Consider the following 112,096-nt stretch of genomic DNA (forward strand, 5'->3'; position numbering starts at 1 on the left):
CTGGCGTTGATTTTTGGCACGCTGTTGAGTTCTCAAGGAACGGACGCTTCCTTCGTACTCACCCTTCCGGGCTTTCCTCCGGGCGCTTCCCTTCGGTCTTGCGTTTCCGACTCTATCAGATCCTTTTCCGATCCGATTTCCTCGGTGCTTTCCAGGTTCCCGCTTTTGTTTCGCGGTTTCCTTTCCGGCGGTTCCGACTCTATCAGATCCTTTCGGGCCTGATTCCCTGTCGGCGGGGCCTTTCGACATTCACTACGTTAGCCGATTCCCCGGAGAGCTCATAATCGAGTTCCGCGAGTTCGAATTCAGACATGCGGACATGACGAATTCGACCCCGCTGAGGGGTGATCGTAGGTAGTGGTTTGGCCGCTTCCGGCTGCTGGCGGATCGCCGTACCCGGTTCAAGCGGCTCGGGCTACATTACGCACCTTCCGGGGCAGCGTCAACTTCGGCGGCGCCTCGGCGTATGAGCTCGATAAGGGCTCACCGTCGGGTCGTTGGCAACCCAGTAGCGCCAGGGGTGGACGCCTCCTTCGCCGGCCACTCCGGTGCGGGGACCGCTGAGTACCTGGTCGGAGGCGATCGGGGTGCCCGTGAGCATGCGCAAGGGGGTGTCGCCGGCGGCGCACGCGTCCGTACCGTCGAGGCTTCGGTCCACCCCCAGGGCCGTGGCCAGGCGGGCCGGGCCTTTGGCCAGTTCCTTGTCGTTGCGGGCCGAGAGTCGACGTTTGCGTGCGAGTTCGGCGCCCTCGATCACCTCGCCGGCGCGGAGCAGGACCGCGCTCGCCCGGCCCTCGGGGCCGCAGACGAGGTTCATGCAGAACCACATGCCGTAGGTGAAGTAGACGTACACATGACCGGGGGGACCGAACATCACGTCATTGCGGGGCGTGCGGCCGCGATAGGCGTGGGAGCCGGGGTCGTTCGGGCCGTCGTACGCCTCCACCTCCGTGAGGCGCAGGGCTATCGGACCGTCGGGTGTGGTGCGCACGAGGATGCGGCCGAGGAGGTCGGGGGCGACGTCCAGGACGGGGCGGTCGAAGAACTCCCTGGGGAGTGGCGTACGGTCCGGGGGCGCGATCATGGCGTCCGAGCGTAGTCCAGGCGGCCGGATGCCAAGGGGTGGTCAAGGTTTCCCCTTCTTGCCAGGGTGTGGGGCGGAACCGGTCGTGGCCGGATCGCGTTTACAGGGATCAAGGGTCCGGACGTACGGCACGTACACGCAGAGGGAGAGACATGGCGTTCAAGAAGCTGCTCGCGAGTCTGGGGGCCGGCGGGGCTTCGGTGGAGACGGTGCTGACCGAGGTCAACGTCGTTCCCGGTGGCGTGGTCCAGGGGGAGGTGCGGATCCAGGGCGGGTCCGTGAACCAGGACATCGAGGGGCTGTCCGTCGGACTGCAGGCCAAGGTCGAGGTGGAGAGCGGCGACGAGGAGTACAAGCAGAACATCGAGTTCACCAAGGTGCGGCTCGGTGGGGCCTTCGAGCTGCAGGCCGGGGCCGTGCACGCGGTGCCGTTCGGGCTGGAGATCCCGTGGGAGACGCCGATCACGATGATCGACGGGCAGTCGCTGCGCGGGATGCACATCGGGGTGACGACGGAGCTGGCGATCGCGCGTGCGATCGACTCCGGTGACCTGGACCCGATCAACGTGCACCCGCTGCCGGCACAGAAGGCGATCCTGGACGCCTTCATCCAGCTGGGCTTCCGCTTCAAGAACGCGGACATGGAGCGCGGTCACATCCGGGGAACCCGGCAGCGGCTGCCGTTCTACCAGGAGATCGAGTTCCACCCGCCGTCCCAGTACCGCGGACTGAACCAGGTCGAGTTGAGCTTCGTGGCCGACGAGCACGCGATGGACGTCGTGCTGGAGATGGACAAGAAGCCGGGGCTGTTCAGCGAGGGCAGCGACACCTACCGGTCCTTCCAGGTGGGTCTGCACGACTTCCACGGGACCGACTGGGCGGCTTATCTCAACCAGTGGCTGTCCGAGGTCGGCAGCAAGCGCAACTGGTTCTAGGCTCGGAACCGCTGATTCACGTCATTCGATCAGGAGGTACCGAGGTGACCGAGCTCAAGCGGCGGCCGCTCCCCCACGACTTCCACCCGCCCGTGCCGTCGTTCACGGTGACGAGTGAGGACGTCCAGGAGGGCGCCACGCTCAAGGATGCTCAGGTCTACGCGGCCGGCAACACCTCGCCGCAGCTGCGGTGGGAGGGCTTCCCCGCCGAGACCAAGAGCTTCGCCGTGACCTGCTACGACCCGGACGCCCCGACGGGCAGCGGGTTCTGGCACTGGGTCGTGTTCGACATCCCGGCCTCGGTGACGGAGCTGCCGGCGGGTGCGGGCAGCGGCAAGTTCGAGGGACTGCCCGAGGGCGCGATCCAGGTTCGCAACGACTATGGGTCCAAGGACTTCGGGGGCGCGGCTCCGCCCGCCGGTGACGGGCCGCACCGGTACGTGTTCACGGTGTACGCGGTGGACCAGGAGAAGCTCGGACCGGACGCGGATGTCACGCCGGCGGTCGTCGGCTTCAATCTGCGGTTCCACGCCATCGCGCGTGCCCAGCTGATCGGTGAGTACGAGGTGCCCGCCGAAGACTGACGTTCATGGAACGTTTGCCCGCCCCTGGTCTTGGAATTGATCAGGGGCGGGCAGTTTTTATTGCGTTGTCCATCTCGGCGTGCCCGGCCAGAGTTGATCCAGCCCGCCAGGGGGTGGGCCGGTGCACAGAGGAGGTGGGCTGGATGCGGGACACGCTGGTCTTGAACGCGAGCTTCGAGCCGCTGTCGACGGTGACGCTGAACCGAGCCGTTGTCCTGGTGCTGCAGGACAAGGCCGTCGTCGAGCAGGCCCACCCCGAACTGCGCATGCGGGGCGCCGATGTGGACATACCCGTGCCCCGGGTGATCAGACTCTGCAGGTACGTACGGGTGCCGTTCCGAAGACAAGCTCCGTGGTCCAGGCGGGGTGTGCTGGTCAGGGACCGGCACAGGTGCGCGTACTGCGGTCGCCGGGCCACGACCGTGGACCATGTGGTGCCGCGGGCGCAGGGTGGTGCGGACTCCTGGCTGAACACGGTGGCCTCGTGCGCGGAGGACAACCACCGCAAGGCGGACCGGACTCCGGAGCAGGCGGGGATGCCGCTGCTCAGGCAGCCGTTCGAGCCCACGCCGCGTGACGCGATGCTGCTGGCTCTTGGCGCCGAGGAGTTCGAGGCGCTGCCTGATTGGTTGGCCATGGACGCCGCGTAGCGGAGCGACTGCCGGGTTGCGGTAGTTCTGCGGCTGCCGGCTGTGTGTGGCTTGGCGTGCCGTTCCCCGCGCCCCTGAGGGGGTGCGGGGAACGTTGGTTTGTACGGGCCCTCAGTCTATGGAGGGGTTCTCGCGGCGTTCCGTGGCCTTCTCTGAGCCGCCGCCGTTCGAGCCGCCGCCCACGCCGAAGTTGCCCATCGCGCCGGACAGGCCCTTGAGGGCGTCGCCGATCTCGCTGGGGACGATCCAGAGCTTGTTGGCGTCGCCTTCGGCGATCTTGGGCAGCATCTGCAGGTACTGGTAGCTGAGGAGCTTCTGGTCGGGGTCGCCGGCGTGGATGGCCTCGAAGACCGTGCGGACGGCCTGGGCCTCGCCCTCGGCACGCAGGGCGGCGGCCTTGGCCTCACCCTCGGCACGCAGGATCTGGGACTGCTTCTCGCCCTCCGCGGTGAGGATGGCGGCCTGGCGCGTACCTTCGGCGGTGAGGATCGCTGCGCGCTTGTCACGGTCGGCGCGCATCTGCTTCTCCATCGAGTCCTGGATGGAGGTCGGCGGCTCGATCGCCTTCAGTTCGACGCGGTTGACGCGGATGCCCCACTTGCCGGTGGCCTCGTCGAGGACGCCGCGCAGGGCCGCGTTGATCTCCTCGCGGGAGGTCAGGGTCCGCTCCAGGTCCATGCCACCGATGATGTTGCGGAGGGTGGTGACCGTGAGCTGCTCGATGGCCTGGATGTAGCTGGCGACTTCGTAGGTGGCCGCGCGGGCGTCCGTCACCTGGTAGTAGATGACCGTGTCGATGTTGACGACCAGGTTGTCCTGGGTGATCACCGGCTGCGGCGGGAACGGTACGACCTGTTCGCGCAAGTCGATGCGGTTGCGGATGGTGTCGATGAACGGGACGACGATGTTGAGGCCGGCGTTCAGCGTCCGCGTGTAGCGGCCGAAGCGCTCCACGATGGCGGCGCTGGCCTGTGGGATGACTTGGATGGTCCTGATCAGGGCGATGAAGACCAACACCACCAGAATGATCAGGACGATGATGACCGGTTCCATCGTCGTTCCCCGTACCCTTCTCCGCCTCGGCGCTCTCGGAAGATCTTATGCTTGTTGAAGATCTTGCTGGTCGAGTCTGACAGACCGTCGTGCAACTCGGGTACCGTTCGGTTCAGTTGAGTCGTACGAGGTCAGATGACGATCGCGGTCGCCCCCTCGATCTCCACAACGTCCACTTCCTGGCCTACGTCGTAGGCGCGTTCGGTGTCGAGGGAGCGGGCCGACCAGACTTCGCCAGCGAGCTTGATCCGGCCACCTGAGCCGTCGACCCGTTCGAGGACGACGGCTTGTTTGCCCTTCAACGCGTCGACGCCTGTGGCGAGTTGGGGACGCTGTCTGCTGTGCCGGACGGCGATGGGCCGGACGACGGCGATCAGAGCGACCGAGACGACGACGAAGGTGAGCACCTGGGCCACGGCGCCGAAGCCGAGTCCGGCGAAGACTGCGGCGGCGACGGCTCCCACCGCGAGCATGCCGAACTCCGGCATTGCCGTTACCACGAGCGGGATTCCGAGCGCGGCCGCGCCGACCAGCCACCAGACCCAGGCGTCGATGTCGTTCACATGGTCATGGTAGGACCGGCGGTCCGTTCCCGGACAGGGCGCAAAAGTCCGTAACCCCCCGGTTGTTGCCGAGGAGTCAGGACAGCGGGAGGCCGCGAGCCGTCCAGCGGTCGCCGACCTGTTCCACGACGAGCGGGAGGCCGAAGCAGAGGGAGAGGTTGCGGGAGGTGAGTTCGAGCTCCAGGGGGCCGGCGGTGAGGACCTTGCCCTGGCGGATCATCAGGACGTGGGTGAAGCCGGGGGCGATCTCCTCCACGTGGTGGGTGACCATCAGCATCGAGGGGGCGATCGGGTCGCGGGCGAGACGGCCGAGACGGCGTACGAGGTCCTCGCGGCCGCCGAGGTCGAGGCCGGCGGCGGGCTCGTCGAGCAGGAGCAGCTCGGGGTCGGTCATGAGGGCGCGCGCGATGAGGGTGCGCTTGCGCTCGCCCTCGGAGAGGGTGCCGAACTTCCGGTCGAGGTAGTCGCTCATGCCGAGGCGGTCGAGGAAGGCGCGGGCGCGCTGCTCGTCGACGTCCTCGTACTCCTCCTGCCAGCCGGCGGTCATGCCGTAGGCGGCGGTCAGGACGGTCTGCAGGACGGTCTGGCGCTTGGGGAGCTTGTCGGCCAGGGCGATGCCGGCGACGCCGATGCGGGGGCGCAGTTCGAAGACGTCGGTGCCGGGCCTGCCGAGGGTCTCGCCGAGGATGGTGGCGGTGCCCTTGCTGGGGTAGAGGTAGCTGGAGGCGACGTTCAGGAGGGTGGTCTTGCCGGCGCCGTTGGGGCCGAGGATGACCCAGCGCTCGCCCTCCTTGACCGACCAGGAGACCTCCTCCACCAGAGCCCGGCCCTCGCGGACCACGGATACGTCCTCCAGCTCCAGAACATCGCTCATGAGCGCGTTGTCTCCCCTTGCAGTGTGACCGGTCTCGGCGTCTCGGCGGTCGCAGGCGCCTGTGGGCGCCGCCCTCGAAGAAATCTACGCCACCGGTCGGCCGGTCCATTCCATCGGTCCGGTCCTTAGGGTGGACGCATGCTCTCGGAACCACGTTCAGGACGCCTTGCGGCTTGGGGAAACGCCCTTTTGGCCGGACTTGTCTCGCCGGACGACGCGGTGCTCGCGATCGTCGGGGAGGACGCCGTGCACCGGATGGAGGGGCTGCCCGGCGAGTCGGGGCCGGTCGGGCTCACGCTCGGGCTGGGCCGGCTGCGGGCGCTCGGGGTGACCGGTCTCAGGGTGGCGCTGCCCGCGCCGGGGCATCCGCTGGGGCTGAGCGGTCCGCCGGAGTTCAACGCGCGGGCCATCGAGGCCGAGGAGGCGGTGGTCTGCCACGGCGGTGCGCTGGGTCTGGTGCCGGAGGTGTACGAGGCCGGCCCCGAGGGTGATGTGCATGTCGAGGTGGTCTGGCACTGTCTGCCGGTGCGGGAGGCCCCGCCCGCGGACGTGCCCTCGCTCGGCGAGGCGGAGCGGGAGCTGGCGGAGGCGCTGCGCGAGGCGACGGAGGTGTTGTCGCGGCTGGACGTGGCCGGGTCGGGGCCGGCTGCGGAGGCGGCGATCGACGCCTACCGGGCGCGGGCCGAGCGGGGCCGGGAGGTGCTGGCGCCGGGGTATCCGCCGCGGGCGGTGCGGGTGCTGGAGCTGGCGCAGCGGGTGGGTCTGCTGGTGTCCCTCGCCCGGGAGAACGGGCACGGGGGCGCGGTGAGTTCGGCGGAGATGGGGGCTCGGGCCGAGGCGCTGCGGCCTGTTGAGCGGACGGCTCGGCGGGCGCAGGTCGCGGCCTACAACGCGTATGTGGAGGAGCGGGAGCGCGGGATGCGGTGAGCGTCCCCGGCCGGTGCGCACAAGGGCCCCTCGAGTCGCCGTGGACTCGAGGGGCCCTTCGTCGGGCGGTCCGGCGTCAGCTGTTCGCGGCCTTGTTGCCGAACGCCGGGTTGAGCAGGCCGATGGCGTTCACGCTGTTGCCGACCACGTTGACGGGGACGTGGACGGGGACCTGGACGAGGTTGCCCGAGCCGACGCCCGGGGACTTCACGGCCGCGCCGTCGGCGTCCGAGCTGGCGACCGCGGCACCGGCGGAGGCGCCGGCGGCGATACCGGCGACGGTGAGGGCCACGGCGGCCTTCTTGGCGATGTTCATGGGAAGTGTTCCTCCTGCGAGTGCGTGACGACCCGGCCGGGGGTCGTGCGCTGATCAACGAGGGTGGGAACGGGGGCGGTACGGGCGGTGGACGCCGACTGCCCGTTCGGATCAGTCGGAGGAAAAGCTGACCGGCCTCCCGGGAGCACCCGGGAGGCCGGAGATCACCGACCGCTGTCGGCGGAGGTCAGCGGTTGAGGCCGAGGTTGCCGAAGGCGGGGTTCAGCGCGCCGATGACGTTCACGCTGTTGCCCACCGCGTTCACGGGGATGTGCACCGGGGCCTGGACGAGGTTGCCCGAGACGACGCCCGGGGAGCCCACGGCCTGGCCGTCGGCGTGCGCGTCGGTGGCGGAGGCCATCCCGGCACCGGCGGCGATCAGACCGCCGGCCACCATCGTCACGGCCGCTGCCTTCTTCAGGTTCTTCACTTCTGAGCCCTCCTAGCGATCGCCGCGGCAGTCGCCGCAGCACGCACTGGAGGAACGGCGGAGATCACCGGAGGTTGCGCCATCCGGGGGACATTCCCACGACGGTATGAATCTCAGTCCGGAGCGGAACTCTCCGTATTGCCGTCCGTGAGGCCCTGCGCAGGGGGTTTCAGCCCGCCACGCCGTGGCGTACGGCCCACAGGGCGGCCTGGGTGCGGTCCGCGAGGTCGAGCTTCATCAGGATGTTCGAGACATGGGTCTTGACCGTCTTCTCGGACAGGACGAGGGCGCGGGCGATCTCCCGGTTGGAGCGGCCGTCCGCTATCAGGCCGAGCACCTCCCGCTCCCGCTCGGTGAGCGAACCCGCCCTGCCTTGGCCGGAGTTGGCCTCCTCCTGGGACAGCAGGGCGCCCGCGACCTCGGGTTGGAGCAGGATGTGCCCGGCGTGCACGGAGCGGATGGCGCCGGCGAGCGCGTCGGGGTCCACGTCCTTGTAGACGTACCCGGCGGCTCCGGCGCGCAGGGCGGGGACCACCGTGCGCTGTTCGGTGAAGCTGGTGACGATCAGCACGCGCGCGGGGTTGTCCAGTTCGCGCAGTCTGCGCAGCGCGTCCACGCCGTCCATGCCCGGCATCTTGACGTCCATGAGGACGACGTCGGGCCTCAACTCCTCGGCGCGGGCGACCCCCTCGGCGCCGTCGGCGGCCTCGCCCACGACCTCGATGTCGTCCTGCACCTCCAGGAACGTGCGCAGGCCGCGCCGGACCACCTGGTGGTCGTCGACGAGCAGCACCCTGATTGCGTCAGCCACCGAGGACCTCCATCTCGATCGTGGTGCCCTTGCCGGGCGCCGATTCCACGGTCAGCGTGCCGCCGACCCCGCTCGCGCGGTCGCGCATGGACACCAGACCGAGGTGGCGTCCGGCCCGGCGGACGGCCTTGGGGTCGAAGCCGCTGCCGTCGTCGGTGACCCGCAGCAGCGTCCCGGTGCCGTGGCGGGCCAGCGTCACGCGTACTTCCTGTGCGGCGGAGTGTCTGAGGGCGTTGTGCAGGGCCTCCTGGGCGACGCGCAGGACGGCCTCCTCCTGGGCGGAGGGCAGCGCGCGCACACCGTGGCTGTCGAAGGTGACGCGTGCGGTGTGGGCGCGGTCGAGGACCTGAACGTGGGTGCGCAGGGTGGCGACGAGGCCGTCCTCGTCGAGGCCGGCGGGGCGCAACTCGACGACGGCCGCACGCAGTTCGTCGGCGGCCTCGGCGGCGAGCGCGGCCACCTGCTGCAGTTCGCCCTTGGCGCGGGCGGGGTCGCGGTCGACCAGGGCGGCGGCGGCCTGAGCGGTCAGGCGCAGGGAGAACAGCTTCTGGCTGACGGCGTCGTGCAGTTCGTGCGCGAGGCGGGAGCGTTCCTCGGCGATGGTCAGTTCGCGGCTGCGCTCGTACAGGCGGGCGTTGGTGAGGGCGATCGCGGCGTGCTGGGCGAGGATGGCCAGCAGGTCCTCGTCCTGCTCGGTGAAGCCGCAACCGCCCTCCGGCTTGGGGCAGTTCTGCTTGTTGGCGAGGAAGAGGGCGCCGATGACCTCGTCGCCATCGCGGATGGGCAGGCCCAGGAAGTCGGACATGTCGGGGTGGGCGGACGGCCAGCCCTCGAAGCGGGGATCCTTGCGCACGTCGGCGAGGCGCTCCGGCCTGGCCTCGCGCAGCATCGCGGCGAGGATGCCGTGCTGGCGCGGAAGCGGGCCGATGGCCTTCCACTGGTCGTCGCTGACCCCGTCGACGACGAACTGGGCGAAGCCGCCGTGGTCGTCGGGGACGCCGAGCGCGGCGTACTGCGCGCCGAGCAGCTCACGGGCCGAGGCGACGATCGTCTTGAGGACGTCGCGCACCTCGAGATGCCTGCTCATGGCCAGCAGCGCGTCGCTGACGGCGGCGAGACCGGTCCGGGGGCCTTGACTCATGACCTCACGGTACCGGCGGGGTGTGACAGCGCGGATCGGACCTGTGGTGCCTGGTCCGGGCCGCTGGGCCTAGGACGGTCGGCCTAGGTCCGAGGCCCCGGACCTGCGACGTAGGGCGAAGGGCCGCGCCGCTTTGGTGCCCGCGTCCGAGGCCGGCGGGCGGGTCCCGTTCCTACGTTGAGGGCATGGCCGTCGGACGGCGGCGACGACGAGGGGACGTGGAGTCATGCCGGTAGCGATCATCACGGGGGCCTCCAAGGGGCTGGGGCGGGCGCTCGCCGAGGCCCTGGCCGCGCGGGGCTGGGATCTGGTGCTCGACGCCAGGACGGCCGAGGTGCTCCGGGAGACGGCGGCAGGGTTGGAGGCGACGCACGGCACGCGCGTGCGGGCGCTGCCCGGGGACGTCACGGACGCCGGGCACCGGGCCGAGCTGGTGGCGGCGGCGTGGAAGCTGGGCGGCGTCGATCTGCTGGTGAACAACGCGAGCGCGCTGGGCGCCGAGCCGCTGCTGCGGCTGGAGGGGCTGCCCCTGGAGGGGCTGCGGCGGGCGCTGGAGGTGAACGTGGTGGCCGCGCTGGGCCTGGTCCAGGAGGCGCTGCCGCTGCTGCGGGCCGCGGAGGCCGGCGCGGTGATCGCGGTCAGCTCGGACGCGGCCGCGGAGGCGTATGAGACCTGGGGCGGGTACGGGGCGTCCAAGGCGGCGCTGGACCAGCTGGCGGCGGTGCTCGGCGAGGAGGAGCCGGGGTTGCGGGTGTGGGCGGTGGACCCCGGGGACATGGCGACGGATCTGTACGCGGCGGCCGTACCGGACGACGACGATCCGCGGCCCGCGCCGGCCGGTGTGGTGCCGGCGTTCCTGCGGTTGCTGGACGAGCGGCCGCCGAGCGGGCGGTACGCGGCTCCGTCGCTGCTGGTGGAGGGACGATGACGCTGGCGGTGCACGTGCCCGAGGAACTGTCGGCGCGTGTCCCGGTCGAGCAGCGTGGGCCCGGGCTCGACCGGGACGCCGTGCGGCTGCTCGTGTCGCGGGGGATGCAGGTGTCGCATCACGCGTTCCGGGAGCTGCCCCGGCTGCTGCGGGCCGGGGATCTGCTCATCGTGAACACGTCGACCACGCTGGCCGCCGCCGTGGACGGGCGGGTGGGGCACGCGCGCGTGGTGGTGCACTTCTCCACGCGCGGGGACGACGGGCGGTGGGCGGTCGAGCTGCGCGATCCCGACGGGAGGGGAACCACGCGCGTGCGTGCGGGCGGGCCCGCGGGGACGGAGGTGCGGCTGCCGGGGGGTGTGCGGCTGGTCCTGGAGGAGCCGCTGAGCGCGAGCGGCGACCGTCTGTGGTGGGGACGGGCCTCGGGAGTGGAGGTGCTCGCGATGCTGCGGGTGCACGGGCGGCCCATCCGGTACTCCTACACCGAGCGGGACCAGCCGCTGTCCGTCTACCAGACGGTGTTCGCGCTGCCGTCCGACGACGGGACGGGCAGCGCGGAGATGCCGAGTGCGGCGCGGCCCTTCACGGCGCGGCTGGTGGCGGAGCTGGTGAGCCGGGGCGTGCAGTTCGCGCCGATCACGCTGCACACCGGGGTGGCCTCGGCGGAGGCGCACGAGCCGCCGTATCCGGAGCGGTTCTCGGTGCCGGAGGCCTCTGCACGGCTGATCAACGCCGTGAAGGCCGGTCGGGGGCGGGTCGTCGCCGTGGGGACGACCGCCGTGCGGGCCGTGGAGTCGGCCGCGGGGCCGGACGGTGTCGTACGCGCGCGTGAGGGGTGGACCCATCTGGTGGTGACCCCGGAGCGCGGGGTGCGGGTGGTGGACGGGCTGCTGACCGGGCTGCACGAGCCGGAGGCCTCGCATCTGCTGATGCTGGAGGCGATCGCGGGGCGGGTGGCGCTCGACCGCGGGTACGAGGAGGCGCTGCGCGGACGCTATTTGTGGCACGAGTTCGGCGACGTCCATCTCATCCTGCCGGAGGAACATCCTCACACAGAGCATTGCTCCAGCAACTGCTGGTGAGACGGGCGGGGGCACGGTGTGAGCCCGCGCATAGGGCGCAGGTCACGTACGAAGGTCGGTAGGAGATACAGACTCACCTCATGAGCGGCAAAGACGGTCCAGTCTGTCCTGTTTTGCCCATCTGCGATCCACTACCCGGGATCGTACGTCACACCTTTGCCTCCGCATTTTGCGGCCGCTAAGAATGGCTGCCGTCGCTCAGCGCCGCGGGTTCCAGCCCGCGGCGTTCGTGCGGGAAGGACCCCTGTCCCCCGCCGGACGAAGAGCGACCTCCGCGCTATTCGAAGAGGTCCGTCTGCCATGCCCAAGAACATCAACATTCGCCGTCACAGTCGTGCGCTGACCCGCCATCACAAGATCGCCGTCAGTGGTGTCGCCGCCCTCGGTGCCGCCGCCATCGCCTTCACCGCGGTGCCCAGCAATGCCGAGACGACCACGAGCGAGGCCACCGCCTCCCGCGTCGCCTACAGCAATGAGCCGATCAAGGACGTCAAGGCGAGCGTCACCGACCGGCTCGCCGCCGACAGCATCAAGTCCCAGGCCGCCAAGGCACAGGCCGAGGCCCACGCCAAGGCCGTCGCCGCCGCCGCCGCGAAGAAGCGGGCCGCCGCCGCGGCCGCCGCCAAGAAGAAGGCCGAGGCCCGGAAGAAGGCCGCCGCCGAGCGCAGGGCCAAGGAGGCCGCGAGCCGCTCCGCCAAGCGCGCCGCCCTCAAGAAGGCCACCGTCCGGTCCTACGGCAACAACCTCGACGGCTGGATCAAGCACTCCCTGGACATCATGAAGTCCAAGGGCATCCCGGGCTCCTACAACGGGCTGTACCGCAACATCATGCGGGAGTCCTCGGGCAACCCGAACGCCATCAACGACTGGGACATCAACGCGATCAACGGCATCCCGTCCAAGGGCCTGCTGCAGGTCATCCCGCCGACCTTCACCGCGTACCACGTCGCCGGCACCTCCTGGAACATCTACGACCCGGTCGCCAACATCACCGCCGCCGCCAACTACGCGGCCCACCGGTACGGCTCGATCGACAACGTCAACAGCGCGTACTGAGGTCAGCGCGGACCTCTGCCACGTGAACGCCGAAGGGCGGCACCCCCTGACGGGTGCCGCCCTTCGCGTCGTACGGATACTTCCTACTTGCGCATGACCTCCGGCTCGTGGCGGCGCAGGAAGCGGGCCACGAAGAAGGCGCAGATCACGCCCAGGACGAGCAGCGCGATCATGTCCATGCTCCACGCGGCGACGGTGTGCTCCCACAGCGGGTCGTTGCTCTTGCCCTTGCCGGGCGGGCTGATCTTGTTGAAGTCCAGCGTGGCACCCGCCGCGCCGACCGCCCACCGGGACGGCATCAGGTACGAGACCTGGTTGGCGCCGATCGAGCCGTTCAGGGCGAACAGACAGCCCGTGAAGACGACCTGGATGATCGCGAACATGACCAGCAGCGGCATGGTCTTCTCGGAGGTCTTCACCAGCGACGAGATGATCAGGCCGAACATCATCGAGGTGAAGCCCAGCGCCATGATCGGCAGGCAGAGCTCCAGGAGCGTGGCGTTGCCGAAGACCAGGCCCTGCTTCGGGATGTCCCGGCCGGCGAAGCCGATGACGCCGACCATCAGGCCCTGCAGCACGGTGACCACGCCGAGCACGAACACCTTGGACATCAGGTAGGCGGAGCGGGACAGGCCGGTGGCGCGCTCGCGCTCGTAGATGACCCGTTCCTTGATCAGTTCACGGACGGAGTTCGCCGCGCCGGCGAAGCAGGCGCCGACCGCGAGGATCAGCAGGACCGTGGTGGCCGTGCCGTTCGGGACGGGCTGGCCGGTGGCCCGGTTGATCATCGGGTTGGGCAGCAGGCCCTTGCCGGAGTCGATGAGCAGGCTCACCGCGCCGAGGACCAGCGGAAGGATCACCGTCAGGGCCAGGAAGCCCCGGTCCGAGGCGATGACCGACACATAGCGGCGCACCAGCGTGCCGAACTGGCTCATCCAGCCCTGCGGCTTCGGCGGCTTCATCGCCTGCATCGGCGGCATCTGTACGGACTGTGGTGCGACCGCGTCGATGTCCGCGGCGTACATCTGGTAGTGCTGCGAGCCCTTCCAGCGTCCGGCCCAGTCGTAGTCGCGGTAGTTCTCGAAGGCGGAGAAGACGTCGGCCCAGGTGTCGTAGCCGAAGAAGTTCAGCGCCTCCTCGGGCGGGCCGAAGTAGGCGACCGCGCCGCCCGGCGCCATCACGAGCAGCTTGTCGCACAGCGCCAGCTCGGCGACGGAGTGGGTGACGACGAGGACCGTGCGGCCGTCGTCGGCGAGGCCGCGCAGCAGCTGCATGACGTCGCGGTCCATGCCCGGGTCGAGGCCCGAGGTCGGCTCGTCCAGGAAGATCAGCGACGGCTTGGTGAGCAGCTCCAGGGCCACCGAGACGCGCTTGCGCTGACCGCCGGAGAGGGAGGTGACCTTCTTCTCCTTGTGGATGTCGAGCTTCAGCTCGCGCAGCACCTCGTCTATGCGGGCCTCGCGCTCGGCGCCGGTGGTGTCGGCCGGGAAGCGGAGCTTGGCCGCGTACTTGAGGGCCTTCTTGACGGTCAGTTCCTTGTGCAGGATGTCGTCCTGCGGGACCAGACCGATGCGCTGGCGCAGTTCGGCGAACTGCTTGTACAGGTTGCGGTTGTCGTACAGGACGTCGCCCTGGTTGGCGGGCCGGTAGCCGGTGAGCGCCTTCAGGAGCGTCGACTTGCCGGAGCCCGACGGGCCGATGACCGCGATCAGCGACTTCTCCGGGACGCCGAAGGAGACGTCCTTCAGGATCTGCTTGCCGCCGTCGACCGTGACGGTCAGATGGCGGGCCGAGAAGGACACCTCACCGGTGTCGACGAACTCCTCGAGATGGTCGCCGACGATCCGGAAGGTGGAGTGGCCGACGCCGACGATGTCGGCCGGGCCGAGGAGTTGGGAGCCGCCCTTGGGGATCGGCTGGCCGTTGACGTAGGTGCCGTTGTGCGAGCCGAGGTCGCGGATCTCCATGCGGCCGTCGGGCATCGAGTGGAACTCGGCGTGGTGCCGGGAGACCTGCAGGTCGGAGACGACCAGCTCGTTCTCCAGGGCACGGCCGATGCGCATCACGCGGCCGATGGAGAACTGGTGGAACGTGGTCGGGCTGCGGTCGCCGTAGACCGGCGGCGCCCCCGCGCCACCGCCGGGGCCCTGCTGCTGCGGGACGTGCGCGGCGGCCTGCTGCGGCTGTCCCCACGCGGGCTGCGGCGCCTGCTGCTGCGGTGCCTGCTGCGCCCAGCCCGGGGTCGCGCCCTGCGCGGCGAACGGCTGTTGCTGCGGCTGGGCCTGCGGTGTGGCGACGGCCGCCGCCGCGCCGGAGAGGTTCAGCCGCGGACCGTCGGTCGCGTTGCCGAGGTGGACCGCCGAGCCGGGCCCGATCTCCATCTGGTGGATGCGCTGGCCCTGCACGAACGTGCCGTTGGTGGAGCCGTGGTCCTCGATGACCCAACTCCGGCCCCCCCAGCTGATCGTGGCGTGGCGCCAGGACACCCTGGCGTCCTCCAGCACGATGTCGCCCTGCGGATCGCGTCCGAGGGTGTAGGTCCTGGACGGCTCGAGCGTCCAGGTACGTCCATTTGATTCCAGTACGAGTTCCGGCACTCCAAGCCCCACTGAGTAGTCCCCCGAGTTACCCCCATCACAGGGAGTCTAGGGATGTCGAACATCGTCGGGAACTATTTCAGGCCCGCCCCTCTGACCGAAAGTCGGACCTTGTGAACACCACGCTCATACGCATCCGCCGGTTCCGTTGACGGGGTTGAAACCGACCCGGAGAGTGGTAAATCACGCGAGGGGGCACGCGCGGCCACTCGGTCGCGCCGCGGATCGGGGGGTCTGCCATGAGCGCGTCGTCGAGTGTCGAGTCCGTCCGCAGCGGCACAAGGGTGCCGTGGGGCGACGTCCTGCTGTCCGCGATCGCCTCCGTGAGCTGGGCGTTGATCGGGATGGCGGGCACGGCGGCCCTCGGCCTGCATCTTCTGGGGGCGGACTCGACGGGTTCGCTGGGCCCGATGACCGCTGCCGTGGTGGCCCTTGGGGCGGGTGGTTCGATATCGCCGTCCGGCGACGTGTCCGCGTTCGGTCTAAGGGGCGCGGAAGCCCATACGGCCGTCACGATCACGCCACTGGGCGTCAGCCTGGTGGGGGCGCTGCTGCTGTCCTGGGTCTTCCTACGGTCCCTGCGCTCCGCGGGAGTTGTGATCGCGCCGGCCGAACTCCTCGCACGCGCGGGCGCGGTGGTGGTGCTGTTCGTCGCGACACTGGGCGGGCTGGTGTGGGCGGGGCACGACGTCATCACCATCGACGGCGGCTCGCTCGGGCTGGACAAGCTGCCGGGCACCGGTGGCGGGGGCGGCGGTGTGAACATCCCGGGCCTCGGGGACGTCGGGAACATCGGCGGGCTGCTGCCCGACAACATCGGCAACCTCATCCACGCCAAGGCGGCGGTCGGCTTCTCGGTCGACACGGCGCCCACCGTGCTGGGCGGGCTCGGCTGGTCGGCGGGCATCCTGCTGATCGCCCTGCTGGCCTCGCGCCGCACTCCCCTGCCGCCCGGCTGGGAGGCCGTGCACCGGGTGGTCCGGCCGGCCGCTTCCGCGCTCGTCACGGTGCTGCTGCTGGCCGTGGCGGCGGGGTGCGCGGCGGCGGTGTACGCGGCGATCGGCGACGCCCATCCCAAGCGGATCTTCGGAGCGGCGCTGCTGGGCGCGCCCAACGGCACCTGGCTCGGCATCCCGATCGGTCTGTTCGTCCCCTTCGACGGCAGGGCGACCGGCGTGCTCACCAAGTTCCTCCCCGACCCGCTGGACAAGCTCCTCACCGCGAAGACCGACCAGTCGGTGACCCTGAGCCGCCTGGCCGACCTGGACGGACGGGTGTGGCTGCTCGGGGTGGCGGCGGCCGTGATGATGCTGCTGGCGGGGGTGCTGGCGGCGGTACGGACCCCGGTCGCCGCGCGCGGTACGGACTCCCGAGGTGTGCGTGGTCCGGGTGCGCTCGCCTTCGCGGGGCGGTGTGCGGTGCGGCTCGGCGTGCTGACCGCGCTGACGCTGCCGTTGCTCGCGTGGCTGACGGAGGTGTCGGTGAACGCCTCGCTGTCGGTGCTGGGGTTCGACGCGTTCGGCGCCGGGATCCAGTTGCACGGGAACCTCGGTATGGCGCTGCTGCTCGGCGCCCTGTGGGGCGCGGGTGCGGGGGCGGCCGGGGCGCTGCTGGCGTGGGTCACCGGGGCGGCGGGACGACGGGCGGCGCCGCTGGCGGTGGGGGCCTTGGGTGCGGGGGCTGCGGGGGCCGGCCTGGGCACGGGGGCCGTGGGGACGGGCACGCCGGTCGGGACCGCCGAGTACCCCCGGCACGCGCGTGAGCCGCAGCCGCCCCCGATGCCGGTGCGCGAGCCGGGTACGGGGGTGCCGGGGCCGTACCGGCCCGGTTCGTCGTACCGGCCGCCGAACCCCGCCACCAATCCGTACCTGCAGCTGCCGGAGGAACTGCGGGAGCCGGAGGACGAGCGTCCCGGCCCCGGCGAGGAGCAGGGGACGGGCGAGGCACCACCGCCCGGCACGGGGCACAGGGACGTGTACGGCGCGCCGACCGTGGCCCGGCCCTACGACGGCCCCCCGCCACGGCGGCCAGGGACCGGCCGCTCCCCGGAGGGCGGGCGCCGCCAGCCACCCCCACCGCCACCACCTCCTCCCCCACCCGGCCGCCCCAAGGGGGGTCACTGAGCGAGGCCGGGGGTCCGCGGGCGCAGGGAGGTTCTCCAGGCGCAGGATGAGTCACCTGCCGCAGGACGGTTCTCCGGGCGCAGGGAGGCCCACTGGCGCGGGGCGGGTCCCACGGGCGCAGGGAGGCCCACCAGCGCAGGGCGGGACCCGCAGGCGCAGGGAGGCCCACCAGCGCAAGGCGGGACCCGCAGGCGCAGGACCGTCCCCCGGGCACGGAACGGCAACCCGGGCGCAGGACCGTCCCCCGGGCGCGGAGCGGCATCCTGCGCGCGGAGCGGCCACCCACGCGCGGGGCGGGATTCCGTGCCCGCCGGAGGGGGGTCGTCGTGGTCCACCCGTCATGTGCCCGCCACCCCGTCGACACCCACTGTTCCGTGTCCGCTAGGCGGACCGCGGCGGCGGGCGGCACTGGGTGCCGGATACGGTGGGAAGACCATGAGCGCTTCGCAGATCCCGACCTCCGACGTTCCGGCCGACGCCCCGACCCTCCTCGTCAAGATCTTCGGCAAGGACCGGCCGGGCATCACGGCCGGCCTCTTCGACACCCTCGCCGCCTACTCCGTCGACGTGGTCGACATCGAGCAGGTCGTCACCCGTGGCCGGCTCACGCTGTGCGCGCTCGTGACCCATCCGGCGGCCACGCTCGAGGGCGATCTCCGCGCCACCGTCCACAGCTGGGCGGAGTCGATGAAGATGCAGGCGGAGATCATCTCCGGTCGCGGAGACAACCGGCCGCGCGGCCTCGGCCGCTCCCTGGTCACCGTGCTCGGCCATCCGCTCACCGCGGCGGCCACCGCCCGCATCGCGGCGAATATCGCCCAGACCGGCGGCAACATCGACCGTATCTTCCGGCTCGCCAAGTACCCGGTGACCGCGGTCGAGTTCGCGGTCTCCGGTGTGGAGACCGAGCCCCTGCGCACCGCCCTGGTGACGGACGCGGCGGCACTGGGTGTCGATGTCGCGGTGGTCGCCGCGGGACTGCACCGGCGGGCCCAGCGGCTCGTCGTCATGGACGTCGACTCCACGCTCATCCAGGACGAGGTCATCGAGCTGTTCGCCGCGCACGCGGGCTGCGAGGACAAGGTCGCCGAGGTCACGGCAGCGGCGATGCGCGGGGAGCTGGACTTCGAGCAGTCGCTGCACGCGCGCGTGGCGCTGCTGGAGGGCCTGGACGTCTCCGTGGTGGACAAGGTGCGCAGCGAGGTGCGGCTGACGCCGGGCGCGCGCACGCTGATCCGTACGCTGAAGCGCCTCGGCTACCAAGTCGGTGTCGTCTCCGGCGGGTTCACCCAGGTCACGGATGATCTCAAGGAGCGGCTGGGGCTGGACTTCGCCCAGGCCAACACCCTGGAGATCGTCGACGGGAAGCTGACCGGCAAGGTCACCGGGGAGATCGTGGACCGCGCGGGCAAGGCGCGGCTGCTGCGCCGCTTCGCCGCCGAGGCGGGCGTACCGCTCGCCCAGACAGTGGCGATCGGCGACGGCGCCAACGACCTGGACATGCTCAACGCGGCCGGTCTCGGTGTCGCCTTCAACGCGAAGCCGGTCGTTCGGGAGGCGGCGCACACCGCGGTGAACGTGCCGTTCCTGGACACGGTCCTGTATCTGCTGGGCGTCACCCGCGAAGAGGTCGAGGCGGCGGACACGCACGACGACCACTGATCCCCGGGCGAGAACGGCCGTGGGGCCCGGCACCGCTGCGGTGCCGGGCCCCGCGGCCTTGGTACGGCGGGCTGCTACTCGGTCGGCCCCCAGTAGTCGACGAGGGTGGCCGCGGCGGGCTCCAGGGCCTTCCAGGAGCCGTCGAAGGACAGGACGGCGAAACCGGCGGCCGGGAAGCCGCGGCGTTCCATCCGCTCGCGGGCATCGCCCTCGCCCGAGCCGGCCAGGATGTCGGCGAGGCCGTGCACACCCGGGTTGTGGCCGATCAGGATGACGTTCTGCGCGTCGTCCGGGGTCTCGTTCAGCAGGGCGATCAGCTCACCGGGCGAGGCCTCGTAGATCCGCTCCTCGTAGACGGTTTTCGGCCGCTGCGGGAACTCGTGGACCGCGAGCTTCCAGGTCTCCCGGGTGCGGGTCGCGGTGGAGCAGAGGGCCAGATCGAAGGGGATGCCGGTGTCGGCCAGCCTGCGTCCGGCTGCCGCGGCGTCCAGTCGGCCCCGCTCGGCGAGGGGGCGCTCATGGTCGGTCACCTGTGGCCAGTCGGCTTTCGCATGGCGGAAGAGGACGATCCTGCGGAGTTCAGCGACGCTCATGACACCCAGCTTCGCACGAAACAGGCCATGGGGCGCAGGTAGTTGACCGGCGGCTCGACGGGTGCTCGGTGGGCGCTCAGCGGGCCATGAGCTGCTGCACCCGCTCGAAGAGGTGGGTGATCACCGGGTCGCCGGCCGCCTGCGCGTCGCTGGGGTTCAGCATGAGCGCCAGGAGGACGACGAAGGCGAGCGCGGGCAGGGCGAGGGCCCACCAGGGCAGCCGGATGTCGATGCCGCCCGTGCTCGCCGGGAGGGGCCGGGTGTGCGTAGGGGCCGACATGGGTGCCTCCGTGGTAGCCGTGGTCTTCGAGCGGTCGGTGGCCGCCGTCCGCGGCCACACTTCGAAGGTACGGACTCGGGACCCCTCAACCCATCCGGAGATCCACCCACTTGACCCTGACACCGACCCCCTAGGGGATGGTGGGGCTAGCCCCACCATCGAAGGGGGCGAAGATCACGGCGAGACGATCGTCGCGACGATGGCGATGACCACGAAGATGGCGAAGAACGAGCCGAAGACGATCAGCATCTTCTTCTGGCCGTTCTGGGGGTTCGGCTCGAGCACTGGCATACGGCCAGTCTCGCACCCCCCGTCCGCGCCGGATCCGCCGGGGTGAGCTCAGCGGGCGGCGGCCTCGTCCTCCACCGTGCGGTCGCGGCCCGCCAGGACGCCGACCACCATCTGCGGGACCATCAGTGCCGCCATGAGGGCGATCGGCAGCCCCCAGCCGCCGCTGTGCTGGTAGAGCACGCCGACCAGCAGGGGGCCGGGGATGGAGATGAGGTAGCCGGTGCTCTGCGCGAAGGCCGACAGCTGGGCGACACCGGCACCGGTCCGCGCCCGCATGCCGACCATCGTCAGGGCGAGCGGGAAGGCGCAGTTGGAGACGCCGAGCAGCACGGCCCAGGCCCAGGCGCCGCCGGAGGGCGCGAGGTACAGGCCCGCGTAGCCGACAAGGCCGCAGGCGCCCAGAGCCAGCACGATCGGGCCCTGGTGGGGCAGCCTGGTGGCCACGCGCGGGATGACGAAGGCCAGCGGCACGCCCATCACCATCGTGACGGCGAGCAGCAGTCCGGCCGTGCTCGCGGGCACCCCGGCGTCCCGGAAGATCTGCGCCATCCAGCCCATCGTGATGTAGGCGGCGGTGGCCTGCAGCCCGAAGAAGACGGCCAGCGCCCAGGCGGTACGGCTGCGGGTGATCCGCAGCGCGGGGGCCTCCACACGTGCGTGGACGTCGGTGGAGGTCCGGCCCGGGGCGGGCGCCTCCACGCGCGCGTGCCGGCGTGCCGGGTCGGCGGGCCGCGCGCCCCGGTCCCGTACGAACGGGATCCACGGCAGTACGGCCGTCGCCGCGAGCCCCGCCCACACGGCGAGCCCGGTCTGCCAGCTGCCTCCCAGGGCGTCCGTCATGGGCACCGTCACCGCCGCCGCGACCGAGGTGCCCGCGGCGAGGGCCATGGAGTACAGGCCGGTCATGGCGCCGACACGGTCCGGGAACCAGCGCTTGACGATGACCGGCATCAGGACGTTGCTGACGGCGATGCCCATGAGGGCGAGCGCGCTGGCGGCCAGGAAGCCCGCCGTGCCGCCCGCGTACGGCCGGATCAGCAGACCCGCGGTGATGGCCACCATGCCCGCGCAGACGACCGCGCCCGGGCCGAACCGGCGGGCGAGGCGTGGGGCGGTGACGCCGAAGACGGCGAAGCAGAGCGGGGGCACGGAGGTGAGGAGTCCGGCCAGGCTGCCGCTCATGCCGAGCCCGTCGCGGACCTCTTCCAGGAGCGCGCCGAGGCTGGTGATGGCGGGGCGGAGGTTGAGCGCCGAGAGGACGATGCCGATGACCAGCACCCGCATCGTCCACGCGCGCGTGGCGGGCCGCCCGGGGTCGTGGCCGACCGACCTGCGCGCGGTTTCGGACGTCATCGTCGTTGTTTCCTCGCTCTGCATGCCACCTATCATAGAATCATAGGATGACCCGCTGTCCATCCGTTGGTCGGCCGCACCCGGCCACCTCGTGCGAAGGTGTGCCATGCCCCTGAGTCATCCCCGCCGTTCCGCCCTGTCCGAGCAGGTCATCGCCGCGCTGCGCAACCAGATCACCTCGGGCGAGTGGCCGGTGGGCTCCCGCATCCCTACCGAGCCGGAGCTGGTCGAGCAGCTCGGGGTGGCCCGCAACACCGTCCGCGAGGCCGTCCGCGCGCTCGCGCACAACGGCCTGCTGGACATCCGCCAGGGCTCGGGCACCTATGTGGCGGCGACCAGCGAGCTGGCCGGTGTGATGCACCGCCGCTTCGCCGACGCCGACCCCGGTCACATCGCCGAGCTGCGCTCCACGCTGGAGTCGGCCGCGGCGAGCCTGGCGGCCGAGCGGCGCACGGAGAAGGACCTCAAGCAGCTCGACGCGCTGCTGGTGCGCCGCGAGGAGGCCTGGGAGTCGGGCGACGCGGAGGCGTTCGTGACGGCCGACGCCACCTTCCACCTCGCGGTGGTCTCCGCCTCCCACAACGACGTCATGACCGCGATGTACGCCGATCTGGGCGAGGTGCTGCGGGACTGGCTGCGGGAGGACGTGGGCGGCGCGCTGACCCCGGAGTCGTACATGGAGCACACGCGGCTGGTCGACGCTATCCGCGCGGGTGACGCGGACGCGGCCGGCGCGGCGGCCGCCAGCTATCCGTTCCTGTGCCGTCCGGGGCGGTTCACCGCCTCTGGTGGGTGATCCACGCCGAGCGGACCTCCTCCCAGCAGCGCCCGGTGAGCCGTACGGTCATGGCGGGCCCGGCGTCGACGGTGGCGCTGTCGGTGTCGAGGTCCCACCACCGCTCGCACTCCACGTGCAGGCTGACGCCGTCGGTCTGCGGATAGGGGTTGTGGCAGTACGAGGTCACATGGGACCCGGTGACCTTGGTACGGCACTCGGCGCCGAAGGGCTGCGCCGGGGCCGGGCGCGTCACGCGCGCGTGGGGCACCGCCTCGTAGGGCAGGCACAGGACGAGTACGACGGCTGCGGTCGCTGAGGCCAGGCTGCGGGACAGGCGCACAAGGGGACCTCCTCGGCCGTGCTCGGGAGGGGGAGCGTGTGGTGAACGCTTCATCCAGGGTGCGCGGTCGCCCGCCCGGTCCGCCCGGCCGGCTAGCCCGGACGAGTGATACGCGAGGGCCCGCGTCCCGTAGGACGCGGGCCCTTGTCCTCCCGGCTCGGCCAGGCGACGGCGTCAGGCGCCGATGGCGTGCAGACCGCCGTCCACGTGGACGATCTCGCCCGTGGTCTTCGGGAACCAGTCGCTCAGCAGGGCGACGACGCCCTTGCCGGCCGGCTCCGGGTCCTTGAGGTCCCACTCCAGCGGGGAGCGGCTGTCCCAGACGGAGGCCAGCTCGCCGAAGCCCGGGATGGACTTGGCGGCCATGGAGCCGATCGGGCCCGCGGAGATCAGGTTGCAGCGGATGTTCTGCTTGCCGAGGTCGCGTGCGAGGTAGCGGCTGGTGGCCTCCAGGGCGGCCTTGGCCGGGCCCATCCAGTCGTACTGCGGCCAGGCGAAGGACGCGTCGAAGGTGAGGCCGACGACGGAGCCGCCGTTCTGCATCAGCGGCAGGCAGGCCATGGTCAGCGACTTCAGGGAGTACGCCGAGACGTGCATGGCCGTGGCCACCGACTCGAACGGCGTGTTCAGGAAGTTGCCGCCGAGCGCGTCCTGCGGTGCGAAGCCGATGGAGTGCACGACGCCGTCGAGCCCGCCGAGCTCCTCGCCGACCAGGTCGGCCAGCCGGGCCAGGTGCTCGTCGTTGGTGACGTCGAGCTCGATGACCTTGGTGGGCTTGGGGAGCTTCTTGGCGATGCGCTCGGTCAGCGTGGGCCGCGGGAACGCGGTCAGGATGATCTCGGCGCCCTGCTCCTGGGCCAGCTTGGCGGTGTGGAAGGCGATGGAGGACTCCATCAGCACACCGGTGATCAGGACGCGCTTGCCCTCGAGAATTCCGCTCATGGTGTTCAGTGACCCATTCCCAGTCCGCCGTCAACGGGGATGACGGCTCCAGTGATGTACGAGGCGTCGTCCGAGGCGAGGAACCGCACCGTCGCGGCGACCTCCTCGGGCTGCGCGTAGCGGCCGAGCGGCACCTGGGCCACGATGCCCGCGCGCTGCTCGTCGGTGAGCACCTTGGTCATGTCGGTGTCGACGAAACCGGGCGCGACGACGTTGAAGGTGATGTTGCGCGAGCCCAGCTCACGGGCGAGGGAACGCGCGAAGCCGACCAGGGCGGCCTTGGAGGCGGCGTAGTTGGCCTGGCCGGCCGAGCCGAGGAGCCCGACGACCGACGAGATGAGGACGACCCGGCCCTTCTTGGCGCGCAGCATGCCGCGGTTGGCGCGCTTGACCACGCGGAAGGTGCCGGTGAGGTTGGTGTCGAGGACGGACGTGAAGTCCTCCTCGGACATACGCATCAGGAGCTGGTCCTTGGTGACGCCGGCGTTGGCGATGAGGACCTCGACCGGACCGTGCTGGGCCTCGATCTCCTTGTAGGCCTGCTCCACCTGCTCGGTGTCGGTGATGTCGCACTTGACGGCCAGGAAGCCGGCCGGCGGCTCCCCGGAGCGGTATGTGATCGCGACCTTGTCGCCGGCGTCGGCGAACGCGCGGGCGATGGCGAGGCCGATGCCCCGGTTGCCTCCGGTGACGAGAACCGAGCGGCTCAACGGATCACCCTTTCGATAGGGGTCTGACACACCCGCCCAACACCTGGTGACAGGCGGCTTCAGTCGAAAACCTATCGGTCCGGTCGCGCCTGAGGACATTCGGGCACCGACAGTGGCGTACGGGACTCACTGTCGGGTCTCTACAGAATCGTCCCGACAGCGGCCCGAAACCTGTGGTCGGCGGGCCCGCCGGCGCGACATGATCGGGGCAACCGCCGGTCCGGTCAGGTCACGACAGTCAAGGAGAGACCTCGGTGCCTCATACCATCGACGAAGCCTTCACGGCCCTACCCCTGCGCGCCCTCGCCGACGCGGCGCTGGCACGCGCGCGTGCGCTGGGCGCCGAGCACGCCGACTTCCGGTTCGAGCGGGTGCGCAGCGCCTCCTGGCGACTGCGGGACGCCAAGCTCGCCGGTTCGTCGGACACCACCGACCTCGGGTACGCGGTGCGGGTCGTGCACGGGGGCACCTGGGGCTTCGCGTCCGGCGTTGATCTGACGCTCGACGCGGCGGCCAAGGTCGCCTCGCAGGCGGTGGCGATGGCCAAGCTGTCCGCCCAGGTGATCAGGGCGGCCGGCTCGGACGAGCGCGTCGAGCTGGCGGACGAGCCCGTGCACGACGACCGGACGTGGATCTCGTCGTACGAGATCGACCCGTTCACCGTGCCGGACGAGGAGAAGGCGGCGCTGCTGGCCGACTGGAGTTCGCGGCTGCTGGCGGCGAACGGCGTCAACCATGTCGACGCCTCGCTGCTGACGGTGCACGAGAACAAGTTCTACGCCGACACCGCGGGGACCGTGACCACCCAGCAGCGGGTGCGGCTGCATCCGTCGCTGACGGCCGTCTCGGTCGACGAGTCCAGCGGCGAGTTCGACTCGATGCGGACGATCGCGCCGCCGGTCGGACGCGGCTGGGAGTACCTCACGGGCACCGGCTGGGACTGGGAGGGCGAGCTGGAGCAGATCCCGGAGCTGCTCGCCGAGAAGATGCGGGCGCCGAGCGTCGAGGCGGGTCTGTACGACCTCGTCGTCGACCCGTCCAACCTGTGGCTGACCATCCACGAGTCCATCGGCCACGCCACCGAGCTGGACCGCGCGCTCGGCTACGAGGCGGCCTACGCCGGCACCTCCTTCGCCACCTTCGACCAGCTCGGCAAGCTGAGGTACGGCTCCGAGCTGATGAACGTCACCGGCGACCGCACCGCCGAGCACGGACTCGCGACCATCGGGTACGACGACGAGGGCGTCGAGGGCCAGTCCTGGGACCTGGTGAAGGACGGCCGGCTCGTCGGCTACCAGCTGGACCGGCGCATCGCCAGGCTGACCGGCTTCGAGCGGTCGAACGGCTGCGCCTTCGCGGACTCCCCCGGCCATGTGCCGGTGCAGCGCATGGCCAACGTGTCGCTGCGTCCGGATCCGGCGGGGATGTCGACGGACGATCTGATCGGCAGCGTGGACCGCGGGATCTACGTCGTCGGGGACCGGTCGTGGTCGATCGACATGCAGCGCTACAACTTCCAGTTCACCGGCCAGCGGTTCTTCCGGATCGAGAACGGGCGGATCACCGGGCAGCTGCGGGACGTGGCCTACCAGGCGACGACCACCGACTTCTGGGGTTCCATGGCCGCGGTGGGCGGCCCGCAGACGTACGTCCTCGGGGGCGCCTTCAACTGCGGCAAGGCCCAGCCGGGCCAGGTCGCCGCCGTCTCGCACGGCTGCCCCTCCGCGCTCTTCAAGGGCGTCAACATCCTCAACACGACGCAGGAGGCCGGTCGATGAGCGCCCGCACGCACAAGCCCCACGAGATCGTCGAGCGGGCGCTGGAGCTGTCCACCGCCGACGGCTGTGTCGTCATCGCCGACGAGCACTCCACCGCCAACCTGCGCTGGGCGGGCAACGCGCTCACCACCAACGGCGTCACCCGCGGCCGTACGCTCACGGTCGTCGCGACCGTCGACGGCAAGGAGGGCACCGCCTCCGGTGTGGTCTCCCGCTCGGCGGTGACCGTGGACGAGCTGGAGCCCCTGGTGCGGGCCGCCGAGGCCGCCGCCCGCAGCGCGGGGCCCGCCGAGGACGCGCAGCCGCTGGTGACGGGCGTCCCCGCGTCCCCGGACTTCACGGACGCGCCCGCGGAGACCACCTCCGCCGTCTTCGCCGACTTCGCACCCGCGCTGGGCGAGGCCTTCGCACGCGCGCGTGCCGGCGGGCGCGAGCTGTACGGCTTCGCCAACCACGAGCTGGTGACGAGCTACCTCGGTACGTCGACGGGGCTGCGCCTGCGTCACGACCAGCCCAAGGGCACCCTGGAGCTGAACGCCAAGTCGCCGGACCGTACGCGCTCGGCGTGGGCGGGCCGCTCGACGCGGGACTTCAAGGACGTCGACCCGGCGGCGCTGGACGCCGAGCTCGCCGTCCGCCTCGGCTGGGCGGAGCGGCGCGTCGAGCTGCCGGCCGGGCGGTACGAGACGCTGCTGCCGCCGACCGCGGTGGCCGACCTGCTGATCTACCAGCTGTGGTCGGCGTCCGGCCGGGACGCGGTCGAGGGGCGCACGGTGTTCTCCAGGCCGGGCGGCGGCACGCGCGTGGGCGACCGGCTGACCGAGCTGCCGCTGACGCTGCGCAGCGACCCGTACGAGCCGGGACTGGAGTCGGCGCCCTTCGTGATCGCGCACTCCTCCGGGGGCGACCAGTCGGTGTTCGACAACGGGCTTCCGCTCACGGCCACCGAGTGGGTCCGGGAGGGCGAGCTGCGGCACCTCACGACCACCCGGCACAGCGCGGGCCTGACCGGGCTGCCGGTGGCTCCCGCCATCGAGAACCTCGTCCTGACCGGCGGCGAGGACCGCTCGCTGGAGGAGATGGTGGCCGGCACCGGGCGCGGGCTGCTGCTGACCTGCCTCTGGTACATCCGCGAGGTCGACCCGGCCACCCTGCTGCTCACCGGCCTGACCCGGGACGGCGTCTACCTCGTCGAGAACGGCGAGGTGACCGGCGAGGTCAACAACTTCCGGTTCAACGAGTCCCCGGTCGACCTGCTGGGCCGGGCCACCGAGGCCGGGCGCACGGAAAAGACGCTGCCGCGGGAGTGGAGCGACTGGTTCACTAGGGCTGCGATGCCCGCGCTGCGGGTGCCCGACTTCAATATGAGCTCTGTCAGTCAGGGCGTATAACCTCGTAGCCGGTGGCCGCTCGACCACCCGAAGATCATCAAGGAGATACGAGAACCGTGACGGACATCGTCGACGAACTGAAGTGGCGCGGGCTGATCGCCCTCTCCACTGACGAGGACGCATTGCGCAAGGCGTTCGCGGACGGTCCCGTCACGTTCTATTGCGGCTTCGACCCGACCGCGCCCAGCCTGCACCTCGGCAACCTCGTGCAGATCCTGACGATGCGCCGGATCCAGGACGCGGGCAACCGTCCGCTGGGCCTGGTCGGAGGGGCCACCGGTCTGATCGGTGACCCGAAGCCCAACGCCGAGCGCACGCTGAACTCCCCGGAGGTCGTCGCGGGCTGGGTGGAGCGGCTGCGCGCGCAGATCGCCCCGCTGCTGGACTTCGACGGGCCGAACGCCGCGGTCATGGTCAACAACCTGGACTGGACCCAGGGGATGTCGGCCATCGAGTTCCTGCGGGACGTCGGCAAGCACTTCCGCGTGAACAAGATGATCGCGAAGGAGGCCGTCGCCCGGCGGCTGGAGTCCCAGGAGGGCATCAGCTACACCGAGTTCAGCTACCAGATCCTGCAGGGCATGGACTTCCTGGAGCTGTACCGGCGGTACGGCTGCACGCTGCAGACCGGCGGCAGCGACCAGTGGGGCAACCTCACCTCGGGCACGGACCTGATCCACAAGGTCGAGCCCGAGGCCGTGGTGCACGCGCTGGGCACGCCGCTGATCACCAAGGCCGACGGCACCAAGTTCGGCAAGACCGAGTCCGGCACGGTCTGGCTGGATGCCGAGATGACCACACCGTACGCCTTCTACCAGTTCTGGCTGAACGCGGACGACCGGGACGTCTCCAAGTTCCTGCGCATCTTCAGCTTCCGGTCCCGTGCGGAGATCGAGGAGCTGGAGAAGCAGACCGAGGAGCGGCCGCAGGCGCGGGCCGCTCAGCGGGCGCTGGCGGAGGAGCTGACGACGCTGGTGCACGGCGCCGAGCAGACGGCCGCGGTGATCGCCGCGTCGAAGGCGCTGTTCGGTCAGGGCGAGCTGGCGGAGCTGGACGAGCGGACGCTGTCGGCGGCGCTGTCCGAGGTGCCGCACATCAAGGTCGCCGAGCTCGGCCCGGTCGTGGACCTGTTCGCCGAGGTCGGTCTGGTGGCCAGCAAGTCGGCCGCGCGGCGGACGGTGAAGGAGGGCGGGGCCTACGTGAACAACGTCAAGGTCGCCTCCGAGGACGCCACCGCGGCCAAGGAGGACCTGCTGCACGGGCGGTGGCTGGTACTGCGCCGGGGGAAGAAGAACCTGGCGGCGGTCGAGGTCACGCCCGTCTAGTCGACGGACAGGGGCCGGGCTTCCATGGCGGTCCATGGAAGCCCGGCCCTGTTCTGTCGTGTTCTGTCAGGCCGTCTGTTTGCGCTTGCCCAGCGTCGCCATGTACAGCATGTCGACCACGAAGACGATGATGATCGCGGCCACGAGCTGGAAGGCGTGGCGGCTCCAGTCGATGCCGGGGGTCGACTCCACCCCGACGGCGCGTGCGATCGCGTTGCCGACGATCGCGCCGAGCATGCCGCAGATGGTGGTCAGCCAGAGAGGACTGTGCTGTTTGCCGGGGATGATCGCCTTGGCGATCAGGCCCAGCACGAATCCCACGATGATCGCCCACAACCAGCCCATGACTGCCTCCTTGTACGGCTCGAGGTGAGCACTGGGGCCAGTCTTCGCCCGTACGCCGTACGGCGCATGTCGGGTGCCGCCGTACGCGCTACGGCCGATGCCGGTCGCCCAGGCGGGAGGTGACCCGGTCTCGTAGGCGACGCAGGCGCGGCGTAACGTTGGAGTGGTCCGGACCTCGTACCCCGACCGGGGTCGGACCGGGCACGGGGCGGTGCGGGGCCGATGCGGGCGGATGGTGGAATGTGATGCGGAAGCAGCATGGCGGTGGCAACGGCCAGGTGTTCCGGATCACCGGGGCCCGGACGGGACTCCACGAGGACGTACGCGGCCGGCAGCGGCGGTATGTGATCTCGATGTCGATCCGTACGGTGGCGGTGATTCTCGCGGCCTCGCTGTGGAACGTCGAACGGCCGGTCGCGATCGTGGCGTTGGTCCTGGGAGCGGTGCTGCCCTATGTCGCGGTGGTGATCGCGAACGCGGGGCGGGAGAACGCGCCGTCGCTTCCCACGACGTTCGTGACCGTGCCGATGCGTCCGATGATCACATCGTCACGGACGAATGACGGTTTCGCGGAACCCGTCCCGGAAGATGTCACGACGGAGCCCAGGACGGGCGTACGAAGCGAGCCGCGCGACCGAGCCTGAGCGGAGCGCAGGTGTCGCAAGCGGAAGGCGACTACGCGCCAAGCTCAAGAAAAGCTCAGATCAATCATGTTGTTCCAGTGCCGGGCGGCGGGTTACCCGTGACATACTTCGTAGGCGCTCCGCATCCCCCGTCGGAGCGACGGACCGACGCCGGGCAGCTCCCCCCGTGGCTGCTCGGCGTCGCCTTTTGTGCAGCGGTTGTGAGACGAATCTGTGAGTGACGAGACCACCCCCATCTGCTCCGCCAAGGGCTGCCGTGTCGACGCCGTGTGGGTGCTGGCGTGGAACAATCCGAAGATCCACACGCCGGAGCGGCGCAAGACCTGGCTCGCCTGTGAGGAGCACCGGGAGCATCTGTCGCAGTTCCTAGGGGTGCGGGGGTTCCTGAAGGACGTCGTGCCGCTCTCGGAGTGGGAAGCGGCCGCCGGGGCCTGACCGCCGGTCAACCGCCGATCGCCGACATCGGCCTGTCCGGCTGGACGAAGGACGGGTCGTCCAGGCCGGCGCCCGCCTTCTTGCCCCACATCGCCAGGCGCCAGATGCGGGCGATCTCCTCGTCCGGGGAGCCGTCGCGCAGGGCGGCCCGCAGGTCGGTCTCCTCCCGGGCGAACAGGCAGGTGCGTATCTGGCCGTCGGCGGTGAGGCGGGTGCGGTCGCAGGCCGCGCAGAAGGGGCGGGTGACGGAGGCGATGACGCCCACGCGGTGCGGGCCGCCGTCGACCAGCCAGCGCTCGGCGGGGGCCGAGCCGCGCTCGTCCGCGCCTTCGGGGGTGAGGTCGAAGCGGGTCCGCAGGGAGGCCAGGATGTCGCCCGCCGTGACCATGCCCTCGCGCTTCCATCCGTGCTGGGCGTCGAGGGGCATCTGCTCGATGAAGCGCAGTTCGTAGTCGTGCGCGACGGCCCAGGCCAGCAGGTCCGGGGCCTCGTCGTCGTTCAGGCCGGGCATCAGGACCGAGTTGACCTTCACCGGGGTCAGTCCGGCCTCGCGGGCGGCCTCCAGGCCGTCGAGGACGTCCTGGTGGCGGTTGCGGCGGGTGAGGGTCTTGAAGACGTCCGGGCGCAGGGTGTCGAGGGAGACGTTGACCCGGTCCAGACCGGCCGCCTTCAGGGCCGTCGCGGTGCGCCTCAGCCCGATGCCGTTGGTGGTGAGGGACATCTGGGGCCGGGGGTCCAGCCGGGCGACGCGCTCCACGATGCCGACCAGGCCGGGACGCAGCAGGGGCTCGCCGCCGGTGAAGCGGACCTCCTCGATGCCCAGTGAGGTGACGGCGATGTCGATCAGACGGACGATCTCGTCGTCGGTGAGCAGGTCTGGCTTGGCCAGCCACTGCAGGCCCTCCTCGGGCATGCAGTACGTACAGCGGAGGTTGCACCGGTCGGTCAGCGAGACCCTCAGGTCGGTGGCCACTCGGCCGTAGGTGTCGATGAGCACGTGGGCCCCCTCCCTCGTAGCGGTTCGGCGCGGGCGGATCAGCGCCGTCGGGTCTTTTCCTGTCACTTGCGAGCCTACGTGACACGACTGACAACGACAGCGGCCGATCCCACGAGGTGCGGCGCGGCCGCGTCGTAGGGATCTACGACGCGGCCGCCGCGAGGGGGTGGTGCGGGGGTTCTCAGTGGGCACCGGTGCCGGTGAGGGACCGGACCTCCAGTTCGGCGTACTTGCCGGCGTCCGGCTCCTCCTTGGAGAGGTAGGTGCCGAGGATGCCGAGGAGGAAGCCGACCGGGATCGAGATGATGCCGGGGTTCTCCAGCGGGAACCAGTGGAAGTCGACGTCCGGGAACATCGACGTCGGCTTGCCCGAGACGACCGGCGAGAACAGCACCAGGCCGACCGCGGTGACCAGGCCGCCGTAGATCGACCACAGGGCTCCGGAGGTGGTGAATCGCTTCCAGAAGAGGCTGTAGAGGATCGTCGGGAGGTTGGCCGACGCGGCGACCGCGAAGGCGAGGGCGACCAGGCCGGCCACGTTCAGGTCGCGGGCGAGGGCGCCCAGGACGATGGAGACCGCTCCGATGCCGACGGTCGCCCAGCGGGCCGCGCCGATCTCCTGCTTCTCGGTGGCCTGGCCCTTCCTGATGACGTTCGCGTAGATGTCGTGCGCGAAGGAGGAGGACGAGGCCAGGGTCAGGCCCGCGACGACCGCGAGGATCGTGGCGAACGCGACCGCGGAGATGGTGGCGAGCAGGATGGCGCCCCAGTTGGAGTCCACGCCCCCGAGGTGCAGGGCGAGCAGGGGTGCGGCCGTGTTGCCCGCCTTGTTGGAGGCGATGATCTCGTCGGGCTTGATCAGCGCGGCGGCGCCGAAGCCGAGGGCGAGGGTCATCAGGTAGAAGGCGCCGATCAGGCCGATCGCCCAGATCACGGACTTACGGGCGGCCTTGGCGGTCGGCACCGTGTAGAAGCGGATCAGGATGTGGGGCAGGCCGGCGGTGCCCAGGACCAGGGCGATGCCGAGGGAGATGAAGTCCAGCTTGGTGGTGCCCGTGGCGCCGTACTTCAGGCCGGGCTCCAGGAAGGCGGCGCCCTTGCCGCTGTTGTCGGCGGCGGAGCCGAGCAGGTCGGAGACGTTGAAGTGGAACTTCAGCAGCACCAGGAAGGTCAGCAGCAGCGCGCCCGCGATCAGCAGGACCGCCTTGACCATCTGCACCCAGGTGGTGCCCTTCATGCCGCCGATGGTGACGTACACGATCATCAGGACGCCGACCAGGGCGACGATGCCGATCTTGCCGCCGTCGCTGGTGATGCCGAGCAGCAGGGAGACCAGGACGCCCGCGCCCGCCATCTGGGCCAGCAGGTAGAAGATCGAGACGACGATGGTGGACGTACCGGCCGCCGTGCGGACCGGGCGCTGGCGCATGCGGTAGGCGAGGACGTCGCCCATGGTGTAGCGGCCGGAGTTGCGCAGCGGTTCGGCGACCAGGAGCAGGGCGACCAGCCAGGCGACCAGGAAGCCGATGGAGTACAGGAAGCCGTCGTAGCCGAAGAGGGCGATGGCGCCGGCGATGCCGAGGAAGGACGCGGCGGACATGTAGTCGCCGGAGACGGCGAGGCCGTTCTGGAAGCCGGTGAACTGGCGTCCGCCGGCGTAGAAGTCGGCGGCGTCCTTGGTCTGGCGGCCGGCCCAGACGGTGATGACGAGGGTCGCGGCGACGAACACCGCGAACAGGGTGATGATCAGCGGGCGGTGCTGGCTCGCCTCGCCCGCGGCGAGCAGGGTGTGCTGCGCGGGGCTCATGCGCCGCCCTCCATCCGGGTCTTGATGGCCTCGGCCTTGGGGTCGAGCTGGGCGGCGGCGTGCCGCGAGTACCACCAGGCGATCAGGAACGTGGTCAGGAACTGGGCGAGGCCCAGGACGAGGGCCACGTTGATGTTGCCGACCACCTGGGTGCCCATGAAATCGTCCGCGTAGTTCGACAGCAGGACGTACAGCAGGTACCAGGCGATGAAGCCGATGGTGAGCGGGAAGGCGAACGAGCGGTGGGAGCGGCGCAGTTCACCGAACTCCGCGCTCTCCTGCACCGTCACGAACTCCTCGGTGGAGGGGAGTTGGGCCTGGGTATTCGAGGGGGGCGGTGTCTCGGTGGCCACGGAGTCTCCTCGCGTTGCGGATGCGGGCGGGACGGGGTCGGGGCGAGTGTCCTCGCCTTCCCTGTCCAAGGTCACGGCGCCACGCGAGGACAGGTTCAACGTCCTTGACCTCTTTCCGAACCGACCTTGAGGAACTCATTGCTGACCAGGGACTTCGGAGGATAGTTTTCGCCCTGGACCGCCCGTCATGTACCTGCCCGAGCACCACCTGTGTCTCGGGCCGTTTTCGTATCCGGATGATGTGGAGACCCCATGGCTCATCTGCGTTCCAGACGCCGGCTCGCCCTCGCGGTGCCGGTCGCGCTGTCGCTGACCGCCTCGCTCGGCTTCCTCCCCGCGGCCGCGCAGGCCGCCCCGCGCGCGGAGTCCGCCTCCCAGGCCGCCGCCGCGGACACCTACGCCTACCTCGTCAACACGAAGACGGACCCTTACACGATCAAGTCTGTCAAGGCGGCGATCAAGGCGGCCGGCGGTTCCGTCGTGGTGTCGTACGACAGGATCGGTGTGATAGTCGTCCACTCGACGGACCTCGACTTCGCGAAGAAGATACGCAAGGTACGCGGCGTGCAGTCCGCCGGCGCCTCGCGGACCTCGCCCGTGCAGGCGGCGGGGACGACGGACGAGGGCGCGGTGCAGTACCTCTCCAAGGCCGAGTCGGCGAAGGTCGCGAAGGGCGCCACGGCGGGCGAGGAGCCCCTCGAGGCCGACCAGTGGGACCTGAGGGCGATCGGCGCCGACAAGGCGTCCGCGATCGACCCGGGCAGCAAGAAGGTGACCGTCGCGGTCATCGACGTCGGCGTCGACGACACCCACCCCGACATAGCGCCGAACTTCTCGCCCTCACAGTCCGCGAACTGCGTGAGCGGCAAGGCGGACACCACGTACGGCTCCTGGCGGCCGGTGGACGCCGACCACTACCACGGCACGCATGTGGCCGGCGAGATCGCCGCCGCTCGCAACGGAATCGGTGTCGCGGGCGTCGCGCCCGGCGTGAAGGTCGCCGGCATCACGGTGGCCCAGCCCGACGCGAACCAGCTGTTCTTCCCGGAGAGCGTCGTCTGCGCCTTCGTGTTCGCCGCCGACCACGGCGTCGAGATCACCAACAACAGCTACTACGTTGATCCGTGGCAGTACAACTGCATGGACGATCCCGATCAGCGCGCGATCGTCGACGCGGTCAACAGGGCCCAGTTGTACGCCCAGCACAAGGGCACGCTCAACGTCGCCGCCGCCGGCAACTCCAACGACGACCTCGACTCGGACGCCCTGGTCGACGCCTCCAGCCCGGACGACTCGACGCCGGTGAACCGTACGGTCGATCCGCACGAGTGCTTCGACGTGCCGACCCAGCTGCCGGGTGTCGTCACGGTCAGCGCGACGGGCGTCAAGGGCGCCAAGTCGTACTACTCCAGCTACGGTTACGGCGTCGTCGACGTCGCGGCGCCCGGCGGGGACAAGTACCAGATCCCGGACACGCCGTCGAAGAACGGCCGCATCCTGTCCACGCTGCCCAACAACCAGTACGGCTACCTCCAGGGCACGTCGATGGCGACTCCGCACGTGGCGGCCGTGGCCGCGCTGCTGAAGTCGACGCACCCGTGGGCGACGCCGACCCAGTTGCAGGCGCTGCTGAAGGCCCAGGCGGTGAACCCGGGCTGCCCGACCGACCCGTACGACGGGAACGGCGACGGCGTGGTGGACGCGACCTGTGTGGGCGGCAAGCGCGTCAACGGCTTCTACGGCTTCGGCATCGTGAGCGCCCTGCGCGCGGTGAAGTAGACCGGCCGGGATCCTTGCATACGGATCCCCTCGGTCCATATGTTGATTGAGTCAATACTGCATAGTGCAGTCATGACTGTAATCAAGACAATGGTGCGGGAGGGCGCTCTCCAGGGGCGCCTTCCCGCACGCGAGCTGGCGCGCGCCTGCGTCGAGTCGTGCGCCTCGGCCGCAGCCGGACTGGCTGCGCTGCGGGCAGGGCTCGACCGGGTGCCCGAGGTCCGGGTGGACGACGGGGCCGTCGCCACCGCGTTCCACAGCGAGCGGCATCTGCTGGTCGACGGACGGGCGCCGGTCACCTTCGCGCCGTTGTCACGGTTCTGGCGGACGTCGGACGGCTGGGTGCGGACGCATGCGAACTATCCGCACCACCGGGCGCGGCTGCTCGGTGTGCTGGGGGTGCCCGAGGACGTGGGCGCCGTCGAGGCGGCGCTCGCGGAGCGCACCTCGGCCGAGGTCGAGGAGTCCGTGTACGCGGCGGGGGGCCTGGCCGTGGCCCTGCGCACGCCCGAGGAGTGGGCCGCCCATGAGCAGGGTGCCGAGGTGGCGCGGCGGCCCCTCGTCGAGCACGAGCGGCTCGACGAGGCTCGCGCGCGGGTGCTCGCGCCGATCGACGGCACTCCCCTCCTGCCGGCCGCCGGGGTGCGCGTGCTGGACCTGACGCGGGTGCTGGCCGGTCCGGTCGCGACCCGCACCCTCGCCCTGCTCGGCGCGGACGTGCTGCGCCTGGACCCCCCGTATCCGCCCGAACTGCCCGACCAGCACACCGACACGGGGTTCGGGAAACGCTCGGCGCTCCTGGACCTGGCGGCGGACCGGGCCGCCTTCGAGGAGCTGCTCGCCGGGGCGGACGTCGTGGTCACCGGGTACCGGCCCGGCGCCCTGGACCGGTTCGGGCTCTCGCCCCGGGCACTGGCCGAGCGGCGGCCGGGGATCGTGGTCGCCCAGGTGTCGGCCTGGGGTGCGTACGGGCCCTGGGCCGGGCGGCGGGGCTTCGACAGCCTGGTGCAGGTCGCGACCGGCATCGCGGCCATCGAGGGGTCGAAGGAGGCGCCGGGCGCGCTGCCCGCACAGGCCCTCGACCACGGGACCGGCTATCTGCTGGCCGGCGCCGTACTGCGGGCGCTGACCGAGCAGGCGTCCGAGGGAGGCAGCAGGTTCGTGCGGCTGGCGCTGGCACGAACGGCCCAATGGCTCCTGAACGGTGTGACGGCCGGTCCGGCGGGGGAACTCTCGTACGACGGGCCGGGGCCCTGGCTCGCCGAGACGAACAGCGCGCTGGGACCGCTGCGGTACGCCCTGCCTCCCGTGTCCTTCACGGGCGGGCCGGTCGACTGGACGCGGCCGCCGACGCTCTGGGGGTCGGATTCGGCGCGCTGGGACTGAGCCACGGGGCGTCCGAATACGTATCCATGTGCGGAATGCCGTACCCCCGGTTGTTTTTCTCGACTTGCCCGGTTCTGCGGCACCTGGTGAAGATCTTCGGGTGACTTTGACAAGACCCACGCCTGAGGCGGCCGACGCCGGCGGACCCATACGGCGCCCCGGCGCCGGCCGGGCCACCGCCGTCCTCGTCCTGGTGGGCCTCGCGGCCCTGATACCCCTGCTCGGCCCGACCGCCGCGCTGCACGGCACCGGTGAGGCCGCCGCCCCCGCCGTCGCCGGTGTCGCGCTGCTGCGGTCGGTGCTGTTCGCCGCGCTGTGCGTGCCGGTGGGCGAGTGGTTCATCAACCGTCTGGCCCGCTCGCTGCCCGGCGCCCCGTTCGACGCGCCCCGCAGCTGGAGCCTCTGGGCGGCCCTCGCCGGTTTCGTAGCGGCCCTGGGGCTGGCCTCGATCGTCTCGACGGGCAATCTGGTGCCGCGCAGCCTCGCCCAGATCGACGTCGGCGGTCTGTACGCCACGCGCGACGGCCAACTCGCGCTGCTCGAGGTCAACGCCTTCCTCGTGGCCGCCCTGTGCGCCCGCTCGCGCCGCCCCGCCACCCAACTCTGGCCGGTGGCCGCGGTGATCGTGGCCGAGGCCCTGCGGGCGCATCCCGGCACCGAGCACGCCCCGCTCCTCGGCTCAGGGCTGACGCTGGTTCATCTGACCTGCGCGGCCCTGTGGGTGGGCGGTCTGCTGCACGCCCTGCGCACCCTGCGGCTGTGGGGTCCCGTCGAGGCGAGCCCCGCGCTGCTCGGTCTCTACGCGCGCGTGGCGGCCGTCCTGCTCGCCGCCATCACCGCGAGCGGCGTCTGGAGTTCGCTGCGCCGTATGCCCCCGCACACGATCCTGGACCAGCTGACGACGACGGCCTACGGGCGCACCCTGCTGGCCAAGGTGCTCCTGGTGGGCGCCGTCGCGCTGCTGGCCCTGTGCGCGCGGATCCGGCTGCGCCGCGCCACCGACCCGCTCTCGGCCTGCTCCCCCGCGCGCGCGGAGGTCGTCGCCCTGGGAGTCGTGGTCCTGGTCTCGGCGCTGCTGACGGCGCTGCCGCTGCCGATCCGCTGGTCCTGACCTTGATTCACCGGCAGCGACCTTGATGCGTCGACGGCTCTCCCGGCCTGTATTGATCCGTTGATCAACCGGACCCGTTGATCAACCAAATCAGTTGATCAATCGTTGGTGACCAGGACCTTGAGCGCCGTGCGCTCGTCCATCGCCTTGTAGCCGTCCGGGACGCCCTCGATGCCGACGGTCATGTCGAAGACCGGCGACGGGTCGATCGTGCCGTCCAGGACGTCGGGCAGCAGGTCCGGGATGTAGGCGCGGACGGGAGCGACGCCGCCGCGCAGCGCGATGTTCCGGTCGAACATGACGCCCAGGTCGACGCCGGTGCCGCTGCCGTGCGGGACACCGACGAATCCGATCGCGCCGCCGTCGCGGGTGATCTCGATCGCCGTGCGCATCGACTGCTCGGTCCCCACCGCCTCCACCACGGCGTGCGCCCCCTGACCGCGGGTGAGCTCACGCACCGCCTCGACGGCCGCGTCCCCCCGCTCGGCGACGACGTCGGTGGCGCCGAAACGGCGGGCGATGTCCGTGCGGACCTGGTGACGGCCGAGCGCGATGATCCGCTCCGCGCCGAGCCGCTTGGCGGCCAGCACCGCGCACAGACCGACCGCGCCGTCGCCGACAACGGCGACCGTGGCGCCCGGGCGGGTGCCCGCGCCGAGGGCCGCGTGGTGGCCGGTGCCCAGGACGTCGGAGAGGGTCAGCAGCGCGGACAGCAGGTGCTCGTCGGACGCGGCTTCCTTCGGCAGCGGCACGAGCGTGCCGTCGGCGAACGGCACACGCACGGCCTCTCCCTGACCGCCGTCGTACCCGACGGAACCCCAGAAGCCGCCGTGCTCGCAGGAGGTGGTCAGGCCCTCACGGCAGTAGTCGCAGACGCCGTCGGACCACATAAAGGGAGCCACGACCAGGTCACCGCGCCGCACGCCCGTGACCTCGCTGCCGGTCTCCTCGACGAACCCGAGGAACTCGTGCCCGATGCGCTGGCCCGGCCGACGGGCCGCCTCGCCGCGGTAGGCCCACAGGTCGCTGCCGCAGATGCAGGCCCGCAGCACCCTCACCACCGCGTCGGTGGGCAGCTGCACCACGGGCTCGGGCACGTCCTCCACGCGCATGTCATAGGGGGCGTGGATGGTGGTGGCGCGCATGGCGAGGGTCCCTCTCGTGCGGTGTCGTGGGTGCGCTCAGGGGGTGGTCGAGCGCACTTCACGGTACGCCGTCGCGGGCGCGGGCCGCTCTTCGAGGGTGCCCCGGACCAGCAGGAACTGAGCGGCGGCGTACGTCAGCATGATCCACAGGTCGGGTCTCGGCGGCTGCGGCCAGTCGGCGACGCCGGTCGCGATGAGGGTGTCGGAGAGCATGAACAGCGCACCGCCGAGCCCGGCGACCGGGTCGAGCCGGGCGGCGGTGTACGCCATGGCCGTGAGCAGGGTGCTGTAGCCGGCGACGGGGACGCGCAGGTCCGCGGGCAGGTCCGGCCACAGCAGGGCGACCGTGGTGACCAGGGCGGCGGTGTAGACGGGGGCGAGCAGACGGCCACGCGCGCGGGACGTGCCGTGTGGCGGTCGCCGGCGGCGGAAGTGGACGAGGTAGCAGACGTGCCCCGCGGCGAAGGACGCCATCCCCGCGAGGAACGCCGGGTCCGCGTCGGACAGCAGCAGGACGTCACCGCCCCAGCCGCACAGGAGCGCGGCGATCAGCAGCCGGGGCGCGCCGCGCACGCCCGCGTGGGCGGCGAGAAGCGGCATCAGCAGGGGCTTGGCGACGACATGGCCGGGGTGGAAGCCGGCGGTCAGGGAGGCGAGATCGACGACGGTGGCGGTGACGAAGGCGCCGAGGAGGACAGGCGCCAGGGCACGGGTGCGTGCCCTGCCCTCAGGGCCCGGCGTCACGCCGCCGCGGTCCCCTCGGCCGGGGCCGGCTCGGCGACCGGGGCGGCCTCCACCGGGGGCGTCGGCGCCCAGCCCGGGCCGCGGAAGACCCGCCCGGCCCGCTCGCCCCAACTCCTCGCCGCCCGGACGTCCTTGAGGATCGCGGCGTACTCATGGGTGGCGACCTTGATCGGGTTGAACGTGTTGATGTTCTTGGTCAACCCGTAGACGGGGCGTTCGGTCTCGGGCACGAAGGAGCCGAAGAGCCGGTCCCAGACGATGAGGATGCCGCCGAAGTTGCGGTCCAGGTAACCGCCCTGGGAGGCGTGGTGGACGCGGTGGTGGGAGGGGGTGTTGAAGACGAACTCGAACCAGCGGGGCATCTTGTCGATGCGTTCGGTGTGGATCCAGAACTGGTAGACGAGGTTGGCCGAGGAGCAGAAGGCGAGGGCCGCCGGGTGCACGCCGACGGCGATCAGGGGGACGTAGAACGGCCAGACCGTCCAGGTCGTCCAGGGCTGGCGCAGCGCGGTGGTGAGGTTGAACTTCCGGCTGGAGTGGTGGACGACGTGGCAGGCCCACAGGATGCGGATGACGTGGTGGCCGCGGTGGGACCAGTAGTAGAAGAAGTCCTGCGCGAGGAGCATCAGGGGGACGGTCCACCACAGCACGGGCACGCGCAACGGCGTGAGTTCGTAGACCGCCGAGTAGATCGCGACGATCGGGATCTTCCAGAAGAAGTCGAAGACGAGGCTGCCGAGTCCCATGCCGACGCTGGTCGCGGCGTCCTTGGTCTCGTATCCGGCCGCCTCCTCGTCGGGATGGATGCGCACGCTGATCATCTCGACCACGGTGAGCAGCACGAAGGCGGGTATCGACCACAGCACGACATCGGGCAGGTTCGGCATGGGGGCACCGTAGAACCGCTGGTCGGCCGCGGCTAGACGTTGTTACCCACAAGTATTTCCCGGGGTACGCGCTTGCTTCTTGGTGATCTCCGCCAATGGGTGTGCCACGCGGCGGCCTTGTGCGCGACAGGCCCTGGACCTGCCCTAGACCCCGGCGGCGCCCAGCAGTGCCCCCGCCGCGTACGTGACGCCCATCGCCAGCGCGCCGCCCGCCACGTTCCGCAGGACGGCGCGGCCCGGTTCCGCGGCGCCCAGGCGGGCGCTGCTCCAGCCGGTGATGACGAGGGCGGCCAGGACCGAGACCACGGTGATCCACACCCGCCAGCCCGCGGGCGGCAGCACGATCGCGAGCAGGGGCAGCAACGCGCCCACCGTGAACGCGAGGAAGCTCGCCCAGGCCGCGTTCCAGGGGTTCGTCAGCTCGTCGGGGTCGATGCCGAGCTCCACGCGCGCGTGCGCCCTGAGCGCGTCCCGTTCCGTCAGCTGCTCGGCGGCCTCCCGGGCGACCTCGCGGGACAGGCCGCGCTCCTCGAGCAGTTGCGTCAGTTCCTCCAGCTCGGCCTCGGGCTGCTCCTTCAGCTCCCGCTTCTCCATCGCGAGGGCGGCCATCTCGGAGTCGCGCTGGGTGGACACGGAGACGTACTCGCCCGCGGCCATCGACATCGACCCGGCGAGCAGCCCCGCGAGCCCGGCGGTGAGGAGCGCGGAACGGTTGTCGGTCGCGCCGGCCACACCGACGACCAGTCCGGCGGTGGAGACGATGCCGTCGTTGGCGCCGAGCACCGCCGCCCGCAGCCAGTTCAGCCGCTGCCCCAGTGCGCCCCCGTGGGCCTCACCGCCGTGCGTCGCTTCGCTCACACCGGGAGGATGCCACCCCGCCGACACCCCCACGCGCACCGACGCTCACGGACCTGCGCCCCTCCCGTGCGCCCGCCCCTCACCACACCCGTACCGAGGCCCCCGTCGCGAACAGCGGGCTGGTCGCGTCCTCCGGGGGTTCCGGCAGGGGCTCCGCGATCTCCTCCACCGTCGGGCCCACCTTCGCCGCGATGGGGTCCAGCAGGTCCAGGTCGAAGCCGTAGACGCGGGCCGCGTTGCCGCCCAGCATCGCGGTCAGGTCCTCGCGGGGGACGCCCGGGAAGGCGAAGCGCAGGCCCTCGCGCGTGTACGGGTAGGTGCCCTCGTCGTGCGGGTAGTCGCTGCCCCACATGATCTTGTCGACGCCGATGCGGTCCCGCAGCGGCACCTCGTGGGGCCGCATGAAGCTGGCGCCGACGTAGCAGTTGTCGTGCCAGACCTCGGAGGGCGGTTTGCCCATGCGGGCGGCGAGGCCGGCGCCGAACTTGGACTCCGCCGTGGACGCCTTGGTCGCGGCGGCGATGAGACGGCCGTGGTAGTAGTCCAGCATGTCGAGCACGCCCGGGATCCAGCCCGAGCCCTGCTCGGTGAGGACGAGTTTCAGGTCCGGATGACGACGGAAGGCGCCGCCGAAGACGAGGTGCCACAGGGCGCGGTGGGAGAACCAGGTCGTCTCGACCATGAAGACCGCGCGGGCGGCCGGTTCGTCGCCGAGCGGCGGGGACGCCGAGCCCGCGTGGTGGTTGACGGGCACGCCCAGTTCCTCGCAGACGGCCCAGATGGGGTCGTACGCCTGCGAGTAGAGCTCCGGCAGCCCGGAGCCCGGTGGGGTGCCGGGGAGCATCAGGCCGCCCTTGAGGCCCGCCTCGGCGGCCCGCCTGATCTCCTTGACGGCAGCTTCGACGTCACCCAGGAGGATCTGGAAGACGCCCGCGCGCCGGCCTGGCGCCGCCGCGCAGAAGTCCGCGAGCCAGCGGTTGTGGGCGCGCAGTCCGGCCCAGCGCCGCTCGAACTCCTCGGCGGTCGGGGCGGGCGCCATCAGGGAGCCGGACGGGAAGAACGGCGGGATGGTGTTGGGGAAGATCACCTCGGCGACGATTCCGTCCTGCTCCAGTTCCGCGAGGCGCCGCTCGGAGTTCCAGTTCTGGTCGGCGGCGTCGGCGAGGAGGTCCTCGTAGGGGTTGACGTAGGTCGCCGCCCACACGTCGAACTCGTCGTGGTAGCGCTTCTCCAGGTAGGGCTTGTAGTCGAGGAGGTCGGCTCCCGCGTGGCAGTCGGCCGAGATGACCGTGTACCGGTCGTTCACCGCGTCACCCCCAGGGTCGGGAAGTCATGGTCGGTCAGCCAGTGCCGGCCCACCTCGCGCGAGCGCGCCCAGGAGGCCTCCACGGCCTCCTGGTCGTCCGGCTGGCCGAGGTCGGCCGGGGTGGGCCCGATGCGCCGGGCCAGCGGGGTCAGCCTCGCCACGTCGAAGCCGAACACCTCGGCGGCCGCGAGGCCCAGCATGCGGCGCGTTTCGGCGACCGGGATGTCGTGGAAGGTCCGGCGCAGCCACGCGTGTGTGTCGGGCCAGGTGCCCTCGGGGTGCGGGAAGTCGCTGCCCCAGAGGATGTTGTCGACGCCGATCTCGTAGCGCTGGGCGAGTTCGCGGCGCTTGGTGTTGGTCGCGCAGATGAAGACCTGGCGGTCGAGGTACTCGCTCGGCGGCCGCTTCAGCTCCTCGAAGGGGGAGAGCTTCTTGCCGCCGTGCGCGCCCAGGTAGAGGCGGTCCATGAACCACAGCAGGTTCGGCAGCCACCAGCAGCCCGACTCCGCGACCCCGAACCTGAGGCCGGGATGGCGTTCGAAGACCCCGGACCAGAGCAGGAACCACAGGGGGCGGGCCGGCCACCAGGTCACCTCGCTGACGAAGATGCCGAGGTGGTCGCCGTACTCGTGGCGCGGTGCCGATCCGGAGTGGGTCAGCACCGGCATGCCGCACTCGGCCGCGGCCGCCCACACCGGGTCGTAACGGCGGTCGTGGTAGGGCTCGTTGTCGCCCCACAGCGCGGGGATCATCAGGGCGCCGAGCCCCGACTCCCTGGCCCGGTGGATCTCGGCGACCACCTTCGTCACCTCGGCCGTGACGGGCAACAGGGCGACTCCGCAGTGCCGTTCGGGGTTCTCCGACACGAAGTCGGCGAGCCAGCGGTTGTGCGCCTGCGCGCCCGCCATGCCGAGCTCCGGATCGTGGTCGCCGGACAGGCCGAGGCCCACTCCGAAGGGGGCGGCGGTCTGGCTGTCGACAGCGTCCGCGTCGGGGAAGACCACCTCGGCGGCCACCCCGTCGCCGTCGAGCTCCTTGAGCCGCTGGGCGGTGTCCCAACCGCCGCGCAGGCCCTCCTCGTTGTCCTGGAACCACTTGGCCGCGAACGCGTCGTTGCGGATGCCGAGCCGGGTCATCTCCTCGCGACGGCGTTCGCGCCCGGCGAGGAACTCGTCGAAGTCCCGGTGGAACCGGCTGTCCAGATAGGGCCGGTACTCCTCGGTCGGCAGCCCGGCATGGCAGTCGGAGGAGATGATCAGATACGGCTCCTGGTCGGTCACATCGGCCTCCTCAGTCCAGGATGAAGCTCTCCAGGTACGACGGGTTCGTGCGGTCCAGCATCGACCCGGCCCGCGCGCGGATCTGGGCGTCGCTGTGCTCGCTCGGCGGCAGCAGCCAGAAGCGGTCGGCGCGGACGCCCTCGACGACGAACTCCGCGACCTCCTCCACGGGCGTGAAGCGGACCTCCTTGCCCGCCGAGCGCATCGCGGTCTCCCACTGGTCGAGGCTGCGGTACGGGGTTTTCCGCGGCCGCTCCTTCGCGTACCGCTCGGGACGGTTGCGGTGCGACTCCCACAGGCCGGTGCGCAGCATGTGCGGTCCGGGGAAGAGCACCGAGGCGCCCACGCGCGCGTGCTCCGCCCTCAGGTGGGCGTACAGGGACTCGGTCATGGTGACGACGGCCGCCTTGGTGACGGCGTACACCGAGGCGGTGGGCAGTGGGGCGATGCCGCCGTCACCGGAGGACGTGTTGACGACATGACCGGGTTGACCCGAGTCGATCATCCGTGGAACGAAGGCCTGGATCCCGTGGAAGACGCCCCACACGTTGACGGAGAACGCCCACTTCCAGTCGTTCGGTTCGTGCTCCCACATCCGGCCCTCGGCGCCCGAGCCGACCCCGGCGTTGTTGCACAGCAGATGGACCGCGCCGTACGTGTCGTACGCCGACTCGGCGAGGTCGAGCACCTGTTGGCGCTCGCCGACGTCCACCACGCGCGCGTGCACCTCCGCGCCGGCGGCCCGCAGATCCGCGGCGGCCTTCTCCAGCGCGCTCTCCTCGACGTCCGCGAGGACCACCTTCAGTCCCTCCGCCGCGAACCGCCGGGCCATCGCGAGCCCGATCCCGCTCGCCGCGCCGGTGACGACGGCGACCTGGCCTGCCTGGAGCTCCATTAGGCGGCCCCTTCCGGGTTTTCCGGCGGCGCGTCGTGGACCTGCCGCGGATCGTCGTAGCGCTGGTGGACGTACGGCAGCAGCGCCTCGCCGCCGACCCGTTCGACGACCTTGCCGCGCTGGTCGCTGGTCTTCTCGCCGATGGTGATGTCGAGGAGCCCGAGGACCGGGAGGTCGGCCACCGGGTCGTACATCGACTCTCGCAGGACGACGTCCCCCGTGACGCGTTCCAGCCGGCGCACCTTCTCGTGGCGTACGCAGTGCACGAGCACCGGGTCGGCGTCGAAACCCGAACCGTCCACGGCGGGAAGGAACTTGAAGTAGAAGTCGGTCTTGCGGCTCGGCTCCGGCAGGGGCAGCGTCTCGCCGACCCGGCCGCGCACCTCCACGAAGGCGATGTCGTGCCGGGCCATCCACGCCCGTACCGCGGACCCGTCCCGCTCGACCCTCACCTCGCCCAGTTTCTTCGGCTCCCCGAAGACCTCACGGCCGCCGGTCAGGGCCCGCTCATGGGTCATCGGCATCACGAGCGGGTACCAGCCGTCGACGCCGCCGTGGCTCGCGGCGACCGCGAACGAGCCCGCGCCGAGCGGGTATCCGGGCAGATCGACCTTGCTGATGTTCACCCGGACCAGCGGCCGGCCGGTGGGTTTCAGCGGCGGTGGCAGCACCGCGGCCAGGGCGTCCGGGTCGGTCTCCCACAGGGCCACCACACCGGTGGACCAGATGTCGGGAAGTCTCGCGCTCGCCGTCCGCGCCGCGGCGATCTCCGCCTCGGTCCGTGCGCCGTACCGTACGCGTGCCATACGCCGTACCGCCCTTCCGTCGAGGGGTCACACGCCGGGCGGGAGGCACGCTTGCACCGGGCGGTGAAAAGGTCCATAGCCGCGCGCGGGGCATTCCGGACATTCGAACGGGCTTGTGGGGCAGGGCACCTGACGGAGGGGAGTGTCAGTGGCGGCCCGTATCCTCAGTGACCATGCTCGAAGACCCTACGACGACCGCAGCGCCCTCCCCCACGGCGTGGCCGGCCGCGTATCCGCAGGGATACGCGGTCGTTGACGTGGAGACCACCGGCCTGGCCCGGGACGACCGGATCATCTCCGCGGCCGTCTACCGGCTGGACGCACGCGGCGAGGTCGAGGACCACTGGTACACGACGGTCAACCCGGAGCGGGACCCGGGCCCGGTGTGGATCCACGGGCTGACGAGCGAGGCGCTCGAAGGGGCTCCCCTGTTCACGGACATCGCCGGGGAGTTCGCGGACCGGCTGGAGGGCCGGGTGCTCGTCGCGCACAACGCGGTCTTCGACTGGCAGATGATCGCGCGGGAGTACGCACGCGCGCGGCGTGAGGCACCGGTCCGTCAGCGGCTGTGCACCATCGCCCTGTCCAAGGAGCTGGGCCTGCCGCTGCCCAACCACAAGCTGGAGACACTGGCCGCCCATTTCGGCGTGGTGCAGCGCCGGGCGCACCACGCGCTGGACGACGCGCGGGTGCTGGCGGAGGTGTTCCGGCCGAGCCTGGCGGCAGCGGCGGCGGGCGGCGTACGGCTGCCGTTGCTGGAGTGCCGCCCGCTGACGGAGTGGAGCGACAGCCCGGTGCCGCGCCAGCCGGGCGGCTACGGCGGTTACCGGCAGACGAGTTGGCGCCCCTCGCGCAAACGCCCTGCCTGCCCCTACCCCAACCCGGGCCGCTACGAGGACGGCAAACCGCTCAAACAGGGCATGCGGGTGGCGTTCTCCGGGGACACCTCGGTCGAGCGGGACCTCCTGGAGGACCGCGCGGTCGAGGCGGGGCTGCATGTCGCGACCAGCATCTCCCGGCTGACCAGTCTGCTCGTCACGAACGACCCGGACTCGGGCACCTCGAAGGTCGTCAAGGCGCGGCAGTACGGCACCCCGGTGGTGGATGAGGCGGCCTTCGGGCAGCTGCTGCGCGATGTGGCGCCGGCCGACGGGTGACCCGTACGGACGGGTGATTGCGCGGCGACTCGCCCACCGCCGACTCGCCCCCACGGCGGTGGCGGCTCACCCTGTGGCGCATGGCGAAATGTGAAGTTTGCGGCAACGACTACGGAATGTCCTTCGAGGTGCACGCACAGGGCGCCGTCCATGTGTTCGACTGCTTCTCCTGTGCGATCCATCGCATGGCCCCCGTCTGCGAGCACTGCCGGGTGCAGATCATCGGGCAGGGCGTCGAGGTCGGGAACCAGTGGTTCTGCGGTGCCCACTGCGTCCGCGAGGCCGGGAAGACGGGGATCGTCGACAAGGTGTGACCCGCCACCCGCGTGCGTGCGCCCCACGACCGAGTTGTACGGTCGTGGGGTGTACCGCTTCCTGTTGACCCGGCAGTGGGTGATCCTCACGCTGGTCGCCCTGCTGCTCATCCCCACGATGATCAGGCTGGGCATCTGGCAGATGCACCGCTACGAGGAGCGCAGCGCCCGCAACCAGCTGGTCTCCGACGCGCTGCACGCGAGGCCGGTGCCCGCCGAGCGGCTGACCTCGCCGGGACATACCGTGACCAGGCACGACCGCTACCGCACGGTCACGGCGAAAGGTCACTTCGACACCAAGGACGAGGTCGTCGTCCGCCGCCGCACCAACTCCGACGACGAGGTCGGCTACCACGTCCTGACCCCGTTCGTGCTCGCCGACGGCAAGGTGCTGCTGGTCAACCGGGGCTGGATCCCCTCCGACGGCCCGAGTCAGACCACGTTCCCCAAGGTGCCCGCGCCGCCCGCCGGCACGGTGACGATCTCCGGGCGGCTGATGCCCGACGAGACGACCGCGGCCAGCGGCATCAAGGACCTCAAGGGGCTGCCGCCCCGGCAGATCATGCTGATCAACAGCGAGGAGCAGGCCCGCCGTCTCGGCGCCGAGGTACTCGGCGGCTACATCCAGCAGACGGCGCCCGATCCGAAGGGCGACACCCCGGAGCAGATCTCCGACCCGGGCAAGGAAGACGCCCCGCTGAACTACGCGTACATGATCCAGTGGTGGCTGTTCGCGGCCGGTGTCCCCTACGGCTGGTGGGTGCTGGTCAAGCGTGAGCGCCGGGACCGGGCCGAGGCGGCGGCGAAGGAGTCCGAGACGGAGGCCGAACCGGCGTCCGTGTGAGGCACCGGCCCGCCTCACCCGCCCGGGTCAGCCCCTGATTGTCGGCCGCCGCCGCCGGGAACCCGCACAGCGTGCACCCGCGTATCGAGGACTACGCCCTGATCGGCGACGAACAGACGGCCGCGCTGATCGGCCTCGACGGCTCCGTCGACTGGCTGTGCCTGCCGCGCTTCGACTCCGCGGCCTGCTTCGCCAGGCTGCTCGGCGACGAGGACAACGGTCACTGGCGCATCGCCCCCAAGGACGCCGAGGGCCCCTGCACCCGGCGCGCCTACCGGCACGACACGCTCGTCCTGGACACGGAGTGGGAGACCGGCGAGGGCGCGGTGCGCGTCACCGACTTCATGCCCGAGCGGGACCGCACCCCCCACCTCGTCCGCATCGTGGAGGGCCTCGGCGGCCGGGTGACCGTCCGCAGCACCCTGCGCCTGCGCTTCGACTACGGCTCGATCGTGCCCTGGGTGCACCGGTCCGGCGAGGAGCGGGTGGCCGTCGCCGGCCCGGACGCGGTGTGGCTGCGCAGCGAACCGGACGTGCACACCTGGGGCGAGGACTTCGGCACCCACACCGAGTTCACCGTCGAGGAGGGCGAGCAGGTCGCGTTCGTACTCGGCTGGCACCCCTCGTACGAGTCGCCCCCGCCGCGCATCAACCCGCACAAGGCCCTGCGCACCAGCGTCCGCGACTGGCGGGAGTGGTCGGGACGCTGCCGTTACGACGGCCCGTACCGCGACACCGTCGTCCGCTCCCTGATCACCCTCAAGGCCCTCACCTACCGTCCCACCGGCGGCATCGTGGCCGCCGCCACCACCTCGCTCCCGGAGGAGGTCGGCGGCGTCCGCAACTGGGACTACCGCTACTGCTGGCTGCGCGACTCGACCCTCACCCTGAACGTGGGGCTGTCCGCGGGCTACCGCGAAGAGGCCGAGGCCTGGCGCGACTGGCTGCTGCGCGCGGTCGCGGGCGACCCGGCCGACCTGCAGATCATGTACGGGCTCGCGGGCGAGCGGCGGCTGCCGGAGGTCGAGCTGCCGTGGCTGTCCGGCTTCGCCGGCTCCACGCCCGTACGGATCGGCAACGACGCCTACACCCAGCTCCAGCTGGACGTGTACGGCGAGGTCATGGACTCGCTGTACCTGGCCCGGAGCTCGGGGCTGTCGACCAGGCCGCACATGTGGGCGATCCAGGTGGCGCTGATGGACTGGCTGCGCGACGAGTGGCGGCAGCCGGACGAGGGGCTGTGGGAGGTGCGCGGCGGCCGGCGGCACTTCGTGCACTCGAAGGTCATGGTGTGGGTGGCCGCCGACCGGGCCGTGCGCACCCTGGAGGAGAACCCGGGGCTGGACGGCGACCTCGACGGCTGGTGCGCGCTGCGCGACGAGGTGCACCGGGAGGTCTGCGAGAAGGGCTTCGACAGGGAGCGGAACACCTTCACGCAGTCCTACGGCTCGCGCGAACTCGACGCGGCGCTGCTGCTCATCCCGCGCGTGGGTTTTCTACCGCCGGAGGATCCGCGGGTGCGCGGCACGATCGACGCGATCCGCGAGGACCTGACGCACCGCGGCTTCCTGCGCCGCTACAGCCTGGACGAGACGACGGTCGACGGGCTGCCCGGGGACGAGGGTGCGTTCCTGGTCTGCTCGTTCTGGCTGGCGGACGCGCTGCAGATGACGGGCCGCACCGAGGAGGCGCGCGAGCTGTTCGAACGGCTGGTGGGGCTCTGCAACGACGTGGGGCTGCTGTCCGAGGAGTACGACCCCGTGGCCCGCCGCCAGCTCGGCAACTTCCCGCAGGCCTTCAGTCACGTCGGTCTGGTGAACACCGCCCTCGCCCTGTTCGGCACGGGCGAGGCAGGATAGGGGCCATGGATCTTGGACTGAAGGACCGGGTGTACGTCGTCACGGGAGCCACGCGGGGCCTCGGCAACGCGGCGGCGCGGGAGCTTGTCGCCGACGGGGCGAAGGTGGTGCTGACCGGCAGGGACGAGAAGCGGGCCGCCGACGCGGCGGCCGAACTGGGGCCGGACGCCGTGGGAGTGGCCGTCGACAACGCCGATCCGCAGGCGGCGGCGCGGCTGATAGCGGCGGCGCGGGAGCGGTTCGGGCGGTTCGACGGCGTTCTGGTGAGCGTGGGCGGGCCCGCTCCGGGGTTCGTCGCCGACAACACCGACGAGCAGTGGCAGGCGGCGTTCGAGTCGGTCTTCCTCGGGGCGGTGCGGCTGGCCCGGGCGGCGGCCGCGGAGCTGGAGGCCGGGGGTGTCATCGGGTTCGTGCTGTCGGCGTCGGTGTACGAGCCGATTCCGGGGCTGACGATCTCCAACGGGCTGCGGCCCGGTCTCGCCGGTTTCGCCAAGTCCCTGGCGGACGAGCTCGGGCCGCGGGGCATCCGGGTGGTGGGCCTGCTCCCCTCCCGCATCGACACGGACCGGGTGCGCGAGCTGGACGGGATGTCCGCGGACCCGGAGGCCACGCGAGCCGCGCACGAGTCCCGTATCCCGCTGCGGCGTTACGGCACGCCGGAGGAGTTCGGGCGGGCGGCGGCGTTCCTGCTGTCGCCCGCCGCGTCCTATCTGACGGGCATCATGCTTCCCGTGGACGGCGGAATGCGGCACGGCTTCTGAGGGATCGCGCCACTCAACTGACCCTTTCCGCCCGGTGCTTGACGGCTTTGAGCCGGACCTCCGCCGGGAGGGCGGCCAGGGCCGCCGAGTCCCGGGCGTGGGTCAGGGCCCGGGTCGTCAGGTGGTGCAGGGCCCTGGAGGGGTCCACGTGCGGCTCCAGGAGGAGCTGGACGCGGGCCTGCGGGGCCGTGCGGCGGCCGGTGAGGTGGGCGTGGGCGTGGGCGACGCCCTCCGCCTCCGCGGCCTCGCTCGCCAGGACGCCCTCCAGGGCCCGGCCCCGCAGCAGGGCCCCCTCGCTGTCGCCGGTGTCCACCAGGACCTCCCCCAGCCTGCGCCGGCGCAGCACCGCGGCCAGCCACCACAGGGCGAGCAGGACGAGGACGGCGAGGGCGCCGAGCACCGTCGGCCACCACCAGCCGTGCCCCTCCCAGCGGGTGCGCTCGGCGTCGCTCAGCAGCACGTCGTGGCGGCCGCCGTGGATCCACCAGGACGGCGGGTTCGCGCCCAGCCCGACGGCCAGGACGGAACCGCCCAGGGCCAGCAGGGCGAGGCCCACGACGCCGATCAGTACACGGTTGACGATCCTCAGCACCGCCCTCACCCCTTCCGCCCGAGGCTTCGTACATGGACATGCAGCGCGGGCGGACGCGAGAGCCCCAGACCGTTGATCGCGGCACCCAGCGCGGCCTCCAAGTCCTCCTGTACGTCGTCCAGTTCGCGGAAGTGGGAGACGGCGCGGACGTCGGCGCGCGAGCGGCCCACCCTGACCCGCGCCGACTGGACGCCGGCGATCTCCATGGCACGGTCGCGCAGCACCAGGGCCGCGGCCTCCCGGTGCAGTCCGGCGTGGACGTCGGGGTGGACGCGCCGCATCGGCAGGACGCCGCGCAGTCCGGGCGTGGCCGCCAGCAGGATCAGCCAGACGCCGGCAGCGGCGGCGACTCCGGCGCCGAGCAGGACCCAGGTGTCGTCGAGGGGGCGGTGCGCGAGCTGGTGGGCCAGTTCGCGGCGCCAGGCCATCGCGGGCCGGTGCGCCCGTACGGCGGCGACGTCGTACAGGAACAGGCCCGCGACGGCGAGGACCAGCAGCGCCACGACGGCCGCGGGGACGCGGCGCGCGGACCAGAAGCGGCCCTCGGGGCCGTGGTCGCCGACGACCGGGGGCGGTGGTGCCTCCGGTGCCCGTTCGATGACCGGCAGTCGTTGTGTGGTGCCCTCCGAGCCCTGGGGCTCGCTCATCGCGTCCTCCCCTGTGCCGCGCCGTGCGCCGGGGTCAGATGCAGCCGCTCCACGTGGACGGCGACCTCCGGCACCTCCATACCCACCAAAGCGCGTACCCGGGAAGCGACATGTCGACGCACATCCGCGCACCGGGCGCCGATGTCACAGGGGTAGTCGAGTTCGAGATGGAGACGGATGTGGGCGGTGCGGTGGTGGACGACGACCGTCGCGTAGGGGTGTGACGCCTCGTCCGACTGGTCGGCGAGCGCCTCGCGGGCCGCCTCGGCGGCGATCTTCGAGACGACCCGGTCGGCGATCCTGGTCGCGCCGCGCTCCCCCGGCGCGACGGCGGTCGGGCGTCTGCCCAGTTCACCGACGCCCTCGCTCACCCCCGTCACCGCCGGCGGTCGTCACGGGTGCGGAAGAAGTCGCCGAGTTCCAGGTCCCCCTCCAGGAACCGGCCCGCGACGAAGCCGATGGCGCCCAGGGCCGCCACCAGCAGAAAGGCCCCGAAGCCGCCGAAGTAGCCGGCGAAGCCCAGCGCCATCCCGGCGATCATGCCGACCACGGCCATGCTCATCGTGTGCTCCCCTCACGTCGTCCACAGGCCGGTCGGTCACTGGATCCGGGGCTCCGGTTCCTCGTCCTCCTCCTCCGGCAGCTTCACGTCGCTCACCGCGATGTTGACCTCGACCACCTCGAGGCCGGTCATCCGCTCCACGGCCGCGATGACGTTCTCGCGGACGGCGCGGGCGACGTCGGCGATCGAGACGCCGTAGTCCACGACGATCTCCAGGTCGAGCGCCGTCTGCACCTCGCCGACCTCGGCCTTCACGCCGCGGGTCACCGACTTCGAACCGCCGGGCACGCGGTCGCGCACGGCGCCGAAGGTGCGGCTGAGCCCACTGCCGAGGGCGTGGACGCCGACCACGTCCCGGGCGGCCAGCCCGGCGATCTTCTCCACGACCCCGTCGGCGATCGTCGTACGGCCGCGGGTGCCGGGGTCTCCTCCGCCGCGCCGTATCGCCTGCGCCCTGCGTGTCCCCGGGGTCTCGGGTAGGTCCTTCTCGCCCGTGGGGGTCCTCGTCCGGTTCTGCTCCGTCATGTCGGTCATCGCCGTACGTCCCTTCCGGTTCGTCGTCCTGTGACCACGGTAAGTGGGGTTGCCGCGAGGCGCGCCGGAGTTGCGGCAGGCTGGAGGAATGACCGCGGACGGATGGGCTCGGACGGTACGGCACCGGCTGGGGGTGGGCAGGCTCCTGCCGCTCGGGGAGCCGGGGGACGGCGCGTGGATCGCGGAGGAGGCGGCCGCGGCGGTACTGCGGCATGCGGCCGCCGGTCTGCCCGGGGTACGGCTGGACGTCCTCCGCATCGCCCTGACGGACCCGGAGGACGCGCACGCCCCCGTCGTGCCGCCCCCACCGAGCGCCCTGCCCCCGGGACCGCTGCGGATCACAGCGGACTTCGCGGCGACGACGGCCGAGCCGCTGCCGGCCACGGCGACCCTCCTCCGCACGACGCTCGCGACGGCGGCGACGCACCTGCTGGGGCTGACGGTGACGGAGGTGGACCTACGGGTGACGGAACTGCTGGACGCGGAGGAGGGGTTGGAGGAGGACGGCGCGGGGGCTGAGTCGGGGGCGGGGGCTTACCACCCGCCGCCCGCACAGCCAGGACCGGCGGAGCCGGAGACGGCCGACGAGCAGCGCGTGGCCGTCGCCGCCCTGGCCGTTCCGGGCGTGGACCGGCTGCTGGGAGGCTTCGGGCATCGGGCCGTGCGTCTGGAGGAGCGGGAGTCGGAGGGCGCGCTGCCGCGCCGCCATGTGCGCGTGGAGTTTGCGGTCCGCGCGGACCACCGCCCACTGGACGTGGCCCGAGAGGTCCGCACCGCCGTCTCCACAGCCCTACCGGACCACCCGACGGTGGCGACCCTGGTCACGGCGGTAGGCCACTGACCGAGGCCCTCACCCGAAGAACGGCCGCCGCGCGAACCCGCCCGGTCGATCCCACCGAACCGGCACCGGCCGTCACGCCGAACCGGCACCGGCCGTCGCACCGGACCGGCACAGGCGGTCGCGGCGAGCCGGCACGGGCGGTCGTGGTGAGCCGGCGCAGGATGTGCCGCCCACCCGTGGGTCACTCGCCGAGGCCCGCCAGGTCTCGCAGGCGGCGGGCCTGGGCGGCTCGTTCCGCTGCGCGCTGGTCGTCGTAGGTGCGGTCGTGGGCGCCGCGGAGCAGGGTCTTGGTCTCGATCACCGCGTCCCGGGGGGCGGCCAGGATCGCCGACGCCAGGTCGGAGACGGCCGCGTCGAGCTGGTCGGCGGGGACGGCGAGGTTGGCGAGGCCGGTGCTGACCGCCTCCTCGGCCTGGACGAAGCGGCCGGTGAGGCAGATCTCCAGCGCGCGGCCGTAGCCGACGAGGGCGACGAGCGGGTGCGTGCCGGTCAGGTCCGGAACCAGGCCCAGGCTGGTCTCGCGCATGGCGAACTGCACGTCGTCCGCGACGACGCGCAGGTCACAGGCGAGGGCGAGCTGGAAACCCGCTCCGATGGCATGCCCCTGTACGGCGGCGATGGACACGAGGTCACCGCGCCGCCACCAGGTGAAGCCGTCCTGGAACCCGGCGATGCTCGCGTCGAGTTCACCGTCGCTGCTGCGCGCGAGGTCGATGAACGTCGGCTCGCCCTCGATGCCCTCGGGCGTGAACATCTGCCGGTCGAGGCCGGCGGAGAAGGACTGCCCCTCGGCACGCAGAACCACGACGCGGACCGACCCCGGCAGCACCCGCCCGGCCTCGGCGAGCGCCCGCCACAGGGCGGGGCTCTGCGCATTGCGCTTGGCCGGATTGGTGAGCGTCACCGTGGCGATCGCGTCGTCGACGGTGAGCCGTACGCCGTCCTTGTCGAGTACGGGACCGAGGTCCTGGGCGGACGTGGCCATGGGGCGCCTCCGATGAGTGCGGTCAGCAGAGCAGTAGGAACTACAAGCTAAGTGACTGCACAGTAACCACCCGGCCAGTCATCCGACCGACCGGGTGGCCACCATCGAAGCCGATGGGCCGCCCGGGTCAGGACGAGGCGGCCTTCTTGCCCCGTGTCGCACCGCCACGCCCACGGAGCGTGACGCCCGACTCGCTGAGCATCCGGTGCACGAAGCCATACGAGCGGCCGGTTTCCTCGGCCAGTGCCCGAATGCTCGCACCGGAGTCGTACTTCTTCTTCAGGTCTGCCGCGAGCTTGTCGCGCGCGGCGCCGGTCACCCGGCTGCCCTTCTTCAGAGTCTCGGCCACCCGTGCCTCCTCATGGGAAGTGCGCTCTGGTCTCCTCATGATCACCCCTCCGGGCCGTCATGGCCACCCATTCGGCAAGGTCCGTGAGACAGGCTTTTGACGACAGGAGCGCGTCCCCACATGCGGAATACCGGGTTCCGCGTTGTCGTGTTCGTTCGGCCGAACGGGTTGATCCACGAAGTGCCAGGTCAGGACGTGACGCGGCCGAGCCCTTCAGGACAGAGGGCTCGGCCGGGAATATTGATGTAGGACACACCTCGGTACGAGGAGATCTCACACAGATGGTGGATCACCGATGGGCCGAATGATCCATACGGCGTTGATCACACGGTGATCACGTATTCGATCAAGCGAGCGCGACGAGGTCCGCATAGTCGGATCCCCACAGATCCTCGACGCCGTCGGGCAGCAGGATGATGCGCTCCGGCTGGAGTGCTTCCACGGCGCCCTCGTCGTGGGTGACCAGGACGACCGCGCCCTTGTAGGTGCGCAGGGCGCCCAGGATCTCCTCGCGGCTGGCGGGGTCGAGGTTGTTGGTGGGCTCGTCCAGGAGCAGCACGTTGGCGGAGGAGACCACCAGGGTCGCGAGGGCCAGGCGGGTCTTCTCGCCACCGGAGAGGACACCGGCCGGCTTGTCGACGTCGTCGCCGGAGAACAGGAACGAGCCGAGCACCTTGCGGACCTCGACGAGGTCCATGTCGGGGGCGGCCGAGCGCATGTTCTCCAGGACCGTGCGGTCGGCGTCCAGGGTCTCGTGCTCCTGGGCGTAGTAGCCGAGCTTGAGTCCGTGCCCGGGGACGACACCGCCCGTGTCGGGCTGCTCGACGCCCGCGAGGAGTCGGAGCAGGGTGGTCTTGCCGGCGCCGTTGAGGCCGAGGATGACGACCCTGGAGCCCTTGTCGATGGCCAGGTCGACGTCGGTGAAGATCTCCAGCGAGCCGTAGGACTTCGACAGGCCCTCGGCCATCAGCGGGGTCTTGCCGCACGGCGCGGGCTCGGGGAAGCGCAGCTTGGCGACCTTGTCCGACTGACGGACCGCCTCCAGGCCGGCGAGCAGCTTGTCGGCGCGGCGGGCCATGTTCTGCGCGGCGACGGTCTTGGTCGCCTTGGCCCGCATCTTGTCGGCCTGCGTGTGCAGCGCGGCGGCCTTCTTCTCGGCGTTGGCGCGCTCGCGCTTGCGCCGCTTCTCGTCGGCCTCGCGCTGCTGCTGGTAGAGCTTCCAGCCCATGTTGTAGACGTCGATCTGGGCGCGGTTGGCGTCCAGGTAGAACACCTTGTTGACGACCGTCTCGACCAGGTCGACGTCGTGGGAGATGACGATGAAGCCGCCGCGGTAGGTCTTGAGGTAGTCCCGCAGCCAGATGATCGAGTCGGCGTCGAGGTGGTTGGTCGGCTCGTCGAGCAGCAGGGTGTCCGCGTCGGAGAACAGGATGCGCGCCAGCTCGATACGGCGGCGCTGACCGCCGGAGAGCGTGTGCAGCGGCTGGCCGAGGACCCGGTCGGGCAGGTTGAGCGCGGCGGCGATGGTGGCGGCCTCGGCCTCGGCGGAGTACCCGCCCTTCGTCAGGAACTCCGTCTCCTGGCGCTCGTACTGCCTGAGGGCCTTCTCCCGCGTGGCGCCCTGGCCGTTGGCGATGCGCTGCTCGTTCTCGCGCATCTTGCGCAGCAGGACGTCCAGGCCGCGCGCGGAGAGGATGCGGTCGCGGGCGAGGACGTCGAGGTCGCCGGTGCGGGGGTCCTGCGGGAGGTAGCCGACCTCTCCGGAGCGGGTGATCTGGCCGGCGGCGGGGATGCCCTCGCCGGCGAGGCACTTGGTGAGGGTGGTCTTGCCGGCGCCGTTGCGTCCGACCAGGCCGATGCGGTCGCCCTTGGCGACGCGGAAGGTGGCGGACTCGATGAGGACTCGGGCGCCGGCGCGCAGCTCGATACCGGTGGCGGAGATCACGGACATGCTCCAGGGCGGACAGGGGGTTGACGGATGGGCGGCTGAGGACGTTCCCGCCGTCTAATGCGCGAGGAGAATGGCCATGGGCCAAGTCTAACGGGGCCGTGCAAGCGCATTTTCTACGTCCGGGTGTTCGTTACGGCACTTGTCAGTCTCCCCCGGTGTGCACCTGGAAGGCGGCGCGGCGCACGGCCTTGGCGAGGGCCGGGTCGGGGTGGGCGGCGGCGAGGGCGACCAGGACCTGGACGGTGCGCGGGTGGCCGACGGCGCGGACCTCGTCGAGCAGCATCGGCACCGTGGGCTGCACGGCGGACTCCAGGTGCCGTACCAGCATGGGGGCCTCGCCGTGGTCGGCGACGGCGGCCGCGGTGTCGACCCAGAGCCAGGTGGCCTCCTCGCGGGTGAGCACCTCGTGCGCGTCCTCGGGGTCGACGCCGTCGTGCTCGGCCAGCCACAGCAGGGCGTACGGGCGCAGGGTGGGCTCGTCGGCGACGGCGCGGACGTCGGGCTCGGCGGGGGCGCCGACCACGCGCAGCGCCTCGAAGGCGAGACCGCGCAGCAGGGCGTCGTCGCCGCGGGCGGCGGCGATGAGCTCGGTGACCGCGCTGCCGACGGGGCGGGCGGCGAGCCAGGCACGGTACTCGGCGCGGGCGGCGTTCGGGCGCAGCTGGGCGCAGCCGCGCAGCATCTCCTCGGCGCCGGCCTCGATGTTCCCGGCCGGGCTCTGCGCGGCGACGCAGATCTGCTCCAGCTTCACCCACACCGCCCAGTTGCCGAGCGGGGTGAGCGTCGCGTGTCCGTCCCCGTAGGTGAGGGCGCCGACGGAGGCGAGGGCGTGCAGGGCCCAGTCGAGGAGGGGGGCGAGCGGGGCGTCGGGCGCCTCGGGCTGCTCGACGGGCTCGGGCTGCGGACCATACGGGATCTCGCAGCGTTCGGTGCGCAGTTCGACGACCCGCTGCTCCAGCAGGTCCAGCAGCTGCTCCACCGGGACGGGCCCGGCGGACAGCTGGAGGAAGGAGAGCACCTGCGGCATCGCCGAGACGACCTCGGCGACGGCGGCGGGCTCGTGCTCCGAGGGTTCCGGGTGGGCCAGCGACCAGGCGTCGAACAGGGCGACCCAGCCGCGCAGTACGGCGCTGTCGTCCCGGTCCCAGGCGCGCAGCCGCCAGCCGGGGCGGGCGCTGTCGCCGTGCACCTCGACGAGGCCCGCGAGCCGCGCGGTGTCCCAGTCGGCGCGGACCTGAGCGACGGTCAGGCCGAGGTCCCGGGCCGCCCGTTCGGCGGTCGCGTCGGAGAGGGTGGCCTTGCCGTCGGCCCGCGCGCCCTCGCTGCCGGGGCCGAGGGCGGCGTCGGCCCAGTGGGCGACACGGGCCGCGTCGGCAAGACCTGAGCGCGCCATTCTGGCCAGCTCCGCGGGTGCCGGTGTGCCCTCCGGCGGGCGCGGCGCCGGGCGCCGTGGGCGCCGCTGGTTCACGGCTGTGGGGGCGGCGGCCAGGGGTCGCGGGCGGACGAGTCGAAGCCTGGAGTCGCGCGGGATACGGGACGTCACGGGTGCAGTCTTCCGGTTGACGGTCCGAAAACCCAAACGGAACGTCACCGGGGGCGACGGGCGTGGCCAAGGGACGGGGCCCATGGGGCGGTGAAGGGCCTGGAACAGGCCAGTGGTACGGCCTTAAACGGAATCGGGTCGACCGTTCGGCCCCGATTTCTCGCGACGGGTCACATCAGTGGGGTGAGGAAGCGGCGCAAGGCCTCTTCGTAGCCTTCCGGGTCGGCGTTCCACATCGCCGCGTGCGGGGCCCGGCGGACGGTGTGCAGGGCGACCAGGTTCGGGCGGCCCTCGGCGAGGCTGCGGGAGAACTGCCAGGGGGCCAGGGCGTCGTCCGGGCCGTGGATGACGAGGGTCGGCACGCTCGGTTCGGCGGCGGCCGCGGCGGAGCGGTCGCCCTCCATTCCGGTACGGCCCTGCGCGGCGCGCACCGCGAGCGGCAGCAGGGCGCCCGGGGTGCGGCGGGCGGCGGCGAGGGCGCGCAGGGTGGTCGCCCAGCTGAGCACCGGCGAGTCCAGGATCAGCCCGGAGACGCGGTCGCGCAGTCCCGAGTGGGCGGTGGCGCGCATCGCCATGGTGGCGCCGGTGGACCAGCCGAGCAGCACGACCCGTTGGGCGCCGTTGCCGACGGCGTGCCGGATGGCCGCGTCCAGGTCGCGCCACTCGGTCTCGCCGAGGTGGTTCAGGCCGTCCGGGGAGCGGGGGGCGCCGGGGTCGCCGCGGTAGGCGAGGGCGAGCACCGGGAAGCGCTGGCGGTGCAGGAACTCCATGACGTTCATGGTGAGTTCGCGGGTGGTGCCGAGGCCGTGCACGGCGATGACCCAGGTGCTGCGCGCCCCGGGCACGAACCAGGCGGGCAGGGTGCCGAGTTCGCCGGGGATGTGGACGTCGGTGTGGTCGAGGCCGAGGGTGTCGCGGGGGTTGCCGACGTACAGGTTGGGGGTGAGCCACACCTTGTCGCCGGGTTCGAGGGTGCCGTGCGTGACGCGTTCGAGACGGCGTACGACGGTGTCGGCGGAGTGGGTCGCGTGGTCGAGGACGGGACCGACGACCGCGTGGGTGCCGTCGCCGGCCAGGCCGTAGGTGCCGGGGCGCAGGGCGGCGAGGTCGCGGGTGAGGGCGATCTGGCCGGCCGCAGTCGCGTGCACGGTGAGCCGGGGTTCGGTGGGCAGCGGGCGGCCGGGCGGCGCCTTGAGCGCGGCGTCGCTGGCGAACCGGCCTGCGGCCACGGAGGCCGCACCTGCGGCCAGGGCTACGGTGACGGCGGCGGCCGTCGCTTTGACAGTGCGCACCCGTCCAGTGTCCTGGCCGTCCCGGTGCCCGGCCAGCGGAAGGGGGAAGCGGGGTGATGCCGTGCGTCGGCGGCGGTGTGGTGTGCTCACCCCACCCCGGTACCCCGTGACGTCACCTCTGCTGCCCGTACCCCCGCAGCTTTTCGCCCACCTCCTCCACCTGGGCGAGGGAGAGCAGGTTCGGCGACATGCCCGGCACCGAGGAGGCGGTGAGCCACAGGCGGCACATCCACTCCAGCTGGGCCGTGCGGTCGTAGGCCTGGGACAGGCTCGTGCCGTGGGCGACCGTGCCGTGGTTCTGCAGGAGGCAGGCGCTGCGGTCGGCGAGGGCGCGGAGCATGTTCTCTGCCAATTCGTCGGTGCCGTACGTCGCGTAAGGGGCGACTCGGACGGGGCCGCCCAGGGCCGCGGCCATGTAGTGGATCGTAGGGAGTTCGGGGACGAGGGTGGAGACCGCCGTCGCGTGGACGGCGTGGGTGTGGACGACCGCCCGCGCGCCGGTCGAACGGTATACGGCGAGATGCATCGGCAGCTCGCTGGTCGGGACCAGGGTGCCGAGGACCTGCCGGCCGTCGAGGTCGACGCCGGTGATGTCGTCCAGTGCGAGGCGGTCGTAGGGCACGCCCGAGGGCGTGACCAGCACGGTGTCGCCGACGCGCGCCGAGACGTTGCCCGAGGTGCCGACGACCAGGCCGTCGGCGACGGTGCGGCGGGCCGTCGCCACGAGCTCCTCCCAGGCCCGCGCCTCCTCGGGGAGTGCGCCCCTCCCCCGCTCTTCCGGTGCGTTCCGCCCGTCCCGCTGCTGTTCGCCCATGCCGCGATCATCGCAGGCGCGTGTCGGCCGATGCCCGAGTTCGCCCGGGACTACCGAGCGCGACACCCTGACGCCCACCCCAGTTCATCTTCCGTTCACCCAGGTTTCCTACGGTCAACCGACCGATGACTTCGAACGATTGCCTGGGTAAATGGAAAACTTCTCGCTGATCCTCGCGATTGTGGTGATCACCGCACTCGCGTTCGATTTCACGAACGGTTTCCACGACACCGCCAACGCGATGGCCACCACCATCTCGACCGGCGCACTCAAGCCCAAGGTCGCGGTGGCCATGTCCGCCGCGCTCAACCTTGTTGGCGCCTTCCTCTCCGTGGAGGTCGCGAACACGATCTCCAAGGGTCTCGTCGATGAGAACGGCATCCGTCCCGAGGTCATCTTCGCCGCCCTGGTCGGCGCGATCCTCTGGAACCTGGTGACCTGGCTGGTGGGCCTGCCCTCCAGTTCCTCGCACGCCCTGATGGGCGGTCTGATCGGCGCCACCGTCGCCTCGGCCGGCTTCGGCGCGGTCCACGGCGACGTGCTCGTCACCAAGGTGCTGCTGCCGGCGCTCGCCGCGCCGCTCGTCGCCGGGCTCGCCGCGATGCTCGCGACCCGCTTCTCCTACGCCCTCGACCGCAAGGCCGACGGCAAGGCGGCCGAGAAGGGCTACCGCGCCGGGCAGATCGCCTCGGCCGGCCTGGTCTCGCTGGCCCACGGCACCAACGACGCGCAGAAGACGATGGGCATCATCACCCTCGCCCTGGTCGCCGGCGGCGCCGTCGCCCCCGACTCCGACCCGCCCACCTGGGTCATCCTCTCCGCGGGTCTGGCCATCGCCCTCGGCACATACATCGGCGGCTGGCGCATCATCCGCACGATGGGCAAGGGCCTGACCGAGCTTCAGCCGCGGCAGGGCTTCGCCGCCCAGACCAGCGCGGCGACGGCCATCCTGGCCTCCTCGCACCTCGGTTTCTCCCTCTCCACCACGCACGTCGTCTCCGGTTCGGTGATGGGCGCGGGCCTCGGCCGCAAGGGCGGGGTGGTGCGCTGGTCCACCGCGACCCGGATGCTGGTCGCCTGGGTCCTGACACTGCCGGCCGCCGCCCTGGTCGGCGCGGGCGCGGAGTCCGTGACGGACCTCGGGGACTGGGGCACCGCCGTCGTCGCCGTCTTCCTCGTCGCCGCGAGCGCCGCGATCTGGAAGGTCTCGCGCCGCGATGTCGTCGACGCGTCGAACGTCAACGAGACCGAGGAGCCGGCCGGCGTCGTCACCACGGCGATCGCCGCCGTCACCCCTCCTCCGCCGGGCACGGTGACAGAGGGTCTGACGGCCACGATCCCCGCGCCGGTCACCACCACGGAACCGGCGGCCCCGCCGGCCGCCGTCTGAGCCCCGGCCACCCGGTAACGAAGGAATCAGCAGCATGAAGATCGACTGGTCGGCCCTGGGCTCCGTCTTCGGTGTCAGCCTCGCGGTCACCGTGGGCCTCGTGGCCCTGTTCACCCTCGGCGTCATGGGCCTGTCGCACCGCGAGCGGGCCACCGCGCAGGGCGGCTCGGCGGCCCTCGCGACGGCCGGAGCGTACGTGGCCTTCGCGGGGTGCGCGGCGGCGGTGGCGTACGGAATCAACCTGATCATGGCCAAGGGCTGAGCCCTGACCCCCTGTTGGTGCCGGGACGGTGATCCGTCCCGGCACCTCGCGTTTCCGTGACCACGGCGACCCCTCGCGTGTGGGCCTCAGCACACTCTCCCGCCGCAGGTCAACGGCAAGTTGACGGGTCTTCCAGGGGCGTGGTGGACTGCGGGAGCCATGTACGGCGGCAAGGGAGGAAGCCGGTGCGAGTCCGGCGCGGTCCCGCCACTGTCACCGGGGTAGGTAGCCCCGGGAGCCAGGAACTCCCACCGCCGGTCTCGTCGAACCAGGGCGCGGACACCCTGAGTGAGGACATACAGCCATGCTCGCCTGCCGTTTGAGGTACAGGACCGGGATCCTTCCGAAGGGCCCCGGGGCGCTGCCCGGCCGCACGGCCGGCTGAGCCGATGCGTGCCGGTCGCGTCTTCGCGTACGGCGCCGCCGCCGGCCTCCTCGGCGACCAGTTGCTCGGCGATCCGCGCCGGGGGCACCCGGTCGCCGCTTTCGGACGGGCCGCGGGTGCCGTGGAACGGGTGCTGTGGCGGGACCACCGCGGGTGGGGGACGCTGCACGCCGCCGTGTGCGTCGGGGGTGCCGTGGCGCTGGGCGCCGTGGCGGAGAAGACCGTACGTCCGTCCCGTACCGCTTCCGTGGCCCTGACCGCCGCCGCCACCTGGGCGGTTGTCGGCGGCAGCTCGCTCGCGCGCGAGGCGCGGGGCATCGGTCGGGCCCTGCGGGCGGGTGACGTCGAGGGTGCCCGGGAGCGGTTGCCGCATCTGTGCGGGCGGGATCCGCAGACGCTGGACGCGGACGGGATGGCCCGGGCCGTGGTGGAGTCGGTCGCCGAGAACACCTCGGACGCGGTGGTCGGGGCATTGGTGTGGGGGGCCGTCGGCGGGGTGCCCGGGCTGCTCGGGTTCCGGGCCGTCAACACGCTGGACGCCATGGTCGGTCACAGGTCGGCGCGGTACCGGCGGTACGGGTGGGCCTCCGCGCGGCTGGACGACGTGGCCGGCTGGCCGGGAGCCCGGCTGACCGCGGCACTGGCGACGGTCGCGGGCGGCGACCCGCGCGGAGCGGCACGGGCCTGGCGGGCGGACGCGGCGAAGCATCCGAGCCCCAACGCCGGTCCTGTGGAGGCCTCGTTCGCGGGAGCGCTCGGCGTGCGCCTGGGCGGGACCCTCTCCTACGGCGGACGGGTCGAGCACCGGCCCGTGCTCAACACGCGGGGCCGCGCCGTCGCCGTACCGGACATCGAGCGGGCCGTACGGCTCTCCCGGCGCGTCGGTCTGCTCGCGCTCGGCGTCACTGCCGCCGCGCGCCTGTTGGTGAAGGGACGTACGTCATGAGCGGGGGTCTCCTCGTCGCCGGCACCACCTCCGACGCCGGCAAGAGTGTCGTCACCGCCGGGATCTGCCGGTGGCTGGTGCGCCAAGGGGTCAAGGTGGCTCCCTTCAAGGCGCAGAACATGTCGCTCAACTCCTTCGTGACCCGCGAGGGCGCCGAGATCGGGCGGGCGCAGGCCATGCAGGCGCAGGCGTGCCGGATCGAGCCGACGGCGCAGATGAACCCGGTGCTGCTGAAGCCCGGGGGCGAACAGAGCAGCCAGGTCGTGCTCATGGGCAGGCCCGTGGGCGAGCTGAGCGCGCGGGGGTACCACGGCGGGCGGCAGCAGAAGCTGCTCGGGACCGTGCTGGAGTGTCTCGCCGAGTTGCGGGGCACGTATGACGCGGTGATCTGTGAGGGGGCCGGCAGTCCCGCGGAGATCAATCTGCGCCGGACCGACATCGTGAACATGGGGATCGCCCGCAACGCCGGACTTCCCGTCCTCGTGGTCGGTGACATCGACCGCGGGGGCGTGTTCGCCTCGTTCTTCGGGACGGTGGCGCTGCTGTCGGAGGAGGACCAGCGGCTCGTCGCCGGGTTCCTGGTGAACAAGTTCCGGGGTGACGTGTCGCTGCTCGAACCGGGCCTCGACATGCTGCACGGGCTCACCGGGCGGCGCACCTACGGTGTTCTGCCCTTCCGGCACGGACTCGGCATCGACGAGGAGGACGGGCTGCGGGTCTCCCTGCGCGGGACCGTACGGGAGTCGAACGTCGCCCCTCCCCTGGGTGAGGACGTGCTGCGGGTCGCCGTCTGCGCGATCCCGCTCATGTCGAACTTCACCGACGTGGACGCCCTGGCCGCCGAACCCGGGGTCGTGGTGCGGTTCGTGGACCGGCCGGAGGAGCTGGCCGACGCCGATCTCGTCGTGATCCCGGGGACGCGGGGCACGGTCCGCGCCCTGGAGTGGCTGCGGGAGCGCGGCCTCGCGGACGCGCTGCGGCGCAGGGCCGCCGAGCAGCGGCCCGTCCTCGGCGTCTGCGGCGGCTTCCAGATCCTGGGTGAGCGCATCGAGGACGAGGTCGAGTCGCGGGCAGGCACGGTGGACGGGCTCGGCGTGCTGCCCGTACGCGTCCGGTTCGCCCGGGAGAAGACGCTCACCCGGCCCGTGGGAGAGGCTCTCGGCGAGCGGGTCGAGGGGTACGAGATCCACCACGGCGTCGCCGAAGTGGACGGCGGGGAAAGGTTCATCTCCGATGACAAAGGACACATCCTGGACGGGTGCCGGGTCGGCCAGACCTGGGGCACCCACTGGCACGGTTCGCTGGAGTCGGACGGCTTCCGGCGGGCCTTTCTGCGCGAGGTGGCGGCCGCCTCGGGCCGCCGTTTCGTGCCGGCCGAGGACACCTCGTTCGCCGCGCTGCGCGAGGAGCAGCTCGACCGGCTCGGCGACCTGATCGAACAGCACGCGGACACGGACGCGCTGTGGCGGCTCATCGAGTCGGGCGCGCCGCAAGGACTGCCTTTCATTCCACCGGGAGCGCCCGTATGAGCACAGTGTTGTTGTTGTCGACCGCCGACACGGACCTGCTGGCGGCCCGGGCCGCCTCCGGTGCCGACTACCGGATCGGCAACCCGACGCGCGTCGACGTCGCCGAGGAGCTGCCCGCTCTTCTCGACGGCGCCGGCATCGCCGTCGTACGGCTGCTCGGCGGGAAACGGGCGTGGGAGGACGGGCTGGCCGCCCTGAAGGCGTCCGGTGTTCCGACCGTGCTGCTCGGCGGGGAGGCCGTGCCGGACGCGGAGTTGATGGCGGAGTCGTCCGTGCCGGCGGGTGTGGTGGCCGAGGCGCTGAAGTACCTCGTCGAGGGCGGGCCCGACAACCTCACCGAACTCGCCCGGTTCCTCTCGGACACCGTGCTGCTGACCGGCGAGGGGTTCGTCGAGCCACGCAAGATGCCGGAGTACGGCGTCCACGGCTCGTACGACAGGGTCGACGGCCGTCCCACCGTGGGCGTGCTCTTCTACCGGGCCCATGAACTGAGCGGCAACACCGCCTTCGTGGACACCCTGTGCCAGGCGATCGAGGCCCGGGGCGCCAACGCCCTTCCCGTGTACTGCGGTTCGCTGCGCGGCGCGGACGCGGGGCTGTACGAGATCCTCGCCGGGGCCGACTCACTGGTCGCCACCGTGCTGGCGGCCGGCGGCACGCACGCCTCGCAGGCCTCGGCGGGCGGCGACGAGGAGGCGTGGGACATCGGGGCCCTCGCGGACCTCGACGTACCCGTGCTGCAGGGGCTCTGCCTCACCTCCTCCCGGGAGGCCTGGGACGCCTCGGACGCCGCGCTCTCCCCCATGGACGCGGCCATGCAGGTCGCGATCCCGGAGTTCGACGGCCGTCTGATCACCGTGCCGTTCTCCTTCAAGGAGCAGGGGCCCGACGACGTGCCGGTCTACGTCGCCGACCCCGAGCGGGCCGCGCGCGTGGCCGGGATCGCCGTGCGGCACGCGCGGCTCAAGCACAAGCCGAACGCCGAGAAGAAGCTGGCGCTCGTGTTCACCGCCTACCCGACGAAGCACTCGCGCGTCGGCAACGCGGTGGGGCTCGACACGCCCGCGTCGGCCGTGCGGGTGCTGGACGCGCTGCGGGAGGCCGGGTACGCGCTCACCGAATACCCCGACAACGGGGACGAGTTGATCCACCGGCTCATCGAGGCCGGCGGTCACGACGTGGAGTGGCTGACCGAGGAGCAGCTGGCCGCCGCGCCCGCGCGGGTGCCGCTCGCGGACTACCGGGCGTGGTTCGAGAAGCTCGATCCGCAGCTGCGGGAGGGGATGCTGCAGGCGTGGGGCGAGCCGCCGGGCTCGCTGTACGTCGACGGGGACGACATCGTGCTGGCGTCCCTGCGGTTCGGGAACGTCGTCGTGATGATCCAGCCCCCGCGCGGCTTCGGGGAGAACCCGATCGCGATCTACCACGACCCCGACATGCCGCCGTCGCACCACTACATGGCGGCCTACCGGTGGCTGGAGAACAGTTTTGGCGCGGACGCGATCGTGCACATGGGCAAGCACGGCACGATGGAGTGGCTGCCGGGCAAGGGCCTGGGGCTCAGCGGCGGTTGCGCCCCGGACGCCGTACTCGGTGAACTCCCCCTGGTCTACCCGTTCATCGTCAACGACCCCGGCGAGGGCACCCAGGCCAAGCGGCGCGGCCACGCCACGGTCGTCGACCACCTGGTACCGCCGATGGCCCGCGCCGACACCTACGGCGACCTGGCGAAACTGGAGCAGCTGCTCGACGAGTACGCGCTCGTCTCCGACCTGGACCCGACCAAGGCACCGGCGGTGCGCGCGCAGATCTGGACGCTGGTCAAGGCGGCCGAGCTCCACCACGACCTGCACGTCGACGAGCAGCCGGACGACGAGGCGTTCGACGAGTTCGTCATGCACATCGACGGCTATCTGTGTGAGATCAAGGACGTGCAGATCAGGGACGGTCTGCACATCCTGGGCGGCGGACCGGTAGGTGAGCCGCGCGTGAACCTCGTGCTCGCCGTGCTGCGCGCCTCCCAGGTGTGGGGCGGTCAGGCCGACGCGCTGCCGGGACTGCGGGCCGCGCTGGCGGCTCATTTCGGGCTGGTCGAGAAGGAGCTGCTGGCCGAGCCCGGGGCGCCGGTGAAGGTGCCGGTGGAGCTGACCGATCTGGTCGAGGGACCCTCCCGCACGGCCGCCGACGCCGTGGACCTGCTGGAGCAGCTGTGCCGGCGGGTCGCGGAGGGCATGGAGGCGCGGGACTGGGACGCGGGCGCCGTCCCCGCACTCGTCCGTGACGTCCTCGGCACCGAACTCCCCGACGCGGTCGCGGTGTTGGAGTTCGCCTGCACCGAGGTGGTGCCGCGGCTCGCGAGGACCACCGACGAGATCGGGCACATCCTCAAGGCGCTGGACGGCGGTTACGTCCCCGCCGGCCCGTCCGGCTCCCCCACCCGCGGTCTGGTCAACGTCCTGCCGACCGGCCGCAACTTCTACTCGGTCGATCCCAAGGCGATTCCGTCCAGGCTGAGTTGGGAGGTCGGCCAGTCGCTCGCCGACTCCCTCGTGCAGCGCTATCTGCAGGACACCGGCGAGTACCCGAAGTCGGTGGGCCTGACGGTGTGGGGCACCTCGGCCATGCGGACCCAGGGCGACGACATCGCGGAGATCCTGGCGCTGCTGGGCTGCCGGCCGGTGTGGGACGACGCCTCGCGCCGGGTGACGGGGTTCGAGGTGATCCCCCTGGCGGAGCTGGGCCGGCCCCGCATCGACGTCACGGTCCGCATCTCCGGCTTTTTCCGGGACGCGTTCCCGCATGTGGTCGGGCTGATCGACGACGCGGTCCGCAAGGTGGCGGAGCTGGACGAGCCCGCCGACGGGAACTTCGTGAGGGCCCACGCCGACGCCGACACGGCCGAGCACGGTGACCGGCGCCGGGCCACCGCCCGCATCTTCGGCTCCAAGCCGGGCGCGTACGGTGCCGGGCTGCTGCCGCTGATCGACGCCCGCAACTGGCGCTCGGACGCCGACCTCGCCGAGGTGTACGCGGTGTGGGGCGGTTACGCCTACGGCCGCGGACTCGACGGGCGGGCCGCGCGCGGGGACATGGAGACGGCGTTCAAGCGGATCGCCGTCGCCGCCAAGAACGTCGACACCCGCGAGCACGACCTCGTCGACGCCGACGACTACTTCCAGTACCACGGCGGCATGGTCGCCATGGTCCGCCACCTCACCGGCGCCTCCCCGGAGGCGTACGTCGGCGACTCCGCCACCCCGGACCAGGTGAAGACCCGCACGCTCGGCGAGGAGACCCACCGCGTCTTCCGCGCCCGTGTGGTCAACCCCCGCTGGATGGCCGCCATGCGGCGCCACGGCTACAAGGGCGCCTTCGAGATGGCGGCGACCGTGGACTACCTCTTCGGCTACGACGCCACGGCCGGCGTCGTCGACGACTGGATGTACGAGAAGCTCAGCGCCGAGTACGTCTTCGCCCCGGAGAACCGGGAGTTCATGAAGAAGTCCAACCCGTGGGCGCTGCGCGGCATCACCGAGCGGCTCCTCGAAGCCGCCGAACGCGGGCTGTGGGCCGAGCCGGACGCGGAGACGCTGGAGCGGCTGCGCGCCACGTACCTGGAACTCGAAGGCGACCTGGAGGGCGACCAGTGACCACCCCCTTCCCCTTTACGGCGGTCGTCGGCCAGGACGACCTGCGCCTCGCACTGCTGCTGAACGCCGTCTCCCCGGCGGTCGGCGGGGTGCTGGTGCGCGGCGAGAAGGGCACCGCCAAGTCCACGGCGGTCAGGGCCCTTTCGGCGCTCATGCCGCAGCTGAACGTGGTCGCGGGCTGCCGTTTCTCCTGCGACCCCGACTCCCCCGACCCGGCCTGCCCGGACGGCCCGCACGAGCCGGGGGCGTTCGAGACCCGCCCGGCGCGGATGGTCGAGCTGCCGGTGGGTGCCTCGGAGGACCGGCTGGTGGGCGCCCTGGACATCGAGCGGGCACTGGCGGAGGGCGTGAAGGCCTTCGAGCCGGGCCTGCTCGCCGACGCCCACCGCGGGATCCTGTACGTCGACGAGGTCAACCTCCTCCACGACCACCTGGTCGACCTGCTGCTGGACGCGGCCGCGATGGGCGCCTCCTACGTCGAGCGCGAGGGCGTGTCGGTGCGCCACGCGGCGCGTTTCCTGCTCGTCGGCACCATGAACCCCGAAGAGGGCGAGCTGCGCCCGCAGTTGCTCGACCGGTTCGGCCTGACGGTGGAGGTGGCCGCCTCGCGCGAGCCCGACCAGCGGGTGGAGGTCGTCCGGCGCAGGCTGGCCTACGACGACGATCCGCCCGGTTTCGCGGCCCGTTGGGCGGACGAGGAGACGGCCGTACGGCAACGGATCGTCGCCGCCCGGGAGTTGTTGCCGTCGGTGCGGCTGGGCGACGGGGCGCTGCGGCAGATCGCGGCGACCTGTGCCGCCTTCGAGGTGGACGGCATGCGGGCCGACATCGTAATGGCCCGTACCGCGACCGCGCTGGCCGCCTGGGCGGGCCGGACCGACGTGCTCGCCGAGGACGTACGGCAGGCGGCCCTGCTCGCGCTGCCGCACCGGCGCCGACGCAACCCCTTCGACGCGCCCGGCCTCGACGAGGACAAGCTCGACGAGACGCTGGAGCAGTACGCCGAGGACGACGACCCGGAACCCGACGGCGACGGACCCGGCGGGGGCGGCGGGCAGCCGACGCCGGACGAGGGTCCGCAGGGCGACGGGGACACCGGCGCGCGGCCCGAGGCCGGGGAGGACGGCGAACCGCAGGCCTCCGGCGCCGGCGAGCAGTCCGCCGTACGGGCCGCCGAGCCCTTCCGGACCAAGGTGCTCAGCGTGCCCGGGATCGGTGCGGGCGCGGCGGGCCGGCGTTCGCGGGCGCGGACCGAGCACGGGCGGACGACCGGGGCCAGGCGGGCCCGGGGGGCGCTCACCAAGCTGCACCTGGCGGCGACCGTGCAGGCCGCGGCGCCGCATCAGCGGGCGCGGGGACGGTCCGGGCCGGGGCTGGTCGTGCGGCGGGACGATCTGCGGCAGGCCACGCGGGAGGGGCGCGAGGGCAACCTCGTGCTGTTCGTGGTCGACGCCTCCGGGTCGATGGCGGCGCGGCAGCGGATGAGCGCCGTGAAGGGCGCCGTCCTGTCGCTGCTGCTGGACGCCTATCAACGGCGGGACAAGGTGGGGCTGGTGACCTTCCGGGGCGCGGCGGCCGAGGTGGCGCTGCCGCCGACGTCGTCCGTCGACGCGGCCGCGGCCCGGCTGGAGTCGCTGCCGACGGGTGGACGGACGCCGCTCGCCGCGGGGCTGCTCAAGGCGCATGACGTGCTGCGGGTGGAGCGGCTGCGGGATCCCGCGCGGCGGCCGCTCGTGGTCGTGGTGACGGACGGACGGGCCACCGGCGGTCCCGAACCCGTGGCCCTCGCCGGACGTGCGGCTCGATTGTTCGCGGCCGAGTCGGTCGCCTCGGTGGTCGTCGACTGCGAGTCGGGGCCCGTGCGGCTGGGGCTGGCGGGGCAGCTCGCCGGTGAGCTGGGCGGTACGGCGGTGACGCTCGACGAGTTGCGGGCGGACTCCATCGCCGGGCTGGTGAAGGACGTACAGAGGAGGGCCGCGTAATGCCGCAGGGGCAGCCGAGTGTCGTACCGGACGACGGACTGACGACCCGTCAGCGCCGTAACCGTCCTCTGGTGGTCGTGCACACCGGGATCGGGAAGGGCAAGTCCACGGCCGCGTTCGGGCTCGCGCTGCGGGCCTGGAACCAGGGGTGGCCGATCGGGGTGTTCCAGTTCGTCAAGTCCGCCAAGTGGAAGGTCGGCGAGGAGAACGCGCTGCGGGTGCTGGGCGCCTCCGGCGAGGGCGGGAGCGTCGACTGGCACAAGATGGGCGAGGGCTGGTCGTGGGTGCAGCGCGACGAGCAGCTGGACAACGAGGAGAAGGCCCGGGAGGGCTGGGAGCAGGTCAAGCGGGACCTGGCCGCCGAGACCTACAAGCTGTACGTCCTCGACGAGTTCGCCTACCCGATGCACTGGGGGTGGGTGGACACCGACGAGGTCGTCTCCGTGCTGCGTGACCGGCCCGGGACCCAGCATGTCGTGATCACCGGACGCAACGCGCCCGAGAAGCTCGTCGAGTTCGCGGACCTGGTGACCGACATGTCCAAGGTGAAGCATCCGATGGACGTCGGACAGAAGGGGCAGAGGGGCATCGAGTGGTGACCTCGTCCGTGCCACGGCTGGTCGTCGCCGCGCCGTCCTCCGGCAGCGGCAAGACCACCGTCGCCACGGGGCTGATGGCCGCGTTCACCGCGCGGGGGCTCGCCGTGTCCCCGCACAAGGTCGGACCGGACTACATCGACCCCGGGTACCACGCGCTCGCCACCGGGCGGGTGGGGCGGAACCTCGACGCGTACCTGTGCGGGCCGGAGTTGATCGGCCCGCTGTTCGCGCACGGCGCACGCGGGTGCGAACTCGCCGTCGTCGAGGGCGTGATGGGGATGTACGACGGGGCCGCCGGGGAGGGCGAACTGGCGTCCACGGCCCAGGTCGCCAAGCTGCTGCGGGCGCCCGTGGTACTGGTCGTGGACGCGTCCTCGCAGTCGCGGTCGGTGGCGGCCCTGGTGCACGGCTTCGCCTCGTGGGATCCGCAGGTGCGGATCGGGGGCGTGATCCTGAACAAGGTGGCGTCCGACCGGCACGAAGCGCTGCTGCGGGAGGCGTTGGAGTCCGCCGGGGTGCCGGTGCTGGGGGTGTTGCGGCGGGCTCCGCAGGTGGACACGCCGTCCCGGCATCTGGGATTGGTGCCGGTCGCCGAGCGGGTGGCTGCCGCGGTGGAGGCGGTGGGGGCGATGCGGGAGCAGGTCGAGCGAGGGTGTGAGCTGGAGGCACTGTTTGCACTGGCACGCAGTGCGGGCGCGTTGTCGTGTGCGGCGTGGGATCCGGGTGAGGCCTTGGTTTCCTCGCCCCCGCCGCCCCTACCCGTCCCGTCTCCAGGGGCTGCCGCCCCTTCGGCCCCGCCCAGGGGGCTCCGCCCCCTGGACCCCCGGTCGGCCCTGAACGGGCCTCGTCCTCAAACGCCGGACGGGCTGGAGGGTGCGGACCGGCGTCGAGACGTGCCCGAACGGCCCGTGGTTGCCGTTGCCGGTGGGGCCGCGTTCACCTTTTCGTATGCCGAGCACAGTGAACTGCTTGGTGCGGCCGGTGCCGAGGTCGTCATCTTTGATCCGCTCCGGGATGAAGAACTTCCGGATGGGACGAAAGGGTTGGTGATCGGCGGCGGGTTTCCCGAGGTGTACGCCGCCGAGCTGTCCGCCAACGAGCCGTTGCGCAAGGCCGTCGCGACGCTCGCCGAGAGCGGTGCACCCGTCGCCGCCGAGTGCGCCGGGCTGCTGTATCTGTGCCGTGAGCTGGACGGTCGGCCGATGTGCGGGGTGATCGACGCCGACGCCCGCATGTCCGAGCGGCTGACGCTCGGATACCGGGACGCCGTCGCGGTCGGCGACAGCGTGCTCGCGCCCGCCGGGACACGGATGCGGGGGCACGAGTTCCATCGGACCGTCGTCGAGCCCGGGGCGGGGGCGGCTCCCGCCTGGGGCGTGCGCGGCTCCGACAGGCGGGTCGAAGGCTTCGTACAGCAAGGTGTGCACGCGAGTTATCTGCACACCCACTGGGCGTCCGAGCCCGGTGTCGCCCGTCGGTTCGTGGAGAGGTGCCGGACGTCATGAGCAACAGCAGGCTGATCGGGGTCGGAGTCGGACCCGGCGATCCGGAACTCGTCACCGTCAAGGGCGTCAACGCGCTGCGCGCCGCCGATGTCGTCGTCGTGCCCGTGATGGCGGCACCCGACGGGAAGGACGGCGGCGAGCCGGGCCGTGCCGAGGCGACCGTGCTGCACTACGTGCCCGCGGAGAAGGTCGTCCGGGTCGTGTTCGCGCTGAACGAGCGCAGTGACCGGCAGCGTCGCGAGACCGCCTGGGACGCGGCCGGGACGCGGGTCGCCGCCCTGCTCAGCGCGCACTCCGTCGTCGCCTTCGCCACCATCGGCGACCCGAACGTGTACTCGACGTTCACCTATCTCGCGCAGACCATCGCCGAGCTCGTCCCGGGGACCGTCGTCGAGACCGTGCCCGGCATCACCGCCATGCAGGACCTCGCGGCGCGCTCCGGGGCCGTGCTGACCGAGGGCACCGAGCCGCTCACCCTCGTCCCCGTCACCGCCGGGTCCGCCGTGCTCAAGGACGCGCTGAACGGGCCCGGGACGGTCGTGGCCTACAAGTTCGGGCGGCAGGCGGGCGAGGTCGCCGAGGCCCTGCGGGAGACCGGGCGGCTCGGCGACGCGGTGTGGGGGTCGGCGCTCGGGCTGGAGAGCGAGTCCATCCGGCCGGCCGCCGAGCTCGACGGGGCCCCGCTGCCGTACCTCTCCACGCTCATCGCGCCCCCGCGGCGCGGCGGCGGGCGGGGCGGCAAGTTGTGACAGTCCCCGCAGCGCCCGGTTCAGGCGGCCAGGCCCACCACCAGCCAGATGAACAGCACGCCCGCGACCGTGCACAGCAGGGTCGAACGGGCCGGGTGTTCGTGGTGGGCCTCGGGGAGGATCTCGGCGGCCGCGAGGTAGAGCAGTACGCCGCCGAAGAGACCGAGATAGCCGCCGAGCAGGCCCTCCGGGATGGTGACGAACGCCGTCGAGGCGGCGCCGATCACCGGGGCCGCCGCGTCCGCGAACAGCATGGTCATGGCCTTGCGGCGGGCGTTCCCGTACAGGCTGGTGATCGTGTACGTGTTGAAGCCGTCCGCGAAGTCGTGGGCGACCACGGCCAGGGCGACCGCCGCGCCCATGCCGCCGCCGACCTGGAAGGCCGCGCCGATCGCCACACCGTCCATCGCGCTGTGACCGACCATCGCCGCGGCCGCCGTCAGCCCCACCTCGGGAGCCCGGTGGGAGTGCTCATCACCGCCGTGCGAGGCCTGGCGGGCGGCGAGGGTGCGCTCCACGAGATGGGCGAGCAGGAAGCCGCCCACGAAGAGCAGCAGGGCGGCGGGCACGCCGAAGATCTCGTCGCCGGCCGCCTCCAGTGCCTCCGGCAGCAGATCGAGGCCGACCACCCCGAGCATCAGTCCGCCGGCCAGGCCGAGGACCAGGTGGCGACGGTCGGTCACCCGCTGTGCCGTCCAGCCACCGGCCAGCGTCATCAGGAACGCGCCGAGCGCGACGAAGACCGCCATGGGGACTTGTTATCCGATCAACGGCCGTTCGCGCACATCGGACGGCCACGGCGACAGTACCCGTGACACTTTTGTACAGAGAGGACCCGATTTCCATGGCCGATGCCCCCACCGGCAAGGTGACCTTCGTCGGTGCCGGCCCCGGCGCCGCCGATCTGCTGACGTTCCGTGCCGCGCGCGCCATCGCCGAGGCCGACGTCGTGATCTGGGCGGCGAGCCTGGTCCAGGCGGAGGTCCTCGAACACGCGCGCGAGGACGCGGAGATCCTCGACTCGGCGACCATGTCCCTGGAGGACGTCGTGGCCGTCTACGAGCGCGCGCACGCCGAGGGGCTGCGCGTCGCCCGGATCCACTCCGGCGACCCGGCCCTGTGGGGCGGCACGCAGGAGCAGCTCGACCGGTGCGCGGGCATCGGCATCGCGACCGAGGTCGTCCCGGGCGTCTCCGCGTTCTCCGCCGTCGCCGCGCTCGCCCGGCGCGAGCTGACCATCCCCGAGGTCGCGCAGTCCGTGGTCCTCACCCGGCTCGGCGGCGGCAAGACGCCGATGCCGCCCGGCGAGGAGGTGCGGGAGTTCGCGCGGCACGGCACGACCATGGCGATCTTCCTGTCGGCGGCCCGCAGCGGGCAACTGGTGCGGGAGCTGCTGGAGGGCGGCTATCCGACCTCCACGCCGGTCGTGGTCGCCTACCAGGCGACGTGGCCGGAGGAGCTGCTGGTGCGGTGCACGATCGGCACGCTGGAGGAGACGGTCAAGGAGCACAAGCTCTGGAAGCACACCCTCTTCCTGGTCGGCGCGGCGCTGGACGCCGAGGGCACGCGCTCGCACCTGTACCACCCCGGCCACTTCCACGGCTACCGCAAGGCCGACCCGGCGGCCCGCAGGGCGCTGCGCGAGCGGGGGGCGAGTACGTGAGCGGCCCGATCACGGTCGTCGGTACGGGGACGGGGGCGCCGTTTCCCGCCGACGTGCTGGACGGGGCCCGGCTGGTCGTGGGCGGCAGGCGGCATCTCGAAGCGGCCCCGCTGCCGCACGACACCGAGCAGGTCGTCCTGGGCCCGCTGGCGCCGGCCCTGGACGTCATCGAGCGGCACCTGGAGAAGGAGGGCCGCGTCGTCGTGCTGGCCTCCGGGGACCCCGGGTTCTTCGGGATCGTGCGGGTGCTGGCGGAACGGTTCGGAGCGGACCGGCTGGACGTACGGCCGGGGGTGTCCTCCGTCGCCGCCGCCTTCGCCCGTGCCGGGCTGCCCTGGGACGACGCGGTGGTGGTCAGCGCCCACGGCCGGGACCCGCGCACGGCGGTCAACGCGTGCCGGGCCCATCCGAAGGTGGCGGTGCTGACGGGCCCGGGCAGTGGCCCCGCCGAACTCGGAGCCGCTCTCGGGTCGGACGCCCGGGTCCTGGTCGTCGCCTCCGCGCTCGGTGCCGCCGGGGAGCGGGTCGAGCGGGTCACGCCCGCCGAGGCCGCCGGCCGGGACTGGGGGGCGGACGTCAGTGTCGTGCTGTGTCTCGACGAGGCCCGGGTGCTCGGCGGTGTGCGGACGGTCGCGGGGGCCGACGCCGGTCCCGCGCGCTGGGCGCTGGACGAGGACGAGTTCGCGCACCGGGACTCGATGATCACCAAGTTCGAGGTGCGGGCCCTCGCGCTGGCCCGGCTGGGGCCCCGGCTCGGCGAGCTGGTCTGGGACGTCGGCGCGGGCTCCGGCTCCGTGGCCGTCGAGTGCGCCCGGTTCGGCGCCGCCGTCACCGCGGTCGAGAAGTCCGAGGACGGCGTCGGACGCATCCGCGCCAACGCCGCCGCGCACGGCGTGGACGTACGGGTCGTGCACGGCTCTGCGCCCGCCGCGCTGGACGGACTCGACGACCCCGACGCCGTGTTCGTCGGCGGCGGTGGGCGCGAGCTGCCCGCCATCGTCACCGCCTGCGCGCGCCGCGCCCGGCGGACGGTCGTGGTGGCGATGGCGGCCCTGGACCGCGTACCGGCCGCCCGCGAGGCCCTCACCGGCGCCGGATTCGACTGCGACGGCGTGCTGCTGCAGTCCTCCCGGCTCGCGCCGCTGCCCGGTGACGTGACCCGGCTGGCGGCGACCAATCCCGTTTTCCTGCTGTGGGGAGTCAGAACTCCCGTCTGTCGAGAAGGAGTCGCTCAGTGATCGGCCTCATTTCCGCCACCGCGGCGGGGACGGCTGCGCGGGACCGGCTGGCCGCCGCGTGGCCGGACCGTACGCGCGTGTACGAGGGTCCCGTCGGGGACGCCGTACGGGCCGCGTTCGCGGAGTGCGAGCAGCTCGTGTGCTTTCTCGCCACGGGGGCGGTGGTACGGCTCCTGGCGCCGCTGCTGGGTGACAAGACGACCGACCCGGGTGTGGTGTGCGTCGACGAGGGCGGGCGGTTCGCCGTGTCGCTGGTCGGCGGGCACGGGGGCGGGGCCAACGAACTCGCCCTCGAGGTGGGCGAGTTGCTGGACGCCCGGCCCGTGGTCACGACGGCGACCGACGCCACCGGCGTGGCGGGCCTGGACACCCTGGGGCTGCCGGTGGAGGGCGCCGTCGCGGCCGTCTCCCGGGCGCTCCTCGACGGCGAACCGGTCGTCCTGGACACCGAGGTGAGCTGGCCGCTGCCGCCCCTGCCGGTGGCCGTCGAGGGGTCCCACGTCATCCGTGTCACCGACCGCGCGGTCCGACCCGCCGAGCACGAGGTGCTGTTGCGCCCGCCGTCCCTCGTCGTCGGCGTCGGCGCCTCCAAGGGCGCGCCCGTCGAGGAGCTGCTGGGACTGATCGAGGACGCGCTGCGGGACGCGGGACTGTCCGTGCGGTCCCTCGCCGAACTCGCCACCGTCGACGCCAAGTCCGACGAACCCGGCATCGTGGAGGCGGCGCGACGGCTGGGGGTGCCCCTGGTGACCCACAGCGCCGAGGAGCTGGCCGAGGTCGAGGTCCCCAACCCCTCCGACGCGCCCCTCGCAGCCGTCGGCACACCGTCCGTCGCCGAGGCCGCCGCACTCGCCGGGGGCGGTGAACTCCTGGTGCCCAAGCGGAAGTCGGCCCGGGCGGACGGGCACGCCTCCATGGCGACCTGCGCCGTCGTACGACGTCCCGCGCGCGGCCGGCTCGCGGTGGTCGGGCTCGGTCCCGGCGCCCGCGACCTGCTCACCCCGCGCGCCAAGGCGGAGCTGCGGCGGGCCTCCGTGCTCGTCGGGCTCGACCAGTACGTCGACCAGATCCGCGACCTGCTGCGCCCCGGCACCCGGATCCTGGAGTCGGGGCTCGGGGCCGAGGAGGAGCGGGCGCGGACCGCGGTGGCCGAGGCGCGCAGGGGACAGGCCGTCGCCCTGATCGGCAGTGGTGACGCGGGCGTCTACGCCATGGCCTCGCCCGCCCTCGCCGAGGCGTCCGACGACATCGACGTGATCGGCGTGCCGGGCGTGACGGCGGCGCTGGCGGCCGGGGCGATCCTCGGGGCGCCGCTCGGGCACGACCACGTGTCGATCAGCCTCTCCGACCTGCACACCCCGTGGGAGGTCATCGAGCGCCGGGTGCGGGCCGCCGCCGAGGCGGATCTCGTGGTCACCTTCTACAACCCCCGCTCCCGGGGCCGGGACTGGCAGCTGCCCAAGGCGCTCGCGATCCTCGCCGGGCACCGCGAGCCGAGGACGCCGGTCGGTGTCGTACGCAACGCCTCGCGGCCCGACGAGTCCAGTCGGCTGACGACGCTGGCCGCGCTGGATCCGGCGACGGTCGACATGATGACGGTGGTGACCGTGGGCAACACCGCGACCCGCGACATCGCGGGGCGCATGGTCACGCCCCGCGGCTACCGCTGGCAGGAGGCTGCGTCATGAGCGACTCCGTCGAGGGGCGGTTGAACCGTGTCGTTCACCCCATCGAGGAGGAGTCCTACCGCCGCCTGCGCGCCCGGCTGGACACCTCGCACTTCCCGCCGCTGACCCGGGCGGTGGTGGAGCGGGTCGTCCACTCCGCCGCCGATCTCGACTACGCGACCGATCTCGTCATGGACGAGAGCGAGTTGGCGAGGGCGCACGCGGCGCTGCACGCCGGGGCGCCGGTCGTGGTCGACGTCGAGATGGTGGCCGCCGGGATCACCCGGCGCGAGACCGTCTGCCGGCTCCGGGACGCCAAGGCCGGTCCGGGGCTGACCCGTTCGGCGCACGCGATCCGGCTCGCGTACGAGCAGGTCGGTCCGGGCGCCCTCTGGGTGATCGGCAACGCCCCCACCGCGCTGGAGGAGTTGCTGACCCTGGACGCGGACCCGGTGCTCGTCATCGGCCTGCCCGTCGGCTTCGTCGGCGCCGTCGAGTCCAAGGCCGCGTTGCGCGAGAGCGGACTGCCCGCCGTGAGCAACGTGTCCGAGAAGGGCGGTTCGGCGGTGGCCTCCGCCGCGCTCAACGCCCTGCTGTACCACCCCACTTCACCGTCCGAGGAGACATCGTGACCACCCCGCCGCCCGCCCTGCTCATCGCCGGTCACGGCACCCGGGACGAGGCCGGAGCCGAGGCGTTCCGCGACTTCGTGCGGGAGCTCGGCCGCCGTCACCCCGAGCTGCCCGTCGCGGGCGGCTTCATCGAGCTGTCCCCGCCGCCGCTGGGCGAGGCGGTCGCCGAGCTGGTGGAGCGGGGCGTACGGCGGTTCGCGGCCGTCCCGCTGATGCTGGTGTCCGCCGGACACGCCAAGGGCGACATCCCGGCGGCGCTGTCCCGCGAGAAGGAACGGCACCCGGGGATCTCGTACACCTACGGCCGCCCGCTGGGCCCGCACCCCTCGCTGCTGGCGGTGCTGGAGCGCCGGCTCGACGAGGCACTCGGCGCGGGCGGCGCCGAGGACCGGGCCGAGGTGACCGTGCTGCTGGTCGGGCGCGGCTCGACGGACCCGGACGCCAACGCCGAGGTGCACAAGGCGGCGCGGCTGCTGTGGGAGGGGCGCGGGTACGCCGGGGTGGAGACGGCGTTCGTGTCGCTCGCAGCGCCGGACGTGCCGAGCGGGCTCGAGCGGTGCCGGAAGCTCGGGGCGCGCCGGATCGTCGTCCTGCCGTACTTCCTGTTCACCGGCATCCTGCCGGACCGGGTGAGGCGGCAGACCGAGGAGTGGGCGCGCGCGCACCCGGAGATCGAGGTGCGGTCCGCCGAGGTCATCGGGCCGGAGCCGGAGCTGCTCGACCTGGTGATGGAGCGTTACCAGGAGGCGGTGAAGGGCGATCTGCGGATGAACTGCGACTCGTGCGTGTACCGGATCGCGCTGCCGGGCTTCGAGGACAAGGTGGGGCTGGCGCAGCAGCCGCACTTCCACCCCGACGACGACGGCCACCATCACCACGGGCATCACCACCACGGCGGACACGCGCATGCGCACTGAACACGACCTGCGGCACCACGGCGACGCCGAGGTGCGTGACGACGGCGCCGCGCTCGTCGACCTGGCCGTGAACGTCCGCGCGGACACGCCCCCGGTATGGCTCCGGGAGCTGATCGCGGGCTCGCTGGGATCGCTGGCCGCCTACCCGGACGGGCGGGCTGCCCGGGCGGCGGTGGCGGCGCGGCACGGGGTGCCGGTGGAGCGGGTGCTGCTGACGGCGGGGGCCGCGGAGGCCTTCGTCCTGCTCGCCCGTGCGCTGAAGGTCCGTCAACCGGTTGTGGTGCACCCGCAGTTCACCGAGCCCGAGGCGGCGCTGCGGGACGCCGGGCACACCGTGGACCGGGTGCTGCTGCGGGAGGAGGACGGCTTCCGGCTCGGTCCGGGGGCGGTTCCCGAGGACGCGGACCTGGTGGTGATCGGCAACCCGACCAATCCGACGTCGGTGCTGCATCCCGCCGACACGATCACCCGACTCGCCCGCCCCGGGCGGACGTTGGTGGTCGACGAGGCCTTCATGGACGCGGTGCCGGGTGAGCGCGAGGCGCTGGCCGGGCGGACCGACGTACCCGGACTCGTCGTCCTGCGCAGCCTGACCAAGACCTGGGGTCTGGCCGGGCTGCGCGTCGGATACGTCCTCTGCGCCCCGGAGACCGTCGCCGAACTGGAGCGCGCCCAGCCGCTGTGGCCGGTGTCCACGCCGGCGCTGGCCGCCGCCGAGGCCTGTGTGGCGCCGCGGGCGCTGGCGGAGGCGGCGCACGCGGCGCACCGCGTCGCCGCCGACCGGGCCCATCTGGTCGCCGGGCTCGGCGAGTTCGCCCCGGACGGGCTGCGGGTCGTCGAGCCCGCCGAGGGCCCCTTCGTCCTCGTCCGGCTGCCCCGGGCCGCCGCCGTGCGCCGGCACCTGCGCGACCTGGGGTACGCGGTGCGGCGCGGTGACACCTTCCCGGGACTGGGCGAGGAGTGGCTGCGGCTGGCGGTACGGGACCGGGCGACGGTGAACAGGTTCCTGCAGGCCCTGGACCAGGCGATGACGCTGGCCAGGGCCTGAACCGCGGGTATCGGGTCAGCTCCGGTTGCGCCGGGCCACCGCCACCGCTCCCCCGCCCGCCAGCACCAGGGCGATCGCGCCGCCCGCGAGGTAGGGGGTCAGGGAGCTGCCGCCGGTCTCGGCCAGGTCCGCCTTCTTGACGGGGGCACCCTGGGGCTCGACCGCCTCCTTGGCGGGGGCGCCCTGCGGCTCGACGTCTCCGGCGGGCTCCGTGCTCGGATCAGCCGCCGCGGGGGCCGCCGGGGTCTCGCAGGTGGCCTTGGCGAGGGTGAGGGTGCCCTTGACGTCGGCGACGTTGAGCTTCAACGGGTTGACGGAGACGTTGAGGACGAGGGCGGTGGCGGCGGCCGTGCGGGACGCCGTCTCCCGCTTCGACAGGTCGAGACGGACCTCGCCGACGCCGGGGACCTTGACGTCGGTCGTGCCGCCGGCCGTCACGGTGACCTTCCTGCCGAGCACGGTGACCGCGCCGGGCAGCTTCGTCTCGGCGACCGGCGCCCGGCCCGCCGCGCAGGTCGCCCTGGAGGTGACCTGCTCGATCTCCACGAGGGACAGCAGGGGCAGACCCGGCACATGCACCTTGGCGTCGGCGAGGTTGGTGTAGGCCTCGGCCCCGCCGCCGGTGACCGTGGCCTTCGCGGTCGCCGTCCGCGCGTCCAGCACACTGAACGGCCTTCCGCCGTCCACCCCGTCCAACTTCGCGCTCAGCGCGGTCCGTTCGGCACTGCGCGGCGCCTCGACCTGGTTGAGGGCGACCGCGAGCGGGACGTTCACGGTCTTGTCGGCCAGGGCCACGTCGAGCCCGGTGCGCAGCACGACGGCGCTCGCCCGGCCCTGGTCACCGGTCGCGTGCGCGGTGCCCGCGCCGGCCAGGACCGTGGGACCGGCGGCCAGGGCGGTGGCCGTCGCGACGGTGGCCAGACGGCGTGCGGGCATGCGGAAGTTCTTGCCGTTCAAGGTGGGGACCCCTCGGAGGAGACGTGCTCGGGACCCGCCAAGAATTACGCATGACGAGTGAACTGACGGCGTTCCGGCGCCAGTTCACTCCATCGTGGTTTCTGCGTGAAAGTTTTCGAATTCTCCGGCACTGACGTTCCACTTTTTCACCGCCGTACCGCCTTGTGTCCGGCCCCGGAGGGTGGCGCAGGGGCGCGCGAGACGGCGCGCGTCGCGTCAACTAGCCGACGACCGCCCCGTTCAGCACGATCCGTCGTGGGGCCGCCAGGACGCGTACGTCGGCGCGTGGGTCCTCGTCGTAGACGACCAGGTCGGCCGGTGCCCCCTCCTCCAGGCCCGGCCGGCCGAGCCACTGCCGCGCGCCCCACGTCGTCGCCGACAGTGCCTCGACGGCCGGGATGCCGGCGGTGACCAGCTCGGCGACCTCGCCCGCGACCAGGCCGTGCGCGAGGTGTCCCCCGGCGTCGGTGCCGACGAAGACCGGGACGCCGGCGTCGTGGGCGCCGCGCACCGTGTCGTAGCGGCGCTCGTACAGGCTCCGCATATGGGCCGCCCATCGCGGGAACCTCGCCTCGCCGCCGGCCGCGAGCTGCGGGAAGGTCGCGATGTTGACGAGGGTCGGGACGATGGCGACCCCGCGCTCGGCGAAGAGCGGGATCAGGTCGTCGGTCAGGCCGGTGGCGTGCTCGACGCAGTCGATGCCGGCCTCGACCAGGTCCTTCAGGGAGTTCTCGGCGAAGCAGTGCGCGGTGACCCGGGCGCCGAGCCGGTGGGCCTCGGCGATGGCCGCCTCCACCGCGTCGCGCGGCCAGCTGGGGGCGAGGTCGCCGAGGTCGCGGTCGATCCAGTCGCCGACCAGCTTGACCCAGCCGTCGCCTCGCCGCGCCTCCCGGGCGACGTACTCGACGAGGTCCTCGGGCTCGATCTCGTGGGCGTAGCCGCGCATGTAGCGGCGGGTGCGGGCGATGTGCCGGCCGGCCCTGATGATCTCCGGCAGGTCCTCGCGGTCGTCGACCCAGCGGGTGTCCGAGGGCGAGCCGGCGTCGCGGATCAGCAGGGTGCCCGCGTCCCGGTCGGTCAGCGCCTGCTTCTCGGCGACGTCCTGCTCGACCGGGCCGTGCGGACCGAGGCCGACGTGGCAGTGGGCGTCGACGAGGCCGGGCAGGGCCCAGCCGACGACGGTCCGCACGTCGCGGACGCCGGCCGGACGGTCGTAGGAGACACGACCGCCGACCACCCACAGTTCGTCGCGGACGTCCTCGGGCCCCACCAGGACCCGCCCCTTCACGTGCAGTACCGCCTGATCGCTCATGGGGCTCAGCCTAGGACGACCGCCGGTTGCCGGTGCGGACAGGCCGGGAGGATCGTCAGCCGGTCCCGCCGACCTGGTCCGAGGTCTCCTCCTCCACCTGGGCCATGGCGGGGTCGAGCAGCCGGGAGAGGAAGTGGCGGGTGCGGTCGTGGGTGGGGGCGCCGATGACCTGGTCGGGGGTGCCGTCCTCGACGATCACCCCGCCGTCCATGAAGACCACCCGGTCGGCGACCTCCCTCGCGAAGGTCATCTCATGGGTGACGACCATCATGGTCATGCCCTCCTGCGCGAGCATCCGCATGACCGCGAGGACGTCTCCCACCAGCTCCGGGTCCAGGGCCGAGGTGGGCTCGTCGAAGAGCATCACCTCGGGGCCCATCGACAGCGAGCGGGCGATGGCGACGCGCTGCTGCTGGCCGCCGGAGAGGGAGGCGGGGTAGGCGTCCGCCTTCTCCGACAGGCCCACCCGCTCCAGGTTCTCGGCGGCCACCTTCGCCGCCGTCGCCTTGTCCCGGCGCAGCACGCGCCGCTGCGGCAGCGTGAGGTTCTCGGTGACCGTGAGGTGCGGGAAGAGGTTGAACTGCTGGAAGACCATGCCGATACGGCGGCGCATGGCGTCGATGTCGACGTCGGGATCGGTGAGTTCGCTACCGCCGACGAAGACCTGGCCCTCGGTCGGCTCCTCCAGGAGGTTCACGCACCGCAGCAGCGTCGACTTGCCGGAGCCGGAGGGGCCGATGACGCACACGACCTCGCCCTGGCGGATCTCCAGGTCGATGCCGCGCAGGACCTCGTTGTCGCCGAACGACTTGTGCAGGCCCCGGACCTCGATCTCCGGGCCCGCAGCGGACTGCTGCTCGCTCATTTGACGGCCTCCTGGGCCTTGGCCTCCATCCGGCGCACGACGAAGCCGAGCGGGATGGTCACCAGCAGGTAGCACAGGCCGGCGACCAGGATCGGCGTGGAGTTGGCGGTCGTACTGGCCAGGTCCCGGCCGTACTTGGACAGTTCGCGCTCCTCCAGGGTGACGCCTAGGAAGAGGACCAGCGAGGAGTCCTTGAAGAGCAGGACGAGTTCGTTGGTCAGCGGCGGCAGGATGATGCGGAACGCCTGCGGGATGATGATGGAGATCATCGCGCGGGCCGGGGAGAAGCCCAGTGAACGAGCCGCCTCCATCTGCCCCTTGGGCACCGCCTGGATGCCGGCGCGGATCGTCTCGGCCATGTAGGCGGCGGCGACCAGGCCGAGGGCGAGGGCGACCTTCCCGTACGTGCCGCCGACGATCTCCGTGCCCGGGAAGGCGAGCGGGACCGCGACGCCGATGAAGATGAAGATCAGCAGGGCGGGCAGTCCGCGGAAGATCTCGATGTAGATGCCGGCGACCCAGCGGTAGGGGCCGACGGACGACAGCCGCATCAGCGCGATGACCATGCCGAGGGCGAGTCCGACCACGAAGCCGGACAGTGTGTACAGCACGGTGTTCTTCAGCGCCAGTGTGATGACGTCCGGGAACATCTGCTTGGCGATGCTGCCCTGGGCGAACTGGTTCTTCAGCCGGCCCCAGTCCGCCGAGACCGCGAAGGCGATGACGGCGGCGACGAACACGACGTACTGCGCGCCGCGCGAGAGACTGCGCTTCTGACGCCGGGTCAGCCCCTTCTTCTTCGGCCGGAGTCGTACGTCCGTGGCGGTCATGAGGCCGACGGGGACGCCGCGGACTGGTCGTAGGGGCCGATCCACTTCTCGTACAGCTTCTTGTACGTGCCGTCGGCCTTCGCGTCCTTGATCGCCTTGTTGATGGCGGCCAGGAGCTTGGTGTTGCCCTTCTTGACCGTGAAGCCGTACTGCTCACCGGTGTTGATGTTGTCGGCGAGCTTGAAGGCGTCCGCGTTGGCCTTGGTCTTCAACCAGCCCTGGACGACCGGGTAGTCGATGATGACGGCCTTGACCTGGCCCGTGCGCAGCCCGTTGAGGACGGCGTCGGAGGACTCGAAGGAAACGGGGTCGAAGCCCTGCTTCTTGGCGTAGTCCTCACCCGTGGTCTGCGCCTGCGCGCCGAGCTTGGCCTTCTTCGCCTTGGCGTCGGCGAGGGAGGTGATGCCGCTGCTCTTGGCGACGAGGAGGGCCTGGGTGGCGTCGAAGTACGGGTCGGAGAAGTCGACGTTCTTCTTGCGCTCGGCGGTGATGGTCATGCCGGCCGCGGCCAGGTCGCACTCGCCGGAGTTGAGGAAGGCGCCGGTCTTGAAGTTCTCGAAGGGCGTGTCGAGGATCTTCTGCTTCACGCCGAGGTTCTTGGCGACGAGGTCGATCATCGACACGTCGAAGCCCTGCACGGTGCCGTTGATCTCGGACTGGAAGGGCGGGTACGGCAGATGGGTGCAGGTGGTGAGCTGTCCGGCCTTCACCAGCTCGACGCCGCCGGAGGCGGTCTTGCTTCCGCTGCCGCCGCTGCCGCTCGAGGTACAGGCGGCCACGAGCACCAGCGAGGCGGTGAGGGTGGTGGCGGCCAGGGCGCGGGACAGCGCGTGGCTTGTGCGGCCGGGGACGGTGTACACGGGAACCTCCGGTGGGGCGGGAGTGCGAAGTCACCGGCAGGGGTGGACGTGGGGTGCCGGTTACTCTCGACACCTGTACCCCATGACCGAGGAGAAGGCACCGCCGTGACACACCCGTTCCTTGACCTGGTCCCGCTGAGCGCCGCCCGCTTCGCCGAGATCGAGGACCGGGTCGCCCGTTTGCTGGACACCCGGCAGGACGTCGTGATCATGCAGGGTGAGGCGCTGCTGCCGTTGGAGGGGGCGATCCGGGGCGCGGCGGGTCCCGGGACGACCGCGCTGAACGTGATCACCGGGCCGTACGGGCAGACTTCGGGAACTGGCTGCGGGACTGCGGTGCGACGGTGGCTTCGCCCCCGGAGCACCGCTCCTCAAACGCCGGAGGGGCTGTATTAGCTCGGAGCCTATCCGCGCACCCGTTATGCCGTGTATCGACCGGATGACCGGGGCCTGAATTCGGCGTGATTAGGGGCACTCTTTTCGTGGTACTTTTTCGGGTAGCTTCCCGTATTCTTCTGCCCGCTTTTCATCTCTCTAAACGCAAAGATTTTGCGAACGCCAGCAGGGTTAATTCGGGCAGATCTCGTGAGGGTTACCGGGTTGTGACGCGTTACACATGCTGGTTGTTTTGTTCCGTATGTGCCGGGCAAATCGGGTGATTCGGCGTCGGGCCCACCCATGAACTCGCGCCCGCGCGATAACATATCGAGCGCCCGTACGTAACCCTGTCCGGCCATGCATTTTTCATTTCCGCTCGGTAAGTTCATTTCGCATGACTGCCGCACAAGCAGACCGAGCAGAACCCCGAGCAGAACTGAAAATCGACCGTCCGACGGTGGCGGACGGTGCCGCGCTGTGGCGAATCGCGCGGGACTCGAAGACGCTCGACCTGAACTCGTCGTACAGCTATCTGCTGTGGTGCCGCGACTTCGCCGCCACCTCCGCTGTGGCCCGCGACGACCGCGGCGAACCGGTCGGCTTCGTCACCGCCTACGTACGGCCAGACCGCCCCCGCACCCTGCTGGTGTGGCAGGTGGCGGTCGACGGCGCGTACCGGGGCCGCGGGCTCGCCGCCCAGTTGCTGGACGGGCTCGTCGCACGGAGTTCGGCCACCCATCGGATCACCGACGTCGAGACCACCATCACCCCCGGCAACACCGCCTCGGAGCGGCTGTTCACCTCGTTCGCCGAGCGGCACGGCGCCGGGGTCGAACGCGAGGTGCTGTTCACCTCCGAGGCGTTCCCGGACGGCCCGCACGACCCCGAGGTCCTGTACCGCATCGGTCCCCTCTCCCTCTGACCGCCCCCTCACCAGCCGCCCACGGACGACCCCACACACTCCCCCCACGCAACGAGGAGCGATTCGTCGTGACCATCACCCAGCCCGACCTCAGCGTCTTCGAGACCCTCGAGTCCGAGGTGCGCAGCTACTGCCGCGGCTGGCCCACCGTCTTCGACCGTGCGCAGGGCAGCCGCATGTACGACGAGGACGGCCACGAGTACCTGGACTTCTTCGCCGGCGCCGGCTCGCTGAACTACGGCCACAACAACCCGGTGCTGAAACGGGCGTTGATCGACTACCTGGAGCGGGACGGCGTCACGCACGGGCTCGACATGTCGACCACCGCCAAGCGGACCTTCCTGCAGACCTTCCAGGACCTGGTGCTGCGGCCCCGCGACCTGCCGTACAAGGTCATGTTCCCGGGGCCGACGGGCACCAACGCCGTGGAGTCCGCGCTGAAGCTGGCGCGGAAGGTGAAGGGTCGCGAGGCGATCGTCTCGTTCACCAACGCCTTCCACGGGATGTCGCTCGGGTCGCTGGCCGTCACCGGCAACGCCTTCAAGCGCGCCGGGGCGGGCATCCCGCTGGTGCACGGCACGCCCATGCCCTTCGACAACTACTTCGAGGGCACGGTCCCGGACTTCCTGTGGTTCGAGAGGCTGCTGGAGGACCAGGGCTCCGGGCTCAACAAGCCCGCCGCCGTGATCGTGGAGACCGTGCAGGGCGAGGGCGGCATCAACGTGGCGCGGCCGGAGTGGCTGCGTGCCCTGGCCGACCTGTGCGAGCGGCAGGACATGCTGCTGATCGTCGACGACATCCAGATGGGGTGCGGGCGGACCGGTGCCTTCTTCTCCTTCGAGGAGTCGGGCATCACCCCGGACATCGTCACCGTCTCCAAGTCCATCAGCGGCTACGGGCTGCCCATGTCGCTCTGCCTGTTCAAGCCCGAGCTGGACATCTGGGAGCCGGGCGAGCACAACGGCACCTTCCGCGGCAACAACCCCGCCTTCGTCACGGCCACGGCCGCCCTGGAGTCGTACTGGGCGGACGGGTCCGCGATGGAGAAGCAGACCCGGACGCGCGGCGAGCAGGTCGAGCGGGCGCTCGCCGCGATCAGCGACGAGAACCGCGCGGACGTCAAGGAGTACCGGGGCCGCGGGCTGGTGTGGGGCATGGAGTTCCACGACAAGGAGCGCGCAGGCCGGGTCGCCCGGCGCGCCTTCGAACTCGGCCTGCTCATCGAGACGTCGGGCCCGGAGAGCGAGGTCGTCAAGCTCCTCCCGGCGCTCACCGTCACCGCCGACGAGCTCGACGAGGGCCTCAGCGTCCTCGCCCGTGCCGTACGCGAGACCCACTGAGAGCCCACTGGCAACCCGCTGAGACCCCACTCAGCACCCACTCAGAACCCACTCGGACAAAGGAGAAGTGCAGCACTGTGATCGTCCGTTCGTTCAAGGAGATCGAGGGCACCGACCGGCATGTGAAATCCGCGTCCGGCACCTGGGAGAGCAAGCGCATCGTCCTGGCCAAGGAGAGGGTCGGATTCTCGGTGCACGAGACGATCCTGTACGCGGGTACGGAGACGCACATGTGGTACGCCAACCACATCGAGGCGGTCGTCTGCACCCAGGGCGACGCCGAGCTGACCGACCGCGAGACCGGGCGGACGTACCACATCACGCCCGGCACCATGTACCTCCTCAACGGCCATGAGCGGCACACGCTCAAGGTCAAGGAGGACTTCCACTGCATCTGCGTGTTCAACCCGCCCGTGACCGGCCGGGAGGACCACGACGAGAACGGCGTCTACCCCCTGCTCACCGAGCCCGAGGAGGTGTGAGAACCCCATGACCACCGTCACCGATCTCTACCCCAGCCGCGGCCCCGCCGAAGTGTCGATCCCGCGTCAGGACCCCGTCGTGTGGGGGTCCCCCGACACCCCGGGCCCGATCCCCGAGACCGACCTGCAGTCCTTCGAGCGGGACGGCTTCCTGGCCATCGACGAGCTGATCGGCCCGGACGAAGTCGGCGTCTACCAGCGTGAGCTGGCGCGGCTTACCACCGACCCGGAGATCCGCGCGGACGAGCGCTCGATCATCGAGCCGAAGTCCCAGGAGATCCGCTCGGTCTTCGAAGTGCACCGGATCAGCGAGGTGTTCGCGAACCTGGTGCGCGACGAGCGGGTCGTCGGCCGGGCCCGGCAGATCCTCGGCTCGGACGTGTACGTCCACCAGTCGCGGATCAACGTCAAGCCCGGTTTCGGGGCCAGCGGCTTCTACTGGCACTCGGACTTCGAGACCTGGCACGCCGAGGACGGCCTGCCCAACATGCGCACGGTGTCCGTCTCGATCGCGCTGACCGAGAACTACGACACCAACGGCGGGCTGATGATCATGCCCGGCTCGCACCGGACGTTCCTGGGCTGCGCCGGCGCCACGCCCGAGGACAACTACAAGAAGTCGCTGCAGATGCAGGACGCGGGCACGCCCTCGGACGAGGCGCTGACCAAGATGGCGAGCGAGTACGGCATCAAGCTCTTCACGGGCAAGGCCGGTTCGGCGACCTGGTTCGACTGCAACTGCATGCACGGCTCCGGCGACAACATCACGCCGTTCCCGCGCAGCAACGTGTTCATCGTGTTCAACAGCGTGGAGAACGCGGCCGTCGAGCCGTTCGCGGCGCCGGTACGGCGACCGGAGTTCATCGGAGCACGGGACTTCACCCCGGTGCGCTGACGCGTCGCGGGACGCGACGAGTCGGCCCGGCCCTGAGAGGGGGCCGGGCCGATCCGTGTCGCACCGCGCCCGCTACAGCCAGGACAGAGCCGCGGCCCGCTCCAGCACGTTCCGTACGGCCGCCTCGTCGCCCGTGGTGCCGCGCGGGACCTCCTCCGGTGCGTACCGGCCGCCCACCAGGAGGCAGAAGTCGACCGGATCCAGGGTGAGTTCAGCTCCCACGGGCTCGTCCTCGGAGCCCAGCACCCACTGTTCGCCGCCGGTCACCGCGAACAGCACCGGGGGCGCGGTGGGTCCGAGGGCGAGGCCGAGGATGCGGACGGCCAGCCGCACCAGTTGCCCCAGGTGGTCGGCGGGCGGGGGCGGCACGGCGAGGCCCAGGGCGCGTCCGATGTCGTCGGTGTGGATCCACGTCTCGAAGGCCCGCACCAGGAAATGCTCGGCGACGGGCAGCCGGACGCCCATCAACGTCGTTGCCCGCGCCGCCAGTTCGGGGTCGTGGGCCTCCGGTGTGGCGAGCAGCGCGGCGGCCTGCGCGGACCAGTCGGCGACCGTCTCGGCGGGTGTACGGCCGTGCTCGTGCGCGACGACCTCGGCGGTACGGCGGTTCCAGGCGCCCGCCCAGTCCGCCTCGCCCTCGCCCTCGCCCTCGACGGGCGTGCCCGGGACGCGCGGCCCGATGCCCAGGCGGCCGGCGAGGGGCTCGTCGGCGGCGAGGAGATGGGCGAGGGTCGCGTGCACGTCCCAGTCGTGCACGACCGGCGTCGGCCAGCGGCCCTCCGCCTCGGGCAGCAGCGCCTTCAGCCCGGCGACCGCGGCGGCGTAGGGGACGGCGTGCCCCGCCACCCGGGGCAGTGCGGGGCGGGCGCGCAAGGCCGCGGACAACACACCGGAGAGGTCCTGCGCGGACTCGGCGTACAGGTCGGCGGTGGGCGCGGCGTCCGGCTGCCCGTCCGCGCCGTTGCCCGCGGGCCCGTCCAGGAGCCGTACCGTCTCCCGCAGCCGTTCCGCCTCGGCCGCGCAGCTCCCGCACTCGGCCAGGTGGTCGGCGACCGTCTGGCGCTCCTCGGGCGCGAGGGTGCCGAACGCCCAGGCCGCGAGCAGGTCGCGGACCCTCTCGTGGTCGTCCTCGGTCACCCTGCGCCTCCTTTACGCCGGCAAAGTGTCTGCCGCCATCATGCGCCCCTTGCGAGCGCCGGGTCCGGCGGGTCGGCCAAAGAGTCGTCAGCCGGACAGGGTGTCCAGCAGACGGTCCACGTCGGCGGGGGTGTTGTAGAGGTGGAAGGCGGCGCGCAGATGTCCGGCGCGGTCGGAGACCTCGACTCCGGCGGCGCTCAACTCCGGCTGACGGTGGCCGAGTCCGGGCACGGAGACGATGGGTGAGCCCGGAGCGGGGACGGGTTCGTGGCCGAGGGCGGCGAGACCGGCGCGGAAGCGGTCGGCGAGGGCGAGGTCGTGGGCGCGGATGGTGTCCACGCCGAGTTCCTCGAGGAGTTCGAGGGAGCGGCGGGCGCCCGCGTAGGAGAAGAGAGCGGGGCTCTCGTCGAACCGCCGCGCGGAGTGGGCGAGTTCGTCGATGGGGCCGTAGCACGCGTCCCAGGGGCGCTCGCCCGCCACCCAGCCGGCGAACAGCGGGGTGAGTCCGCCGAGGTCCTCCGGGACGACCAGGAAGGCCACACCGCGTGGGCACACGAGCCACTTGAAGGCGACGCAGGCGCAGTAGTCGTAGGCGTCCGCGTCGAGGTCCAGCCAGCCGACGGCCTGGGAGGCGTCGACGTAGGTGCGTGCGCCGTGCTCGCGTGCCGCCTGCCGGATCGCGGGCAGGTCGGCGATCCGGCCGTCGGCGGACTGGGCCGCGCTGACGGCCACCAGGGCGGTTCCGGGGCGGACGGACTCGGCGACGCGCTCCAGCGGCACGGCGCGGACCTTGAGGTCGGGGCGGACGTGGAAGGGATTCACCACGGAGCTGAAGTCGCCCTCCGCGGTGAGGACTTCGGCGCCGTCGGGGAGGGAGGCGGCGATCAGTCCGCTGTAGACGGCGACGGAGGCGCCGGCCGCGACGCGGTGCGGCGGGACGCCGACGAGCCGCGCGAAGCAGGCGCGGCTCGCCTCCACGTCCCCGAACATGTCGGTCGGCTCGCCCGCGGCCGAGGCCGCCACGGCGGTGCGCAGGGCGGCGACGGTGCGGGCGGGTACCAGGCCGGTGCTGGCGGTGTTCAGATAGGTGTTCTTCGGGGCGAACTCGGCTCGGACGAGGCTCTCGAAGGTCTCCATGGGTCCACTGTGGGCCCGGGAGAGGTCCCGGTCCATTGACGAATTGTGCGTGGGTTCGCGAAGGAACCCTTATGCATCGGCGCTGACCTGGTGTTTCAGTGCTGCGGCACCGCGCAGCCGTCGGGGCCGCAGGCGTCCGCGTCACCCTGGTCGATCAGCTGGAGCGGTGAGCGCTCGCCCCAGGCCTGGCTCAGCGCCTGGGCGAAGACCTCGGCGGGCTGGGCGCCGGAGACGCCGTACTTGCGGTCGAGGACGAAGAAGGGGACGCCGTTCGCGCCGAGCTGGGCGGCCTCGCGTTCGTCGGCGCGGACGGCGTCGGCGTAGGCGGTGGGGTCGGCGAGGACCTTGCGGGCGTCGCCGGCGTCCAGGCCGGCCTCGACGGCCAGCTCGACGAGCCGCTCGTCGCCCTCGGTGAACAGGCTGCGCTCGTCGGCGAAGTTCGCCTTGTAGAGGATCTGGATCAGCTCGTCCTGCCTGCCCTGGTCCTTGGCGAAGTGGAGCAGGCGGTGCATGTCGAAGGTGTTGCCGTGGTCGCGGCCGCGGGTGCGGTACGCCAGGCCCTCGGCGGCGGCCTGGGCGCCGAGGTTGTCCTCACCGGCCTCGGCCTGTGCCTCGCTCATGCCGTACTTCTTGGAGAGCATGGAGACCACGGTCTGCACGTCCCCCTTGGCGCGGCCCGGGTCCAGCTCGAAGGACCGGTGCACCACCTCGACCTGGTCACGGTGCGGGAAGGCCTCGAGCGCCTTCTCGAAACGGGCCTTGCCGACATAGCACCAGGGGCACGCTATGTCCGACCAGATCTCGACCTTCATGTTCTCTCCAGCAGCTACGGGTACGTACGGAGGCCCCCTCCGCCTGATCGCTGAACATTCAAGCAGCGGGGATCATTCCCCGATCACCGCGTACCGCAGGAACAGATGGTGATCACCTTCTGCCGGCGGGTTCTCGGGATCGGGCACCCAGCCCTGGCGGGCGTAGAAGGCCTGGGCGCGATGGTTGCCGGCGTGCACGTCGAGGACGGCCGTACGTCTGCAGTCGGCGCGCCACTGTTCGACGCAGGCGGCGTGCAGGGCCGTGCCGATGCCGCGGCGCCAGGCGTCGGGGTCGACGTGGAACTGGTACAGCTTGACCGTTTCCGCCGGAGCGTCCAACGGAGTCCGGAAGGACGCGACGGCGACGACGCGGCCCCTCTCGACGAGGCACAGCACATGCCCGTCCGGCCGCTCGATGGCACCTCGCCAGGCGACGAGCCAGTCCGTGCCGTCCTCGGGGACCCCGTCCGGGTAGTACGTCGCCCGGGCCCGCGCATGCAGCGACGTGATCGCCTCGGCCTCGGCGGGCAGCGCCGTACGGATCATCCGGCCGCCCACGACTCGGTTACTGATCATGCGGCGGAGGACGTGCTCCCGGCCGTGGTGGTTCCCAGGCGGCTGAACTGTGCCCGGTACGCCGTTGGGGTCAGGCCTGTGCGGCGGGTTATGTGGGTGCGGAGGGAGTCGGCGGTGCCGAGGCCGCAGGAGCGGGCCAGGGTGTCCATGGGGAGGGTGGTGGTCTCCAGGAGTTCCTTGGCCCGTTCGATGCGCTGGTGGAGGAGCCACTGGAGGGGGCTCACGCCGCTCTCCGCGTGGAAGCGCCGGGTGAGGGTGCGGACGCTGACACCGGCGTGGCGGGCCAGGTCGGTGAGGGTGAGGGGTTTGTCGAGGTTCCGCATGGCCCAGCCTCGGGTGTCGGCGCAGGCCGTGCCGCGTTCCGGCGGCAGCGGGGTCTGCGTGAACTGGGTCTGGCCGCCGGGCCGTACGGGGGCGACCAGGGCGCGGCGGGCCACCTCGTTGGCGACGGCGGCGCCGTAGTCGGTGCGGATGACGTGCAGGCACAGGTCGATGCCGGCCGCGTACCCGGACGCCGTGACGTACGGCCCGTCCTGGACGTACAGCACGTCCGGCTGCAGGTCGACCTGCGGGTACCGCCTGCGCAGCTCCTCGGCGTGCGCCCAGTACGTCGTGGCCCTGCGGCCGTGCAGCAGGCCCGCCTCGGCGAGCTGGAAGGCGCCGGTGCACAGGGACGCGATCCGCTTGCCGGCGTCGGCCGCCTCACGGACGGCGGCGACGATCCGCGCCTCCGGCTCGTAGGGCGCACCGGTGCCGGCGACGACCACGGTGTCCGCCTCACGCACCGCCTCCAGCCCGTGGGGCACGTACAGGTCGAGCCCCCCGCCGGTCGGGACGGGCCCCGGCTCGGCGGCGCAGATGACGACGTCGTATCCCGGCCGCCCGGCCACCTCGACCTTGCCGAAGAGCATCTCCGGGATGGCCAGGTTGAACATCGAGACGGGCGAGGGCGCGATCACGGCGATGCGGTGCGGGGCGAGCCGCTCGGTCATGGCCAGAACCTCCGGACACCTGGCATTCGGGCCACTACTGTACGACGGCCCACCCCCGCAGCATGGACGCATGTCGACCGACCAGACCCTCAGCGGTGAGCACATCACCCGCAATGAAGGCGAGTTGGCGCCCAAGAGGCCCTCCCCCGCCCTCACCCTCACCGCCGCGCTCCTCGGCTTCGCCCTGATCACCCTCGACGCCTCCGTGGTGAACGTGGCCCTGCCCGCGATCGGTTCGGACTTCGGCGGCGGGATGTCCGGACTGCAGTGGGTGGTGGACGCGTACACCCTCGCCTTCGCCGCCCTGATGCTCTCCACCGGCGCCTTCGCGGACCGGGCCGGCGCGAGCCGCGCGTACGCGCTCGGCACCTCGGTGTTCACCGTGGCCTCGGTGGCCTGCGGACTGGCACCCGGCCTGCCGACGCTGATCGGGGCGCGGGTGGTGCAGGGCGCGGCGGCCGCGGTCGTCCTGCCGGCGTCGCTGGCGCTGGTGCGGCAGGCGTACGCGGACCCCGCGCGGCGGACCCGGGCGGTCGCGGCCTGGGGAGCCGGCGGTTCGGCGGCACTGGCCCTCGGCCCCCTGGCGGGCGGTGCGCTGACCACCGCCTGGGACTGGCGGGGGATCTTCTTCGTCAACCTGCCGGTCGGCGCGGCGATTCTGCTGCTGCTCCTGAAGGCCCCGCGGTCACCGCGCCGTCCGGCCCCGCTGGACCTGCCCGGACAGGCGACCGCGGTGGTGGGGCTCACCGCCCTGACGTTCGCCGTGATCGAGGGCGGGCCGGCCGGGTGGGCGGCGCTGGGGGTGGCCGTCGCCGCCGCCGTCGCGTTCCCGCGGATCGAGGCCCGCACGGCGCATCCGGTCGTGCCGCTCGGTCTGTTCCGCAACCGGACCGTGGCCGTGACCGTGGCGGCGGGGGCCGCGGTCAGTGTGGCCTTCTACAGCATGGTGTTCGTCTTCTCGCTCTTCTTCCAGCAGGTGCAGCACCGTTCCCCGCTCTCCGCCGGGCTGATGTTCCTGCCGATGACGGGCCTGATCGGGGTGACCAACCTCCTGTCGGGCAAGCTGGCGGGCCGGTACGGCCCCCGGCTGCCGATGCTGGTGGGCCAGGGTCTGGCGACGGCGGGCTCGCTGCTCCTGCTGTACGTCGACGAGGGCACGCCCGCGCCCCTGGTGGCCGTGCTCCTCGTACCGCTGGCGCTGGGCTGCGCGCTGACGGTTCCGCCGCTGACCGCCGCCATGATGGACGCCGTGCCCGCCGAACGGGCGGGGCTGGCGGCCGGGGTGCTCAACTCGGCACGTCAGGTGGCCGGCGGCCTCGGCATCGCGGTGTTCGGGGCGCTGGTGGCGGGCGACTTCACGGGCGGGATGCGGCTGAGCCTGGTGATCGGCGCGTGCGTGCTCCTGCTGACCTTCGGACTCAGCTTCCGTCTCGCAGGTCACGCGGCCAGTTCGGCCTGAACTCGAGGTGGTCGTAGGTCACCACGCACCCCTCCCCCATCGGCGACTGGGTCATGAAACCGACCAGGGCCGCGTCCGTCTCCTTCTCGCCGCCCAGGGTGAACAGACGGACGAAGGTCCAGCGCTTCCCGTCGCGGGAGGCGTGGAAGGCGAAGGCGCGTCCGGTGCGGCTCACCCGGAGCCACACCGAACTGCCCTCGACGGTGAAGGAGTTGGCGTCGTCGGAGTGGCCCCGGGTGACCACCGTGCAGACGGTGGGCACGTCCGGGGAGTACTCCAGGCACAGCTTGGCCCAGGCCCGCTCGCCGACATGGACGTAGAGCACTCCCGCGTCGAACGCCCCGGCGAAGCCGACGGTGACCCGGGCTATCAGCTGGAAGTCCCCCTCCGGCCAGCCGAGCAGCCGGGGCGCGTCGGAGGCCGGCTCCAGCGCCTCCCCGGTGGGCGGGACGAAACGGTCCTGCCGGGGCCCGGCCCATCCGGTGAGCACTCCGTCCTCGTAGGACCAGTTGCCCTCGGGACCGTATGTGCGCAGGGCGAAGGGGAGTTCGGGAAGTTCGACGTCCATCCGGCGATTGTGTCAGGTGGGGTCGCTCACCGTTCGAGGCGGCCGTCGTAGCGGCGCGGGAGACCGAGCGGGTTGTCGTCCCGCAGCTCGGGCGGCAGCAGCGCCTCGGGCGCGCCCTGGTACACGACCGGCCGCATCCAGCGCTCGATCGCCGTACCGCCGACCGACGTGGACGTCGAGGTGGTCGCCGGGTACGGCCCGCCGTGGTGCTGGGCCGGGGCGACGGCGACGCCCGTCGGCCAGCCGTTGACGAGCACGCGCCCGGCGAGCGGCGTCAGCTCGGCCAGCAGCTCCGCGCCGCGGCCCTCCCCGGCCGCCTCCTCGCTCGACAGGTGGACCGTCGCCGTGAGGTTTCCCGGCAGCCGGGACAGCACGGACTGGACCTCGGCCTCGTCCTCGTATCGGGCCACGACCGTCACCGGGCCGAAGCACTCCTCCAGGAGCAGGTCGTAGGCCCCCTCCTCGGCCAGCTTGTCCGCCGACACCGTCAGGAAGCCCGCGCTCACCGTGTGCTCGCCGCCCGCGCCCGGGGTCACCGGCGACTCGACCTCGGGCAGCTGCGCCCGCTCGGCCACACCGGCGATGAAGTTGTCCCGCATCCGGTGGTCGAGCAGCACGCCCGCGTCGGTGTCGCTGACCGCGTCCGTGAGCGACTTCAGCAGCCGGTCCCCGGCCGCGCCGTTCGGCGCCAGCACCAGGCCGGGCTTCACACAGAACTGGCCGACCCCGAGCGTCATGGAGCCGGCGAGTCCGGTGCCGATCGCCTCGGCCCGCTCGGCCGCCGCCGCCTCGGTGACGACGACGGGGTTGAGGGAGCCGAGTTCACCGTGGAAGGGGATCGGGTTGGGACGGGCCGCGGCCGCGTCGAAGAGGGCACGGCCGCCTCGTACGGAACCGGTGAAGCCGGCCGCGGCGACCAGCGGGTGCTTGACCAGCTCGACGCCCGCCTCGAAGCCGTGGACCAGGCCGACGACGCCGTCGGGGATGCCGTGCGCGGCGGCGGCCCGGCGCAGCACCTTGGCGACCAGCTCGGACAGGGCCGGGTGGTCCGGGTGCGCCTTGACGACGACCGGGCAGCCGGCGGCCAGCGCGCTCGCGGTGTCGCCGCCCGCGACGGAGAAGGCGAAGGGGAAGTTGGAGGCCGAGTAGACGGCGACGACGCCGAGGGGCACCTTGTAGCGGCGCAGGTCCGGGATGGGCGGGGTCGCGGTGTCGTCGGGGTGGTTGATGATCACGTCGAGGAAGGCGCCCTCGTCGACGATGTCCGCGAAGGCCCGCAGCTGGAAGCAGGTGCGGGCGAGTTCGCCGGTCAGCCGGACCGGGCCGAGCGCGGTCTCCGCGTCGGCGGTCTCCACGAGCCCGTCCTTGGCCGCCTCGAGCTGCTCCGCGGCGGTGCGCAGGAACGCCGAGCGGACGGCGCGGTCGGCGAGGGAGGCGCGTGCCGCGTGGGCGGCGCGGACGGTGGCGTCGACCTCCTGTGCTGTGGCCTCCACCGCAACCTGTTCACGCTGCTTCCCGGTTCGGGGGTCGACACTCCAGACTGGTGCTGCTGCCACCGCGGGTCCCTCCAGGTATATCCGGGTCATTCACCAGGGTCGTTCGATATACTGAACGCTGTCTCTGATGATGAATATGCTGTTGGAGACTATATCTTCGGTTTCTCGTCCAACGAAGGGGTCAAGGGCGATGTCGGCAGCCGAGACAAACGGCGGGGCGCAGGTCAAGTCCGCGGTGCGGACCGTGGAACTGCTCGAATACTTCGCCGGTCGCCCCGGCATGCACTCCCTCGCGTCGGTCCAGGAGGCCGTCGGTTATCCCAAGTCCAGCCTCTACATGCTGCTGCGCACGCTGGTGGAGCTGGGCTGGGTGGAGACGGACGCGACGGGGACGCGGTACGGCATCGGGGTGCGGGCGCTGCTGGTCGGCACGTCGTACATCGACGGCGACGAGGTGGTCGCGGCGGCCCGGCCCACGCTGGACCGGCTCTCGGACGACACCACGGAGACCATCCACCTGGCGCGGCTGGACGGCACCAACGTCGTCTATCTGGCCACCCGCCAGTCCCAGCACTACCTGCGCCCCTTCACGCGCGTGGGCCGCCGCCTCCCGGCGCACTCGACCTCCCTCGGCAAGGCGCTGCTGAGCACCTACACCGACGAGCAGGTGCGCAAGATGCTCCCGGAGACGTTGCCGGCGCTCACCGAGAACACCATCACCGACCGCGAGAAGCTCATCGAGGAGCTGCACCAGGTGCGGGAGCAGGGCTTCGCCGTCGACCGCGAGGAGAACACGCTGGGGCTGCGCTGCTTCGGCGTGGCGATCCCCTACCGCACCCCGGCCCGCGACGCGATCAGCTGCTCGGTACCGGTGGCCCGTCTCACCCCCGCCCACGAACAGATGGTCAAGGACGCCCTGTTCGACGCCCGCGACCGACTCACCCTGGCGACCAGGAGGCTCTGACTCCTAGGCTCGGGGCCCATGGATGTCGTACTGCGGGATGTGCACGACAGTGATCTGCCGGTCTTCTTCCGGCAGATGAACGATCCCGAGGCCCTGTGGATGGCCGCGTTCACGCCGAAGGATCCCGCCGACCGGGAGGCGTTCGACGCCCACTGGAAACGGGTGCGGGCCTCCGCGGACGTGCTGCGGACCATCCTGGTCGACGGTGACGTGGTGGGCAGCGCGGCGGTTTACGGGGAGCCGGGCGAGCGTGAGGTCACCTACTGGGTGGACCGGGCGTACTGGGGGCGCGGGGTGGCCACGGCGGCGTTGCGGGGGCTGCTGGCCGAGGTGCCGGAGCGGCCGCTGTACGCCCGCGCGGCGGCGGACAACACCGGGTCGCGGCGCGTGCTGGAGAAGTGCGGCTTCCGGCTCACGGCGACGGCGACGGGTTTCGCGAACGCGCGGGGCGAGGAGATCGACGAGGTCGTGATGACGCTGCGCGGCTGACCGCGCTTCCTGAACGTCCGATGAGAATCCGGGACGGAGGGAACGTCCGCCACGTCCCGTTCGTCCTCATGATCGGGATGAACAAGACGATCAGGCGGACCTCCGTCTTCGTACTGCTCCTGGTGTGCGCTCTGCTGATCAGGGCGACCTGGGTGCAGTTCTACGACGGCAAGGCCCTCGCGGACGACAAGGACAACCGGCGCAACGCGATCGAGACGTACGCGGAGCCGCTCGGGAACATCATCGTGGCCGGCGACTCGATCACCGGCTCCGCGCGCACGACCGGCGGCGACCTCGCGTACAAGCGCACGTACAGATACGGCCCGCTGTACGCGGCGGTGACCGGCTACGCCTCGCAGGCCTACGCGCCGACCCAGCTGGAGGGCATCTACCAGGACCTCCTCAACGGCACGGACAGCCGGCTGAGGACCGTGATGGACACGGTCACCGACCAGCGGGCCGCACCGGGCAACGTGGTCACGACGATCGACCCGGACGTGCAGAAGGCGGCGTACGACGCGCTCGGCGACAAGAAGGGCGGGGCCGTCGCGATCGACCCGTCCACCGGCAGGATCCTCGCGGTCGTCTCGACGCCGTCGTACGACCCGACGTCGCTCACGGACGCCAACACCGCGGGGACCGCCTGGAAGAAGCTGAACGCGGACCCGGACAAGCCGCTCACCAACCGCGCGCTGCGCCAGCCGCTGCCGCCGGGCTCGACGTTCAAGCTGGTCGTGGCGGCGGCCGCGCTGGAGGACGGCCTGTACTCGTCGGTGGACGTGAACACGGACAGCCCGGACCCGTACACGCTGCCGGGCACCACACGCGACCTGTCCAACGAGAACCCGTCCGCGCCCTGTACGAACGCCTCGATCCGCACCGCGCTGGAGTACTCCTGCAACAACGTCTTCGCGAAGATGGCCTTCGACCTGGGCCAGGACAAGGTGCGGGCGATGGCGGAGAAGTTCGGCTTCAACGACACCAAGCAGGACGTACCGGTGCGGGCGTACACCAGCGTCTACCCGTCCGACATGGACAAGTCGTCCACGGCCCTGACGGGCATCGGCCAGTACGACGTCACCGCGACCCCGCTCCAGATGGCCATGGTGTCCGCCGCCATAGCCGACGGCGGCAAGCTGGTCTCGCCGCACATGGTCTCGCAGATCACCGACAGCGGCGGCGACGTCCTGAAGGACTACGACGACGACGCCGGCACGAAGCGGATCATCAGCTCCTCCACCGCTGACCAACTCCAGTCCGCCATGCAGACGGTGGTGGACAAGGGCACGGGTACGAACGCGCAGATACCGGGCGTGACGGTGGGCGGCAAGACCGGCACCGCCCAGCACGGCGAGAACAACAGCCAGACCCCGTACGCCTGGTTCACCTCCTACGCCAAGGCGGGCGGCAAACAGGTCGCCGTGGCGGTGGTCGTCGAACAGTCCGACGCGGCCCGCTCGGAGGTGAGCGGCAACGGCCTGGCGGCCCCGGTGGCGAAGGCGATGATGAAGGCGGCCCTCAACTGAAGCGCGCCCCCGAAGGGCGCGGGGCTGTGCCGATATGCGGCCCCGCCGCGTGCGCGCGACCAGCCACGACGAACCCGCACCCGGCCGCGCAGCGACCTCACTTCACCCCGAGAACCTGCTCCACAGGATCGATCGCGAAGTACACCAGGAACAGCGCCGAAACCCCCCACAGCAACCAGTGCACCTCCCGTGCTTTCCCGAGCACCGCCTTGATCAGCACGTACGCGATGAACCCCGCCCCGATGCCGTCCGTGATCGAGTACGTGAACGGCATCGCGGCGATGGTCAGGAACGCCGGGATGGCGATCTCGTACCGGTCCCAGTCGATGTGCTTGACGTGGGTCATCATCAGGAAGCCCACGGCGATCAGCGCGGGCGCGGCCGCCTGCAGCGGCACGATCGTCAGCAGCGGCGTGAGGAAGAGCGCGAGCCCGAACAGCCCGCCCGTGATCAGGTTCGCGAACCCGGTCCGCGCCCCCTCGCCCACACCCGCCGCGGACTCGATGTACGCGGTGTTGGAGGAGGCCGACCCGAGACCGCCGGCGACCGCCGCCGCGCCGTCGATGAACAGCACGCGACCGATCCCCGGCACCTGCCCCCGCTCGTCGAGCAGCCCGGCCTCCGCGCTGATGCCCACGATCGTGCCCATGGCGTCGAAGAAGTCGGACAGGATCAGCGTGAACACCAGCAGGACGGCCGTGAGGACGCCCGCCTTCGCGAACCCGCCGAACAGGCTGAAGTGACCGATGAGCCCGAAGTCGGGCGTGGATACGATCTTGTCGGGCACGTGCGGGGTGGTCAGACCCCAGCTCTTGATGTCGGCGACCGCGTCGATGATGATCGCGACGATCGTCATGGTCACGATGCTGATCAGGATCGCGCCCTTCACCTTGCGCGCGAGCAGCGCGATGGTGAGCAGCACGCCGAGGCAGAACACCAGCACCGGCCACCCCGTCAGCCGGCCGACCGCGCCCAGCTGCACGGGCACGGTGGTCTGGGCCGCGTCCGGGATACGGCTGACGAACCCCGCGTCGACGAACCCGATGAACGCGATGAACAGCCCGATGCCGACCCCGATGGCCTGTTTCAGCTGCTGCGGGATGGCGTCCATGATCGCCTTGCGGAGCCCGGTGACGACCAGCACGCAGATCATGATGCCTTCGAGGACGACGAGGCCCATCGCGTCGGACCAGCTCATCAACGGGGCGAGCTGGAAGGCGACGACGGCGTTGAGGCCGAGGCCCGCGGCGATGGCGAGCGGAAGGTTGCCGCCGACGCCCATGATGATCGTCATCACGCAGGCCACCAGCGCGGTGGCGGTGACGAGTTGGCCGGTGTCGAGCTGGTGGCCGAACTTGTCCTTCGCGCTGCCCAGGATGATGGGGTTCAGGACAAGGATGTAGGCCATCGTGAAGAACGTGGCGAAGCCGCCGCGTATCTCCCGGCCGAAGGTGGATCCCCGCTCGGAGATCCGGAAGAACCGGTCGACACCGTTCGCCCCTGGCGGCGCGGCACTTGGCCGGTCGGCGGCCGCCTTCTTCGTCTCGGACATGGCGGGTGCTCCTCGTGGACTGATCGATCGTGTGCGGATGCTGGCTGGAGTGTTCCCGCGTTGAACCTCTTTCAGGTCCCTTTCGTGTTACGGAATCGATCGCCCCGTCACACCGCGTTCGAAGTCCCGTACGAACCAGGACAACAATCGCTGCTACGCTTCCGGATCTCGCCCGGGTCCGCCCCGGAAGATCACATGTCATTCACCTGGCACGCACAGGAAGGGTGCCCGTGGGCACTGTCGTCGACGACGCGGCCTCCATGGAGTTCCATGCCTTCTTCGAGCGGCACTACGCCGAACTGTCCCGGCTCGCCCACCTGTTGACCGGCGAGGCGGACGCGGCCGACGATCTGGCCGCGGACGCGCTGCTGGCCCTGTGGCACCGCTGGGACCGTGTGCGCGCGGCCGATCACCCGGTCGCCTACGCCCGTGGCGTCGTCGCCAACCTCGCCCGCACCCGGATCCGCAGTGCCGTGCGCGAGCGCCGGCGGATCTCGCTGTTCTGGTCGCAGCGTGAGGAGAAGACCGAGAATCCGGACATAGCGGGCGTGGTCGATGTGCAGGAGGCCCTGCGCAGGCTGCCGTTCCGCAAGCGGGCCTGTGTGGTGCTGCGGCACGCGTTCGATCTGTCGGAGAAGGACACCGCGCTTGCCCTGGGTGTTTCCGTCGGTACGGTTAAGTCCCAGACGTCCAAGGGGATGGCCGAGCTGCAGAAGATCCTCGGTTCCCAGGGCGCTCCACAGAAGGTGCACGTGGCGATGGCGCGCGGCGGCGAGACCGGAGGAACGAACCGATGAGGCAGCAGGACGTGCACGACGAGCTGCGCGCCCGGCTGCACGAGGCGGCCGAGGCGCACGAGCCGGACCGCGCCCGCATCCTGGCCCGTGTCGAGCGGGGCATGACCCGACAGGACCGCCGCGACCACCGGGCGACCCGTCCCCCGGTGTGGGGCTGGGCCCGGGTCGTGGGTGCCACGGCGGCGGTGGCCGGCATGCTCGCGGTCGGCGGGTACGCGGTGGCCTCGGCGGTGAAGGACGACCCGCCCACCCGGCAGCAGACGGTCGAGACCTCGCCGACGCCCACACCGTCACCGGACGCCACCAGCCGGGCGCCGCTGCCGCCGGTGGACCCGCCCCCGAGCCGGGCGCCCGGGACGACGCACCGGCCGAGCGGTACCCCGTCCACCGGGCGGCCCTCGGCGCCCGCCTCCGTGCTGCCGTCCACCGGCCTGGCGAGCGACGGCCCGCTGTGGTCGGACGGTTCGGTCGACCCGCACAGTAACGACTTCTGGGCGCAGAGCAACGTCACGCTCAAGACCCAGGAGCAGCTCACCGCCCTGACCGTCCGGTTGAAGGTCGCGCAGACCGGCGGGGTGAGCTCGACCGGGGGCTGGCGCTCGCTGCCGGAGCAGGACTTCACCCTCACGGTCGGCGAGCAGGACGGGTTCCTGGTCTACACCTGGGTGCTCAAGGAGGGCCGTACGGTCCCCAAGGGTGAGTGGGTGTTCGCCGGGCAGTACAACCACCGGCGCGGCGGCCGGGACGCCAGGGGCGACTCGTACACGGTCACCGCGACGGCGGACGGCGATCGGCGGGCCGTGGGCGGCGGCTTCGCGGCGCAGACCTCCGGCGAAGGCGACTCGTAAAAAAATCTGCGACGGGCGGCAACCCTTTCCTCCGCTGCGGCAACCAGGAAGCGCAAGGCTCCCTCCACCCAGCTGAGTGAAATTTCAAGTACGACGGGATCCCGACCCATGAGCGCGCACAAGAAGCACCTCACCCGCAGACGGGTACGGCTGGGTTTCGGTCATTCCCACAGTGCACTCACAGCCCTCGACGCGCTCTCTCACCACAGGTTCGTGCCGGGGAAACAACCACACCTTCGTTTTCAGCGTCCCTTCCAGTGCGTGGAAGACGGACGTACGTCAGTACAACGTGCTGAAGCTTCTGAGCGCCGGGACCTCGTTCGACTGCCTGGACCTGCTGGCCTGAGCCCCCCTCGGCCGGCAGCCGCCGACAGAGCCCCCCTCGTCGGCGAAGGGACGCCCCGCCGGTGACGACCGGCGGGGCGTCCGTGTCTCCAGGGGCGCCTCAGTTCATGCTCGCGCCGATGGCGGTGGACCCCGTGGTGAGGAAGGTGGTCGCGGGGAGGGAGCCGTCGGCCTTGCGGGCGCCGTACGCGCTCGTCGCGTCCGTCGACCTGATGGCCGGTGTGCCGACGCCGCTGTCCCAGTTGTTCGCGGCGGAGACGGTGTGGACGCTCAGCTTGTCCGGCCCGCCCCGGTCGCTCACCGCCAGGTTGCGCGCGAGCCTCGCCCGGCCCGTGGCGAAGAAGAACCCGGCCTCCCCGTTGGAGTACGCGGTGTCGCGGTGCAGCGCGATGGCACCGGTGTTGGAGTTCTCGGTGAACCCGTTCAGCGTGTTGTCCCAGGCCGCGTCGTTGTCGACGACGTGCGCCACCGACACACCCCCGCCGCCCAGCTTGAAGCCGTTGCCGTTGCCCTGGAACGCCGGGTCGCCCCACCGGTTCCTGCCGTTGCCGAAGGCCCAGCTGTGCTCGACGGTGACCGGCGAGGAGAACTGCCACAGGTCGAGCCCGTCGTCCGAGTTGTTGTAGAGGCGGGCGCCGGTGACCCGGTTGCCGGTGCCGGAGCCGAACTTGATGGCGATCCCGTCCGCGTTCTGCCCGTGTCCGGCCGCGTCGTAGTTGCCGTAACTGTCCAGATTCTGCACGAGGTTGTCCACCGTGTGGTCGCCGCGCAGGGTGAAGCCGGAGTCGCCGTTGTCCGCGGTGACGAGGTTCTTGAAGACGCCGCCGGTGGAGGAGGTGACGACGAACCCCTGGGCCGGGGAGTTCCGGAAGGTGAGGTTCTGGACGGTCCAGTAGCTGCCGTAGATCCCGGCGAGCCAGGAGCCGGCGGGCAGCCGGGAGCCGTCGACCCGCACCTTCTCGCCGCCGTACGCGCGCAGGGTGATCCGGTTCGAACTCGTGCCGCTCGCCGTGGACTTGAGGGTGGCGGTCGGGTAGTACGTCCCTCCGTGCACCTGGATGACGGTGCCGGCGGCCGCGTTCCTCACGGCCGCCTCCAGCTGCGCGGTCGTCGCCACGGTGACCGTCGTCGTCGCGGCCTGGGCGCCGCCGTTCGACAGACCCAGGCAGACGCCGCCCGCCCCGGCGGAGACGGCCACCGCCGCGGCGACGGAGAGCGTGCGCGTCCTGCGGTGGCGTCCGGTGCTCAGTCGCACGGGGCGTTCCTTTCCTCGGGGGGAGCTACGCGCCCCAGTCGCCGCCATGGCCGAAAGAGGTTGCCGTGGGGCAGGAAATCCCTTGAAACTCTCATGGAGCCACATAACACCGAACAGAAACAATCACATTCCGACAGGATTGCCTGTGAACCACCCCAAGTACGCCGGCTACCTCTTCGTCTACTTCACCGGCGAGGACACCGCCGACGGCGAACAGATCCGCTACGCCCTCAGCCGCGGCGACGACCCGCTGCACTGGCGGGAGCTGAACCAGGGCAGACCCGTCCTCGCCTCCGACGTCGGCGAGAACGGGCTGCGCGATCCGTTCGTGATCCGCTCCCCCGAGGGCGACAGGTTCTACCTGATCGCGACCGACCTGCGCATGTACGGCGACAGCAGCGGGAGCTGGGACGAGGTCCAGCGGCACGGCAGCACGTCGGTCATGGTCTGGGAGTCCGCCGACCTCGTCCACTGGACCGACCGGCGCCTGGTGCGGGTCGCCCCGGACAATGCGGGCAACGTCTGGGCGCCGGAGGCCTGTTGGGACGACTCCCTCGGCGAGTACGTCGTCTTCTGGGCGTCGAAGCTGTACGCCGACGACGATCCGGCCCACACGGCCGACACCCACAACCGCATGATGTACGCGACCACGAAGGACTTCCGCACCTTCGGCGCGCCCCGGATCTGGTCCGACCCCGGCCACTCGGTGATCGACTCGACGGTGATCCGGCACGGGGACACCTACTACCGCTTCACCAAGGACGAGCGCGACCCGTCCTCCGGCTCCCCCGGCTCGAAGTTCATCACCGCGGAGAAGTCGACGAGCCTGACCGCGAGCACGTACGACTTCGTCGGCGACCGCATCGGCGGCGGGTCGATCGAGCACGGTGAGGGGCCGACGGTCTTCCGGTCCAACACCGAGGAGAAGTGGTACCTGTTCATCGACGAGTACGGCGGGCGCGGTTACGTCCCCTTCGAGACCACCGACCTCGACTCCGGCACCTGGACGATGTCCGTCAACCACCAGCTGCCCACAAGTCCGCGCCACGGCACGGTACTTCCGGTGACGCGCGAGGAGTACGACCGGCTGCTGGCCGCGTACCCCGCCACTCCCGCGTCGGTGGTGGACGTGACGGCGACGGGTCAGCGGGCGTACGCCCTCGTCACGGAGGCGTCCTCGAAGGTCGTGCTGCCGATGGAGCCGGACGCCGATCTCTCCTGTCTCGCACCGGAGTTGGCGGTGGCCGAGGGCGCGACGCTGGCCCCGGCATCCGGTACGGCCTGCGACTTCCGCACCCCGCGGACATACACCGTGACCGCCGCCGACGGCAGCACCCGCACCTGGACCGTCGAAGCCGTCCGCACCGGCGGGCCGGTCCTGCCCGGCCTGACCGCCGATCCGGACGCGCACCGTCTGGACGGCCGGTACTGGATCTTCCCGACGACGGACGGCAACCCGGGCTGGGGCAGCACGAGTTTCCGGGCGTACTCCTCGCCGGACCTGGTCCACTGGGAGGACCACGGCGTCGTTCTCGATCTGGGGACGGACGTCTCCTGGGCGGACTCGTACGCGTGGGCGCCCACGATCGCCGAGCGCGACGGCAGGTACTACTTCTACTTCTGCGCCGAGCAGCAGATCGGCGTCGCGGTGGCCGACTCTCCGACCGGGCCTTTCGCGGACGCACTCGGTGAACCGCTGGTCGCCAAGGGGCGGTTCAGAGGCCAGATGATCGACCCGGCCGTCTTCACGGACGACGACGGGACGTCGTACCTGTACTGGGGCAACGGGCACGCGTACGTCGTGCCGCTGAACGACGACATGACCTCGTTCGACCCGTCGAAGGTCGAGGAGATCACCCCGCGCGACTTCCGCGAGGGTTCCTTCGTCGTCGAACGCGAGGGCACGTACTACTTCATGTGGTCCGAGGACGACACCCGCAGCGAGGACTACCACGTGGCCTACGCGACGGGACCGTCCCCGCTCGGCCCGTGGACCGAGCGGGGGACGATCCTGTCCAAGCGCCCCGAGTACGGCATCCTCGGCACCGGCCACCACTCCGTGGTGAAGGTGCCCGGCGCCGACGAGTGGTACGTCGTCTACCACCGGTTCGCCCTGAACGGCCCCGGAAGACCCGGCGGGGACGGCATGCACCGGGAGACGACCATCGACCGGCTGTGGTTCGCCGCGGACGGTACCCTTCAGCCGGTCGTGCCGACCCTGGAGGGCCTCAGCTGACGAAGTACGTCGGGTTCGGCAGCTTGTACGTGCGGTCGGCGTAGCCGCCGTCCAGGTCGGAGTACTGGTCGCCGAAGTTGGCGACGATCTCGTACCCGAGGTCGTCCTCGATGTGCTGGCGCGTGCCGGACTTGTACTGCACGGTCGTGCAGGTCCAGGTGCCGGGGGTGGCGCAGGAGCTCAGGTAGGACGGCGGGTTGGCCTTGTCCTTGAGGAACATGTGCGCGGCGTCGAGATTCACGTCGGCGCCGATCTTCTTCAGGTTCTCGACGGCGGCGGCACGCTGCGCCTCGCTCAGACCGGAGTTGTAGAAGACCTCGACCCCTTTCTTCGCCGCGTACCGGACCAGCTCGGCGCTGCCGAACACGCCCGGGCGGTCCGCCTTGTTCACGTAGTCGGCCCAGGTGGTGCCGTTGTACGTGTAGTTGTAGCGCTTCTCGTAGTCGAGGCTGAGCAGCAGCGTGTCGTCGATGTCGAAGACGACGGCGGGCTTCTCGCCCCGGTGGTGCGCCTTGCGGGCCGCCTGGTCGATGTACTTGCGGGCGGCGGCGTCGATGTGCGCCAGGTCCTGGGCGTACGGGCTGGTCGGGGAGGCCTGGTAAACGCCGTTGGCGTCCGCCGTGGTGCCGTAGTAGGTGTCGATGTCCTTTACCAGGAGCCCGATGTTGTAGGGCTCGTGCGTGGAGTTCGCGGTGGACTGACCGGCCGTGGCCGCGCCGGCGCCGTAGAGGGCGGCACCGGCGAGGGCACAGGTGGCGGCGACGGCCACGAAACGCAGTGACTTATGCATGACAGGTTTCTACGCGCGTCACCGACCTTCCGTCAACGTTCAGTTCATGGTGGCGCCGATCGTCGTACTGCCGGTGGTCAGGAACGCGGTGGCGGGCAGGGAGCCGTCCGACGTGCGGGCGTTGTAACAGCTCGACGCGTCCGTCGACTTGAAGGCCGGCGTCGAGATCCCCGAGTCCCAGTTGTTGCCGGCCGAGGTCACCGAGGAGCCCTTGCCCACCGAGCCCCCGCCGTTGCTCACCGCCAGGTTCTTGCCGAGTTTCGCCGCGCCGGTGGCGAAGTAGTAGCCCCACTTGCTGTTGGCGTACGCGGTCGTGCGGTTGACGACGATCGCCCCGGCGTTGGAGTTCTCGGTGAACCCGTTGCCCGCGTTGCCCCAGGCGGCCGAGTTGTTGACGACGTGGGCGACGGTCACCCCGTTGCCCCCCAGCTTGAAGCCGTTGCCGTTGCCCTCGAAGGCGGAGTCGCCCCAGCGGTTGACGCCGTTGCCGAAGGACCAGGTGTGCTCGATGGTGACCGGCGAGGAGAAGGACCACAAATCGATGCCGTCGTCCGAGTTGTTGTAGAGGCGCGCCCCGGTGACCAGGTTGCCGCTGCCGGAGCCGAACTTGATGGCGACGCCGTCGGCGTTCTGGCCGTGCTCGGCGGCGTCGTAGTTGCCGTAACTGTCCAGGTTCTTCACGGTGTTGTTCACCGTGCCGTCTCCGGTGAGCGTGAAGCCGGAGTCGCCGCCGTTGATGGTCCTGACGTTGTTCCAGTTGGTGCCGGTGCAGGACTGGCAGACCACCGCGCTGTCCGGGGAGTTCTGGAAGGTGATGTCGGAGACGTTCCAGTAGTCGGCGGTCAGCTTGAAGATCCACGAACCGGACGGCAGTGAGGACCCGTCGATCTTCACGGTCTCCGAGCCGTACGCGGTCAGCGTGATCGGCGCCGAGGAGGTGCCGTTGGCCGTGGACTGCAGGGTGGCCGTCGGGTAGTAGGTGCCGCCGCGGACCTGGATGACGGTGCCGGCGGTGGCGTTCTTGACGGCGTTGGTCAAGTCGGTCGAGTTGCTGACGACCACGGTCGCGGCCTGGGCCTGGCCGGGGAGCACGGCGAGTCCGGTGCCGAGCGCGAGCGCGGCGGTGAGGGTGAGAGCGGTACGACGAGACATGGAGTGCGGTCCTTTCGTCGTTCTGTTCAGGGGGGACGGGGGTCGGCGCCTCAGGGACGCCAGTCGCCGAGGTAGGCCGCCGGGGTGTGCGACCGGGCCTCGGAGTCGGTGAGCTGGGGCCGGTTCTCGGGGACGGAGATCACGGCGCCCGGACCGGTGTTCCGGTATTCGCGGAAGCGCATGGACTGCCAGGGGTAGGCGTCGCGCATGTTGGTGTAGGGGATGATCGGGTCGACGCCGGACCCGATCCAGGTGTCCCGGACGACGAGCGAGGGCCAGGCGGTGGTCTCGTACGACGGCACCCAGGGTCGCGCCAGCTTGTACGCGCCGTCCTCGGCACCGGAGGTGATCCGGGAGCGGACGGCGAGGATGCCGTGCGGGTTGGCGCAGGCCGTGGAGGGGGCGAAGACCATGCCCTTGGGGGTGAAGTCGACGTCCCGTGCCAGCGTGTGGAAGTGGCAGCGGTCGAACACCGCGGTGGCCCGCCCGAAGACGAAGTCGACGTCGCCCTCGATGTGACAGCGCCTGAAGCATTGCCGGTCGAAGGCGTCCAGCGCGGTCGTGTCGACGAAGAGGGTGTCCTGGTGGGCCAGCAGCCGGACGTTCTCGAAGAGCGTGCGGTCGCCGTAGGTGTACGCGGCGACCGCCTGGGTGCCGGTGATGTCGGGATGGTCGGCGCGCAGCCAGTCGTTGGCGAGGGTCAGGTCGCGGACGGTCAGTCCGGGGGCCGCCGAGGTGAAGGTGGCCGAGCCCGCGGTGCCGTAGGTGGTCCCGTCCGGCTTCTTCGTCCCGTTCGCGTGGTCGAAGACGATGACGGTGGCGCGCGGATCACGGACCGCGCCCCGCACGGTCAACTCGGCTGCCCGAGCAGGGACGTTGACGACCTCGCGATACGTCCCCGGGTGCACGACGATCGTCCAGCCGGGTCCGTCCACCCGGTCGACGGCCGCCTGGACCGACTCCCCCGGACGGACGTGCAGGATACTGCGGCCGGCGGCGAGGGCGGATCCGGCGGCTGCCGTGAGCAGGCCGCCGGTGATGCCCGCCAGGAGGGTGCGTCGGCGCATGTCAGCAACCCTCCTTCCAGGGCGTCCAGTCACCCAAGTGGGTCTCGCGGGTCGCCGACTCCGCTTCCGTGGGGCTGAGTTGGGGCCGGTTCGCGGGGACACTGATCACGGAGCCCGGTCCGGTGTTCCGGTACTCGGCGAACCGCTGGTCCTGCCAGGGATGGGTGTCCGACATGTTGGTGTAGGGGGCCACCGCGTCGATGCCGGGGCCGAGCCAGGTCTCGCGGACGGTGAGCATCGGACGGGCGGTGGGGTCGGAACCCGGCACCCAGGGACGGGCCAGCTTGTAGGAGCCGTCCGGAGCCTCACTGCTCACCCGGCTCCTGGTCACCAGGTAACCGCGCGGGTTGGCGACCGCCGTGGAGGGCGCGAGGACGAAGCCGTAGGGCGCGGCGGCGAGGTCGGTGCGGTTCAGGGTGCGGAAGTGGCAGTGCTCGAACACCGCGGTCGCCCGTCCGAAGACGAAGTCGACGTCGCCCTCGACGTAGCAGTGCGCGAAGTACTGACGGGCGAAGGCGCCGAGCGCCGTCGAGTCGGCGTACAGGGTGTCCTGATGGCCGAGGAAACGGCAGCCGATGAACGAACTCCGGTCGCCCTGCACCTTGATGGCGACCGCCTGGGTGCCGGTGATGTCCGGGTGGTCGGCGCGCAGCCAGTCGTTGGCGAAGGTGATCCAGCGGGCGGTGAACCCGTCGGCCTGCACGGTCGTCGTGGCCGATCCGGAGGTCCCGTAGGTGCCGCCGCCGGGCTTGGGGGTGCCGTTGGCGTTGTCGTAGACGATCACGACGTCTCGGGGATCCTCGGAGGCGCCGATCCAGGTGGCCTCGGTGCGGGTGGTGTCGAGGAAGACCGTCTCCCGGTAGGTCCCGGGGGCGATGACCAGCGTCCGGCCGCTGCCGCTCGCGGCGGTCACGGCGGCCTGGACGGAGGGGAAGTCGCCGCGGGCGTGCGGGTCGACGTACAGGGTCCCCGGGGTGAGACGGCGGTGCGGCGAACCGTACCGGCCGAAGGGGCGCGCTCGCTCGGCGGCTCGCGCGGGCGCGCCGCCGAGGCCGAGCGCGGCGGCGACCCCGGCACCGGCGACGAGGAATCCCCTTCTGGACAGGGGGAGTTGGGGCGAGGGCATGCGGGTGCTCCTTCGCTGTGCGGCTCTGGGGAGGGGGCCGGGGCGCCGAAGTGCCCCGGCCGGGTGCGTCAGCGCAGTTCGCCCGCGCCCGCGCAGTGGTCGACGATCGCCGGGATCGCCCCGGCCGGATCGACCTTGGTGCGCAGGGTCGGCGTCCAGCCCGCGCCGGACTGGAGGATCTCGCCGGGTACCTGGGCGTTGTGCACGGCGATCAGGTCGGTCGGCTGCCCGTTGACGTAGTTGTCGTCGGCGGTGAGCGGCGCCTCCTTCCACTTCTTCAGGATCGAACCGGCCCGCACCCCCTCCGGCAGCGTGAACGCGTTGTGCTCGGCGACGAATTGGGACTCCA

At 71.5% G+C, this 112,096-nt stretch carries 109 protein-coding genes, 2 pseudogenes and 1 riboswitch (1 of these 112 cut by a window edge); of the genes and pseudogenes, 52 read left to right on the forward strand and 59 right to left on the reverse strand.

The features are described from left to right. Positions 1-442: 442 nt before the first annotated feature. A complete protein-coding gene (locus ACWCQ1_RS04915; RefSeq protein ID WP_133048277.1) occupies positions 443-1,084 on the reverse strand; it encodes a DNA-3-methyladenine glycosylase in 642 nt (213 codons plus the stop codon). A 152-nt stretch (positions 1,085-1,236) separates the two neighbouring features. Here ACWCQ1_RS04915 and ACWCQ1_RS04920 point away from each other — a divergent pair, with 152 nt between their 5' ends. The 3 genes from ACWCQ1_RS04920 (at position 1,237) to ACWCQ1_RS04930 (ending at position 3,253) form a co-directional block, all read left to right on the forward strand. Next, positions 1,237-2,019, forward strand: coding sequence for a sporulation protein (locus ACWCQ1_RS04920; RefSeq protein ID WP_133048276.1), 783 nt, complete (start codon positions 1,237-1,239; stop codon positions 2,017-2,019). A gap of 44 nt (positions 2,020-2,063) precedes the next feature. Further along, entirely contained in the window at positions 2,064-2,603 is a 540-nt protein-coding gene (locus tag ACWCQ1_RS04925; protein WP_133048275.1) for a YbhB/YbcL family Raf kinase inhibitor-like protein, read from the forward strand. A 143-nt stretch (positions 2,604-2,746) separates the two neighbouring features. Then, the gene (locus ACWCQ1_RS04930) at positions 2,747-3,253 is read left to right on the forward strand and encodes an HNH endonuclease (protein WP_451025875.1); all 507 of its coding nucleotides are present in this window, start codon (positions 2,747-2,749) and stop codon (positions 3,251-3,253) included. Positions 3,254-3,364: 111 nt separating this feature from the next. On the opposite strand, the gene ACWCQ1_RS04935 is transcribed toward ACWCQ1_RS04930, so the two are convergent. The 3 genes from ACWCQ1_RS04935 to ACWCQ1_RS04945 form a co-directional block, all read right to left on the reverse strand. Continuing rightward, positions 3,365-4,306, reverse strand: a complete 942-nt coding sequence (locus ACWCQ1_RS04935) for an SPFH domain-containing protein (protein WP_133048273.1) — start codon at positions 4,304-4,306, stop codon at positions 3,365-3,367. A gap of 131 nt (positions 4,307-4,437) precedes the next feature. Continuing rightward, on the reverse strand, positions 4,438-4,869 hold the full coding sequence (locus ACWCQ1_RS04940; protein WP_133048272.1) for an NfeD family protein: 432 nt from the start codon (positions 4,867-4,869) through the stop codon (positions 4,438-4,440). 76 nt (positions 4,870-4,945) lie between these two features. Beyond that, a complete protein-coding gene (locus ACWCQ1_RS04945) occupies positions 4,946-5,743 on the reverse strand; it encodes an ABC transporter ATP-binding protein (RefSeq protein ID WP_133048271.1) in 798 nt (265 codons plus the stop codon). 138 nt (positions 5,744-5,881) lie between these two features. On the opposite strand from ACWCQ1_RS04945, the gene ACWCQ1_RS04950 reads away from it, so the two are divergent. Beyond that, positions 5,882-6,670 carry a hypothetical protein gene (locus ACWCQ1_RS04950; RefSeq protein ID WP_133048270.1) on the forward strand — a complete coding sequence of 263 codons (789 nt, stop codon included), beginning with the start codon at positions 5,882-5,884 and terminating at the stop codon, positions 6,668-6,670. Between the two features lie 76 nt (positions 6,671-6,746). Here the strand turns inward: ACWCQ1_RS04950 and ACWCQ1_RS04955 are convergent, their stop codons facing one another. From ACWCQ1_RS04955 to ACWCQ1_RS04970, 4 genes are all read right to left on the reverse strand, one after another. Continuing rightward, positions 6,747-6,986: a chaplin gene (locus ACWCQ1_RS04955; RefSeq protein WP_358608463.1), complete on the reverse strand. Its 240-nt coding sequence runs from the start codon at positions 6,984-6,986 to the stop codon at positions 6,747-6,749. 187 nt (positions 6,987-7,173) lie between these two features. Continuing rightward, positions 7,174-7,416 carry a chaplin ChpE gene (gene chpE / locus ACWCQ1_RS04960; RefSeq protein ID WP_133048268.1) on the reverse strand — a complete coding sequence of 81 codons (243 nt, stop codon included), beginning with the start codon at positions 7,414-7,416 and terminating at the stop codon, positions 7,174-7,176. Positions 7,417-7,585: 169 nt separating this feature from the next. Beyond that, a complete protein-coding gene (locus ACWCQ1_RS04965; protein WP_133048267.1) occupies positions 7,586-8,227 on the reverse strand; it encodes a response regulator in 642 nt (213 codons plus the stop codon). After that, positions 8,220-9,368: a GAF domain-containing sensor histidine kinase gene (locus ACWCQ1_RS04970; RefSeq protein WP_451025876.1), complete on the reverse strand. Its 1,149-nt coding sequence runs from the start codon at positions 9,366-9,368 to the stop codon at positions 8,220-8,222. The genes ACWCQ1_RS04965 and ACWCQ1_RS04970 overlap by 8 nt, the downstream gene beginning before the upstream one ends. Positions 9,369-9,594: 226 nt before the next feature. On the opposite strand from ACWCQ1_RS04970, the gene ACWCQ1_RS04975 reads away from it, so the two are divergent. The 3 genes from ACWCQ1_RS04975 to ACWCQ1_RS04985 all read left to right on the forward strand — a co-directional run bounded on the left by ACWCQ1_RS04975 (position 9,595) and on the right by ACWCQ1_RS04985 (position 12,434). Continuing rightward, on the forward strand, positions 9,595-10,296 hold the full coding sequence (locus ACWCQ1_RS04975; protein WP_133048265.1) for an SDR family NAD(P)-dependent oxidoreductase: 702 nt from the start codon (positions 9,595-9,597) through the stop codon (positions 10,294-10,296). Then, complete coding sequence (locus ACWCQ1_RS04980; RefSeq protein ID WP_451025877.1) at positions 10,293-11,378, forward strand: S-adenosylmethionine:tRNA ribosyltransferase-isomerase; 1,086 nt, start codon at positions 10,293-10,295, stop codon at positions 11,376-11,378. The genes ACWCQ1_RS04975 and ACWCQ1_RS04980 overlap by 4 nt, the downstream gene beginning before the upstream one ends. Positions 11,379-11,678: 300 nt before the next feature. Continuing rightward, complete coding sequence (locus tag ACWCQ1_RS04985) at positions 11,679-12,434, forward strand: transglycosylase SLT domain-containing protein (protein ID WP_133048263.1); 756 nt, start codon at positions 11,679-11,681, stop codon at positions 12,432-12,434. A gap of 83 nt (positions 12,435-12,517) precedes the next feature. Here the strand turns inward: ACWCQ1_RS04985 and ACWCQ1_RS04990 are convergent, their stop codons facing one another. Continuing rightward, positions 12,518-15,031, reverse strand: coding sequence for an ABC transporter ATP-binding protein/permease (locus ACWCQ1_RS04990; RefSeq protein WP_358608470.1), 2,514 nt, complete (start codon positions 15,029-15,031; stop codon positions 12,518-12,520). A 239-nt stretch (positions 15,032-15,270) separates the two neighbouring features. On the opposite strand from ACWCQ1_RS04990, the gene ACWCQ1_RS04995 reads away from it, so the two are divergent. Beyond that, positions 15,271-17,154 (forward strand): streptophobe family protein, encoded by a 1,884-nt coding sequence (locus ACWCQ1_RS04995; RefSeq protein WP_451025878.1) that lies wholly within the window; start codon positions 15,271-15,273, stop codon positions 17,152-17,154. Positions 17,155-17,589: 435 nt separating this feature from the next. Next, positions 17,590-18,816, forward strand: coding sequence for a phosphoserine phosphatase SerB (gene serB / locus ACWCQ1_RS05000; RefSeq protein ID WP_133048260.1), 1,227 nt, complete (start codon positions 17,590-17,592; stop codon positions 18,814-18,816). Positions 18,817-18,890: 74 nt separating this feature from the next. On the opposite strand, the gene ACWCQ1_RS05005 is transcribed toward serB, so the two are convergent. The 4 genes from ACWCQ1_RS05005 to ACWCQ1_RS05020 form a co-directional block, all read right to left on the reverse strand. Further along, the gene (locus ACWCQ1_RS05005) at positions 18,891-19,409 is read right to left on the reverse strand and encodes a SixA phosphatase family protein (RefSeq protein ID WP_451025879.1); all 519 of its coding nucleotides are present in this window, start codon (positions 19,407-19,409) and stop codon (positions 18,891-18,893) included. Positions 19,410-19,485: 76 nt separating this feature from the next. Next, the gene (locus tag ACWCQ1_RS05010; protein WP_451025880.1) at positions 19,486-19,689 is read right to left on the reverse strand and encodes a hypothetical protein; all 204 of its coding nucleotides are present in this window, start codon (positions 19,687-19,689) and stop codon (positions 19,486-19,488) included. A gap of 174 nt (positions 19,690-19,863) precedes the next feature. Then, on the reverse strand, positions 19,864-19,980 hold the full coding sequence (locus ACWCQ1_RS05015; protein ID WP_280117473.1) for an SGM_5486 family transporter-associated protein: 117 nt from the start codon (positions 19,978-19,980) through the stop codon (positions 19,864-19,866). Positions 19,981-20,028: 48 nt separating this feature from the next. Beyond that, positions 20,029-21,369: a CynX/NimT family MFS transporter gene (locus tag ACWCQ1_RS05020; RefSeq protein ID WP_451025881.1), complete on the reverse strand. Its 1,341-nt coding sequence runs from the start codon at positions 21,367-21,369 to the stop codon at positions 20,029-20,031. Between the two features lie 70 nt (positions 21,370-21,439). On the opposite strand from ACWCQ1_RS05020, the gene ACWCQ1_RS05025 reads away from it, so the two are divergent. Next, positions 21,440-22,129 carry a FadR/GntR family transcriptional regulator gene (locus ACWCQ1_RS05025; RefSeq protein WP_133048256.1) on the forward strand — a complete coding sequence of 230 codons (690 nt, stop codon included), beginning with the start codon at positions 21,440-21,442 and terminating at the stop codon, positions 22,127-22,129. Here ACWCQ1_RS05025 and ACWCQ1_RS05030 read toward each other — a convergent pair. The 3 genes from ACWCQ1_RS05030 to fabG form a co-directional block, all read right to left on the reverse strand. After that, entirely contained in the window at positions 22,110-22,451 is a 342-nt protein-coding gene (locus tag ACWCQ1_RS05030; protein WP_451025882.1) for a hypothetical protein, read from the reverse strand. The two genes, ACWCQ1_RS05025 and ACWCQ1_RS05030, sit on opposite strands and share 20 nt — an antisense overlap. Before the next feature lie 174 nt (positions 22,452-22,625). Further along, positions 22,626-23,393: an enoyl-ACP reductase FabI gene (gene fabI / locus ACWCQ1_RS05035; RefSeq protein WP_133048254.1), complete on the reverse strand. Its 768-nt coding sequence runs from the start codon at positions 23,391-23,393 to the stop codon at positions 22,626-22,628. Positions 23,394-23,398: 5 nt separating this feature from the next. Further along, positions 23,399-24,103, reverse strand: a complete 705-nt coding sequence (gene fabG, locus ACWCQ1_RS05040) for a 3-oxoacyl-[acyl-carrier-protein] reductase (protein ID WP_133048253.1) — start codon at positions 24,101-24,103, stop codon at positions 23,399-23,401. A gap of 254 nt (positions 24,104-24,357) precedes the next feature. On the opposite strand from fabG, the gene ACWCQ1_RS05045 reads away from it, so the two are divergent. The 3 genes from ACWCQ1_RS05045 to tyrS are packed head-to-tail and all read left to right on the forward strand — an operon-like array spanning position 24,358 to position 28,597. Next, on the forward strand, positions 24,358-25,881 hold the full coding sequence (locus ACWCQ1_RS05045; protein WP_133048252.1) for a TldD/PmbA family protein: 1,524 nt from the start codon (positions 24,358-24,360) through the stop codon (positions 25,879-25,881). Then, complete coding sequence (locus ACWCQ1_RS05050) at positions 25,878-27,272, forward strand: metallopeptidase TldD-related protein (RefSeq protein ID WP_451025883.1); 1,395 nt, start codon at positions 25,878-25,880, stop codon at positions 27,270-27,272. Before ACWCQ1_RS05045 ends, ACWCQ1_RS05050 begins: the two co-directional genes overlap by 4 nt. Before the next feature lie 56 nt (positions 27,273-27,328). Next, positions 27,329-28,597, forward strand: a complete 1,269-nt coding sequence (gene tyrS / locus ACWCQ1_RS05055; RefSeq protein WP_451025884.1) for a tyrosine--tRNA ligase — start codon at positions 27,329-27,331, stop codon at positions 28,595-28,597. A 66-nt stretch (positions 28,598-28,663) separates the two neighbouring features. Here the strand turns inward: tyrS and ACWCQ1_RS05060 are convergent, their stop codons facing one another. Beyond that, positions 28,664-28,942, reverse strand: coding sequence for a GlsB/YeaQ/YmgE family stress response membrane protein (locus ACWCQ1_RS05060; RefSeq protein ID WP_133048249.1), 279 nt, complete (start codon positions 28,940-28,942; stop codon positions 28,664-28,666). A gap of 245 nt (positions 28,943-29,187) precedes the next feature. Between ACWCQ1_RS05060 and ACWCQ1_RS05065 the strand changes: the two genes are divergently transcribed. Next, the gene (locus ACWCQ1_RS05065; protein WP_133048248.1) at positions 29,188-29,586 is read left to right on the forward strand and encodes a DUF3099 domain-containing protein; all 399 of its coding nucleotides are present in this window, start codon (positions 29,188-29,190) and stop codon (positions 29,584-29,586) included. Between the two features lie 213 nt (positions 29,587-29,799). Beyond that, positions 29,800-30,021 carry a hypothetical protein gene (locus tag ACWCQ1_RS05070; RefSeq protein WP_133048247.1) on the forward strand — a complete coding sequence of 74 codons (222 nt, stop codon included), beginning with the start codon at positions 29,800-29,802 and terminating at the stop codon, positions 30,019-30,021. A 7-nt stretch (positions 30,022-30,028) separates the two neighbouring features. Here the strand turns inward: ACWCQ1_RS05070 and moaA are convergent, their stop codons facing one another. The 3 genes from moaA to ACWCQ1_RS05085 all read right to left on the reverse strand — a co-directional run bounded on the left by moaA (position 30,029) and on the right by ACWCQ1_RS05085 (position 33,178). Next, the gene (gene moaA, locus ACWCQ1_RS05075) at positions 30,029-31,018 is read right to left on the reverse strand and encodes a GTP 3',8-cyclase MoaA (RefSeq protein WP_356761151.1); all 990 of its coding nucleotides are present in this window, start codon (positions 31,016-31,018) and stop codon (positions 30,029-30,031) included. A gap of 181 nt (positions 31,019-31,199) precedes the next feature. Further along, positions 31,200-32,825 carry a solute symporter family protein gene (locus tag ACWCQ1_RS05080; RefSeq protein ID WP_133048246.1) on the reverse strand — a complete coding sequence of 542 codons (1,626 nt, stop codon included), beginning with the start codon at positions 32,823-32,825 and terminating at the stop codon, positions 31,200-31,202. Beyond that, the gene (locus ACWCQ1_RS05085) at positions 32,822-33,178 is read right to left on the reverse strand and encodes a DUF485 domain-containing protein (protein WP_133048245.1); all 357 of its coding nucleotides are present in this window, start codon (positions 33,176-33,178) and stop codon (positions 32,822-32,824) included. Before ACWCQ1_RS05085 ends, ACWCQ1_RS05080 begins: the two co-directional genes overlap by 4 nt. 252 nt (positions 33,179-33,430) lie before the next feature. Between ACWCQ1_RS05085 and ACWCQ1_RS05090 the strand changes: the two genes are divergently transcribed. The 3 genes from ACWCQ1_RS05090 to ACWCQ1_RS05100 all read left to right on the forward strand — a co-directional run bounded on the left by ACWCQ1_RS05090 (position 33,431) and on the right by ACWCQ1_RS05100 (position 37,454). Further along, a complete protein-coding gene (locus ACWCQ1_RS05090; RefSeq protein WP_133048244.1) occupies positions 33,431-34,957 on the forward strand; it encodes a S8 family serine peptidase in 1,527 nt (508 codons plus the stop codon). Between the two features lie 72 nt (positions 34,958-35,029). Next, positions 35,030-36,343, forward strand: coding sequence for a CoA transferase (locus ACWCQ1_RS05095; protein ID WP_451025885.1), 1,314 nt, complete (start codon positions 35,030-35,032; stop codon positions 36,341-36,343). 100 nt (positions 36,344-36,443) lie between these two features. Continuing rightward, a complete protein-coding gene (locus ACWCQ1_RS05100; protein ID WP_451025886.1) occupies positions 36,444-37,454 on the forward strand; it encodes a CopD family protein in 1,011 nt (336 codons plus the stop codon). Positions 37,455-37,552: 98 nt separating this feature from the next. Here ACWCQ1_RS05100 and ACWCQ1_RS05105 read toward each other — a convergent pair whose 3' ends face one another. From ACWCQ1_RS05105 to ACWCQ1_RS05140, 8 genes are all read right to left on the reverse strand, one after another. Continuing rightward, complete coding sequence (locus ACWCQ1_RS05105; RefSeq protein WP_133048241.1) at positions 37,553-38,599, reverse strand: zinc-dependent alcohol dehydrogenase family protein; 1,047 nt, start codon at positions 38,597-38,599, stop codon at positions 37,553-37,555. Positions 38,600-38,635: 36 nt separating this feature from the next. Beyond that, positions 38,636-39,343 carry a lysoplasmalogenase gene (locus ACWCQ1_RS05110; RefSeq protein ID WP_451025887.1) on the reverse strand — a complete coding sequence of 236 codons (708 nt, stop codon included), beginning with the start codon at positions 39,341-39,343 and terminating at the stop codon, positions 38,636-38,638. Next, positions 39,340-40,230: a sterol desaturase family protein gene (locus ACWCQ1_RS05115; RefSeq protein WP_451025888.1), complete on the reverse strand. Its 891-nt coding sequence runs from the start codon at positions 40,228-40,230 to the stop codon at positions 39,340-39,342. The genes ACWCQ1_RS05110 and ACWCQ1_RS05115 overlap by 4 nt, the downstream gene beginning before the upstream one ends. A 144-nt stretch (positions 40,231-40,374) precedes the next feature. Then, positions 40,375-41,088, reverse strand: a complete 714-nt coding sequence (locus tag ACWCQ1_RS05120; protein ID WP_133048239.1) for a VIT1/CCC1 transporter family protein — start codon at positions 41,086-41,088, stop codon at positions 40,375-40,377. Between the two features lie 79 nt (positions 41,089-41,167). Next, a complete protein-coding gene (locus tag ACWCQ1_RS05125; RefSeq protein WP_358611048.1) occupies positions 41,168-42,394 on the reverse strand; it encodes an amidohydrolase family protein in 1,227 nt (408 codons plus the stop codon). Continuing rightward, complete coding sequence (locus ACWCQ1_RS05130) at positions 42,391-43,674, reverse strand: amidohydrolase family protein (RefSeq protein WP_358611045.1); 1,284 nt, start codon at positions 43,672-43,674, stop codon at positions 42,391-42,393. Before ACWCQ1_RS05130 ends, ACWCQ1_RS05125 begins: the two co-directional genes overlap by 4 nt. Before the next feature lie 10 nt (positions 43,675-43,684). Beyond that, positions 43,685-44,569, reverse strand: a complete 885-nt coding sequence (locus ACWCQ1_RS05135; RefSeq protein ID WP_133048236.1) for an SDR family NAD(P)-dependent oxidoreductase — start codon at positions 44,567-44,569, stop codon at positions 43,685-43,687. Next, a complete protein-coding gene (locus ACWCQ1_RS05140; RefSeq protein ID WP_133048235.1) occupies positions 44,569-45,375 on the reverse strand; it encodes an acetoacetate decarboxylase family protein in 807 nt (268 codons plus the stop codon). Before ACWCQ1_RS05140 ends, ACWCQ1_RS05135 begins: the two co-directional genes overlap by 1 nt. 173 nt (positions 45,376-45,548) lie before the next feature. On the opposite strand from ACWCQ1_RS05140, the gene ACWCQ1_RS05145 reads away from it, so the two are divergent. From ACWCQ1_RS05145 to ACWCQ1_RS05165, 5 genes are all read left to right on the forward strand, one after another. Next, a complete protein-coding gene (locus ACWCQ1_RS05145) occupies positions 45,549-46,532 on the forward strand; it encodes a DEDDh family exonuclease (RefSeq protein ID WP_133048234.1) in 984 nt (327 codons plus the stop codon). 80 nt (positions 46,533-46,612) lie between these two features. Beyond that, complete coding sequence (locus ACWCQ1_RS05150; RefSeq protein WP_451025889.1) at positions 46,613-46,846, forward strand: hypothetical protein; 234 nt, start codon at positions 46,613-46,615, stop codon at positions 46,844-46,846. A 49-nt stretch (positions 46,847-46,895) separates the two neighbouring features. After that, complete coding sequence (locus ACWCQ1_RS05155; protein WP_207929973.1) at positions 46,896-47,690, forward strand: SURF1 family cytochrome oxidase biogenesis protein; 795 nt, start codon at positions 46,896-46,898, stop codon at positions 47,688-47,690. Between the two features lie 71 nt (positions 47,691-47,761). Next, on the forward strand, positions 47,762-49,549 hold the full coding sequence (locus tag ACWCQ1_RS05160; RefSeq protein WP_451025890.1) for a glycoside hydrolase family 15 protein: 1,788 nt from the start codon (positions 47,762-47,764) through the stop codon (positions 49,547-49,549). A gap of 5 nt (positions 49,550-49,554) precedes the next feature. Next, positions 49,555-50,310, forward strand: a complete 756-nt coding sequence (locus tag ACWCQ1_RS05165) for an SDR family oxidoreductase (RefSeq protein WP_358611036.1) — start codon at positions 49,555-49,557, stop codon at positions 50,308-50,310. Between the two features lie 13 nt (positions 50,311-50,323). On the opposite strand, the gene amaP is transcribed toward ACWCQ1_RS05165, so the two are convergent. Genes amaP through ACWCQ1_RS05190 form a run of 5 tightly spaced genes read right to left on the reverse strand, consistent with a single transcriptional unit; the run spans position 50,324 to position 52,645 of the window. Then, a complete protein-coding gene (gene amaP / locus ACWCQ1_RS05170; protein ID WP_451025891.1) occupies positions 50,324-50,911 on the reverse strand; it encodes an alkaline shock response membrane anchor protein AmaP in 588 nt (195 codons plus the stop codon). Continuing rightward, positions 50,908-51,549: a DUF6286 domain-containing protein gene (locus tag ACWCQ1_RS05175; RefSeq protein ID WP_133048228.1), complete on the reverse strand. Its 642-nt coding sequence runs from the start codon at positions 51,547-51,549 to the stop codon at positions 50,908-50,910. Before ACWCQ1_RS05175 ends, amaP begins: the two co-directional genes overlap by 4 nt. Next, on the reverse strand, positions 51,546-51,929 hold the full coding sequence (locus ACWCQ1_RS05180) for a hypothetical protein (protein WP_451025892.1): 384 nt from the start codon (positions 51,927-51,929) through the stop codon (positions 51,546-51,548). Before ACWCQ1_RS05180 ends, ACWCQ1_RS05175 begins: the two co-directional genes overlap by 4 nt. Then, positions 51,926-52,111, reverse strand: a complete 186-nt coding sequence (locus ACWCQ1_RS05185) for a hypothetical protein (RefSeq protein ID WP_133048226.1) — start codon at positions 52,109-52,111, stop codon at positions 51,926-51,928. The genes ACWCQ1_RS05180 and ACWCQ1_RS05185 overlap by 4 nt, the downstream gene beginning before the upstream one ends. Before the next feature lie 36 nt (positions 52,112-52,147). Further along, positions 52,148-52,645: an Asp23/Gls24 family envelope stress response protein gene (locus ACWCQ1_RS05190; protein WP_358594595.1), complete on the reverse strand. Its 498-nt coding sequence runs from the start codon at positions 52,643-52,645 to the stop codon at positions 52,148-52,150. A gap of 88 nt (positions 52,646-52,733) precedes the next feature. Between ACWCQ1_RS05190 and ACWCQ1_RS05195 the strand changes: the two genes are divergently transcribed. Further along, entirely contained in the window at positions 52,734-53,486 is a 753-nt protein-coding gene (locus ACWCQ1_RS05195) for a nucleopolyhedrovirus P10 family protein (RefSeq protein ID WP_358594598.1), read from the forward strand. Positions 53,487-53,667: 181 nt separating this feature from the next. Here ACWCQ1_RS05195 and ACWCQ1_RS05200 read toward each other — a convergent pair whose 3' ends face one another. The 6 genes from ACWCQ1_RS05200 to ACWCQ1_RS05225 form a co-directional block, all read right to left on the reverse strand. Beyond that, entirely contained in the window at positions 53,668-54,471 is an 804-nt protein-coding gene (locus tag ACWCQ1_RS05200; protein ID WP_133048223.1) for an enoyl-CoA hydratase/isomerase family protein, read from the reverse strand. 127 nt (positions 54,472-54,598) lie between these two features. Further along, positions 54,599-54,820 carry a helix-turn-helix domain-containing protein gene (locus ACWCQ1_RS05205; RefSeq protein WP_004002281.1) on the reverse strand — a complete coding sequence of 74 codons (222 nt, stop codon included), beginning with the start codon at positions 54,818-54,820 and terminating at the stop codon, positions 54,599-54,601. 346 nt (positions 54,821-55,166) lie between these two features. Next, a complete protein-coding gene (gene abc-f, locus ACWCQ1_RS05210; protein ID WP_358595310.1) occupies positions 55,167-56,765 on the reverse strand; it encodes a ribosomal protection-like ABC-F family protein in 1,599 nt (532 codons plus the stop codon). A gap of 148 nt (positions 56,766-56,913) precedes the next feature. Then, entirely contained in the window at positions 56,914-58,314 is a 1,401-nt protein-coding gene (locus tag ACWCQ1_RS05215; protein WP_358594607.1) for a hypothetical protein, read from the reverse strand. A gap of 170 nt (positions 58,315-58,484) precedes the next feature. Continuing rightward, entirely contained in the window at positions 58,485-59,606 is a 1,122-nt protein-coding gene (locus ACWCQ1_RS05220) for an alpha/beta hydrolase (RefSeq protein ID WP_133048222.1), read from the reverse strand. A 112-nt stretch (positions 59,607-59,718) separates the two neighbouring features. Next, entirely contained in the window at positions 59,719-60,420 is a 702-nt protein-coding gene (locus ACWCQ1_RS05225; RefSeq protein WP_451025893.1) for a class II aldolase/adducin family protein, read from the reverse strand. Positions 60,421-60,571: 151 nt separating this feature from the next. Here ACWCQ1_RS05225 and ACWCQ1_RS05230 point away from each other — a divergent pair, with 151 nt between their 5' ends. From ACWCQ1_RS05230 to cobI, 9 genes are all read left to right on the forward strand, one after another. Continuing rightward, the gene (locus ACWCQ1_RS05230) at positions 60,572-61,810 is read left to right on the forward strand and encodes an anion permease (RefSeq protein WP_451025894.1); all 1,239 of its coding nucleotides are present in this window, start codon (positions 60,572-60,574) and stop codon (positions 61,808-61,810) included. A 34-nt stretch (positions 61,811-61,844) separates the two neighbouring features. Beyond that, positions 61,845-62,072, forward strand: a complete 228-nt coding sequence (locus tag ACWCQ1_RS05235) for a hypothetical protein (RefSeq protein ID WP_133048219.1) — start codon at positions 61,845-61,847, stop codon at positions 62,070-62,072. Between the two features lie 127 nt (positions 62,073-62,199). Further along, a riboswitch (cobalamin riboswitch) is annotated at positions 62,200-62,339 on the forward strand. A 122-nt stretch (positions 62,340-62,461) separates the two neighbouring features. Next, positions 62,462-63,403 carry a cobalamin biosynthesis protein gene (locus ACWCQ1_RS05240; protein ID WP_451025895.1) on the forward strand — a complete coding sequence of 314 codons (942 nt, stop codon included), beginning with the start codon at positions 62,462-62,464 and terminating at the stop codon, positions 63,401-63,403. Further along, positions 63,400-64,932 (forward strand): cobyric acid synthase, encoded by a 1,533-nt coding sequence (locus tag ACWCQ1_RS05245; RefSeq protein ID WP_451025896.1) that lies wholly within the window; start codon positions 63,400-63,402, stop codon positions 64,930-64,932. The genes ACWCQ1_RS05240 and ACWCQ1_RS05245 overlap by 4 nt, the downstream gene beginning before the upstream one ends. Beyond that, positions 64,929-68,582 carry a cobaltochelatase subunit CobN gene (cobN, locus tag ACWCQ1_RS05250; RefSeq protein ID WP_451025897.1) on the forward strand — a complete coding sequence of 1,218 codons (3,654 nt, stop codon included), beginning with the start codon at positions 64,929-64,931 and terminating at the stop codon, positions 68,580-68,582. Before ACWCQ1_RS05245 ends, cobN begins: the two co-directional genes overlap by 4 nt. Then, positions 68,579-70,564 carry a putative cobaltochelatase gene (locus ACWCQ1_RS05255; protein WP_451025898.1) on the forward strand — a complete coding sequence of 662 codons (1,986 nt, stop codon included), beginning with the start codon at positions 68,579-68,581 and terminating at the stop codon, positions 70,562-70,564. The genes cobN and ACWCQ1_RS05255 overlap by 4 nt, the downstream gene beginning before the upstream one ends. Further along, positions 70,564-71,163, forward strand: a complete 600-nt coding sequence (gene cobO, locus ACWCQ1_RS05260) for a cob(I)yrinic acid a,c-diamide adenosyltransferase (RefSeq protein WP_358594625.1) — start codon at positions 70,564-70,566, stop codon at positions 71,161-71,163. Before ACWCQ1_RS05255 ends, cobO begins: the two co-directional genes overlap by 1 nt. Beyond that, positions 71,160-72,668, forward strand: coding sequence for a cobyrinate a,c-diamide synthase (locus tag ACWCQ1_RS05265; protein ID WP_451025899.1), 1,509 nt, complete (start codon positions 71,160-71,162; stop codon positions 72,666-72,668). Before cobO ends, ACWCQ1_RS05265 begins: the two co-directional genes overlap by 4 nt. Then, positions 72,665-73,417, forward strand: a complete 753-nt coding sequence (gene cobI / locus ACWCQ1_RS05270) for a precorrin-2 C(20)-methyltransferase (protein WP_451025900.1) — start codon at positions 72,665-72,667, stop codon at positions 73,415-73,417. The genes ACWCQ1_RS05265 and cobI overlap by 4 nt, the downstream gene beginning before the upstream one ends. A 20-nt stretch (positions 73,418-73,437) precedes the next feature. Here the strand turns inward: cobI and ACWCQ1_RS05275 are convergent, their stop codons facing one another. Next, positions 73,438-74,166, reverse strand: a complete 729-nt coding sequence (locus ACWCQ1_RS05275; RefSeq protein ID WP_133048211.1) for a ZIP family metal transporter — start codon at positions 74,164-74,166, stop codon at positions 73,438-73,440. 95 nt (positions 74,167-74,261) lie between these two features. Between ACWCQ1_RS05275 and cobM the strand changes: the two genes are divergently transcribed. The 6 genes from cobM to cobC are packed head-to-tail and all read left to right on the forward strand — an operon-like array spanning position 74,262 to position 80,582. Then, entirely contained in the window at positions 74,262-75,080 is an 819-nt protein-coding gene (gene cobM, locus ACWCQ1_RS05280; protein ID WP_133048210.1) for a precorrin-4 C(11)-methyltransferase, read from the forward strand. Next, entirely contained in the window at positions 75,077-76,318 is a 1,242-nt protein-coding gene (cbiE, locus tag ACWCQ1_RS05285; protein WP_358594636.1) for a precorrin-6y C5,15-methyltransferase (decarboxylating) subunit CbiE, read from the forward strand. The genes cobM and cbiE overlap by 4 nt, the downstream gene beginning before the upstream one ends. After that, the gene (gene cobJ, locus ACWCQ1_RS05290) at positions 76,315-78,006 is read left to right on the forward strand and encodes a precorrin-3B C(17)-methyltransferase (RefSeq protein ID WP_451025901.1); all 1,692 of its coding nucleotides are present in this window, start codon (positions 76,315-76,317) and stop codon (positions 78,004-78,006) included. Before cbiE ends, cobJ begins: the two co-directional genes overlap by 4 nt. A gap of 20 nt (positions 78,007-78,026) precedes the next feature. Next, positions 78,027-78,617: a precorrin-8X methylmutase gene (locus tag ACWCQ1_RS05295; protein ID WP_358595313.1), complete on the forward strand. Its 591-nt coding sequence runs from the start codon at positions 78,027-78,029 to the stop codon at positions 78,615-78,617. After that, the gene (locus tag ACWCQ1_RS05300) at positions 78,614-79,534 is read left to right on the forward strand and encodes a sirohydrochlorin chelatase (RefSeq protein ID WP_358594642.1); all 921 of its coding nucleotides are present in this window, start codon (positions 78,614-78,616) and stop codon (positions 79,532-79,534) included. The genes ACWCQ1_RS05295 and ACWCQ1_RS05300 overlap by 4 nt, the downstream gene beginning before the upstream one ends. Continuing rightward, on the forward strand, positions 79,524-80,582 hold the full coding sequence (gene cobC / locus ACWCQ1_RS05305; RefSeq protein ID WP_451025902.1) for an Rv2231c family pyridoxal phosphate-dependent protein CobC: 1,059 nt from the start codon (positions 79,524-79,526) through the stop codon (positions 80,580-80,582). Before ACWCQ1_RS05300 ends, cobC begins: the two co-directional genes overlap by 11 nt. A gap of 15 nt (positions 80,583-80,597) precedes the next feature. Here cobC and ACWCQ1_RS05310 read toward each other — a convergent pair whose 3' ends face one another. The 5 genes from ACWCQ1_RS05310 to ACWCQ1_RS05330 form a co-directional block, all read right to left on the reverse strand. Further along, a complete protein-coding gene (locus tag ACWCQ1_RS05310; protein WP_358594648.1) occupies positions 80,598-81,539 on the reverse strand; it encodes an SCO1860 family LAETG-anchored protein in 942 nt (313 codons plus the stop codon). A gap of 220 nt (positions 81,540-81,759) precedes the next feature. Then, positions 81,760-82,851, reverse strand: coding sequence for an amidohydrolase family protein (locus ACWCQ1_RS05315; protein WP_358594651.1), 1,092 nt, complete (start codon positions 82,849-82,851; stop codon positions 81,760-81,762). A 55-nt stretch (positions 82,852-82,906) separates the two neighbouring features. Then, a complete protein-coding gene (locus ACWCQ1_RS05320) occupies positions 82,907-83,716 on the reverse strand; it encodes an amino acid ABC transporter ATP-binding protein (RefSeq protein ID WP_133048204.1) in 810 nt (269 codons plus the stop codon). Next, positions 83,713-84,546 (reverse strand): amino acid ABC transporter permease, encoded by an 834-nt coding sequence (locus ACWCQ1_RS05325; RefSeq protein WP_133048203.1) that lies wholly within the window; start codon positions 84,544-84,546, stop codon positions 83,713-83,715. The genes ACWCQ1_RS05320 and ACWCQ1_RS05325 overlap by 4 nt, the downstream gene beginning before the upstream one ends. Beyond that, entirely contained in the window at positions 84,543-85,406 is an 864-nt protein-coding gene (locus tag ACWCQ1_RS05330; RefSeq protein ID WP_358594657.1) for a transporter substrate-binding domain-containing protein, read from the reverse strand. Before ACWCQ1_RS05330 ends, ACWCQ1_RS05325 begins: the two co-directional genes overlap by 4 nt. 105 nt (positions 85,407-85,511) lie before the next feature. On the opposite strand from ACWCQ1_RS05330, the pseudogene ACWCQ1_RS05335 reads away from it, so the two are divergent. The 5 genes and pseudogenes from ACWCQ1_RS05335 to thpD all read left to right on the forward strand — a co-directional run. Beyond that, positions 85,512-85,753 (forward strand): annotated as a pseudogene (locus ACWCQ1_RS05335) (alanine--glyoxylate aminotransferase family protein); the annotation flags it as partial. A gap of 425 nt (positions 85,754-86,178) precedes the next feature. Next, complete coding sequence (ectA, locus tag ACWCQ1_RS05340) at positions 86,179-86,706, forward strand: diaminobutyrate acetyltransferase (RefSeq protein ID WP_133048202.1); 528 nt, start codon at positions 86,179-86,181, stop codon at positions 86,704-86,706. A gap of 68 nt (positions 86,707-86,774) precedes the next feature. Further along, the gene (gene ectB / locus ACWCQ1_RS05345) at positions 86,775-88,046 is read left to right on the forward strand and encodes a diaminobutyrate--2-oxoglutarate transaminase (RefSeq protein ID WP_358594660.1); all 1,272 of its coding nucleotides are present in this window, start codon (positions 86,775-86,777) and stop codon (positions 88,044-88,046) included. A gap of 77 nt (positions 88,047-88,123) precedes the next feature. Next, a complete protein-coding gene (locus tag ACWCQ1_RS05350; protein ID WP_356761229.1) occupies positions 88,124-88,528 on the forward strand; it encodes an ectoine synthase in 405 nt (134 codons plus the stop codon). 7 nt (positions 88,529-88,535) lie between these two features. Beyond that, positions 88,536-89,423, forward strand: coding sequence for an ectoine hydroxylase (gene thpD, locus ACWCQ1_RS05355; RefSeq protein ID WP_133048199.1), 888 nt, complete (start codon positions 88,536-88,538; stop codon positions 89,421-89,423). Between the two features lie 72 nt (positions 89,424-89,495). On the opposite strand, the gene ACWCQ1_RS05360 is transcribed toward thpD, so the two are convergent. The 5 genes from ACWCQ1_RS05360 to ACWCQ1_RS05380 form a co-directional block, all read right to left on the reverse strand. Beyond that, positions 89,496-90,560, reverse strand: a complete 1,065-nt coding sequence (locus ACWCQ1_RS05360) for a maleylpyruvate isomerase family mycothiol-dependent enzyme (protein ID WP_451025903.1) — start codon at positions 90,558-90,560, stop codon at positions 89,496-89,498. A gap of 87 nt (positions 90,561-90,647) precedes the next feature. Further along, entirely contained in the window at positions 90,648-91,697 is a 1,050-nt protein-coding gene (locus tag ACWCQ1_RS05365; RefSeq protein ID WP_451025904.1) for an aminotransferase class V-fold PLP-dependent enzyme, read from the reverse strand. 95 nt (positions 91,698-91,792) lie between these two features. Next, a complete protein-coding gene (locus ACWCQ1_RS05370) occupies positions 91,793-92,509 on the reverse strand; it encodes a DsbA family oxidoreductase (RefSeq protein ID WP_451025905.1) in 717 nt (238 codons plus the stop codon). 72 nt (positions 92,510-92,581) lie between these two features. Next, the gene (locus ACWCQ1_RS05375; protein ID WP_451025906.1) at positions 92,582-93,085 is read right to left on the reverse strand and encodes an N-acetyltransferase family protein; all 504 of its coding nucleotides are present in this window, start codon (positions 93,083-93,085) and stop codon (positions 92,582-92,584) included. Continuing rightward, a complete protein-coding gene (locus ACWCQ1_RS05380; RefSeq protein WP_451025907.1) occupies positions 93,082-94,077 on the reverse strand; it encodes a GlxA family transcriptional regulator in 996 nt (331 codons plus the stop codon). The genes ACWCQ1_RS05375 and ACWCQ1_RS05380 overlap by 4 nt, the downstream gene beginning before the upstream one ends. Before the next feature lie 70 nt (positions 94,078-94,147). Here ACWCQ1_RS05380 and ACWCQ1_RS05385 point away from each other — a divergent pair, with 70 nt between their 5' ends. Then, entirely contained in the window at positions 94,148-95,536 is a 1,389-nt protein-coding gene (locus tag ACWCQ1_RS05385) for an MFS transporter (RefSeq protein ID WP_133048194.1), read from the forward strand. Here the strand turns inward: ACWCQ1_RS05385 and ACWCQ1_RS05390 are convergent. Then, positions 95,496-96,104, reverse strand: coding sequence for a DUF1349 domain-containing protein (locus ACWCQ1_RS05390; RefSeq protein ID WP_133048193.1), 609 nt, complete (start codon positions 96,102-96,104; stop codon positions 95,496-95,498). The genes ACWCQ1_RS05385 and ACWCQ1_RS05390 overlap by 41 nt on opposite strands. A gap of 26 nt (positions 96,105-96,130) precedes the next feature. After that, positions 96,131-97,660 (reverse strand): aldehyde dehydrogenase (NADP(+)), encoded by a 1,530-nt coding sequence (locus ACWCQ1_RS05395; protein ID WP_358594677.1) that lies wholly within the window; start codon positions 97,658-97,660, stop codon positions 96,131-96,133. A gap of 130 nt (positions 97,661-97,790) precedes the next feature. Here ACWCQ1_RS05395 and ACWCQ1_RS05400 point away from each other — a divergent pair, with 130 nt between their 5' ends. The 3 genes from ACWCQ1_RS05400 (at position 97,791) to ACWCQ1_RS05410 (ending at position 100,579) form a co-directional block, all read left to right on the forward strand. Further along, a complete protein-coding gene (locus ACWCQ1_RS05400; RefSeq protein ID WP_133048191.1) occupies positions 97,791-98,564 on the forward strand; it encodes an IclR family transcriptional regulator in 774 nt (257 codons plus the stop codon). Between the two features lie 18 nt (positions 98,565-98,582). Further along, a complete protein-coding gene (locus ACWCQ1_RS05405) occupies positions 98,583-99,053 on the forward strand; it encodes a GNAT family N-acetyltransferase (protein WP_133048190.1) in 471 nt (156 codons plus the stop codon). A gap of 77 nt (positions 99,054-99,130) precedes the next feature. Further along, on the forward strand, positions 99,131-100,579 hold the full coding sequence (locus ACWCQ1_RS05410) for a peptidoglycan D,D-transpeptidase FtsI family protein (RefSeq protein WP_358594682.1): 1,449 nt from the start codon (positions 99,131-99,133) through the stop codon (positions 100,577-100,579). A 97-nt stretch (positions 100,580-100,676) separates the two neighbouring features. On the opposite strand, the gene ACWCQ1_RS05415 is transcribed toward ACWCQ1_RS05410, so the two are convergent. Next, positions 100,677-102,131, reverse strand: a complete 1,455-nt coding sequence (locus tag ACWCQ1_RS05415; RefSeq protein ID WP_358594685.1) for an NCS2 family permease — start codon at positions 102,129-102,131, stop codon at positions 100,677-100,679. Positions 102,132-102,361: 230 nt separating this feature from the next. On the opposite strand from ACWCQ1_RS05415, the gene ACWCQ1_RS05420 reads away from it, so the two are divergent. From ACWCQ1_RS05420 to ACWCQ1_RS05430, 3 genes and pseudogenes are all read left to right on the forward strand, one after another. Further along, on the forward strand, positions 102,362-102,928 hold the full coding sequence (locus ACWCQ1_RS05420) for a SigE family RNA polymerase sigma factor (RefSeq protein WP_358594688.1): 567 nt from the start codon (positions 102,362-102,364) through the stop codon (positions 102,926-102,928). Continuing rightward, a complete protein-coding gene (locus tag ACWCQ1_RS05425; RefSeq protein ID WP_358594691.1) occupies positions 102,925-103,776 on the forward strand; it encodes a hypothetical protein in 852 nt (283 codons plus the stop codon). Before ACWCQ1_RS05420 ends, ACWCQ1_RS05425 begins: the two co-directional genes overlap by 4 nt. A gap of 151 nt (positions 103,777-103,927) precedes the next feature. Continuing rightward, positions 103,928-104,122, forward strand: a pseudogene (locus ACWCQ1_RS05430) (rhamnogalacturonan lyase B N-terminal domain-containing protein); the annotation flags it as partial. A gap of 99 nt (positions 104,123-104,221) precedes the next feature. Here the strand turns inward: ACWCQ1_RS05430 and ACWCQ1_RS05435 are convergent. Next, positions 104,222-105,376, reverse strand: coding sequence for a right-handed parallel beta-helix repeat-containing protein (locus ACWCQ1_RS05435; protein WP_358594694.1), 1,155 nt, complete (start codon positions 105,374-105,376; stop codon positions 104,222-104,224). Between the two features lie 139 nt (positions 105,377-105,515). On the opposite strand from ACWCQ1_RS05435, the gene ACWCQ1_RS05440 reads away from it, so the two are divergent. Then, a complete protein-coding gene (locus ACWCQ1_RS05440) occupies positions 105,516-107,612 on the forward strand; it encodes a family 43 glycosylhydrolase (protein ID WP_451025908.1) in 2,097 nt (698 codons plus the stop codon). On the opposite strand, the gene ACWCQ1_RS05445 is transcribed toward ACWCQ1_RS05440, so the two are convergent. The 5 genes from ACWCQ1_RS05445 to ACWCQ1_RS05465 all read right to left on the reverse strand — a co-directional run. Then, on the reverse strand, positions 107,605-108,402 hold the full coding sequence (locus ACWCQ1_RS05445) for an HAD family acid phosphatase (protein ID WP_358594700.1): 798 nt from the start codon (positions 108,400-108,402) through the stop codon (positions 107,605-107,607). The genes ACWCQ1_RS05440 and ACWCQ1_RS05445 overlap by 8 nt on opposite strands. 39 nt (positions 108,403-108,441) lie before the next feature. After that, entirely contained in the window at positions 108,442-109,554 is a 1,113-nt protein-coding gene (locus ACWCQ1_RS05450; protein WP_451025909.1) for a right-handed parallel beta-helix repeat-containing protein, read from the reverse strand. A gap of 50 nt (positions 109,555-109,604) precedes the next feature. Beyond that, positions 109,605-110,621 carry a pectinesterase family protein gene (locus tag ACWCQ1_RS05455; RefSeq protein WP_358594706.1) on the reverse strand — a complete coding sequence of 339 codons (1,017 nt, stop codon included), beginning with the start codon at positions 110,619-110,621 and terminating at the stop codon, positions 109,605-109,607. Between the two features lies 1 nt (position 110,622). Continuing rightward, positions 110,623-111,747 (reverse strand): pectinesterase family protein, encoded by a 1,125-nt coding sequence (locus ACWCQ1_RS05460; RefSeq protein ID WP_358594709.1) that lies wholly within the window; start codon positions 111,745-111,747, stop codon positions 110,623-110,625. A 68-nt stretch (positions 111,748-111,815) separates the two neighbouring features. Continuing rightward, a protein-coding gene (locus ACWCQ1_RS05465; protein WP_451025910.1) for a pectate lyase family protein crosses the window boundary here: on the reverse strand, positions 111,816-112,096 show its final stretch. The gene runs 1,033 nt beyond the window's last position; the window shows 281 of its 1,314 coding nt (coding positions 1,034-1,314); the start codon falls outside the window, past its right edge — the gene reads right to left on this strand; the stop codon is at positions 111,816-111,818.

Source organism: Streptomyces sp. NPDC002144 (assembly GCF_053593695.1).

Bases quoted from the DNA above. Each gene is read 5' to 3' on its own strand.
- ACWCQ1_RS05245 (WP_451025896.1), top strand. From the start codon at position 63,400: ATGAGCGGGGGTCTCCTCGTCGCCGGCACCACCTCCGACGCCGGCAAG.
- ACWCQ1_RS05065 (WP_133048248.1), top strand. From the start codon at position 29,188: ATGCGGAAGCAGCATGGCGGTGGCAACGGCCAGGTGTTCCGGATCACC.
- ACWCQ1_RS05455 (WP_358594706.1), bottom strand. From the start codon at position 110,621: ATGCGCCGACGCACCCTCCTGGCGGGCATCACCGGCGGCCTGCTCACG.
- ACWCQ1_RS05020 (WP_451025881.1), bottom strand. From the start codon at position 21,369: ATGATAGGTGGCATGCAGAGCGAGGAAACAACGACGATGACGTCCGAA.
- ACWCQ1_RS04995 (WP_451025878.1), top strand. From the start codon at position 15,271: ATGAGCGCGTCGTCGAGTGTCGAGTCCGTCCGCAGCGGCACAAGGGTG.
- ACWCQ1_RS05025 (WP_133048256.1), top strand. From the start codon at position 21,440: ATGCCCCTGAGTCATCCCCGCCGTTCCGCCCTGTCCGAGCAGGTCATC.
- ectA (WP_133048202.1), top strand. From the start codon at position 86,179: ATGACTGCCGCACAAGCAGACCGAGCAGAACCCCGAGCAGAACTGAAA.
- ACWCQ1_RS05080 (WP_133048246.1), bottom strand. From the start codon at position 32,825: ATGAGCCCCGCGCAGCACACCCTGCTCGCCGCGGGCGAGGCGAGCCAG.
- ACWCQ1_RS05400 (WP_133048191.1), top strand. From the start codon at position 97,791: ATGTCGGCAGCCGAGACAAACGGCGGGGCGCAGGTCAAGTCCGCGGTG.
- ACWCQ1_RS05410 (WP_358594682.1), top strand. From the start codon at position 99,131: ATGAACAAGACGATCAGGCGGACCTCCGTCTTCGTACTGCTCCTGGTG.
- ACWCQ1_RS05060 (WP_133048249.1), bottom strand. From the start codon at position 28,942: ATGGGCTGGTTGTGGGCGATCATCGTGGGATTCGTGCTGGGCCTGATC.
- ACWCQ1_RS05405 (WP_133048190.1), top strand. From the start codon at position 98,583: ATGGATGTCGTACTGCGGGATGTGCACGACAGTGATCTGCCGGTCTTC.
- cobI (WP_451025900.1), top strand. From the start codon at position 72,665: ATGAGCAACAGCAGGCTGATCGGGGTCGGAGTCGGACCCGGCGATCCG.
- ACWCQ1_RS05150 (WP_451025889.1), top strand. From the start codon at position 46,613: ATGGCGAAATGTGAAGTTTGCGGCAACGACTACGGAATGTCCTTCGAG.
- ACWCQ1_RS05375 (WP_451025906.1), bottom strand. From the start codon at position 93,085: ATGATCAGTAACCGAGTCGTGGGCGGCCGGATGATCCGTACGGCGCTG.
- ACWCQ1_RS05325 (WP_133048203.1), bottom strand. From the start codon at position 84,546: ATGACCGCCACGGACGTACGACTCCGGCCGAAGAAGAAGGGGCTGACC.
- ACWCQ1_RS04985 (WP_133048263.1), top strand. From the start codon at position 11,679: ATGCCCAAGAACATCAACATTCGCCGTCACAGTCGTGCGCTGACCCGC.
- ACWCQ1_RS05200 (WP_133048223.1), bottom strand. From the start codon at position 54,471: ATGGCCACGTCCGCCCAGGACCTCGGTCCCGTACTCGACAAGGACGGC.
- ACWCQ1_RS05240 (WP_451025895.1), top strand. From the start codon at position 62,462: ATGCGTGCCGGTCGCGTCTTCGCGTACGGCGCCGCCGCCGGCCTCCTC.
- ACWCQ1_RS05370 (WP_451025905.1), bottom strand. From the start codon at position 92,509: ATGAAGGTCGAGATCTGGTCGGACATAGCGTGCCCCTGGTGCTATGTC.
- ACWCQ1_RS04945 (WP_133048271.1), bottom strand. From the start codon at position 5,743: ATGAGCGATGTTCTGGAGCTGGAGGACGTATCCGTGGTCCGCGAGGGC.
- ACWCQ1_RS05190 (WP_358594595.1), bottom strand. From the start codon at position 52,645: ATGACCGACATGACGGAGCAGAACCGGACGAGGACCCCCACGGGCGAG.
- ACWCQ1_RS05450 (WP_451025909.1), bottom strand. From the start codon at position 109,554: ATGTCTCGTCGTACCGCTCTCACCCTCACCGCCGCGCTCGCGCTCGGC.
- ACWCQ1_RS05390 (WP_133048193.1), bottom strand. From the start codon at position 96,104: ATGGACGTCGAACTTCCCGAACTCCCCTTCGCCCTGCGCACATACGGT.
- ACWCQ1_RS05380 (WP_451025907.1), bottom strand. From the start codon at position 94,077: ATGACCGAGCGGCTCGCCCCGCACCGCATCGCCGTGATCGCGCCCTCG.
- ACWCQ1_RS05225 (WP_451025893.1), bottom strand. From the start codon at position 60,420: ATGGGCGAACAGCAGCGGGACGGGCGGAACGCACCGGAAGAGCGGGGG.
- ACWCQ1_RS05385 (WP_133048194.1), top strand. From the start codon at position 94,148: ATGTCGACCGACCAGACCCTCAGCGGTGAGCACATCACCCGCAATGAA.
- cobN (WP_451025897.1), top strand. From the start codon at position 64,929: ATGAGCACAGTGTTGTTGTTGTCGACCGCCGACACGGACCTGCTGGCG.
- ACWCQ1_RS05185 (WP_133048226.1), bottom strand. From the start codon at position 52,111: ATGAGCATGGCCGTGGTCGGCATGATCGCCGGGATGGCGCTGGGCTTC.
- fabI (WP_133048254.1), bottom strand. From the start codon at position 23,393: ATGAGCGGAATTCTCGAGGGCAAGCGCGTCCTGATCACCGGTGTGCTG.
- ACWCQ1_RS04950 (WP_133048270.1), top strand. From the start codon at position 5,882: ATGCTCTCGGAACCACGTTCAGGACGCCTTGCGGCTTGGGGAAACGCC.
- ACWCQ1_RS04915 (WP_133048277.1), bottom strand. From the start codon at position 1,084: ATGATCGCGCCCCCGGACCGTACGCCACTCCCCAGGGAGTTCTTCGAC.
- ACWCQ1_RS05315 (WP_358594651.1), bottom strand. From the start codon at position 82,851: ATGAGCGATCAGGCGGTACTGCACGTGAAGGGGCGGGTCCTGGTGGGG.
- ACWCQ1_RS05135 (WP_133048236.1), bottom strand. From the start codon at position 44,569: ATGGAGCTCCAGGCAGGCCAGGTCGCCGTCGTCACCGGCGCGGCGAGC.
- ACWCQ1_RS05445 (WP_358594700.1), bottom strand. From the start codon at position 108,402: ATGCATAAGTCACTGCGTTTCGTGGCCGTCGCCGCCACCTGTGCCCTC.
- cobM (WP_133048210.1), top strand. From the start codon at position 74,262: ATGGCCGATGCCCCCACCGGCAAGGTGACCTTCGTCGGTGCCGGCCCC.
- ACWCQ1_RS05320 (WP_133048204.1), bottom strand. From the start codon at position 83,716: ATGAGCGAGCAGCAGTCCGCTGCGGGCCCGGAGATCGAGGTCCGGGGC.
- ACWCQ1_RS05145 (WP_133048234.1), top strand. From the start codon at position 45,549: ATGCTCGAAGACCCTACGACGACCGCAGCGCCCTCCCCCACGGCGTGG.
- ACWCQ1_RS05050 (WP_451025883.1), top strand. From the start codon at position 25,878: ATGAGCGCCCGCACGCACAAGCCCCACGAGATCGTCGAGCGGGCGCTG.
- ACWCQ1_RS04920 (WP_133048276.1), top strand. From the start codon at position 1,237: ATGGCGTTCAAGAAGCTGCTCGCGAGTCTGGGGGCCGGCGGGGCTTCG.
- ACWCQ1_RS05140 (WP_133048235.1), bottom strand. From the start codon at position 45,375: ATGGCACGCGTACGGTACGGCGCACGGACCGAGGCGGAGATCGCCGCG.
- ACWCQ1_RS05415 (WP_358594685.1), bottom strand. From the start codon at position 102,131: ATGTCCGAGACGAAGAAGGCGGCCGCCGACCGGCCAAGTGCCGCGCCG.
- ACWCQ1_RS05010 (WP_451025880.1), bottom strand. From the start codon at position 19,689: ATGTCGGCCCCTACGCACACCCGGCCCCTCCCGGCGAGCACGGGCGGC.
- ACWCQ1_RS05195 (WP_358594598.1), top strand. From the start codon at position 52,734: ATGACCGCGGACGGATGGGCTCGGACGGTACGGCACCGGCTGGGGGTG.
- ACWCQ1_RS05115 (WP_451025888.1), bottom strand. From the start codon at position 40,230: ATGCCGAACCTGCCCGATGTCGTGCTGTGGTCGATACCCGCCTTCGTG.
- ACWCQ1_RS05175 (WP_133048228.1), bottom strand. From the start codon at position 51,549: ATGAGCGAGCCCCAGGGCTCGGAGGGCACCACACAACGACTGCCGGTC.
- ACWCQ1_RS05230 (WP_451025894.1), top strand. From the start codon at position 60,572: ATGGAAAACTTCTCGCTGATCCTCGCGATTGTGGTGATCACCGCACTC.
- ACWCQ1_RS04975 (WP_133048265.1), top strand. From the start codon at position 9,595: ATGCCGGTAGCGATCATCACGGGGGCCTCCAAGGGGCTGGGGCGGGCG.
- cobC (WP_451025902.1), top strand. From the start codon at position 79,524: ATGCGCACTGAACACGACCTGCGGCACCACGGCGACGCCGAGGTGCGT.
- ACWCQ1_RS04955 (WP_358608463.1), bottom strand. From the start codon at position 6,986: ATGAACATCGCCAAGAAGGCCGCCGTGGCCCTCACCGTCGCCGGTATC.
- ACWCQ1_RS05275 (WP_133048211.1), bottom strand. From the start codon at position 74,166: ATGGCGGTCTTCGTCGCGCTCGGCGCGTTCCTGATGACGCTGGCCGGT.
- ACWCQ1_RS05460 (WP_358594709.1), bottom strand. From the start codon at position 111,747: ATGCCCTCGCCCCAACTCCCCCTGTCCAGAAGGGGATTCCTCGTCGCC.
- serB (WP_133048260.1), top strand. From the start codon at position 17,590: ATGAGCGCTTCGCAGATCCCGACCTCCGACGTTCCGGCCGACGCCCCG.
- ACWCQ1_RS04970 (WP_451025876.1), bottom strand. From the start codon at position 9,368: ATGAGTCAAGGCCCCCGGACCGGTCTCGCCGCCGTCAGCGACGCGCTG.
- ACWCQ1_RS05105 (WP_133048241.1), bottom strand. From the start codon at position 38,599: ATGCGCGCCACCACCATCCACGCCCCCTATGACATGCGCGTGGAGGAC.
- ACWCQ1_RS05165 (WP_358611036.1), top strand. From the start codon at position 49,555: ATGGATCTTGGACTGAAGGACCGGGTGTACGTCGTCACGGGAGCCACG.
- ACWCQ1_RS05095 (WP_451025885.1), top strand. From the start codon at position 35,030: ATGACTGTAATCAAGACAATGGTGCGGGAGGGCGCTCTCCAGGGGCGC.
- thpD (WP_133048199.1), top strand. From the start codon at position 88,536: ATGACCACCGTCACCGATCTCTACCCCAGCCGCGGCCCCGCCGAAGTG.
- ACWCQ1_RS05425 (WP_358594691.1), top strand. From the start codon at position 102,925: ATGAGGCAGCAGGACGTGCACGACGAGCTGCGCGCCCGGCTGCACGAG.
- ACWCQ1_RS05090 (WP_133048244.1), top strand. From the start codon at position 33,431: ATGGCTCATCTGCGTTCCAGACGCCGGCTCGCCCTCGCGGTGCCGGTC.
- ACWCQ1_RS05235 (WP_133048219.1), top strand. From the start codon at position 61,845: ATGAAGATCGACTGGTCGGCCCTGGGCTCCGTCTTCGGTGTCAGCCTC.
- cobO (WP_358594625.1), top strand. From the start codon at position 70,564: ATGCCGCAGGGGCAGCCGAGTGTCGTACCGGACGACGGACTGACGACC.
- ACWCQ1_RS05365 (WP_451025904.1), bottom strand. From the start codon at position 91,697: ATGGAGACCTTCGAGAGCCTCGTCCGAGCCGAGTTCGCCCCGAAGAAC.
- ACWCQ1_RS05015 (WP_280117473.1), bottom strand. From the start codon at position 19,980: ATGCCAGTGCTCGAGCCGAACCCCCAGAACGGCCAGAAGAAGATGCTG.
- ACWCQ1_RS05005 (WP_451025879.1), bottom strand. From the start codon at position 19,409: ATGAGCGTCGCTGAACTCCGCAGGATCGTCCTCTTCCGCCATGCGAAA.
- ACWCQ1_RS04935 (WP_133048273.1), bottom strand. From the start codon at position 4,306: ATGGAACCGGTCATCATCGTCCTGATCATTCTGGTGGTGTTGGTCTTC.
- ACWCQ1_RS04930 (WP_451025875.1), top strand. From the start codon at position 2,747: ATGCGGGACACGCTGGTCTTGAACGCGAGCTTCGAGCCGCTGTCGACG.
- ACWCQ1_RS04980 (WP_451025877.1), top strand. From the start codon at position 10,293: ATGACGCTGGCGGTGCACGTGCCCGAGGAACTGTCGGCGCGTGTCCCG.